106 protein-coding genes, 1 other RNA gene, 4 pseudogenes and 1 riboswitch are annotated in these 107955 nt (G+C 74.8%); of the genes and pseudogenes, 57 read left to right on the forward strand and 54 right to left on the reverse strand.

Translation table 11 applies throughout. From position 1 onward, the window contains the following. Nucleotides 1-48: 48 nt before the first annotated feature. The 6 genes from lpdA to PGB27_RS22860 all read left to right on the forward strand — a co-directional run bounded on the left by lpdA (nucleotide 49) and on the right by PGB27_RS22860 (nucleotide 7671). Nucleotides 49-1425: a dihydrolipoyl dehydrogenase gene (gene lpdA / locus PGB27_RS22835; protein WP_274202723.1), complete on the forward strand. Its 1377-nt coding sequence runs from the start codon at nucleotides 49-51 to the stop codon at nucleotides 1423-1425. Between the two features lie 37 nt (nucleotides 1426-1462). Then, nucleotides 1463-3472, forward strand: coding sequence for a 2-oxoglutarate dehydrogenase, E2 component, dihydrolipoamide succinyltransferase (gene sucB / locus PGB27_RS22840; RefSeq protein WP_274202724.1), 2010 nt, complete (start codon nucleotides 1463-1465; stop codon nucleotides 3470-3472). Nucleotides 3473-3672: 200 nt separating this feature from the next. Further along, the gene (locus PGB27_RS22845) at nucleotides 3673-4566 is read left to right on the forward strand and encodes a TIGR01777 family oxidoreductase (protein WP_274202725.1); all 894 of its coding nucleotides are present in this window, start codon (nucleotides 3673-3675) and stop codon (nucleotides 4564-4566) included. Beyond that, complete coding sequence (locus tag PGB27_RS22850; protein WP_274202726.1) at nucleotides 4563-5855, forward strand: NAD(P)/FAD-dependent oxidoreductase; 1293 nt, start codon at nucleotides 4563-4565, stop codon at nucleotides 5853-5855. Before PGB27_RS22845 ends, PGB27_RS22850 begins: the two co-directional genes overlap by 4 nt. Nucleotides 5856-5865: 10 nt before the next feature. Beyond that, nucleotides 5866-6615, forward strand: a complete 750-nt coding sequence (gene lipB, locus PGB27_RS22855) for a lipoyl(octanoyl) transferase LipB (protein ID WP_274202727.1) — start codon at nucleotides 5866-5868, stop codon at nucleotides 6613-6615. 69 nt (nucleotides 6616-6684) lie between these two features. Next, a complete protein-coding gene (locus PGB27_RS22860; RefSeq protein WP_274202728.1) occupies nucleotides 6685-7671 on the forward strand; it encodes an LLM class flavin-dependent oxidoreductase in 987 nt (328 codons plus the stop codon). A 14-nt stretch (nucleotides 7672-7685) separates the two neighbouring features. On the opposite strand, the gene PGB27_RS22865 is transcribed toward PGB27_RS22860, so the two are convergent. Further along, entirely contained in the window at nucleotides 7686-8618 is a 933-nt protein-coding gene (locus tag PGB27_RS22865) for an LLM class F420-dependent oxidoreductase (RefSeq protein ID WP_274202729.1), read from the reverse strand. A gap of 135 nt (nucleotides 8619-8753) precedes the next feature. On the opposite strand from PGB27_RS22865, the gene lipA reads away from it, so the two are divergent. Beyond that, nucleotides 8754-9737: a lipoyl synthase gene (gene lipA / locus PGB27_RS22870; RefSeq protein ID WP_274202730.1), complete on the forward strand. Its 984-nt coding sequence runs from the start codon at nucleotides 8754-8756 to the stop codon at nucleotides 9735-9737. A 72-nt stretch (nucleotides 9738-9809) separates the two neighbouring features. Continuing rightward, on the forward strand, nucleotides 9810-10556 hold the full coding sequence (locus PGB27_RS22875; RefSeq protein WP_274202731.1) for a DUF4191 domain-containing protein: 747 nt from the start codon (nucleotides 9810-9812) through the stop codon (nucleotides 10554-10556). Here the strand turns inward: PGB27_RS22875 and PGB27_RS22880 are convergent, their stop codons facing one another. Continuing rightward, nucleotides 10557-11111, reverse strand: a complete 555-nt coding sequence (locus PGB27_RS22880) for an RDD family protein (protein WP_274202732.1) — start codon at nucleotides 11109-11111, stop codon at nucleotides 10557-10559. 252 nt (nucleotides 11112-11363) lie between these two features. Here PGB27_RS22880 and glnA (PGB27_RS22885) point away from each other — a divergent pair, with 252 nt between their 5' ends. After that, complete coding sequence (gene glnA, locus PGB27_RS22885) at nucleotides 11364-12785, forward strand: type I glutamate--ammonia ligase (RefSeq protein ID WP_274202733.1); 1422 nt, start codon at nucleotides 11364-11366, stop codon at nucleotides 12783-12785. Nucleotides 12786-12842: 57 nt separating this feature from the next. Here glnA (PGB27_RS22885) and PGB27_RS22890 read toward each other — a convergent pair whose 3' ends face one another. From PGB27_RS22890 to PGB27_RS22910, 5 genes are all read right to left on the reverse strand, one after another. Beyond that, nucleotides 12843-13037, reverse strand: coding sequence for a hypothetical protein (locus PGB27_RS22890; protein ID WP_274202734.1), 195 nt, complete (start codon nucleotides 13035-13037; stop codon nucleotides 12843-12845). A 21-nt stretch (nucleotides 13038-13058) separates the two neighbouring features. Further along, nucleotides 13059-13391: a hypothetical protein gene (locus PGB27_RS22895; RefSeq protein ID WP_274202735.1), complete on the reverse strand. Its 333-nt coding sequence runs from the start codon at nucleotides 13389-13391 to the stop codon at nucleotides 13059-13061. Between the two features lie 72 nt (nucleotides 13392-13463). Beyond that, complete coding sequence (locus PGB27_RS22900) at nucleotides 13464-16532, reverse strand: bifunctional [glutamine synthetase] adenylyltransferase/[glutamine synthetase]-adenylyl-L-tyrosine phosphorylase (RefSeq protein WP_274202736.1); 3069 nt, start codon at nucleotides 16530-16532, stop codon at nucleotides 13464-13466. A gap of 28 nt (nucleotides 16533-16560) precedes the next feature. Then, complete coding sequence (gene glnA, locus PGB27_RS22905; RefSeq protein WP_274202737.1) at nucleotides 16561-17904, reverse strand: type I glutamate--ammonia ligase; 1344 nt, start codon at nucleotides 17902-17904, stop codon at nucleotides 16561-16563. A 53-nt stretch (nucleotides 17905-17957) separates the two neighbouring features. Further along, nucleotides 17958-19553 carry an alpha/beta hydrolase gene (locus tag PGB27_RS22910; protein ID WP_274202738.1) on the reverse strand — a complete coding sequence of 532 codons (1596 nt, stop codon included), beginning with the start codon at nucleotides 19551-19553 and terminating at the stop codon, nucleotides 17958-17960. Nucleotides 19554-19754: 201 nt separating this feature from the next. On the opposite strand from PGB27_RS22910, the pseudogene PGB27_RS22915 reads away from it, so the two are divergent. The 3 genes and pseudogenes from PGB27_RS22915 to panB all read left to right on the forward strand — a co-directional run. Then, nucleotides 19755-19922: pseudogene (locus tag PGB27_RS22915) on the forward strand (hypothetical protein); the annotation flags it as partial. 385 nt (nucleotides 19923-20307) lie between these two features. Continuing rightward, nucleotides 20308-20688 (forward strand): hypothetical protein, encoded by a 381-nt coding sequence (locus PGB27_RS22920; protein WP_274202832.1) that lies wholly within the window; start codon nucleotides 20308-20310, stop codon nucleotides 20686-20688. Nucleotides 20689-20802: 114 nt separating this feature from the next. After that, on the forward strand, nucleotides 20803-21651 hold the full coding sequence (panB, locus tag PGB27_RS22925; RefSeq protein WP_274202739.1) for a 3-methyl-2-oxobutanoate hydroxymethyltransferase: 849 nt from the start codon (nucleotides 20803-20805) through the stop codon (nucleotides 21649-21651). Here panB and PGB27_RS22930 read toward each other — a convergent pair. Together PGB27_RS22930 and PGB27_RS29480 are read right to left on the reverse strand one after the other, a co-directional pair. Continuing rightward, nucleotides 21648-22166: pseudogene (locus PGB27_RS22930) on the reverse strand (alpha/beta hydrolase); the annotation flags it as partial. The gene panB and the pseudogene PGB27_RS22930 sit on opposite strands and share 4 nt — an antisense overlap. A gap of 161 nt (nucleotides 22167-22327) precedes the next feature. After that, nucleotides 22328-22714: pseudogene (locus tag PGB27_RS29480) on the reverse strand (ATP-binding protein); the annotation flags it as partial. Here PGB27_RS29480 and PGB27_RS22940 point away from each other — a divergent pair. Beyond that, the gene (locus tag PGB27_RS22940; RefSeq protein ID WP_274202741.1) at nucleotides 22659-22997 is read left to right on the forward strand and encodes a DUF3140 domain-containing protein; all 339 of its coding nucleotides are present in this window, start codon (nucleotides 22659-22661) and stop codon (nucleotides 22995-22997) included. The pseudogene PGB27_RS29480 and the gene PGB27_RS22940 overlap by 56 nt on opposite strands. A gap of 10 nt (nucleotides 22998-23007) precedes the next feature. Here PGB27_RS22940 and npdG read toward each other — a convergent pair whose 3' ends face one another. Together npdG and PGB27_RS22950 are read right to left on the reverse strand one after the other, a co-directional pair. Continuing rightward, nucleotides 23008-23718, reverse strand: a complete 711-nt coding sequence (npdG, locus tag PGB27_RS22945) for an NADPH-dependent F420 reductase (protein WP_274202742.1) — start codon at nucleotides 23716-23718, stop codon at nucleotides 23008-23010. 49 nt (nucleotides 23719-23767) lie between these two features. Next, nucleotides 23768-24730: an alpha/beta hydrolase fold domain-containing protein gene (locus tag PGB27_RS22950; protein WP_274202743.1), complete on the reverse strand. Its 963-nt coding sequence runs from the start codon at nucleotides 24728-24730 to the stop codon at nucleotides 23768-23770. A gap of 270 nt (nucleotides 24731-25000) precedes the next feature. Here PGB27_RS22950 and PGB27_RS22955 point away from each other — a divergent pair, with 270 nt between their 5' ends. Then, the gene (locus tag PGB27_RS22955; protein WP_274202744.1) at nucleotides 25001-25318 is read left to right on the forward strand and encodes a hypothetical protein; all 318 of its coding nucleotides are present in this window, start codon (nucleotides 25001-25003) and stop codon (nucleotides 25316-25318) included. A 97-nt stretch (nucleotides 25319-25415) separates the two neighbouring features. Here PGB27_RS22955 and PGB27_RS22960 read toward each other — a convergent pair whose 3' ends face one another. Further along, complete coding sequence (locus tag PGB27_RS22960) at nucleotides 25416-26126, reverse strand: hypothetical protein (RefSeq protein ID WP_274202745.1); 711 nt, start codon at nucleotides 26124-26126, stop codon at nucleotides 25416-25418. A 316-nt stretch (nucleotides 26127-26442) separates the two neighbouring features. Here PGB27_RS22960 and PGB27_RS22965 point away from each other — a divergent pair, with 316 nt between their 5' ends. Next, nucleotides 26443-27561 (forward strand): alpha/beta fold hydrolase, encoded by a 1119-nt coding sequence (locus tag PGB27_RS22965; protein WP_274202746.1) that lies wholly within the window; start codon nucleotides 26443-26445, stop codon nucleotides 27559-27561. 76 nt (nucleotides 27562-27637) lie between these two features. After that, the gene (locus PGB27_RS22970) at nucleotides 27638-29299 is read left to right on the forward strand and encodes a catalase (RefSeq protein WP_274202747.1); all 1662 of its coding nucleotides are present in this window, start codon (nucleotides 27638-27640) and stop codon (nucleotides 29297-29299) included. An 88-nt stretch (nucleotides 29300-29387) separates the two neighbouring features. Here the strand turns inward: PGB27_RS22970 and PGB27_RS22975 are convergent, their stop codons facing one another. Beyond that, on the reverse strand, nucleotides 29388-29618 hold the full coding sequence (locus PGB27_RS22975) for a DUF2795 domain-containing protein (protein ID WP_274202748.1): 231 nt from the start codon (nucleotides 29616-29618) through the stop codon (nucleotides 29388-29390). Between the two features lie 191 nt (nucleotides 29619-29809). Between PGB27_RS22975 and PGB27_RS22980 the strand changes: the two genes are divergently transcribed. The 3 genes from PGB27_RS22980 to PGB27_RS22990 all read left to right on the forward strand — a co-directional run bounded on the left by PGB27_RS22980 (nucleotide 29810) and on the right by PGB27_RS22990 (nucleotide 31371). Beyond that, nucleotides 29810-30259, forward strand: coding sequence for a DUF6918 family protein (locus tag PGB27_RS22980; protein ID WP_274202749.1), 450 nt, complete (start codon nucleotides 29810-29812; stop codon nucleotides 30257-30259). An 88-nt stretch (nucleotides 30260-30347) separates the two neighbouring features. Continuing rightward, nucleotides 30348-30644 carry an EthD family reductase gene (locus PGB27_RS22985; protein ID WP_274202750.1) on the forward strand — a complete coding sequence of 99 codons (297 nt, stop codon included), beginning with the start codon at nucleotides 30348-30350 and terminating at the stop codon, nucleotides 30642-30644. 97 nt (nucleotides 30645-30741) lie between these two features. Continuing rightward, a complete protein-coding gene (locus tag PGB27_RS22990; RefSeq protein ID WP_274202751.1) occupies nucleotides 30742-31371 on the forward strand; it encodes a class I SAM-dependent methyltransferase in 630 nt (209 codons plus the stop codon). A gap of 4 nt (nucleotides 31372-31375) precedes the next feature. On the opposite strand, the gene PGB27_RS22995 is transcribed toward PGB27_RS22990, so the two are convergent. Further along, the gene (locus PGB27_RS22995; RefSeq protein ID WP_274202752.1) at nucleotides 31376-32035 is read right to left on the reverse strand and encodes a biliverdin-producing heme oxygenase; all 660 of its coding nucleotides are present in this window, start codon (nucleotides 32033-32035) and stop codon (nucleotides 31376-31378) included. Between the two features lie 106 nt (nucleotides 32036-32141). On the opposite strand from PGB27_RS22995, the gene PGB27_RS23000 reads away from it, so the two are divergent. The 3 genes from PGB27_RS23000 to PGB27_RS23010 are packed head-to-tail and all read left to right on the forward strand — an operon-like array spanning nucleotide 32142 to nucleotide 33838. After that, nucleotides 32142-32996, forward strand: coding sequence for an NAD-dependent epimerase/dehydratase family protein (locus PGB27_RS23000; RefSeq protein WP_274202753.1), 855 nt, complete (start codon nucleotides 32142-32144; stop codon nucleotides 32994-32996). Nucleotides 32997-33031: 35 nt separating this feature from the next. Then, nucleotides 33032-33319 (forward strand): putative quinol monooxygenase, encoded by a 288-nt coding sequence (locus tag PGB27_RS23005; RefSeq protein ID WP_274202754.1) that lies wholly within the window; start codon nucleotides 33032-33034, stop codon nucleotides 33317-33319. Between the two features lie 30 nt (nucleotides 33320-33349). Next, nucleotides 33350-33838, forward strand: coding sequence for a pyridoxamine 5'-phosphate oxidase family protein (locus PGB27_RS23010; protein ID WP_274202755.1), 489 nt, complete (start codon nucleotides 33350-33352; stop codon nucleotides 33836-33838). A 15-nt stretch (nucleotides 33839-33853) separates the two neighbouring features. On the opposite strand, the gene PGB27_RS23015 is transcribed toward PGB27_RS23010, so the two are convergent. Then, nucleotides 33854-34720 (reverse strand): polysaccharide deacetylase family protein, encoded by an 867-nt coding sequence (locus PGB27_RS23015; RefSeq protein WP_274202756.1) that lies wholly within the window; start codon nucleotides 34718-34720, stop codon nucleotides 33854-33856. Between the two features lie 167 nt (nucleotides 34721-34887). On the opposite strand from PGB27_RS23015, the gene PGB27_RS23020 reads away from it, so the two are divergent. The 3 genes from PGB27_RS23020 to PGB27_RS23030 are packed head-to-tail and all read left to right on the forward strand — an operon-like array spanning nucleotide 34888 to nucleotide 37269. Beyond that, the gene (locus PGB27_RS23020) at nucleotides 34888-36528 is read left to right on the forward strand and encodes a dihydroxyacetone kinase family protein (protein WP_274202757.1); all 1641 of its coding nucleotides are present in this window, start codon (nucleotides 34888-34890) and stop codon (nucleotides 36526-36528) included. Nucleotides 36529-36568: 40 nt separating this feature from the next. Then, the gene (locus PGB27_RS23025) at nucleotides 36569-37036 is read left to right on the forward strand and encodes a DUF2975 domain-containing protein (protein WP_274202758.1); all 468 of its coding nucleotides are present in this window, start codon (nucleotides 36569-36571) and stop codon (nucleotides 37034-37036) included. After that, a complete protein-coding gene (locus PGB27_RS23030) occupies nucleotides 37033-37269 on the forward strand; it encodes a helix-turn-helix domain-containing protein (RefSeq protein WP_274202830.1) in 237 nt (78 codons plus the stop codon). Before PGB27_RS23025 ends, PGB27_RS23030 begins: the two co-directional genes overlap by 4 nt. On the opposite strand, the gene PGB27_RS23035 is transcribed toward PGB27_RS23030, so the two are convergent. From PGB27_RS23035 to PGB27_RS23045, 3 genes are all read right to left on the reverse strand, one after another. Further along, nucleotides 37253-37567, reverse strand: a complete 315-nt coding sequence (locus PGB27_RS23035; protein ID WP_274202759.1) for a DMT family transporter — start codon at nucleotides 37565-37567, stop codon at nucleotides 37253-37255. The two genes, PGB27_RS23030 and PGB27_RS23035, sit on opposite strands and share 17 nt — an antisense overlap. Nucleotides 37568-37580: 13 nt before the next feature. Continuing rightward, a riboswitch (guanidine-III (ykkC-III) riboswitch) is annotated at nucleotides 37581-37648 on the reverse strand. Nucleotides 37649-38031: 383 nt separating this feature from the next. Next, on the reverse strand, nucleotides 38032-38556 hold the full coding sequence (locus PGB27_RS23040; RefSeq protein WP_274202760.1) for a putative immunity protein: 525 nt from the start codon (nucleotides 38554-38556) through the stop codon (nucleotides 38032-38034). Further along, nucleotides 38549-39295, reverse strand: coding sequence for a DUF2332 domain-containing protein (locus PGB27_RS23045; RefSeq protein WP_274202761.1), 747 nt, complete (start codon nucleotides 39293-39295; stop codon nucleotides 38549-38551). The genes PGB27_RS23040 and PGB27_RS23045 overlap by 8 nt, the downstream gene beginning before the upstream one ends. A 91-nt stretch (nucleotides 39296-39386) precedes the next feature. Between PGB27_RS23045 and PGB27_RS23050 the strand changes: the two genes are divergently transcribed. From PGB27_RS23050 to PGB27_RS23060, 3 genes are all read left to right on the forward strand, one after another. Beyond that, entirely contained in the window at nucleotides 39387-39872 is a 486-nt protein-coding gene (locus PGB27_RS23050; protein WP_274202762.1) for a hypothetical protein, read from the forward strand. A gap of 107 nt (nucleotides 39873-39979) precedes the next feature. After that, the gene (locus PGB27_RS23055; protein ID WP_274202763.1) at nucleotides 39980-40270 is read left to right on the forward strand and encodes a hypothetical protein; all 291 of its coding nucleotides are present in this window, start codon (nucleotides 39980-39982) and stop codon (nucleotides 40268-40270) included. Between the two features lie 11 nt (nucleotides 40271-40281). Next, nucleotides 40282-40641: an MmcQ/YjbR family DNA-binding protein gene (locus PGB27_RS23060; RefSeq protein ID WP_274202764.1), complete on the forward strand. Its 360-nt coding sequence runs from the start codon at nucleotides 40282-40284 to the stop codon at nucleotides 40639-40641. Here PGB27_RS23060 and PGB27_RS23065 read toward each other — a convergent pair. From PGB27_RS23065 to PGB27_RS23080, 4 genes are all read right to left on the reverse strand, one after another. Continuing rightward, on the reverse strand, nucleotides 40608-41033 hold the full coding sequence (locus tag PGB27_RS23065) for a hypothetical protein (protein WP_274202765.1): 426 nt from the start codon (nucleotides 41031-41033) through the stop codon (nucleotides 40608-40610). The genes PGB27_RS23060 and PGB27_RS23065 overlap by 34 nt on opposite strands. A 157-nt stretch (nucleotides 41034-41190) precedes the next feature. After that, nucleotides 41191-41733, reverse strand: a complete 543-nt coding sequence (locus PGB27_RS23070) for a dihydrofolate reductase family protein (RefSeq protein ID WP_274202766.1) — start codon at nucleotides 41731-41733, stop codon at nucleotides 41191-41193. A gap of 61 nt (nucleotides 41734-41794) precedes the next feature. Further along, nucleotides 41795-42484: a helix-turn-helix domain-containing protein gene (locus tag PGB27_RS23075; RefSeq protein ID WP_274202767.1), complete on the reverse strand. Its 690-nt coding sequence runs from the start codon at nucleotides 42482-42484 to the stop codon at nucleotides 41795-41797. Nucleotides 42485-42535: 51 nt separating this feature from the next. After that, nucleotides 42536-42697 carry a hypothetical protein gene (locus PGB27_RS23080; RefSeq protein ID WP_274202768.1) on the reverse strand — a complete coding sequence of 54 codons (162 nt, stop codon included), beginning with the start codon at nucleotides 42695-42697 and terminating at the stop codon, nucleotides 42536-42538. A 195-nt stretch (nucleotides 42698-42892) separates the two neighbouring features. Between PGB27_RS23080 and PGB27_RS23085 the strand changes: the two genes are divergently transcribed. The 4 genes from PGB27_RS23085 to PGB27_RS23100 all read left to right on the forward strand — a co-directional run bounded on the left by PGB27_RS23085 (nucleotide 42893) and on the right by PGB27_RS23100 (nucleotide 46710). Then, the gene (locus PGB27_RS23085; RefSeq protein ID WP_274202769.1) at nucleotides 42893-43339 is read left to right on the forward strand and encodes an ArsR/SmtB family transcription factor; all 447 of its coding nucleotides are present in this window, start codon (nucleotides 42893-42895) and stop codon (nucleotides 43337-43339) included. Then, a complete protein-coding gene (arsB, locus tag PGB27_RS23090; RefSeq protein WP_274202770.1) occupies nucleotides 43336-44493 on the forward strand; it encodes an ACR3 family arsenite efflux transporter in 1158 nt (385 codons plus the stop codon). Before PGB27_RS23085 ends, arsB begins: the two co-directional genes overlap by 4 nt. Beyond that, the gene (locus tag PGB27_RS23095) at nucleotides 44493-45161 is read left to right on the forward strand and encodes an arsenate reductase ArsC (protein WP_274202771.1); all 669 of its coding nucleotides are present in this window, start codon (nucleotides 44493-44495) and stop codon (nucleotides 45159-45161) included. The genes arsB and PGB27_RS23095 overlap by 1 nt, the downstream gene beginning before the upstream one ends. Nucleotides 45162-45267: 106 nt before the next feature. Next, a complete protein-coding gene (locus PGB27_RS23100; protein WP_274202772.1) occupies nucleotides 45268-46710 on the forward strand; it encodes an FAD-dependent oxidoreductase in 1443 nt (480 codons plus the stop codon). A 23-nt stretch (nucleotides 46711-46733) separates the two neighbouring features. Here PGB27_RS23100 and PGB27_RS23105 read toward each other — a convergent pair whose 3' ends face one another. Continuing rightward, entirely contained in the window at nucleotides 46734-48008 is a 1275-nt protein-coding gene (locus PGB27_RS23105; protein ID WP_274202773.1) for an FAD-dependent oxidoreductase, read from the reverse strand. A 56-nt stretch (nucleotides 48009-48064) separates the two neighbouring features. Between PGB27_RS23105 and PGB27_RS23110 the strand changes: the two genes are divergently transcribed. Continuing rightward, nucleotides 48065-48973, forward strand: a complete 909-nt coding sequence (locus PGB27_RS23110) for a helix-turn-helix domain-containing GNAT family N-acetyltransferase (RefSeq protein WP_274202774.1) — start codon at nucleotides 48065-48067, stop codon at nucleotides 48971-48973. A 167-nt stretch (nucleotides 48974-49140) separates the two neighbouring features. On the opposite strand, the gene rnpB is transcribed toward PGB27_RS23110, so the two are convergent. Next, an RNA gene (gene rnpB / locus PGB27_RS23115) (RNase P RNA component class A) lies at nucleotides 49141-49541 on the reverse strand. Between the two features lie 111 nt (nucleotides 49542-49652). Here rnpB and PGB27_RS23120 point away from each other — a divergent pair. Together PGB27_RS23120 and PGB27_RS23125 are read left to right on the forward strand one after the other, a co-directional pair. Further along, nucleotides 49653-50411 carry a sulfite exporter TauE/SafE family protein gene (locus PGB27_RS23120; RefSeq protein WP_274202775.1) on the forward strand — a complete coding sequence of 253 codons (759 nt, stop codon included), beginning with the start codon at nucleotides 49653-49655 and terminating at the stop codon, nucleotides 50409-50411. Nucleotides 50412-50415: 4 nt separating this feature from the next. Next, nucleotides 50416-51657 (forward strand): ArsB/NhaD family transporter, encoded by a 1242-nt coding sequence (locus tag PGB27_RS23125; RefSeq protein WP_274202776.1) that lies wholly within the window; start codon nucleotides 50416-50418, stop codon nucleotides 51655-51657. On the opposite strand, the gene PGB27_RS23130 is transcribed toward PGB27_RS23125, so the two are convergent. Continuing rightward, nucleotides 51635-52495, reverse strand: a complete 861-nt coding sequence (locus PGB27_RS23130; RefSeq protein WP_274202777.1) for a helix-turn-helix domain-containing protein — start codon at nucleotides 52493-52495, stop codon at nucleotides 51635-51637. The two genes, PGB27_RS23125 and PGB27_RS23130, sit on opposite strands and share 23 nt — an antisense overlap. A 102-nt stretch (nucleotides 52496-52597) precedes the next feature. On the opposite strand from PGB27_RS23130, the gene PGB27_RS23135 reads away from it, so the two are divergent. Continuing rightward, the gene (locus PGB27_RS23135; RefSeq protein ID WP_274202778.1) at nucleotides 52598-53452 is read left to right on the forward strand and encodes an oxidoreductase; all 855 of its coding nucleotides are present in this window, start codon (nucleotides 52598-52600) and stop codon (nucleotides 53450-53452) included. Nucleotides 53453-53514: 62 nt separating this feature from the next. Next, the gene (locus tag PGB27_RS23140) at nucleotides 53515-54648 is read left to right on the forward strand and encodes a DUF2332 domain-containing protein (protein WP_274202779.1); all 1134 of its coding nucleotides are present in this window, start codon (nucleotides 53515-53517) and stop codon (nucleotides 54646-54648) included. On the opposite strand, the gene PGB27_RS23145 is transcribed toward PGB27_RS23140, so the two are convergent. Continuing rightward, nucleotides 54554-55876 (reverse strand): MFS transporter, encoded by a 1323-nt coding sequence (locus PGB27_RS23145; RefSeq protein WP_274202780.1) that lies wholly within the window; start codon nucleotides 55874-55876, stop codon nucleotides 54554-54556. The two genes, PGB27_RS23140 and PGB27_RS23145, sit on opposite strands and share 95 nt — an antisense overlap. A 172-nt stretch (nucleotides 55877-56048) precedes the next feature. Between PGB27_RS23145 and PGB27_RS23150 the strand changes: the two genes are divergently transcribed. Beyond that, complete coding sequence (locus tag PGB27_RS23150) at nucleotides 56049-56810, forward strand: MerR family transcriptional regulator (protein WP_274202781.1); 762 nt, start codon at nucleotides 56049-56051, stop codon at nucleotides 56808-56810. Here PGB27_RS23150 and PGB27_RS23155 read toward each other — a convergent pair. The 9 genes from PGB27_RS23155 to PGB27_RS23195 all read right to left on the reverse strand — a co-directional run bounded on the left by PGB27_RS23155 (nucleotide 56798) and on the right by PGB27_RS23195 (nucleotide 69619). Further along, a complete protein-coding gene (locus PGB27_RS23155) occupies nucleotides 56798-57463 on the reverse strand; it encodes a histidine phosphatase family protein (RefSeq protein ID WP_408630109.1) in 666 nt (221 codons plus the stop codon). The genes PGB27_RS23150 and PGB27_RS23155 overlap by 13 nt on opposite strands. Next, nucleotides 57460-58200, reverse strand: coding sequence for a zinc ribbon domain-containing protein (locus tag PGB27_RS23160; protein ID WP_274202782.1), 741 nt, complete (start codon nucleotides 58198-58200; stop codon nucleotides 57460-57462). The genes PGB27_RS23155 and PGB27_RS23160 overlap by 4 nt, the downstream gene beginning before the upstream one ends. Then, the gene (locus tag PGB27_RS23165) at nucleotides 58197-59105 is read right to left on the reverse strand and encodes a Nif3-like dinuclear metal center hexameric protein (protein WP_274202783.1); all 909 of its coding nucleotides are present in this window, start codon (nucleotides 59103-59105) and stop codon (nucleotides 58197-58199) included. The genes PGB27_RS23160 and PGB27_RS23165 overlap by 4 nt, the downstream gene beginning before the upstream one ends. Before the next feature lie 492 nt (nucleotides 59106-59597). Beyond that, nucleotides 59598-61166 carry a TRAFAC clade GTPase domain-containing protein gene (locus tag PGB27_RS23170; RefSeq protein ID WP_274202784.1) on the reverse strand — a complete coding sequence of 523 codons (1569 nt, stop codon included), beginning with the start codon at nucleotides 61164-61166 and terminating at the stop codon, nucleotides 59598-59600. A gap of 3 nt (nucleotides 61167-61169) precedes the next feature. After that, entirely contained in the window at nucleotides 61170-63596 is a 2427-nt protein-coding gene (locus PGB27_RS23175; RefSeq protein ID WP_274202785.1) for a GAP1-N2 domain-containing protein, read from the reverse strand. Beyond that, a complete protein-coding gene (locus PGB27_RS23180) occupies nucleotides 63593-64786 on the reverse strand; it encodes a zinc ribbon domain-containing protein (protein WP_274202786.1) in 1194 nt (397 codons plus the stop codon). Before PGB27_RS23180 ends, PGB27_RS23175 begins: the two co-directional genes overlap by 4 nt. After that, nucleotides 64786-66195, reverse strand: a complete 1410-nt coding sequence (locus PGB27_RS23185; RefSeq protein WP_274202787.1) for a fibronectin type III domain-containing protein — start codon at nucleotides 66193-66195, stop codon at nucleotides 64786-64788. Before PGB27_RS23185 ends, PGB27_RS23180 begins: the two co-directional genes overlap by 1 nt. A gap of 1191 nt (nucleotides 66196-67386) precedes the next feature. Beyond that, nucleotides 67387-69033 (reverse strand): Hsp70 family protein, encoded by a 1647-nt coding sequence (locus tag PGB27_RS23190; RefSeq protein ID WP_274202788.1) that lies wholly within the window; start codon nucleotides 69031-69033, stop codon nucleotides 67387-67389. Then, complete coding sequence (locus PGB27_RS23195) at nucleotides 69026-69619, reverse strand: nucleotide exchange factor GrpE (protein ID WP_274202789.1); 594 nt, start codon at nucleotides 69617-69619, stop codon at nucleotides 69026-69028. Before PGB27_RS23195 ends, PGB27_RS23190 begins: the two co-directional genes overlap by 8 nt. Before the next feature lie 191 nt (nucleotides 69620-69810). Between PGB27_RS23195 and PGB27_RS23200 the strand changes: the two genes are divergently transcribed. The 4 genes from PGB27_RS23200 to PGB27_RS23215 all read left to right on the forward strand — a co-directional run bounded on the left by PGB27_RS23200 (nucleotide 69811) and on the right by PGB27_RS23215 (nucleotide 73055). Beyond that, nucleotides 69811-70272, forward strand: a complete 462-nt coding sequence (locus PGB27_RS23200; RefSeq protein ID WP_274202790.1) for a low molecular weight protein-tyrosine-phosphatase — start codon at nucleotides 69811-69813, stop codon at nucleotides 70270-70272. After that, the gene (locus PGB27_RS23205; RefSeq protein ID WP_332843871.1) at nucleotides 70269-71075 is read left to right on the forward strand and encodes a fructosamine kinase family protein; all 807 of its coding nucleotides are present in this window, start codon (nucleotides 70269-70271) and stop codon (nucleotides 71073-71075) included. The genes PGB27_RS23200 and PGB27_RS23205 overlap by 4 nt, the downstream gene beginning before the upstream one ends. A 70-nt stretch (nucleotides 71076-71145) precedes the next feature. Then, nucleotides 71146-72006, forward strand: coding sequence for an SURF1 family cytochrome oxidase biogenesis protein (locus PGB27_RS23210; protein ID WP_274202791.1), 861 nt, complete (start codon nucleotides 71146-71148; stop codon nucleotides 72004-72006). Between the two features lie 113 nt (nucleotides 72007-72119). Further along, nucleotides 72120-73055 (forward strand): LLM class flavin-dependent oxidoreductase, encoded by a 936-nt coding sequence (locus PGB27_RS23215; protein ID WP_274202792.1) that lies wholly within the window; start codon nucleotides 72120-72122, stop codon nucleotides 73053-73055. A gap of 29 nt (nucleotides 73056-73084) precedes the next feature. Here the strand turns inward: PGB27_RS23215 and PGB27_RS23220 are convergent, their stop codons facing one another. Then, nucleotides 73085-74026, reverse strand: coding sequence for a cobalamin biosynthesis protein (locus PGB27_RS23220; protein ID WP_274202793.1), 942 nt, complete (start codon nucleotides 74024-74026; stop codon nucleotides 73085-73087). 80 nt (nucleotides 74027-74106) lie between these two features. Between PGB27_RS23220 and tenA the strand changes: the two genes are divergently transcribed. Continuing rightward, nucleotides 74107-74769 (forward strand): thiaminase II, encoded by a 663-nt coding sequence (gene tenA, locus PGB27_RS23225; protein ID WP_274202794.1) that lies wholly within the window; start codon nucleotides 74107-74109, stop codon nucleotides 74767-74769. An 11-nt stretch (nucleotides 74770-74780) separates the two neighbouring features. On the opposite strand, the gene PGB27_RS23230 is transcribed toward tenA, so the two are convergent. Together PGB27_RS23230 and PGB27_RS23235 are read right to left on the reverse strand one after the other, a co-directional pair. Further along, nucleotides 74781-75107: a hypothetical protein gene (locus tag PGB27_RS23230; protein ID WP_274202795.1), complete on the reverse strand. Its 327-nt coding sequence runs from the start codon at nucleotides 75105-75107 to the stop codon at nucleotides 74781-74783. A gap of 26 nt (nucleotides 75108-75133) precedes the next feature. Then, entirely contained in the window at nucleotides 75134-75502 is a 369-nt protein-coding gene (locus PGB27_RS23235; protein ID WP_274202796.1) for a hypothetical protein, read from the reverse strand. A gap of 125 nt (nucleotides 75503-75627) precedes the next feature. Between PGB27_RS23235 and PGB27_RS23240 the strand changes: the two genes are divergently transcribed. From PGB27_RS23240 to PGB27_RS23255, 4 genes are all read left to right on the forward strand, one after another. Further along, on the forward strand, nucleotides 75628-75867 hold the full coding sequence (locus PGB27_RS23240; RefSeq protein WP_274202797.1) for a hypothetical protein: 240 nt from the start codon (nucleotides 75628-75630) through the stop codon (nucleotides 75865-75867). 45 nt (nucleotides 75868-75912) lie between these two features. After that, complete coding sequence (locus PGB27_RS23245) at nucleotides 75913-76473, forward strand: GNAT family N-acetyltransferase (protein ID WP_274202798.1); 561 nt, start codon at nucleotides 75913-75915, stop codon at nucleotides 76471-76473. 463 nt (nucleotides 76474-76936) lie between these two features. Continuing rightward, entirely contained in the window at nucleotides 76937-78346 is a 1410-nt protein-coding gene (locus PGB27_RS23250; RefSeq protein WP_274202799.1) for an MFS transporter, read from the forward strand. Between the two features lie 60 nt (nucleotides 78347-78406). Next, on the forward strand, nucleotides 78407-79828 hold the full coding sequence (locus PGB27_RS23255; protein WP_274202800.1) for a glucose-6-phosphate dehydrogenase: 1422 nt from the start codon (nucleotides 78407-78409) through the stop codon (nucleotides 79826-79828). Nucleotides 79829-79935: 107 nt separating this feature from the next. Here PGB27_RS23255 and PGB27_RS23260 read toward each other — a convergent pair whose 3' ends face one another. The 3 genes from PGB27_RS23260 to PGB27_RS23270 all read right to left on the reverse strand — a co-directional run bounded on the left by PGB27_RS23260 (nucleotide 79936) and on the right by PGB27_RS23270 (nucleotide 84998). Then, nucleotides 79936-82311 (reverse strand): xanthine dehydrogenase family protein molybdopterin-binding subunit, encoded by a 2376-nt coding sequence (locus PGB27_RS23260; RefSeq protein WP_274202801.1) that lies wholly within the window; start codon nucleotides 82309-82311, stop codon nucleotides 79936-79938. Between the two features lie 214 nt (nucleotides 82312-82525). Beyond that, entirely contained in the window at nucleotides 82526-84568 is a 2043-nt protein-coding gene (locus PGB27_RS23265) for an NAD(+) synthase (protein ID WP_274202802.1), read from the reverse strand. A gap of 67 nt (nucleotides 84569-84635) precedes the next feature. Continuing rightward, nucleotides 84636-84998 carry a PspC domain-containing protein gene (locus PGB27_RS23270; RefSeq protein ID WP_274202803.1) on the reverse strand — a complete coding sequence of 121 codons (363 nt, stop codon included), beginning with the start codon at nucleotides 84996-84998 and terminating at the stop codon, nucleotides 84636-84638. A 281-nt stretch (nucleotides 84999-85279) separates the two neighbouring features. Between PGB27_RS23270 and PGB27_RS23275 the strand changes: the two genes are divergently transcribed. Both PGB27_RS23275 and PGB27_RS23280 read left to right on the forward strand, forming a co-directional pair. Beyond that, on the forward strand, nucleotides 85280-85648 hold the full coding sequence (locus PGB27_RS23275; protein WP_274202804.1) for a hypothetical protein: 369 nt from the start codon (nucleotides 85280-85282) through the stop codon (nucleotides 85646-85648). A 242-nt stretch (nucleotides 85649-85890) separates the two neighbouring features. Continuing rightward, nucleotides 85891-86067 (forward strand): hypothetical protein, encoded by a 177-nt coding sequence (locus PGB27_RS23280; protein ID WP_274202805.1) that lies wholly within the window; start codon nucleotides 85891-85893, stop codon nucleotides 86065-86067. An 8-nt stretch (nucleotides 86068-86075) separates the two neighbouring features. Here the strand turns inward: PGB27_RS23280 and PGB27_RS23285 are convergent, their stop codons facing one another. Further along, nucleotides 86076-87641: a serine/threonine-protein kinase gene (locus tag PGB27_RS23285; protein WP_274202806.1), complete on the reverse strand. Its 1566-nt coding sequence runs from the start codon at nucleotides 87639-87641 to the stop codon at nucleotides 86076-86078. A gap of 288 nt (nucleotides 87642-87929) precedes the next feature. Between PGB27_RS23285 and PGB27_RS23290 the strand changes: the two genes are divergently transcribed. After that, nucleotides 87930-89117 (forward strand): fatty acid desaturase family protein, encoded by a 1188-nt coding sequence (locus tag PGB27_RS23290; RefSeq protein ID WP_274202807.1) that lies wholly within the window; start codon nucleotides 87930-87932, stop codon nucleotides 89115-89117. A gap of 62 nt (nucleotides 89118-89179) precedes the next feature. On the opposite strand, the gene PGB27_RS23295 is transcribed toward PGB27_RS23290, so the two are convergent. The 3 genes from PGB27_RS23295 to PGB27_RS23305 form a co-directional block, all read right to left on the reverse strand. Beyond that, complete coding sequence (locus PGB27_RS23295; RefSeq protein WP_274202808.1) at nucleotides 89180-90199, reverse strand: NAD-dependent formate dehydrogenase; 1020 nt, start codon at nucleotides 90197-90199, stop codon at nucleotides 89180-89182. 46 nt (nucleotides 90200-90245) lie between these two features. Beyond that, nucleotides 90246-91094, reverse strand: a complete 849-nt coding sequence (locus PGB27_RS23300) for an SDR family oxidoreductase (RefSeq protein ID WP_274202809.1) — start codon at nucleotides 91092-91094, stop codon at nucleotides 90246-90248. 94 nt (nucleotides 91095-91188) lie between these two features. Further along, entirely contained in the window at nucleotides 91189-91701 is a 513-nt protein-coding gene (locus PGB27_RS23305) for a hypothetical protein (protein WP_274202810.1), read from the reverse strand. 173 nt (nucleotides 91702-91874) lie between these two features. Here PGB27_RS23305 and PGB27_RS23310 point away from each other — a divergent pair, with 173 nt between their 5' ends. The 5 genes from PGB27_RS23310 to PGB27_RS23330 all read left to right on the forward strand — a co-directional run bounded on the left by PGB27_RS23310 (nucleotide 91875) and on the right by PGB27_RS23330 (nucleotide 97799). Continuing rightward, the gene (locus PGB27_RS23310; protein WP_408630110.1) at nucleotides 91875-93845 is read left to right on the forward strand and encodes a molybdopterin oxidoreductase family protein; all 1971 of its coding nucleotides are present in this window, start codon (nucleotides 91875-91877) and stop codon (nucleotides 93843-93845) included. A gap of 3 nt (nucleotides 93846-93848) precedes the next feature. Next, nucleotides 93849-95762 (forward strand): NAD(P)H-dependent oxidoreductase subunit E, encoded by a 1914-nt coding sequence (locus tag PGB27_RS23315; protein WP_274202812.1) that lies wholly within the window; start codon nucleotides 93849-93851, stop codon nucleotides 95760-95762. After that, a complete protein-coding gene (locus PGB27_RS23320) occupies nucleotides 95759-96937 on the forward strand; it encodes a 2Fe-2S iron-sulfur cluster-binding protein (RefSeq protein ID WP_274202813.1) in 1179 nt (392 codons plus the stop codon). The genes PGB27_RS23315 and PGB27_RS23320 overlap by 4 nt, the downstream gene beginning before the upstream one ends. Before the next feature lie 128 nt (nucleotides 96938-97065). After that, the gene (locus PGB27_RS23325) at nucleotides 97066-97305 is read left to right on the forward strand and encodes a hypothetical protein (RefSeq protein WP_274202814.1); all 240 of its coding nucleotides are present in this window, start codon (nucleotides 97066-97068) and stop codon (nucleotides 97303-97305) included. Beyond that, a complete protein-coding gene (locus PGB27_RS23330; RefSeq protein WP_274202815.1) occupies nucleotides 97302-97799 on the forward strand; it encodes a hypothetical protein in 498 nt (165 codons plus the stop codon). The genes PGB27_RS23325 and PGB27_RS23330 overlap by 4 nt, the downstream gene beginning before the upstream one ends. Nucleotides 97800-97803: 4 nt before the next feature. On the opposite strand, the gene PGB27_RS23335 is transcribed toward PGB27_RS23330, so the two are convergent. Beyond that, a complete protein-coding gene (locus tag PGB27_RS23335) occupies nucleotides 97804-98445 on the reverse strand; it encodes a hypothetical protein (RefSeq protein ID WP_274202816.1) in 642 nt (213 codons plus the stop codon). A 101-nt stretch (nucleotides 98446-98546) separates the two neighbouring features. Continuing rightward, nucleotides 98547-99515: a ferritin-like domain-containing protein gene (locus PGB27_RS23340; protein ID WP_274202817.1), complete on the reverse strand. Its 969-nt coding sequence runs from the start codon at nucleotides 99513-99515 to the stop codon at nucleotides 98547-98549. 246 nt (nucleotides 99516-99761) lie between these two features. On the opposite strand from PGB27_RS23340, the gene PGB27_RS23345 reads away from it, so the two are divergent. Then, nucleotides 99762-100481, forward strand: coding sequence for a DUF4383 domain-containing protein (locus PGB27_RS23345; RefSeq protein WP_274202818.1), 720 nt, complete (start codon nucleotides 99762-99764; stop codon nucleotides 100479-100481). Between the two features lie 16 nt (nucleotides 100482-100497). Here PGB27_RS23345 and PGB27_RS23350 read toward each other — a convergent pair whose 3' ends face one another. Continuing rightward, nucleotides 100498-101427 (reverse strand): DUF389 domain-containing protein, encoded by a 930-nt coding sequence (locus PGB27_RS23350; protein ID WP_274202819.1) that lies wholly within the window; start codon nucleotides 101425-101427, stop codon nucleotides 100498-100500. A gap of 21 nt (nucleotides 101428-101448) precedes the next feature. Next, nucleotides 101449-102246 (reverse strand): HemK2/MTQ2 family protein methyltransferase, encoded by a 798-nt coding sequence (locus tag PGB27_RS23355; protein ID WP_274202820.1) that lies wholly within the window; start codon nucleotides 102244-102246, stop codon nucleotides 101449-101451. 252 nt (nucleotides 102247-102498) lie between these two features. Between PGB27_RS23355 and PGB27_RS23360 the strand changes: the two genes are divergently transcribed. Continuing rightward, nucleotides 102499-103503 (forward strand): iron-containing redox enzyme family protein, encoded by a 1005-nt coding sequence (locus PGB27_RS23360; RefSeq protein WP_274202821.1) that lies wholly within the window; start codon nucleotides 102499-102501, stop codon nucleotides 103501-103503. A 59-nt stretch (nucleotides 103504-103562) separates the two neighbouring features. On the opposite strand, the pseudogene PGB27_RS23365 reads toward PGB27_RS23360, so the two are convergent. From PGB27_RS23365 to galT, 5 genes and pseudogenes are all read right to left on the reverse strand, one after another. Beyond that, nucleotides 103563-103751, reverse strand: a pseudogene (locus PGB27_RS23365) (CDGSH iron-sulfur domain-containing protein); the annotation flags it as partial. Between the two features lie 8 nt (nucleotides 103752-103759). Continuing rightward, on the reverse strand, nucleotides 103760-104455 hold the full coding sequence (locus tag PGB27_RS23370; RefSeq protein ID WP_274202822.1) for an alpha/beta fold hydrolase: 696 nt from the start codon (nucleotides 104453-104455) through the stop codon (nucleotides 103760-103762). After that, nucleotides 104452-105462: a LacI family DNA-binding transcriptional regulator gene (locus PGB27_RS23375; protein ID WP_274202823.1), complete on the reverse strand. Its 1011-nt coding sequence runs from the start codon at nucleotides 105460-105462 to the stop codon at nucleotides 104452-104454. Before PGB27_RS23375 ends, PGB27_RS23370 begins: the two co-directional genes overlap by 4 nt. Before the next feature lie 10 nt (nucleotides 105463-105472). Continuing rightward, nucleotides 105473-106678: a galactokinase gene (gene galK / locus PGB27_RS23380; RefSeq protein ID WP_274202824.1), complete on the reverse strand. Its 1206-nt coding sequence runs from the start codon at nucleotides 106676-106678 to the stop codon at nucleotides 105473-105475. Next, entirely contained in the window at nucleotides 106675-107661 is a 987-nt protein-coding gene (galT, locus tag PGB27_RS23385) for a galactose-1-phosphate uridylyltransferase (RefSeq protein WP_274202825.1), read from the reverse strand. Before galT ends, galK begins: the two co-directional genes overlap by 4 nt. Nucleotides 107662-107955: the final 294 nt, after the last annotated feature.

Genomic DNA, 107955 nt, shown 5'->3' on the forward strand with positions numbered 1-107955 from the left:
CCGGGCCGGGGACACCGCACGCCACACGCCGACGCGGGAGAAGCAGCAGTGAGCGACACGTACGACGTCATCATCCTGGGAGCCGGATCGGGCGGTTACGCCTGCGCGTTCCGCGCCGCCGAGCTCGGGCTCTCGGTCGCGCTGGTGGAGAAGGACAAGGTCGGCGGCACCTGCCTGCACCGCGGCTGCATCCCCACCAAGGCGCTCCTGCACGCCGCCGAGGTGGCCGACTCGGCGCGTGAGGGCGAGCAGTTCGGCGTCAAGAGCTCGCTGTCGGGCATCGACATGAGCGGCGTCAACTCCTACAAGGACAACGTCGTCGCCCGCCTCTACAAGGGCCTGCAGGGCCTGGTGAAGGCCAACAAGGTCACGCTGATCGAGGGCGCCGGCAAGCTCGTCGCGCAGGACACCGTCGAGGTCGACGGCCAGCGCTACCAGGGCCGCAACATCGTCCTGGCCTCCGGCTCGTACTCGAAGACGCTGCCCGGGCTCGAGCTCGGCGGCCGGGTGCTGACCTCCACCGAGGCCATCAACCTCGACTACGTCCCCGACCGCGTGGTCGTGCTCGGCGGCGGCGTCATCGGCGTCGAGTTCGCGAGCGTCTGGAAGAGCTTCGGCGCCGAGGTGACGATCGTCGAGGCGCTGCCCCACCTCGTGCCCAACGAGGACGAGTTCCTCTCCAAGCAGCTCGAGCGCCAGTTCCGCAAGCGCAAGATCGCGTTCAAGACCGGCACCAAGTTCACCGGCGTCTCCCAGACCGCCGACTCGGTGACGATCTCGCTGGAGAACGGCGAGCAGATCGAGGCCGACCTGCTGCTCGTCGCCGTGGGCCGCGGCCCGAACACCGCCGACCTCGGCTACGAGGAGAACGGCATCACGCTCGACCGCGGCTTCGTGCCGACGAACGACCGCCTGCACACCGGCGTCGGCAACATCTACGCCGTCGGCGACATCGTCCCCGGCCTCCAGCTGGCCCACCGCGGCTTCCAGCAGGGCATCTTCGTCGCCGAGGAGATCGCCGGCCTGCACCCGCCGGTGATCGACGAGACGGGCATCCCGCGGGTCACCTACTGCGAGCCCGAGGTCGCGTCGGTCGGGCTCACCGAGGCGCAGGCCAAGGAGCTCTACGGCGAGGTCCAGACCACGACGTACGACCTCGCGGGCAACGGGAAGTCCCAGATCCTCAAGACCGCCGGGGCGATCAAGCTCGTCAAGGGCGGCACCGGCGACGACGCCCCCGTGGTCGGCGTGCACATGATCGGCACCCGGATGGGCGAGCAGGTCGGCGAGGCCCAGCTGATCTACAACTGGGAGGCGCTGCCCGCCGACGTCGCGAACCTCGTCCACGCCCACCCGACGCAGAACGAGGCCCTCGGGGAGGCGCACCTCGCGCTCGCCGGCAAGCCCCTGCACAGCCACGGCTGACCTGACCCCGAGAGAACGAGCGAGGAGACCGAGCCTGATGGCCTACACCGTCCAGATGCCTGCTCTCGGGGAGAGCGTCACCGAGGGCACGGTGACGCGGTGGCTCAAGCAGGAGGGCGACCACGTCGACGTCGACGAGCCCCTCCTCGAGGTCTCGACCGACAAGGTCGACACCGAGATCCCCTCGCCCCAGGCGGGCGTGCTCCAGCGGATCGTGGCGCAGGAGGACGACACCGTCGAGGTCGGCGGCGACCTCGCCGTCATCGGCGAGGAGGGCGAGTCCGCGGGCGCGTCCGGGGGTGACGGCGGCGGCGCGGCGCAGCCGGCCGAGGCCCAGCCCGAGCCGCAGGCGTCCCAGCCGGAGCCCGAGCCGACCCCGGAGCCCGAGCCGGCCTCCGAGCCGCAGCAGCCGGCGCAGCCGGCCGCCTCGTCGGGTGGGTCGTCGGGTGGGTCGTCGGGCGGGTCGTCGGGCGGTGCCTCCGGGGGCACGACGGTCGAGATGCCGGCGCTGGGCGAGTCGGTCACCGAGGGCACGGTCACGCGCTGGCTCAAGCAGGTCGGCGACACGGTCGACGTCGACGAGCCGCTGCTCGAGGTGTCCACCGACAAGGTCGACACCGAGATCCCGTCGCCGGTGGCCGGCACGGTGCTCGAGCTCAAGGCCGGCGAGGACGACACCGTCGAGGTCGGCGGGGCCCTCGCCGTCATCGGTGACGCGTCGCAGGCCGGGGGTGCCGCCCCGGCGCAGGAGCCCCAGCAGTCGCAAGAGCCCCAGCAGCAGGCCCAGCAGCCAGCCCAGCCCCAGCAGACCCAGCAGGACCCGCGTCCGGAGCCCGAGCGCCCCGCCGAGCCCGAGCCCACCGAGGCGCCGAGCGGCGCGCAGGCGGCGTCCGGGGCCGGCGACTACGTCTCCACCGAGACCGAGCGGCCCACGACGTCCGCCGGCCCGGCCAACGCCGGCGCCCTGCACCCGCGCGAGGACACCTCGCAGGGCAACGGCGCCTCGGCGCCGAGCACCGGCGGGACGACCGAGACCGGCTCGCCGTACGTGACGCCGCTCGTGCGCAAGCTCGCGGCCGAGCGCGGCGTCGACCTCTCGACGCTGACCGGCACCGGCGTCGGCGGGCGCATCCGCAAGCAGGACGTCGTCAAGGCGGCCGACGAGCAGGACAAGGCCTCGGCGTCCGCCGCCTCCGACGCCCCGGCCCAGGCCGCCCCCGCGGGCGGCTCGGGCGGCGGCGCGGTCCACGGCGGCGAGGTGCAGAAGCCGGCGGCGTCCGGGGCCCGCGGCTCGTCGGGCGCGCCCGCGCCGGACACCTCGGGGCTGCGCGGCACCACGCAGAAGATGTCGCGGCGCCGGCAGACGATCGCCAAGCGCATGGTGGAGTCGCTGCAGGTCTCCGCCCAGCTGACGACGGTCGTCGAGGCCGACGTCACGCGGATCGCCCGGCTGCGCGACCGCGCCAAGGCCGACTTCGCCAAGCGCGAGGGCGTCAAGCTCTCGTTCCTGCCGTTCATGGCGCTGGCGACGGTCGAGGCGCTCAAGGCGCACCCCGCGGTGAACGCGTCGATCGACACCGAGAAGAGCGAGGTCACCTACCACGGTGCCGAGCACCTGGGCATCGCCGTCGACTCGCCGGCAGGGCTGATCGTGCCGGTCGTGCACGACGCCGGGGACCTCAACCTCGCCGGGCTGGCGCGCAAGATCGCCGACGTGGCCGACCGCACGCGGGCGAACAAGATCACGCCGGACGAGCTCTCGGGCGGCACGTTCACGATCACCAACACCGGCTCGCGGGGCGCGCTGATCGACACGCCGATCATCAACCAGCCCCAGGTCGGCATCCTCGGCACCGGCGCCGTGGTGAAGAAGCCGATGGTGCTCCAGGACGACTCGGGCGGCGACGTCATCGCGATCCGGTCGACGGCCTACCTGTGCCTGTCGTACGACCACCGCATCGTCGACGGCGCCGACGCGGCCCGCTTCCTCACCACCGTCAAGGACCGCCTCGAGGGCGGCGCCTTCGAGGGTGAGCTGGGCCTGTAGCCCGCCCGCGCCCGCACTGACCGAAGGGCCCCTTCGCTCGACTAGATCGAGCGAAGGGGCCCTTCGCTCGTCCGGGCCCGCGAGTGCACGTTCCGGCGGAGGGCGCCCCTTGCCCGTCTATCCGAACCACGGTGCCCTTCGGTCAGGACGGCGAGCCACCCCGGGTCGCGGCGGGCCGGACACTCCGCGACGATCACCCCATGCGCGTCGTCATCGCCGGGTCCTCCGGGCTCATCGGCACCGCCCTGGTCCCCCGGCTGCGGGAGGCCGGCCACGACGTCGTCCGGCTGGTCCGGCGCACCCCGCAGGCGCCCGACGAGCGCGGCTGGGATCCTGCCGCCGGGCACCTCGCGCCCGGCGCGCTCGAGGGCGCCGACGCCGTCGTCAACCTGTCCGGGGCGGGCATCGGCGACAAGCGCTGGACCGGCGCGCGCAAGCAGGAGCTGCGCGACAGCCGCATGATCCCCACCGACGTGCTGGCCCGGGCCGTGGCCGAGCACGACATCCCGACGATGGTCAGCGGCTCGGCGGTCGGCTGGTACGGCGACACCGGGGCGATGGCCGTGGACGAGACCGCCCGCCGCGGCTCGGGCTTCCTCTCGGACCTCTGCCGCGACTGGGAGGCCGCGACCCGCCCCGCCGACGACGCCGGCGCGCGGGTCGTGCTGCTGCGCACGGGCCTCGTGCTCGCCCCCAACGGCGGGCTGATGGGCCAGCTCAAGCCGCTGTTCAAGTACGGGCTGGGCGGGAAGCTCGGCTCGGGCACGCAGTACATGCCGTGGATCTCGATCGACGACGAGGTCGACGCGATCCTCCACGCCCTCGAGCACGACACCGTCGTCGGCCCGATGAACGCCACCGGCCCCGACCCCGTGACCAACGACGAGTTCACCCGCGTCCTCGCCGCCCAGCTGCACCGGCCCGCGCCGTGGATGGTGCCCGGGTTCGCGATGCGCGCGGTGCTCGGGGAGTTCGCCGACGAGGGCGTGCTGGTCAGCCAGCGGGTGCTGCCGGGCGTGCTGGAGCGCGAGGGCTTCCGCTTCCGCCACCGCACGCTCACCGAGGCGCTGTCCGCCGTCCTCGACGGGTCATGACCGCCGGGCTCCCCGACGCCGTCGACGTCGTCGTGGTCGGCGCCGGGCTCGCGGGCCTGCGGGCGGCGCAGGTCGTCGCCCGCGCCGGGCGGTCGGTCGTGGTGTGCGAGGCGAGCGACGGGGTCGGCGGGCGGGTGCGCACCGACGTCGTCGACGGCTTCCTCGTCGACCGCGGGTTCCAGATCCTCAACACCTTCTACCCGGCGCTGCGCGCGGCGATCGACCTCGACGCCCTCGACCTGCGCCGCTTCGTGCCCGGCGCCGCCGTCCGGGACGCCGACGGGCGGCTGCACCGCCTCGCCGACCCGCGCCGCGTGCCCACCTGGGCGCCCCGCACCGCCGTCGACCCGCTGCTCGGCCCCGGCGAGAAGGTCCGCGTCGGCGCGGTGACGCTGCGCTCGCTGCTCGTGCCGCCGTCGCGCCAGGCCCGGGCGCCGGAGCGCTCGACGGCCGACGAGCTGGCCCGGTGGGGTCTCGGCGGGCGGCCGACCGAGACGTTCCTGCGCCCGTTCCTGGCCGGCGTGCTGGGCGACCGGGACCTCGAGACCTCCTCGCGGGTGTTCTCCCTGTTCTGGCGCAGCTTTGCCCTCGGCGACCTGACGCTGCCCTCGCGCGGGATCGGGGCGGTGCCCGCCCAGCTCGCGGCCCGCCTGCCCGCGGGCACCGTGCACCTCGAGACGCCGGTCGAACAGGTCGCACCGGGGGTCGTGGAGACCGCCCGCGGACGGGTCCGGGCCGGCGCGGTGGTCGTGGCGACCGAGGGCACGGCCGCCGCCGGGCTCCTCGCCGGGCGGGTGCCGCCGCCGCGGACCTTCGCGCTGACCACGCACTACCACGTCACCACCGAGCCCCCGACCCGCCAGGCGCTGCTCCACCTCGACGGCGCGGGCGGGCCGGTGGTCAACACGACGGTGCTCACCGCCGGGGCGCCCTCCTACTCCCCCGACCACCGCCACCTCGTCGCGAGCACCGTGCTCGGCCCCGACCCCCTGCCCGGGAGCGAGCTGCGCGGCGAGCTCACGCGCATCTGGGGCACGCCGGTCGGCGCGTGGGACGAGCTCGCGACCGTCCGGGTGCCGCGCGCCCTGCCCGCGGCGATCCCGCCCACCCCGGAGGGCCTGCGCCGACCCGTGGACCTCGGCGACGGTCTCTTCGTCGCCGGCGACCACCGCGACACCCCGTCGACCCAGGGCGCGCTGGTCAGCGGCCGGCGCACCGCGCAGGAGGCGCTCGCGCACCTCCGCAGGACGCGGAGCGGAGCGGAGCCGGACCCATCGGTGCCGGGGTAGCGTCGGCCCCGTGAGCCGCTCCAGCCGTGCCGCCGTCGAGCCCGTCGAGGTCCATGATCTCGGCACCGTCGACTACCTCGAGGCCTGGGAGCGCCAGCGCGCGCACGCCGACGCGCGGGTCGCCGACACCGGCCCGGACACGCTGCTGCTGCTCGAGCACCCGTCGGTCTACACGGCGGGCCGGCGCACGCTGCCCGAGGAGCGGCCGGTCGACGGCACGCCGGTGATCGACGTCGACCGCGGTGGCAAGATCACCTGGCACGGCCCGGGGCAGCTCGTCGGCTACCCGATCATCGGGCTCGCGCAGCCCGTCGACGTCGTCGACCACGTGCGGCGCCTCGAGCAGGCGCTGATCGCGGTGTGCGACGCCTACGGCCTGGCCGTCGGGCGCATCGCCGGCCGCAGCGGCGTCTGGCTGCCCGCCGACGACCGCGGCCCGGCCCGCAAGATCGCCGCCATCGGCGTGCGCGTGGCCCGCGGCGTGACGCTGCACGGCTTCGCCCTCAACGCCGACCCGGACCTCGCGGCTTTCGGCGCGATCGTCCCGTGCGGCATCCGCGACGCCGGCGTCACCAGCCTCACCGCCGAGCTGGGGCGCCACGTCGGCGTCGACGAGGTCCGCGACGCGACCCGCGACGCCGTCCTCGCCGCCCTCGACGGCACCCTCGCGCTGACCGACCGCACACTGCCCGCCGCCCCCGACGCCGCGCAGGACGTCACCGTCGGCGGCCTGACCGTGCGGGTGGGCGCCGCGCGCTGATCGCTTGACACCGGGTCCGCGGCGACGCCACGGTGCTCTGGATCACAGGTGCGCCGGGAGGAGATCGCCGTGGACGTGTCCGTCGCCTTCCCCACCGCGCTGAGCACGCCCGAGGACATCGCCGTCGCCGAGCACCTGGGCTACGCCCGGGCCTGGATCTACGACACCCCGCAGCAGAGCCCCGACGTCTGGATGACGCTCGCCCTCGCCGCCGAGCGGACCGAGCACATCGGGCTGGGTCCCGGCGTCCTCGTCCCCACCCTGCGCCACCCCATGGTGAACGCCGCCGCCACCGCGACCCTCGCCGCGCTCGCCCCGGGACGCGTCGCGGTCGCGTTCGGCACGGGCTTCACCGGACGGCGCGCCATGGGCTACCGCGCGATCCCGTGGTCGTACATGGACGCCTACATCCGGACCTACCGGGCGCTCCTGCGCGGCGAGGTCGTCGAGTGGGAGGGCGCGTCGATGCAGATGCTCCACCCCGACGGCCACGCCCCGGCGCGGCCGGTCGACGTGCCCGTGCTGGTCGGGGCCCTCGGGCCGAAGGGTGACGCGGTCGCCCGGGAGCTGGGCGACGGCCTGTTCGTCACCCTGGCGCAGCCGGAGTTCATGTCGGCGTACTCCTGGGTGCCCTACCTCGCGTGGGGCACGGTCCTCGACGAGGACGAGGAGCAGGACTCCGAGCACGCCCGCGAGGCCGCCGGCCCCGGCTGGGCGCTCGCCTACCACGGCGCGTACGAGTTCGGCGGTCCCGACGCCGCGCGCGGGCTCGTCGGCGGCGACGCGTGGATGGACACCGTCGAGAAGGCGCCCCCGGGGCGACGGCACCTCGCGGTCCACGTCGGGCACTGCGTCGAGCTCAACGACGCCGACGCCGCGGCCTGGGAGGCCGGCGGGCACACCATGGTGCGCGAGGCGACCCTGACCGGGACCCGCAGCGAGATCCGCGACCGGCTCCACGAGCTCGCCACCCGCGGCGTCACCGAGATCGTCTTCCAGCCCTGCGGCCCGGACACCCGCGGCGAGCTGGAGCGCTTCCTCGACGCCGCCCGCTGACTCCCGGGACGGCCCTACACCTGCGGCGCGATCTCCGCGGCCACGAGCTCGAGCTGGTCGAGGTCCGAGAGGTCGAGCACCTGCAGGTAGACGCGCTCCAGCCCGGCCCGCTCGCGGAACGCCCCGAGCTTGTCGACGACCTCGGCGGGCGTGCCCGCGAGCCCGTTGGCGCGCAGCTCGTCGGGCGCGCGCCCGATCGCGGCGGCGCGGCGGGCGACCTCGGCGTCGTCCCGGCCCGTGCACACCACCTGAGCGGTCGAGCGGCCCAGCGACGCGGGGTCCCGCCCGCGGTCGCGGCAGGCCTCGTCCACGCGCTGCTGGCCGGCGACGAGGTCGTCGAGCCCGGCGAAGGGCATGTTGAACTCGGTCGCGTAGGTCGCCGCGAGCTCCGGGGTCCGGCGCGTGCCGTTGCCGCCGACGATGATCGGCGGGTACGGCGTCTGCAGCGGCTTGGGCAGGCCGGGGCTGTCGGCGAAGGTGTAGTGCTCGCCGTGGTGGGTGTACGGGCTCCCGACGGGGGTGAGCCAGGAGCCGGTGAGGATCTCCAGCTGCTCGGCGAGCATCCCGAACCGCTCCGCGGTCGACGGGAACGGGATGCCGTAGGCGCGGTGCTCGGCCTCGTACCAGCCGGTGCCGAGGCCGAGCTCGACGCGCCCGCCCGACATCTGGTCGACCTGCGCGACGGCCACGCCGAGCGGACCGGGCAGGCGGAAGGTGGCGGCGGTCATGAGGGTGCCGAGACGGATGGTGCTGGTCTCGCGGGCGAGCGCCCCGAGCGTCACCCACGCGTCGGTCGGCCCGGGCAGGCCGTTGGCCTCCCCCATCGCCAGGTAGTGGTCCGACCGGAAGAAGGCGTCGAACCCCGCGTCCTCCGCCGCTCGAGCCACGCGGAGCAGGTCATCGTACGCGGCGCCCTGCTGCGGCTCGGTGAAGATCCGGAGGTCCACACGATCAGGGTAGTCCGGCGGCGCACGTCCGAACCGTCCCCCGGGGGTCACATCCCCCCGACGCCGTCGCCCGTGCGGCGTAGGGTCGGGAGCGTGACGGTCGCCCCACGCCATGATCTCGGTGAAGGTCGGAAGATGTTGCGGCTCGAGGTCCGCAACTCCCAGACGCCCATCGAGCGCAAGCCGGAGTGGATCCGCACGCGCGTGGCCACCGGGCCGAACTTCACCGAGCTGAAGGGCCTGGTGAAGGGCTCGGGCCTCGCCACCGTGTGCGAGGAGGCCGGCTGCCCCAACATCTTCGAGTGCTGGGAGGACCGCGAGGCCACCTTCCTCATCGGCGGCGAGCAGTGCACGCGCCGGTGCGACTTCTGCCAGATCGACACCGGCAAGCCCTCGCCGCTCGACACGATGGAGCCGCGCAAGGTCGCGGAGTCGGTGCGGCAGATGGGCCTGCGGTACTCGACGATCACCGGCGTCGCCCGCGACGACCTCGACGACGGCGGCTCGTGGCTCTACGCCGAGACCGTCCGCCAGGTGCACGAGCTCAACCCCGGCACCGGCGTCGAGCTGCTCATCCCCGACTTCGACGGGCGCGCCGACCAGCTCGGGCCGGTCTTCGACGCCGCCCCCGAGGTGCTCGCGCACAACCTCGAGACCGTGCCGCGCATCTTCCGGCGCATCCGTCCGGGGTTCCGCTACGAGCGCTCGCTCGACGTCATCCGGCAGGCCCGCGACGCCGGGCTCGTCACCAAGTCGAACCTCATCCTCGGCATGGGCGAGACCCCCGAGGAGGTCACCGCCGCGATGCAGGACCTCGTCGACGCCGGCTGCGAGCTGCTGACCCTCACCCAGTACCTGCGTCCGAGCCTGCGCCACCACCCCGTGGAGCGCTGGGTCAAGCCCGAGGAGTTCGTCGAGCACCGCGACGCCGCGCTGGCCATGGGCTTCCCCGGCGTCATGGCCGGCCCGCTCGTGCGCTCGTCCTACCGCGCGGGGCGTCTGTACGCCCAGGCGAAGCTCGCCCGCGGCGAGGCGCTGCCCGAGGGCATGGCCGAGCTCGCCGAGGAGGGCCCGGCCCGCCAGGAGGTCGGCGAGGTGCTGGCGCGCACGCGCCGCTGAACGTCCGCGACGACGACCGGTCGAGCTCCGTCTCCCGCGAGCCGTGATGTCCCCGTAGGGCAGAATGGGGGCATGGCGAAGCAGGGCTCCGGCGCGGCGAGCAAGGAAGAGAAGAAGGCCGCCAAGCAGGCCGCGAAGGCGGCTCGTCGCGAGCGCTTCCGCCAGATCTGGCAGGCGTTCCAGATGCAGCGCCGCGAGGACAAGGCGCTGCTGCCGCTGATGATCGGCGCAGTGCTCGGCACGGGCCTCGTGCTGTTCCTCGTCGGTCTGCTCATCGGCCAGCAGTGGTTCCTGCTGCCCACCGGCATCCTGCTCGGCGTCCTGCTCGCGGTGATCATCTTCGGTCGCCGGGTGCAGCGGAACGTCTACGCGAAGGCCGCCGGCCAGCCCGGCGCCGCGGGCTGGGCGCTCGACACGATGCGCGGCCAGTGGCGGGTCAGCCAGGCCGTCGCGGGCACGACGCAGCTCGACGCGGTGCACCGGGTGATCGGCCGGCCGGGCGTCGTGCTCGTGGCCGAGGGCGCCCCGCACCGCACGAAGAGCCTCGTCGCGCAGGAGAAGAAGCGCGTCGCGCGCATCATCGGCCAGGTGCCGATCTACGAGGTCATGGTCGGCGAGGACGAGGGTCAGGTCCCGCTGTCGAAGCTCCAGCGGCACATGGCGAAGCTCCCGCGCAACATCGACAAGAACCAGATGGAGACGGTCGAGAAGCGCCTCGCCGCGCTCGCGAACCGCAGCGGCCCGGCCATGCCCAAGGGTCCGGTGCCGAAGAACGCGCAGCAGCTCAAGGGCATGCAGCGCACCGCCCGCCGGCGCTGACTACCGGGTCCGCACCACCACGGTCCGGCTCGCGCGGTCGTGGACGCCGCGGGAGTCACGGTCCACGATCAGCGCGGGGATGACGAAGAACACCGACGCGGTGCGCACGAGCGTCCACAGCAGCCCGACGCCGGCCTTCTCGGGCCGGTCGAGGCGCACGACGCGCAGCCCGAGCAGCACCATCGCCGGCGTCGCGCCGACGATCGCGACGGGCACGACCATGATCAGCGCCCAGGTCAGCAGGCTCCAGTTCTGCGGCAGTGCGGGGTAGGTGAACAGCCCCGCGAGCAGGCCGGCGACGACCGCGTCGAGCAGGAACTGCGCGCCCCGGCGGCCCAGCGTCGCCACGGAGCCGGGACCGCGCTCGGGCAGGCCGAAGCGCTCGCCGGGGTGGCCCTCGGACTCCGGCGCCTCGCGCGCGGGAGTCGGCCGGGGTGCCTCCGGCGGCCGTGTCGCGCGGCGATCGGCGGTGCCGGCCGCGGCGTCCGACGCAGCGCGGGAGGGCGTGTCGGAAGGAGGGGCCGAGCCGTCCAGCCATTCACGGAACCACGACACCGTGACAGGCTACGGCGCACCGGGAGCACGGGCGGGCCGAGACCGTCGCGGTGCCGCTGCGTCGCCGACCGAGCACCCGGTGCGCGTTAACTGCTGTGAAACATGCTGGTGACTGCTGAGCAACAGCACCCACCTAGCGTCGGGATCACCTGGACCGGTCACGGTCGATGCCCCCGATCAGTGGGTACGGTGCGATCCGCTGACCACTCGACCCCCGTCGTCCCCGGCAAGCGTGTGAAGGAGCCACCGAGGGTGTTCAACAATCAGGACGAGGTCTTCAAGTACATCTCCGACGAGGGGGTGAAGTACGTCGACGTCCGCTTCTGCGACCTGCCGGGGCAGATGCAGCACTTCACCGTGCCGGCGTCGGAGTTCGACGAGGACGTGTTCACCACCGGCTTCGCCTTCGACGGTTCGTCGATCACCGGGTTCCAGAGCATCAACGAGTCGGACATGTCGCTGCTGCCCGACATCGCGACGGCGCGCCTCGACCCGTTCCGGGCCCAGAAGACCCTCAACGTCAACTTCTTCGTGCACGACCCGCTGACCCTCGAGGCCTACAGCCGCGACCCGCGCAACGTCGCCCGCAAGGCCGAGAAGTTCCTCTCGACGGTCGACGTCGCCGACACCTGCTTCTTCGGCCCCGAGGCGGAGTTCTACATCTTCGACTCGGTGCGCTACGAGTCGAAGGCCAACGGCACGTTCTACGAGGTCGACTCGATCGAGGGCCACTGGAACACCGGCCGCGACGAGGTCGGCGGCAACAAGGGCAACAAGGTCAACATGAAGGGCGGGTACTTCCCCGTCGAGCCGACCGACCAGAGCTCCGACCTGCGCGCCGCCATCGGCACCAACCTCATCAACGCCGGCTTCGAGCTCGAGAAGCTGCACCACGAGGTCGGCACCGGCGGCCAGGCCGAGATCAACTACAAGTTCAACACCCTGCTGCACGCCGCGGACGACCTGCAGCTGTTCAAGTACATCGTCAAGAACACGGCGTGGCAGGCCGGCAAGACCGTCACCTTCATGCCGAAGCCGCTGGCCGGCGACAACGGCTCGGGCATGCACTGCCACCAGTCGCTGTTCAAGGGCGGCGAGCCGCTGTTCTACGACGCCAACGGCTACGCCGGGCTGTCGGACCTGGGCCGCCACTACATCGGCGGCATCCTGCACCACGCCCCCAGCCTGGTCGCGTTCACCAACGCCACGGCGAACTCGTACCACCGCCTGGTGCCCGGCTTCGAGGCCCCGATCAACCTGGTCTACTCGAACCGCAACCGCTCGGCGTGCGTCCGCATCCCGATCACGGGCGACAACCCGAAGGCCAAGCGCCTCGAGTTCCGCTGCCCCGACTCGTCGGGCAACCCGTACCTGTCCTTCGCCGCCATGATGATGGCCGGCCTCGACGGCATCCGGAACAAGATCGAGCCGCCGACGCCGATCGACAAGGACCTCTACGAGCTGCCCCCGGAGGAGGCCGCGAACATCGCGCAGGTCCCGGCCAGCCTCGACGCCGCGGTGAACAACCTCGAGGCCGACCACGACTACCTGCTCGAGGGCGGCGTGTTCACCTCGGACCTCATCGAGAAGTGGATCGAGCTCAAGCGCGACGACGTGACGGGCCTGCGCCTGCGTCCGCACCCGTACGAGTTCGAGCTGTACTTCGACTGCTGAGCAGCGGCTGACGCACGACGGCCCGGTCACCCCGCGGGGTGGCCGGGCCGTCGTGCGTCAGGGGTTCCTGCGGATCCGCAGGACCGCCAGGGTGACGAGCACGATCCCGGCCACCCCGAGCGCGAAGAGCACGATCCCGAAGGCCGGCCGCGGCGTGAACGTGAGCACGAGCCCGGCGACCAGGAGCACGGCGCTGATCACCCACCCGACCACGCAGCGGCGGATCGTGGTGAGACCGAGGGCCGAGAGCATGGACGCCATGCTGGCACGGCGTCAGGAGCGGTCCGTCCGACGGTCCGGCACGTCCTCCCGTGGCGACAGGGCTGCCGCGACGACGTACTGGTAGACGTAACGGATCTCCTCGCCCCGGCGCACGGGCAGGCACACCCAGCCGACCCACTCCCCCGTCGTCGTGCGCCGCCAGGCGAGCAGCTCGCCGGGGACGCGGCTCTGGAGGTCGACGCCCTCGGGCATCGGACGGACGGGGGCCTCCCGCGGACGCGGGTAGGCGATCGCGAGATCCACCCAGACCCGCTTGACCTCGTCGCGCTGCAGCGCGCCGGACCGCTCGTTGCGGCGCTGTGCCGGACCCCGTTCGTCGAACACGTGTTCGATCGTCGGGGATGGACGGCCCGAGCGCCACCCACACGCCCGGGTGTGTCCGGAGATCGCCGCGGCTCAGTCCACCAGGTAGAAGATCCGGTCCACGACCGCCCGCGCGCGGCGGGTGACGCGGCGGTACTCGTCGAGGAACTCGCCCGGGTCGTCGTCGGGGTCGTGGCCCAGCGCCGAGGCCACGGCGACGAGGTCACGGCCGGAGCGCGGGACCTCGTCGGTCGGCCGGCCGCGCACGAGCGTGGCGGCGGCGCGGGCGTGGGTGGCCATGGTCCAGCCGGCGACGAGCTCCTCGGCGTCGCCCGGGTCGACGAGCCCGGCCTTCGCCGCCGCGTCGAGGGCCTCGAGCGTCGAGGGCGTCCGCAGCGACGGCACCGCGCCGGCGTGCTGGAGCTGCAGGAGCTGCACGGTCCACTCGACGTCGGACAGCCCGCCGGTGCCGAGCTTGGTGTGCAGGGCCTTGTCGGCGCGCCGGGGCAGGCGCTCGTTGTCGACGCGCGCCTTGATCCGCCGGATCTCGACGGCCTTCTCGTCCGGCAGCCCGTCGGCCGGGTAGCGGTACGGGTCGATGGCCTCGACGAACGCGGCGCCCAGCTCCTCGTCGCCGGCGACCGGCCGCGCGCGCAGGAGCGCCTGGTACTCCCAGGTGTCGGCGAGCCTGGCGTAGTACTGCCGGTAGGAGTCGAGGGTGCGCACGAGCGGCCCGCTCTTGCCCTCCGGGCGCAGCTTGGTGTCGACCTCGAGCGGCGGGTCGGGGCTCGGTGCGCCCAGGGCCGACACGGTCGCCTCGGCCACGGCCTTGGCGTACCGCACGGCCTCGGCGTCGTCGACCCCCTCGGCGGGCTCGCACACGAACAGCACGTCGGCGTCCGACGAGTAGCCGAGCTCCGCGCCCCCGAGCCGCCCCATGCCGATGACGGCGATCCGCGCCGGCGCCGGGTCGCCACCCGTCTGCCCGCGTTCGGCGGCGGCGAGCGCGGCCTGGAGCACCGCGACCCAGATGCTCGACAGCGCCCCGCAGACCGCCGGCACGTCGAGCAGGCCCAGCAGGTCGGCGCACGCCACCCGGACGAGCTCGATGCGGCGCATGGAGCGCCCGACCTGGCCCGCGGACTCCGGGTCGGTGTGACGCGCGACGGCCCGGCGCAGCGATGCAGCGACCTCGTCGGGGCGGCGGGCGACGAGCTCGGCGTTCGGCCCGTCGCCGGCGAGCAGCCGCAGCACCTCGGGCGTCCGCGGCATCATCTCCGCGACCCAGCGCGAGGTGCCCAGCACCCGCATGAGGCGCTCGGCCGCGATCCCCTCGTCGCGCAGGTAGCCCAGGAACCAGGGCGTGTCGGCGAGCGCCTCGGACACCTTGCGGTAGGCGAGCAGCCCGTGGTCGGGGTCGGCGGAGTGGCCGAGCTCGTCGAGCAGCACGGGCAGCAGCGCGCGCTGGATGCGGCTCGCGCGGCTGACGCCGCTGGTCAGCGCCTGCAGGTGCCCGAGCGCGCCCTGCGGCGAGGTCCACCCCAGGGCCTTGAGCCGGCGCATCGCCGACTCCGAGGTGAGCACGAGGTCCTCGCCCGGCACCCGGGCCACCGACTCGAGCAGCGGCCGGTAGAAGAGCTTCTCGTGCAGGCGCCGCACGCGCACCGTGTGCCGCGAGCGCTCGTGCTGGAGCACCCCGACCGCGTCGCGGGACCCGTCGGCGCGCAGCTTGGCCGCGCGCGCGAGCCAGCGCAGGCCCGCGGTGTCGTCGTCGGGCGGGAAGAGGTGGGTGCGGCGCATCTTCTGCAGCTGCACGCGGTGCTCGAGCAGGCGCAGGAAGCGGTACGAGGCGGCGAGGTTCGCGGCGTCGTCGCGCCCGACGTAGCCGCCGTCGGCCAGCGCGGCCAGCGCCTCGAGGGTGTTCTGGCTGCGGATCGTCTCGTCGCCCCGGCCGTGGACCATCTGCAGCAGCTGCACGGCGAACTCGACGTCGCGCAGCCCGCCGCGCCCGAGCTTGAGCTCGCGGTCGGCGTGCTCGGCGCGGATGTGGTCGAGGACGCGGCGGCGCATGGCCCGGACGTCGGCGACGAAGTCGTCACGGTCGGCAGCGCTCCACACCATCGGCGCCAGCGCCTCGCAGTACTCGCGGGCGAGGTCCTCGTCCCCGGCGACCGGGCGGGCCTTGAGCAGGGCCTGGAACTCCCAGGTCTTCGCCCAGCGCTCGTAGTAGGAGACGTGCCCGTCGAGCGTGCGCACGAGCGCGCCCTGCCGGCCCTCGGGGCGCAGGTTGGCGTCGACCTCGAGGAACGCCTCGGTGGCGACGCGCATCATCGTCGAGGCCAGCCGGGTCGCGATGTCCGTCGGGCCCTCGGCCACGAAGATCACGTCGATGTCGCTGACGTAGTTGAGCTCGCGGCCGCCGCACTTGCCCATCCCGATCACGGCGAGACGGCACGGCAGCGGGTCGCCGGGCTCGCGGCCGTCCTTGGTGCCCAGCGCGTCGGCGATCGTCGCATCGGCGACCGCGAGGGAGGCCCGCAGGCCCGCGGCGGCGAGGTCGGCGAGCTGCGCCGCGACGACCTCGACCGGCACGACCGGCAGGTCCGGCTCGCACACCGACTGCAGGTCGGCGGCGGCCAGCGCCAGCACCTGGTCGCGGTAGGCCAGTCGCAGCACCCCGATGCCCGCCGGCTCGAGCACCGTCGCGCGGGGCGCGCCCGCGGCGTCCCGGGCGTGCTCGGCCCCGACCGCCGCGAACAGCGTCTGCGTGCGCTGCTCGAGGTCGGGCAGCCGCGAGGCGTCGTAGGTGCGCCCGGGCGTGTGCTCGGTGCGCAGCGTGCGCCACCGGTCGGGGTGGCCGACGAGGTGGTCACCGAGCGCGGTGGACCCGCCGAGCACCGAGAGCAGCCGCCCGCGCAGGCCCTGGTCGGTGCGCAGGGCCTCGTCGAGCGTCGACCACTCCTGCTCCCCCATCGCCTCGCGCAGCCGCTCGACGGCGAGCAGCGCGAGGTCCGGGTCGGGGCTGCGCGCCAGCGCCCAGACGACGAGCTCGGCGCCCGGGACCGGGGCGTCCTCGTCCCACCAGCCCAGCGCCCCGAGGCGGGGGCCGGCGTCGGGGTCGGTCAGCCCGAGGCGCGCCGGTGCGCGGTGGGCGCGGGTCATGCGGTCACCGAACGGATCACGGCGCCGGTCACAGCGTCGGCAGGTACGTCGCCAGCTCGTACGGGGTGACGTTGCGCCGGTAGGCGTCCCACTCCGCGCGCTTGTTGCGCAGGAAGAAGTCGAAGACGTGCTCGCCGAGGACCTCCGCCATGAGCTCGGAGCGCTCCATCGCCGCGAGCGCGCCGTCGAGGTTCTGCGGCAGCGTCTCGTAGCCCATCGCGCGGCGCTCGCCCTCGGAGAGCATCCAGACGTTGTCCTCCGCGGCCGGCGGCAGCTCGTAGCCCTCGGCGACGCCCTGCAGGCCGGCGCCGAGGATCGCGGCGTAGGCCAGGTAGGGGTTGGCGGCGGTGTCGATCGTGCGCACCTCGACCCGGCGCGACGACGCCTTGCCCGGCGAGTACATCGGGACGCGGACCAGCGCCGAGCGGTTCGCGTGGCCCCAGCACACGGTCGTCGGGGCCTCGCCGCCGACGATGAGGCGCTTGTAGGAGTTGACGAACTGGTTGGTCACCGCGGAGATCTCGCGGGCGTGGCGCAGGACGCCGGCGACGAACGCCTTGCCGGTCTTGGACAGCTCGTAGGGCTCGGACGCGTCGTGGAAGGCGTTCTGGTCGCCCTCGAAGAGGCTGACGTGCGTGTGCATCGCCGAGCCGGGGTGCTCGGTGAACGGCTTGGGCATGAAGGACGCGTTGACGCCCTGGGTGATCGCGACCTCCTTGACGATGTAGCGGAAGGTCATGATGTTGTCCGCCATCGTCAGGGCGTCGGCGTAGCGCAGGTCGATCTCCTGCTGGCCCGGCCCGCCCTCGTGGTGGCTGAACTCCACCGAGATCCCCATGGCTTCGAGCGCCTCGATGCAGCGGCGCCGGAAGTGCGGCGCGACGTCGTGGCTGGCCTGGTCGAAGTAGCCGCCGGTGTCGGCGGGCACCGGCGGCGTGCCGTCACCGGGCAGGTCGCGCAGCAGGTAGAACTCGATCTCGGGGTGCACGTAGCAGGTGAAGCCGGCCTCGGCGGCGCGCGAGAGGCCGCGGCGCAGCACGTGGCGCGGGTCGGCCCAGGACGGCGAGCCGTCGGGCATCGTGATGTCGCAGAACATGCGCGCCGAGTAGTGCCCGCCGCCCGCGGTCTCCCACGGGAGCACCTGGAACGTCGACGGGTCGGGCTTCGCGACCATGTCCGACTCGTAGACGCGGGCGAAGCCCTCGATCGCCGACCCGTCGAACCCGATGCCCTCGGCGAAGGCACCCTCGAGCTCGGCCGGGGCGACGGCCACCGATTTGAGGTAACCGAGCACGTCGGTGAACCACAGCCGCACGAAGCGGATGTCGCGTTCCTCCAGCGTGCGCAGGACGAACTCCTGCTGGCGATCCATGCCGCCGACCCTAGGTCCGGGTACAGATCCCCGAAAGCCGGGGCTCGGTCACGTCAGGACGCCGGGCACGTCGCCCCGGGCGGGGCGGGGGTGCCGTCGATGAGGTAGCGGGTCGCGATGTCGTCGACGCACGGCGAGCTCTGGAACACCGCGGTGTGCTCGTCGCCGACCTTGGTGAGCAGCGATCCGCCCAGCGCACGGGCCAGCTCCACGCCGGCCTGGTAGGGCGTGGCCGGGTCGCCGGTGGTCGAGACGACCAGCGGCGGCGCGAGGCCCGGGACCTGCGGCACGTGCGGCTGGCTCGTCGGCGGGGTCGGCCAGAACGCGCAGCTGTCGCGCGCCGACGACGCCCCGCGCCCGCTGTCGAGGAACGGCGCGGCCTCGTTGTAGGCCTGCGCGCGGGCCAGCGACTGGGCCGGGTCGGTGACGCGCGGGTCGTCGGCGCAGCGCACGACCTCGAACGCGTCCTGCGACGAGGCGTAGGTGCCGTCGCGGTTCCGCTCGTAGTACTCGTCGGCGAGCGTCATCAGCGCGGCGCCCTGACCGGCCCGGAGGTCGTTGAGTGCCCGGACCAGGCGCGGCCAGTAGGTCTCGACGTAGAGCGCGTTGATCGTGCCCTGCTGGGCGTCGGCGTAGGACAGCACGCGCCCGTCGGGCAGCGGGAGCGGCGCGTCGATCAGGGGGCGCGTGAGCTGCTGGTAGGCCTGGGTGGTGCGGGCCGGGTCCTGGCCGAGCGGGCAGTCGGGCCGCGACGCGCAGTCGCGGGCGAACGCGTCGAACGCACCCTGGAAGCCGCGGCCCTGCTCGATGAGCTCGGCCGTCGGGTCCTGGTCGGGGTCGAGCGCGCCGTCGAGCACCATCGCCCGCACGTTTGCCGGGAACTGCTCGGCGTACGTGGAGCCGATCCGGGTGCCGTAGGAGTAGCCGAGGTAGGTGAGGCGGGGGTCGCCGAGCGTCGCCCGCAGGACGTCCATGTCCCGGGCGACGTCGCGGGTGCCGGCGTTGGCGAGCAGGTCCAGGCCGCTGCGCTGGGCGCACAGCTCGGCCGTGCGCCGTTCCTCGGCCTCGGTCTGGGCGACACCGGCGGGGGACGCGTCGGTGTCGTCGTCGCGGCGGTCGGCGTCCCGCTCGGCGGGCTCGAGGCAGCGGATGGTGGGCTCGCTGGCACCGACGCCCCGGGGGTCGAAGCCGACGATGTCGAAGCGCCGCCCGACCTCGGTCTGCGCCAGCGAGGTCGACAGGTAGGCGGCGGTCTGGACGCCCGAGGCCCCCGGCCCACCCGGGTTGATCACCAACGACCCGATCCGCTCCGGCGACGCCGGCGCCGCGTGGCGCAGCACGGCGATGGTCCCGGTGCGCTCGCCGGGCCGCGCGTAGTCGAGCGGCACCTCCATGCGGGCGCACTGGAACGCCGGGTCGGCGAAGATCTGGCGGTCCTCGGGCGTGCCGGCGAACGGCACGCACGGGCCCCACGCGAGCTGCTGGCCGTAGAAGCGCTCCAGCCCGGGCGGCGCGGCGGCGGCCGGGTCGGGCACCGCGACCCCCGGCACGACCTGCGCGCACGCCCCGAGCACGACCGCGGCGACCCCGAGGACGGCGGCGACCAGGGCACTCGGACGACGGCGGTGTCGGGCGGGGGCGGCGCGCACGGCGGCCACCCTCCCACGGAGCCCGTGATCGTCCGGTGACGGGCTCGGGTGCCGCTTCCCCGCCGACGCGTCGGGTCGCACGAGCTCTTCTCGGTGTCCGACCCCGAGGCGACCCCGTGACCTCCGGCCCAGGCTCGGGCGATGGACGACGGGCACGTGGTGGTGTGCGGCGCGGGGATCGTCGGACTCGCGCTGGCGATGATGCTGGCGGGTGACGGACGCCGCGTGACCGTGCTGGAGTCCGATCCGTCGCCGGCACCCGACGGTGCCTCGGCGGCGTGGTCGGGGTGGTCCCGACGCGGCGTGGCGCAGTTCCACCAGCCGCACGCGCTACTTCTCGGGCGCGCTGCCCGAGTGGCGCTCGGGGCCCCTCACGCAGCACGGGACGATCTCGGTCCTGACGCTCCCGTCCGACAACGACACCTGGTCGGTGACGGTGTGCGGGAGCTCCCGGGACGTGCCGCTCAAGGAGCTGCGTCGTCCCGACTGCTTCGACCGGGTGCTGCGCGGCTTCCCACTCCAGGCGCACTGGGTGGACGCGCCGGCCGACTCCGGTGTCGTCGGCGACGCCTGGGCCTGCACCAACCCGTCGGCCGGCCGGGCTTCCACGAGCTCGGGGACGACCGGGTCGCCCCGTGGGTCCGTGACCAGCTGCGCGCCGACCGGGCCCGCGTCGCGGAGATGAACGCCCTCCGCCGCGGCGAGACCCCACCGGCGCCCGATCCCGACCGTCGCCGCCTTCGCCGCGGCCGCGGTGGAGGACCCCGAGGTCTTCCGGGCCTTCCTCGAGGTCCTCCTGTGCCTCGCCCTGCCCACCGAGGTCCTCGCCCGGCCGCACATCGTCGCCGTCGCCCGACGGCGTGGCAAGGCACCCGTGCCCCGCCCGGGCCGGACCGGTCGGAGCTGCTGGACCTCATCGCGGGGTGAGCCGCACCCGCGGCCCCAGCACATGGTCACGACCACGGTCTGGGCGCTGAGCCGGCACCCGGAGCAGCGCGACCGCGTCCTCGCCGGCCCCTCGCTGTGGTCGGTCGCGTTCGACGAGGCGCTGCGGTGCGTGGTTCGGCTGGGTGTTCCGGGGCCTCACCGACCTGCCCGTGACGTGGGAGCCGTCCTGACCCGCTCGCCGCTGTGAGGCTGGTCCCAGCGGGCGGCCGCCGCGCTCGCGCGGTGACACGGTGTGCTCATCCACCCCGACGACCCGGGGACCCGCCGCACCCGGTGGGCCTCGAGGCAAGGACGGACGACGATGACGTCACCCGGCACCTCCGCGTCCACTTCTTCTGGGCGCCCCCGACGCACCCGCGTGCACCACCTCCAGGAGATGAAGGCCCGCGGCGAGCGCTGGCCGATGCTCACGGCCTACGACGTGAACACCGCGCGGATCTTCGACGAGGCCGGCGTGCCCGTCCTCCTCGTCGGCGACTCGGCCGGCAACACCGTGCTCGGCTACGACACCACCGTGCCGGTGACCACCGAGGAGCTGCTGATCCTCACCCGCGCCGTGGTGCGCGGGGCCCCGCACGCGCTGGTCGTCGCCGACCTCCCCTTCGGCAGCTACCAGGTCTCGGTCGAGCAGGCCGTCACCACCGCCGTCGAGTTCATGAAGTCCGGCGGCGCCCACGCCGTGAAGCTCGAGGGCGGGGCGCACTACGCCGACCGCATCCGGGCGATCGTCGACGCCGGCATCCCGGTGATGGCGCACCTCGGCTTCACCCCGCAGAGCGAGCACGCCCTCGGCGGCTACCGCGTGCAGGGCCGGGGCGACGACGCGGCCGAGAAGCTCCTCGCCGACGCCCGCGCGGTCACCGAGGCGGGCGCGTTCGCCGTCGTCCTCGAGATGGTGCCCGCGCACGTCGCCAAGCGGGTGACGGCCGAGGTGCCGATCCCGACCGTCGGCATCGGCGCCGGCCCCGAGTGCGACGCGCAGGTGCTGGTGTGGACCGACATGGCCGGGCTCTCCGACCCGTCCCGGCGCACGCCGAAGTTCGTCAAGCGCTACGCCGACCTCGGCTCCGTCCTCGCCGACGCCGCGGGCACCTACGCCCGTGAGGTGCGCGAGGGCGTCTTCCCGGGCCCCGAGCACAGCTTCGACTAGACGCGCTCCGCGATCAGCCCGGCGACCAGGGCCGGGTCCTCGAGCGGCATGGCGTGCCCGACGCCGGGCAGGGCGACGAGCTCGGCGCCGGGCACCCAGCCGGCCAGCGCGCGCGTGGTCTCCTCGTGGGACTCCGTGGCGCCGTCGGTGCCGTAGACGAACGTCGTCGGGGCGGCGACGCGACTCGCCGTGGCCTCGTCGACCGGCCACTCCATCGCGGCGACGACCTCGTCGGCCAGGAAGAACCGGGAGTCGCGGACCACGCGCTCGACCGCGCCGTCGCCCAGGCGCTCGCGGACGAGGTCGGCCCAGCCCGGTCCGCAGACGCCGGTCATGAACGTGTCGATCGCGCCGCGGACGTCGCCCGCCTGCGCCGCGCCGAGGGCGGGACCGACCGCGGTGCGGACCAGCTCCTCCGCGGACGGACCGGCCGGACTCGGTGCCGGCTCGAGGAGCACGAGCCGCCCGACGGCCTCGGGCGCGTCGATCGCGGCCTGCAGGGCCATGCTGGCGCTCGAGGAGTGGCCCGATCGTGAGGGCGGCGAGCACCGCGTCCTGGGTCAGCGCGTGGCGCCAGCGCAGCCCGCCGTCCGTGACGGGCACGAGCAGGCGGACCTCGACCGCGCGGCGCAGCGCCCCCGCTGACCGCCGGCCCCGGCGTCCACGCGGGCAGCACGCGGGCGAGGACCGCGCGGAACGGCACGAGGCGCGGGTCGTCGGCGAGCGCCGGGTCCGCGACGCCGGCCAGCGCCTCGGCGAGCGGGCGGTACGGCCCGCCGCCGGGCACGGCGTGCCCGCGCAGCACCCACGCGCCCGCCGCCGCGACCCGGACGGCGACCTCGTCGAGCAGCCGGGTCTTGCCGCTGCCCGCCTCGCCGGCGACCAGCGTCACCCCTCCCGGACCGGACAGCGCCGCCCCGACCAGGGCCGCGACCTCGTCGTCCCGCCCGGTCAGCGGCGCCGCGCCCGGCCCGGCCTGCATCGACCCAGTGTGGGTAACCGCGCCCATGGCCGAGAAGACCAGTGAGCAGATCCGCTCGGAGTTCGACGACGTCGTCAACATGAGTCCCAAGGAGCTCGAGGACTGGTTGGGCACCGACGAGTCGCAGTCGGTGGGTCAGTCGTCGGGCGACGACGACGAGTCGACGGGCCACTACATGGGCCGGCGGATCGTCGAGATCCAGAAGAAGGACGAGGGCGACCTCGACGACGACGACCTCGCGGCGATGAAGAAGGTCCACGGCTACGTCGCGCGGCACACGAAGCAGAAGCCGTCCAAGGAGGACATCGAGACGTCGAAGTGGCGCTACTCGCTCATGAACTGGGGCCACGATCCCCTGAAGTGAGCGGAGGCACCTACTCGAGGTCCGTGATCTTGATGCCGGCGTGCACCTTGTAGCGGCGGTTGATCGCGATGAGGTTCGCCGTCAGGCACTCCACCTGGTAGGCGTTGCGCAGCCGGCCGCCGTAGATCCCGCGCACGCCCGGGATGGCATCGGCGAGGGCGCGCACGACGTCGGTGGCCTCGCGGTCGTCGCCGAGGACGAGGACGTCGCAGTCGACCCGGTCCTGCTCGAGGTCGGCGAGCAGCACCGCGGAGACGTTGTGGAACGCCGCGGTGACGCGCGACTCGGGCAGCAGCTGCTCGGCCTGCTGCGCCGCGCTGCCCTCCTCGACCGGCAGCGGGTACGGGCCCTTCTTGTCGAAGCCGATCGGCACGACGCAGTCGACGACGATCTTGCCCTTGAGCTGGTCGGCGAGCCCGCGCAGCGTCTCGGCGTGCGACTCCCAGGGCACCGCGGCCACGACGACGTCGGCCTCGGACGCGCAGGTCGCGTTGTCCGCGCCCCGGACGTGGTCGACGCCGGCGGCCTGGCAGTACTCCTTCGCCGAGTTCTCGGCGCGCTCGGCGGCGCGCGAGCCGACGATGACCTCGATGCCCGCGCGCGCCCAGCGCAGCGCCAGCCCCTGGCCCTGGTTGCCGGTGCCACCGAGCACCCCGACGGTCAGGGTGGTCGGGTCGACGGCCCCGTCGGAGGACGAGTCGGACGAGGTCGGTGCGTTCACGGCGCGGGCTCCCAGCACGAACGGTCAGGACGGACGGTCTCTACCACGATCAGCCCGTGAGCAACCCGGCGAGCATCCCGGCCAGCTCGGCGTGCAGCGCCGTGACCGCGGCGTCGGCGGCCGGCACGGCCGCGGTGAACCCGTAGAAGCCGTGCACGAGCGCGGGGTGCTCGCGGCGACGGGCGTCCACACCCGCGGCGGCGAGCGCGTCGGCGAAGGCGTGACCGGCGTCGCGCAGCGGGTCGTAGCCCGCCGTCGCCACGATCGTCGGCGGGAACCCGGCCAGCGTCTCCGCGCGCAGCGGGGAGAGCCGGACGTCGCCGCGCGGGTCGTGGCCGGCGAGGTAGAGCTTCGAGCAGGCGCGCACGTCCGACGCCGTGAGCCAGTAGCCCTCGGCGTTCTCGGCGACCGACGGGTAGCGGCCCTCGAAGTCCGGTGGCGGGTAGACGAGCAGGCACGCCGCCGGGGCCCGGCCCTCGTCGCGCAGCGCCAGCGCGGCGACCGCGGCGAGGTTCGCCCCGGCGCTGTCCCCGACGAGCGCGAGCGGCCGCGTCCCGTCGTGCAGGGCCCGGACCGCGGCGAGGGTGTCGTCCAGCGGTACCGGGAACGGGTGCTCGGGCGCGAGCCGGTGGTCGAGGGCGGCGACCTCGGCACCGAGGTCGTCGGCGAGCCGCTCGGCCACGGCGTCGTAGGCCTCGCCGCCGCCGAGCACCCAGCCGCCGCCGTGCACGAAGACGACGAGGGCGTCGCGGGAGCGGGTCGCCGGACGGTGCCACCGCACCGCGACCCCGCCCGCCTCGCCGATCTCCGGCGCCCGCGTCGGGTGTCCCGCCGCCTCGGCCATCTGGGCCGCGAACCGGGCCCGCGCCTCGTCCACACCGTCGGTCGACCCGGGCACGGTGCCGGCGAACATCGCGGGCTGGTCGGCCCAACGGTCGAGCAGCGCGCGCACGCCCGCGTCGAGGGGTGCGCGGGCGGTGTCGGCCTCGGGACCGTCGGGTACGGCGCTCACCGGCGTCACCCTAGGACTCGGCACGATTCACCTGCTCGGGTCATCCCCGCCATCCGGGTGACGCAGGGATGATGTGCCGCGACGACGGGGATCCGCCGTTGCCGAATCGATACCGAAGGCGCGGAACCTCCCGCCCCCCGCAGGCGTCATCCCGGTGTCGATCCCCGCGACGCCCCGGAGCTCTCCGGCCTGCCCGGCCGCGAGCGCCGGCGCGGCTCCCCGACGCGCCCCCGCTGGACCCTCACGACCTCGAAGGACCGACGCACCGCGATGGCTCTCCCCTGGCCGCACAGCACCCCGACCCTGCCCCGTCCCGTCCCCGCGCCCCGTCCGGCCGGCCCGGCCGCGCGTGCCGCGGCGCTGACCGATCGCGTCGGCACCGCCGCGCGCCGCCACCCCGCGCTGGTCCGCCTCGGGGAGATCGCGGCCAGTCCGCTCACCGCGCTGGTCGTCATGCTCCTCGGCCTCGCGCTGCTCTTCGTCCTGCCGGCGGTCGGGCTGCCCTTCGTGGCGCTCGTGGTCCTGCCGGCGGTCGTGTTCCACCTGCGCCCCGAGCGCCGGACCGCGCTGCGTCGCCCCCTGCGCTGACCGGCGCCCCCGGGTCCCGCACCGACGGCCCCGCTCCCGAGAGGGGGCGGGGCCGTCGGCGTTCCGGGACGGGGAGCCCCGCGTGGTGCGGGTCGGCTCAGCCGTCGCCCGCCGACCCGCTGGTGGGGGTGCCGGACGACGGCTCCGACGACGGGCTGCTCGGCTCCGAGGTCGGCTCCGAGGTCGGCTCCGAGGTCGGCTCCGAGGTCGGCTCCGAGCTCGGCTCGGAGCTCGGCTCGGACGAGGACCCGGTCGTCGGGGTGGGGCTCGGGGTGGGGCTCGGCGTCGTGCTCGGCGTGCCGGGAGTCGTGCTCGGCGCGCCCGTGCCCGTGCCCGGGCGGGTGGTGGGGCGCCCGCTCGACGAGGTGGGTCGCGAGGGCCGCTCGTCGCCCCGGACCGCGGGGGCCGGGCGGGGCGCGACGTCGACGGCCGCCGGGCCCGGTGCCGCCGCCCCCGGTCCGGGCGCCCCGGGAGCCGGGGTCGGCAGCGCCGGGAGGGGCTGCCGGTCGGCGCGCAGGTCGAGGTCCGCGACGGTCGGTGTGATCGTCGTCGACGGCGGGGCCACCGCACCGATCGGCGCGAGGGCCGGGGCGGCCCACGGCAAGGGGCTGTCCAGCTCGGCCTCGGCGACCGGCAGGCCGACGGTGGTCGAGGACTGGGTGATCGTCTGGTAGACCGCCGTCGACAGCGACGCCGCGCCGACGATCCCGACGCCGAGGCCCGCGAGGACGCGGGTCCGCCGCTCCCGGCGCCGGTCCCCGGATCCGACCTCGCCGGGTGTCTCCGGGACGGGCTCCGACGGCGTCACGGTGATCGGTCTCCTCGTCCCTCGGCGGCCCGGGCGTGCGGGTGCCGCGTCCTCCACGGCGCCCCGCCGCCCCGGGACGATCGACCCGGGGCGGCGCCAACCGATCCAACGCGGCATCGGTGTGATCGTCGTTCTGACGATCGGGCGGAATGGCCGCGGCCCGGACGGCCCAGCGCACTGGTCCACCCCTGCGGCGCGGACCTGCGGAAACGACGCCTCGCGCACCACCGAGCCATCACGGATGGTGAGTGCCCTCCACGACGCGTGAGTGACGTCCGGCGCCGACGCGGCCCGGACGGCCCTAGCATCGGCGCCCGTGACCGCCGAGGAGCAGCCGCCCGCGCCGACGTCCGGGCCCTCGCTGCCCGCCCTCACCTCCGGGCCGGCGCGCACCGCCTCGCGCATCGGGGAGAACCTGTGGGAGTGGGTGACCCACGGCCACCTCGCCGACACGCGCCGGATGCCGCGCCTGCCGGTGCTCCTCGGCGAGGGCTACACCGTGCACCGCTACGAGCCCACCGTGCCGGTCGACCCCGCGCTCGCGCCGCTGCTGCTCGTGCCGCCGCTCGGAGCGCCCGACTTCGCGTTCGACCTGCGCCGCGGCGCCAGCCTCGTCGAGGACCTGCTCGCCACCGGCCGCGAGATCTTCATCGTGACCTACGACGCCACGGGCCGGGGTGCCGGACGTCGCGGGCTCGAACTGTGGGTCGACGAGATCCTCCCGGCCGCCCTGTACGCCGTCGCCGACGAGCACGACGGCGCGCCCGTGCACCTCGCCGGCTGGAGCCTCGGCGGCCTGTTCACGCTGCTCACGGCGGCGAGCAGGGTCTCGGGGGCGCCGGTGCGTTCGGTGACGGCCTTCGCGTCGCCCGTCGACGTCGCCGCGGTCCCCCTGGTGGCGCCGTTCCGCTCGGTCGCCGAGTACACCGGCGGCAGGATCTTCTCCACGGCCTACCGCACGCTCGGCTCCTTCCCGGCGACGGCGGTGAAGTGGGCGTTCCAGCTGACCAGCGTCGAGCGCTACCTGACGAAGCCCGTGACGCTCGCGACCCACCTCGACGACCGCGAGCTGCTCGAGCAGATCGAGGCCGTCGACCTGCTCATGGACAACATGACCGCCTACCCCGGGCGGGCCTTCGGGCAGATCTACCACCACGTGATCCGGTCGAACGACCTCGCCGAGGACCGCCTGCGCCTGGCCGGGCGCCCGGTGCGCCTGGCCGACGTCGACGTCCCGGTGCTGCTCGTCGCGGGTGCCGACGACGTCATCGCCCCGGTCGCGGCCGTCGAACGCGCCACGGAGCTCCTGACCGGCAGCCCCGACCTGCGCTTCGTCGTCCGGCCGGGCGGGCACCTCGGCGTGCTGGCCGGCCGGCGGGCCCGCGAGAACTCCTGGCGCGACCTCGAGGCGTTCCTCGCCGACCACGATCACTGATCGACGCGTGTTGGGGGCGACGGAACGTCGGGTAGGCCCCGATGGTTCGCGCCATCCCACCACGAGGAGCTCCTCCATGACCGACGTGTCCAGCAAGGGTCCGGCGCCGGGTGACGACCGCGCGGTGCTGACCAACCGGCAGGGCCACCCGGTCTACGACAACCAGAACCAGCGCACGGTCGGCGCGCGGGGGCCGGCGACGCTCGAGAACTACCAGTTCCTCGAGAAGATCAGCCACTTCGACCGCGAGCGGATCCCCGAGCGCGTCGTGCACGCCCGCGGCGCGCTCTCGTACGGCTACTTCGAGTCCTACGGCACCTGGGGCGACGAGCCGATCGGGCAGTACACGCGCGCGAAGCTCTTCGCCGAGCAGGGCAAGCGCACCGACGTCGCCGTCCGGTTCTCCAGCGTCATCGGCGGCCGCGACTCCTCCGAGTGCGCCCGCGACCCCCGCGGTTTCGCGGTGAAGTTCTACACCGAGGACGGCAACTGGGACCTCGTCGGCAACAATCTCGCGGTCTTCTTCATCCGCGACGCCATCAAGTTCCCCGACGTGATCCACGCGCTCAAGCCGGACCCCGTGACGTTCCGGCAGGAGCCGAACCGGATCTTCGACTTCATGTCGCAGACGCCGGAGAGCATGCACATGCTCATGAACCTGTTCAGCCCGCGCGGTATCCCGTCGGACTACCGCCACATGCAGGGCTTCGGCGTCAACACCTACAAGTGGCTCAACGACCAGGGCGAGTCGGTGCTGGTCAAGTACCACTGGATCCCGACCCAGGGCGTGCGCTCGATGACCGAGGAGGACGCCGCCAACGTCCAGGCGCACGAGCTCGGGCACGCGACCAAGGACCTCTACGAGGCCATCGAGAACGGCGACTACCCCGAGTGGGAGCTGCGCGTCCAGATGATGGCCGACGGTGAGCACCCGGAGCTCGACTTCGACCCGCTCGACGACACCAAGACCTGGCCGGAGAACGACTTCCCGGCCAAGCCGGTCGGCCGGATGGTGCTCGACCGCAACGTCGTCAACCAGTTCGCGGAGAACGAGCAGATCGCGTTCGGCACCGGCGTGCTGGTCGACGGCCTGGACTTCTCCGACGACAAGATGCTGGTGGGCCGGACGTTCTCGTACTCCGACACCCAGCGCTACCGCGTGGGGCCCAACTACCTGCAGCTGCCGGTCAACCAGGCGAAGAACGCCCGGGTGGCCACCAACCAGCGTGACGGGCAGATGGAGTACTACGTCGACCACGTCCCGGGCACGAACCCGCACGTCAACTACGAGCCGTCGATCCACGGTGGCCTGCGGGAGGCGCAGTACCCGCAGCACGACGAGCAGGGCCCGGTCATCGAGGGCCGGCTCACCCGCAAGCGGATCCCGCTCACCCAGGACTACAAGCAGGCCGGCCAGCGCTACCTGCTCTCCGAGGACTGGGAGCGCGACGACCTGGTGGCCAACTTCGTCACCCTGCTCGGCCAGTGCGAGCGCGACGTGCAGGAGCGCATGGTCTGGCACTTCTTCATGGTCGAGGACGAGCTGGGCTCGCGGGTCGGCGAGGGCCTGGGCATCAAGGCCTCCGACGTCGCCCACCTCGAGCCGCTGGAGAGCCAGACGCTCTCCGACGAGGACCAGCAGCGCCTGGCCAACCTCGGCGCCAACGGGCGCCGCGACGTCGAGGGTCTGGTCATGACCCACTGCGTCCCCGACGAGCGGCACGTGGTCACCCGCTAGGCCACCCCGCCCCCGGAACGACCGAAGGGCCCCCTCGCTCGACCTGGTCGAGCGATGGGGCCCTTCGGTCGTCTCGGCGGGCGCTGCGTCAGCGCGCCTCGGGCGGGATCTCGTCGGGGTGGTCGTCCTCGGCGAGCGACACCGAGGCGACGACGTCCTTCGGGCTGCCGTACTCCACCGGCGGGATCGCGCGCAGGGCACGGGCCGTCTGCTCGTCGTCGCGGCGACGGGCGGCCTCGACGAGCGTGTCGCGGTCGGCGGGGAACGAGACGCCGTCCAGGGCGGCGTCGAGGCGATCACGGGTGGTGGACGCGGACACGGGCGGCTCCTCGGTCGTGTCGGTCGGGTCCCGGTCGGTCCGGGGCGCGAGCCGTGGTGCCCGCCGCGCCCGGCGGGGCACACCTGGCCGGTGAACCACACCGATGTGGTTCACCCGGCCCTGCCGGAGATCCCTCCCCGCGCCTCCCGTACGGTCGGCGCCGCTCCCCTGCTCCACGAGGAAGGACACCGATGGCCGAGACGCTCAAGGCACGCCTTCTCGACTCCGACCGCCGCGGTGCGGTCGTCGAGGACCTCAACGGCCTCGTCGACGCCGAGGTCGCGAACAAGAGCGGCCTGTCCGGCGGCATCGTCAAGACGGGCTACGGCGCCCTCAAGAAGGTCAAGCCGGGCATCGTGCCCGAGGCGATCGACAAGATGCTCGACGAGTTCGTCGACCAGCTCGAGCCCTTCTGGGCCACCTACTCGACCGAGGCCGCCGGCGACTTCGGCACCTTCCTCGGCACCCGCCCGCAGGAGGCCTCCGAGGCCCTGCTGGCGGTCACCGACCGGCGCGCGGAGCGCAGCAGCCGCGCGGCGATCACGTCGATCTACGGCAAGCTGCGCCCGAAGGCGCAGGAGAACGTCATCGAGGCCCTCCCGGGTCTCGGCGCGGTGATCGAGAAGCACGCGCGCGGCTGATCTCCCCGCTCCCCCACGACGGCCCCGGCGCCACGACCTCCGCATCCGGTCCTGGCTCCGGGGCCGCCGTTCGTGGTGGGGTGATCCGGTGCACATCGTCACCGTCCTCTACGGCCACCCGACCGACCCCGCCGCGTTCGACGAGTACTACGAGAAGACCCACGTGCCGCTGGTGGAGCCCATCCCCGGCATCCGGTCGTTCACCTACCGGCACTGCTCGTCGCTCGACGAGAACCCGCCGCCGTACTACCTCATCGCCGAGCTGGCCTTCGACTCGCTGGAGGACCTGCAGGCCGGCATGAGCGGCGAGGCGGGCCAGGCCGCGGCGGGCGACGTCCCGAACTTCGCGACCGGTGGCGTGACGATGTTCGTCGCCCACGACTGAGGTCCCGGCGGGCCGGGTCCTTGACCTCCACCGAGGTCGAGGACCGAGGCTCGGTCGCATCGGTGATCACGCCGACGACACGAGCCCGGAGGCCGCCATGAGCACACCAGCACCGTCCCGCTTCCAGGACGCCTACCTCACCGGCGAGCCGCCGTGGGTCATCGGCGAGCCCCAGCCGGCGATCGTCGCCGCCGAGGCCGAGGGCCTGCTGCGCGGCCGGGTGCTCGACCTCGGGTGCGGCACCGGCGAGCACACCGTCCTGCTCGCCGCCCGCGGCTACGCCGTCGTCGGGGCCGACTCCGCGCCGGCCGCGCTCGACCGGGCACGGGCGGTCGCGGCGGCCCGCGGTGTCGAGGCCACCTTCGTCGAGGCCGACGCCCTGCACCCCGACGGCCTGCACGGCTTCGACACCGTCCTCGACAGCGCGCTGTTCCACATCTTCGACGCCGACGACCAGGGCCGGTACGCCGACGCCCTGCGCGACGTGGTGGTCGACGGCGGCCGGGTGGTGCTGCTGGGGCTCGCGCCCGGGCCGGCGTTCGGCCCCGAGGTGACCGACGACCAGATCCGCGCCGCGTTCAGCCGCCCGGGCTGGACGCTCGAGGAGCTGCGCGCGAGCACCTATCGCGGGCGGGTGCCCGACGCCGAGCAGGCCGAGATGCTGCGCGTGCCCGTCGGCGGGCACGTCGACCTGCCGGCGTGGCTGGCGGTGGCCCGGCGGGTGTAGCGGCTCAGGCGGCGAGGTCCTCCGGGGGCACCGTGCCGGCCAGGTCGGCGAGCATCGCGATGTTGAGCTCGAAGGCGTGGCACGCCTCCTCGGCGATCCGGGCGCGCTCGACGTCGTCCCACGCGGCGGCGTCGAGCAGCGCCCGGTAGCGGGTGCGGAAGGGCGGCACGGGGCCGAGGGCGGCGAAGTCGTAGAAGCGCGCGCCGTCCTCGGTCACGCCGTAGGTGCGCCGCAGCAGCCCGCGCACCGCCTGCCCGCCGGCGAGGTCGCCGAGGTAGCGCGTGTAGTGGTGGGCGACCCAGCCGCCCGGCCAGTCGTCGACGGTCGCGCGGATGCGGTCGGCGTAGGCGGCGGTGGCGGGCAGCGGGGCGAGGTCGTCGGCCCAGCCGGGGCCGCGGAGGAACGCGAGGTCGGTGGCGATGGCGTCGCGCCGACGCAGGGCGTCGACGGCGAAGCCGCCGACGACGGGGTGGTCGCGCAGCCGGTCGGCGCCGTCCTCGAGCGCCGAGTACACGTGCCAGTACTGGACGACGAGCGTCGCGTAGTCGTCGAGGGCGAGGCGCCCGCCGAGCAGGGCGTCCATGTAGGTCGAGTGGTGCGCGCGCTCGTGGGCGGCGGCGGTGGCACGGCGCAGGGTCTGGGAGAAGGGCTGGTGCTCGCTCACGGTCCGCCTCCGGTGTCGCAGGGCTACCGGGGACGACACTAGGGTGCGCGATCGAGTAAGGCGAGCCTCACTTCGAGGGTCGGGCGCGTCTGCCAGGCTGCCGGGTGTGCGGGTGGCGGTGACGGGCGCGAGCGGCTTCCTCGGACGCGCGGCGGTGTCCGCGCTGGTCAGCGCCGGTCACGACGTCGTGGGCGTCACCCGCGGTCGGCCCGTGGGCGCGGGGGTCGAGGTGCGCACGGCGACGCTGGAGAGCCCCGACCAGGTGGCCGCCGCGCTCGCCGACGTCGACGCGGTGTGCCACCTCGCGGCCGTCGTCCGGGTCCGCGACTCCCTCGCCGACCCGCTCGGCACCTGGCGGACGAACCTCGGCGGCACGCTCGCCGTGCTCGACGCCCTGCCCCGCGGCGCGCGGCTCGTGCTGGCCTCGACCGCCGCCATCGTCGACGACCGGCCGCCCCCGCACCCCTACGGCGCCGCGAAGCTCGCCGCGGACCTCGCCGCGCGGGACGTCGCCCGGACCGGCGCGGTGGGGGCGGTGTCGCTGCGGTTCGCCAACGTCGCGGGCCCGGGCGACGGCGATCCCACGCGCCTGGTCCCGGCCGTGCTCGCGGCGGCGGCGGGGCGCAGCGGCCCGTTCGTCGTCAACGGCGACGGGTCGGCGGTGCGCGACCTCGTGCACGTCGCGGACGCGGCGCGGGCCGTGGTCGCCGCCCTCGCCGTCGCGACGCCCGGGACCCACCGCGCGGTGCCGGTCGGCAGCGGTCGGCCCGTGGCGGTGCGCGAGGTCCTGGACGCGGCGGGGCGCGTCACCGGCCGCCCGGTGCCCGTGCGCCACCGCGCGCCGGCGCCCGAGGCGCGGGCGGTCACCGTCGACCCGGCCCGTGCCCGCGACGAGCTGGGCTGGGTCGCGACGTGCTCCGGCCTGGACCGCATCGTGCGCGACGCCTGGACGGAGTCCTGATACCGTACCGATGACTCCGTCGGAAGGATCGACTCGTGGTCATCGTCGCCGGACACCTCCTGGTCGAGCCCGCGCAGCGGGACGCCTACCTGCGGGGGTGCGTCGCCGTGGTCGAGGCGGCGCGCGCCGCGAAGGGCTGCCTCGACTTCTCCATCAGCGCCGACCTCCTCGACCCCGGACGCATCACCGTCCTCGAGCGGTGGAGCTCGCAGGAGGCCGTGGAGGCCTTCCGCGGCAGCGGCCCGAGCGACGGGCAGGGCGCGGCGATGCTCGCGGCCGACGTCGCCGAGTACGACGTCGCCGACGTCCGCAGCCTGACCTGACTGTCGGGGGTCGGCCCTACCGTCCGCGGCATGGCTCTCTGGACCGACTTCGCCGCGGCCGCGCCCCGCATCGCCGAGGTCTTCACGCGCCGCCACGCCGCCACCGGGTACCTCTGCATGCTCGGCACGCTGCGACCCGACGGCTTCCCCCGCATCAGCCCGATGGAGCCGCGGTTCCTCGAGGGCGATCTCTGGCTGGTCGGCATGCCGAACACGGCGAAGTTCGCGGACCTGCGGGCCGATCCGCGGTTCGCCCTGCACACGGCCACGACGGACACGCGGGTCAGCGAGGGCGACGCGAAGCTCTGGGGACGGGTCGAGGACGTCCGCGACGAGGCGCTCCACCAGCGCTTCGCCGAGGCGGTCTACGAGGAGATCGGGCTCGACCTGCGCGGCCAGGCGTTCGACCAGTTCCTCCGCGCGGACATCGTGGGTGCGGCGTCCGTGGCCGTCGGCGAGCACATGGACGTCACCACCTGGCGGGAGGGCGGTGTGGAGACGGTCGTCCGCAAGCACTGACCGCCGCCGGCGGGGTCAGCTCGGCATGACGAACTGGTAGCCCTGCTCCTGCAGCCAGGGCAGGAGCTCGCGCACGGCCTCGATCGTCTGCTCGCGCGGGCCGCCGCCGTCGTGGAACAGGACGACGGCGCCGGGGTGCACGCCCTGCTGCACGCTGCCGACGATGGCGCCGCTGCCGGGCTGGGTCCAGTCCAGCGTGTCCACCGACCAGCCGAGCGGGCGCATGCCGGTCTGCGCGGCGACCTCGTCGAGCAGCGGCGTCCAGCGGCCCTCCGGCGCGCGGAAGTAGTCGATGGTCGCGGGCGGGGCCACGACCTCCGACAACGAGGTCCGGCTGCGCTGCAGCTGCTGGCTCATGAGGTCCTGGGCGTTGCTGCCGACGGTCGCGTCGTGGGTCATGGTGTGGTCGCAGAGGCGGTGGCCCTCGTTGATCACGCGCTGCACGATCTCGGGGTGGGCGAGCGCCTGGTCGCCGATCATGCAGAAGGTGGCCTTGGCGCCGTACTGCGCCAGGAGGTCGAGCACCTGCGGCGTGTACTCCGGCGTCGGCCCGTCGTCGAAGGTCAGGGCCACCGCCGGGTGGTCGGTGCCGGTGTCGGTGACGGTCAGCAACGACGACGTGATCGCGGGGCGGGCGAAGCCCGGCATGCCGCGGGCGGGCGCGTCGTCGGCGAGTCGCGCGGGCCGCCCACCCGTGGCCGAGGACGCGGTGACGGCGGGGGCCGGCCCGGTCGCCAGGACCTGGCGGGCGCCGACGTCACTGAGCACGACGACGGTCACGCCGGTCATCAGCGCGATCGTCGTCAACAGGCCGGCCCATCGATAGATGTAGGGCGGGCTGACGATCTGGCGCAGGATGACGCGCTGCCGAGGAGTGAGCATGTACCTCATCCGTCCCATCAGTCACAGGCGTCACAGCGAGAGACACCATAGAGCGCTCCTCTCGTGACGAGGGAGGGACCCTCTACCTCTGATCGAGTGAATGTCGTCCGGGGACGACCGGATCACCCCGCCGTTCGGGGTGACGGGCGGCCGGGAAGCCCGGCCGCGTGAAGAAGCTGATCAACGCGCCGGAGAACGCCGTCCCCGAGGCCCTCACCGGCGTGGCCCGGGTGACCGAGGGCGCCGCGCTGGTGGAGGGCCACCGCGTCCTCGTGCGCGGGGACCGGACACGGGGGCGGGTCGCGGTCGTGTCCGGCGGCGGCTCGGGGCACGAGCCGGCCTTCGCCGGCTACGTCGGGCCGGGGCACCTCGACGGCGCGGTGTGCGGCGAGGTGTTCGCGTCGCCCGGGGTGGACGCCGTGCTCGCCGCGATCCGCGCGGTCGACGACCCGACGCTGCTCGTCGTCATGAACTACACCGGCGACCGGCTCAACTTCGGCCTGGCCGCGCAGCTCGCGCGGGCCGAGGGCCGGGAGTGCGCCATGATCACCGTCGCCGACGACGTCGCCCTCGACGCCGACGACGACGTCACCGCCGGGCGCCGAGGGCTGGCCGGGACGGTCCTCGTGACGAAGGTGGCGGGCGCCGCGGCGGCCGCGGGTCGCTCGCTCGACGAGGTCACCGAGGCCGCGCGGGCCGCCGCCGCGGCGGTGGGCACCATGGGCCTCGCCCTGACCCCGGCGACCGTGCCCGGCGGCGAGGCGGGCTTCTCGCTCGGCGACGAGGAGATCGAGATCGGGCTGGGCATCCACGGCGAGCCCGGCGTGCGGCGCGAGTCGCTGCGACCCGCCGACGATCTCGTCGACGAGCTGGTCGAGACCGTCTGCGCCGACCGCGGGATCGGCGCCGGCGACCGCGTCGTCGTCCTCGTCAACGGCACCGGGGCCACGCCACCGATGGAGCTCTCGATCGTGCTGCGCCGCGCCGTCGAGGGCCTCGGCGAGCGGGGGGTGACCGTCGAGCGGGGCTGGTCGGGCACGTTCCTCTCGTCGATCGACATGGGCGGGGTGTCGGTGGCGCTGCTGCCCGTGGACGACGACCGCCTCGCGCTCATCGACGCCCCGGCGCGCTCGGCGGGCTGGCCGTCGGGCTCCGGTGTGCTCTCGGGGCCGGCGTCCGAGCCCGTGCCGTCGGTCGAGGTGCCGGGCGAGGCCACCCCGACCTCGGGCGACGGGACCGGGCGGCTGCGCGCCACGGCGGAGGCGGTCGGCCGGGCGGTCCGCGACGCCGAAGGCCACCTCACCGAGCTCGACGCCGCGACCGGCGACGGCGACCTCGGCACCTCGCTGTCCCGGGGCGCCACCGCGGTGCTGGACGACCTCGACACCACCGACCTCGACGACCCCGTCGCCACGCTGCGGATGGTCGCGGCGGCCGTGCGGCGCGCGATCGGCGGCACCTCCGGGCCGCTGCTCGCCACGGCGCTGCTGCACGCGGCCGAGCACCTCGAGTCGGACGGGTCGCCGGACGAGGCGCTGCGCGCCGCCGCGGACGGCATCGCCGACCTCGGCGGGGCCCGGCGCGGCGACCGCACCCTGCTCGACGCCCTCTACCCCGCCGCCGACGCGCTCGCGTCCTCCGGCTCGATGGCCGACGCCGCCGACGCCGCGGCCGAGGGCGCCGAGGCCACCGCGACCATGACCCCGCGCCGGGGCCGGTCGAGCTACCTCGGCGAGCGCGCCCACGGCCACCGGGACGCCGGCGCCGAGGCGGTGGTGATCGTCCTGCGGGCGCTGGCCGACGCGTGATCTGTTGACTTTCGATAGGTATCGATCGAAGATCGATGCCATGAGTCCGGTCGTCATCGGTGCCCTGCGGGCACTCCTCGTCCTCATCGCGCTCGGCGCGCTCGCCGGTCAGGTCGCGATCGTCGTGGCCGTCGTCCTCGGGCTCCTCGAGGGCGAGGTGTCGGGCGTGGCGATGCTCTACGCGGTGCTCGGCGTCGCCGCGCTCGCCGCCCTGGAGGTCGGGCTCGTGGCCCTGTGGGTGCTGCTGGCGATGGTGCGCCGCGGCGCGATCTTCGACGACGCCGCCTTCCGCTGGGTCCGCGTCGTGACCGTCGCCGGGCTCGTCGCCGCCCTCCTCGTCGCCACGGTGTGCGTGCACTACGGGGAGATCGACGACGCGCCCGGCATGGTCCTCATCGGTGGCGGGGTCGCGGTCGGCGGCGCCGCCTACGCCCTGCTCATGCTGGTCATGCGGGGGCTCCTGGCGAACGCGACGGGGCTGCGTCGCGAGCTCGACGAGGTGGTCTGATGATCGTCGTCGACATCGACGTCATGCTCGCGCGCCGCAAGATGTCGGTCGCCGAGTTCGCCGAGGCCGTCGGCATCTCGCCGGCCAACGTCGCCGTGCTCAAGAACGGGCGCGCCAAGGCCGTCCGCTTCACGACCCTCGACGCCGTCTGCCGGGTCCTCGACTGCCAGCCCGGCGACGTCCTGCGCTGGGTGCCCGACGAGGCGCCGGCGCAGGTCAGTGCAGCGCCTTGAGCCCCACGACACCGCCGACGATCGCCAGCAGGAAGACCACCTTGAGCACGCTCACCGACTCCTGTCCCGTGATCATCGCGTAGGCGACGGTCAGGGCCGCGCCGATGCCGACCCAGACCGCGTAGGAGGTGCCGGTGGGCAGGGTGCGCATCGCCCACGCCAGCCCGGCCATGCTCAGCACCAGCGCGACGACGAAGACGACCGAGGGCACGAGACGGGAGAAGCCGGCGGCCCTGCCGAGGGCGGTCGCCCAGACCGCCTCCATGACCCCGGACAGCACGAGAACGATCCACGCCATGACGGACCTCGCAGAGTCGCCGTCTTGTCGTGGGCTGGGTACGGCGCCGCTCGTCCAGGAGCCCCGATCGCCGGGGCACGCGACCATGGTCGCAACGGCCTGCGCCGGTGGCCACGTCGCCGGGTGGTGAGTCCGGTCTCCACCCCTACGCGGTCCACGACCGGACGGTGAGGACGGCGTCGGCGAACGCGTCCGGCGCCTCGTAGGGCAGCGCGTGGCCCGCGTCGACGACCCGGTGCTCGTGGCGGGGTGAACAGGACGGCCTGGTCGGCGGTGCCGCCGGGCTTGAGGGTGTCGCTCGCCCCGTCCAGCGTCACCGCCGGGACGGTGATCGGCGGCCGCGCCTCAGCCGTGCACGAGCACCACCGGCCAGCCGTCGACGGGACCGTCCTCGAGGTAGGCGGTGGTCAGGACCCCGGCGTCGACGGTGTGCACGTCGGACGTGATCGCCACGCCGCCCGAGCCTAGGGCTCGCGGCGCACCGCGGCGTCGAGCTCCCGGAGCAGCTCGCCCACACGCCCGCCGCCGGCCGGCGCCGGCGGATAGCGACGGAGGACGTCGACGACCGGGGGTGTCACGGCGCGTCGGACCCGCTCGAGCCGGACGGCGCCTGCCTCGTCGCCGGCCGCCAGCTCGGTCGCCCGGGCGGCGTGCGCGGCCGCGCCCAGGATGTGCCGGACCTGCGTGGCCTTCGCCAACGGGTGCAGGTACGGAGCCGACGCGGCGCCCATCGCCGCCCGGGCGGCGTGCTCCGCGGCCGGCGTGTCCGCCTCGCCGGCGGCCTTCAGCGCCGCCCAGGCCGCGTCCCGCAACGCCTTCCCGCGGCGCCCGCCGGCCGCGAACGCCCGCGCGGCGTCGATCGCGTCGCGCGGCCGGGTGTCGTCGGGGTGCGCGAACTCGTAGAGGTCCAGCACGACCTCGGCGCACGCGGCCGCGTCGCCGGTGACGGCGCGGAGCTCGTCCGTCGTCAGCGCGATCTCGTCAGCCATCGACCAACCACGACAGCATCCGGCCCCGCGACCAGCACCGACCGACGGCCTCGGCGCGCAGCGTCCGGTGCTCGAGCACGGCCACGCCGAGGACGCTGTGCCCGGAGGCGTGGCGGTCGCCCATGGTCGGAATCCCCGGCGCCACCCCGACGCCCTCCGCCGACACCCACGCCACCGTCCGCCCCGCGCCCACGGCGTCGAGGTGCTGCAGGAACCGCAGCCGGGCCTCGACCGAGTACCGCGCCAGCGCCCACGTCGTCGTGACCATCGGCAGCGCGCCTGCGGGCACCCGGCCGACGGCCTCGGGCAGCAGGTCGATCGGGTCGCCGCGCAGGAGCAGCGGCGGCTCCGCGGCGGCCAGCGCGATCGCCGCGTCGAGCCGTTCCGGCTGCTCGGCCTCGCCGGCGCGCAACCACGCGACGTCGTCCGGGTCCGTGACGTCCACCGGCTCGCGGTCCACGCCGACCCGCGCCACGATCGCGGGCACCGCCCGCCCCGGCACCGGCCGCTCCCCCACGACCGTGGCTTCGAGCTGCACCGGCGACGACGGATCGCCCACGACGAGCCCGGTGCTGTAGGTGACGGCGACGCGGTCGACGAGCAGGTTGAATCCCGACGAGCAGCCGACGTCGACGAGCCCCACCGCGTCCGCGCCGACCCGGTGCGCGGCCTCGGCGACGAGCGGGTGGAGCACGGTGGCGCGCCCGGTCTCGGCGGGCGGCCGTCGCCGTCGGGCCACGACGCCTCCTGTCGAGCGTGGTGCGGTCCGCGCCATCCTGCCCCGCTGTCGGTGTCCCGTCCTACGGTCCACGACGACCGAGGAGGCGCCGATGGCCGACGAGACGCACGACCCGGTGATGGCCCGCATCACCGCCGCGATCGAGCAGGGTCACGCCGGCGACCGGGCGGGCGCCCGCGCCGGGCTCGAGACCATCTGGCAGGAGGTCGGCGCCGACGGCGACCCCTTCCACCGCGTCGTCCTCGCGCACTTCGCCGCCGACGTGCAGGACGACCCCACGGCCGAGCTGGCCTGGGACCGGCGGGCGCTCGCGGCGGCCGAGGAGGTCACCGACGAGCGCGCCCAGCAGTACCACGCCTCGCTGGCCGTGGCGGGGTTCTACCCGTCGCTGCACCTCAACCTGGCCGACGTCCACCGCCGCCTCGGCGACCTCGCCGCGGCGCGCCACCACCTCGCCGCCGCCCGCGAGCGGCTGCCGGACCTGCCCGACGACGGGTACGGCGCGATGATCCGCGCCGGCTTCGAGCGGGTCAGCGCGCTGGTCGAGGCCGGGGACACCGCGGTCGCGGGGTCCTGATGACGACCGGCCCGCTGTCGCCCGTTCAGGGGTGCCGGACGAGGGTCCGTGGGCTCATCCTTCCCCGACGCCCGCCTGCTCGGCGGCTTCGAGGAGGGAGAACTCCCGTGTACACGACGGTCCGCTACTACGAGGACGGAGCCCAGGACGTCGTCGAGCAGATCCGGGGGCATGAGGAGCGGCTGCGGGAGCTGATGCGCGGCATCGAGGGCTTCGTCGCGTACTACCTCGTCGACACCGGCCGCCGCAGCCTCGTCACGGTGAGCGTGTTCGCCGACCGCAGCGGGGCCGAGGAGTCGACCCGCGCGGCCGCGAAGCTGATCGGCGAGCTCGGGCTGGGCCACGTGCTCCCCAACCCGCCGAAGATCATGCAGGGCGAGGTCGCGGTCCACATCTGACCTCGTCCGCCGTGGCGACCATCGAGGACGTGCGATCGCTGGGCTCGTCGCTGGAGCGCTCGTACCCGGTCCACGTCCGGGGCTGCCTGAAGTTCCGCGTCGGGCAGATCGTCTACGTCGCGTTCTCCCGCGACGAGACGGTGATGGGCTTCGCGTTCCCGCAGGAGGAGCGGGCCGCACTCGTCGCGGCCCAGCCCGACCGCTTCCACCTGCCGCGGGCCTCGGAGCTGCGGTTCCGCTGGATCGAGGCCGACCTCGCCGCCCTCGACCCCGGCGAGGCGCGGGAGTTCGTCGTCGACGCCTGGCGCATGGTGGTGCCGAAGAAGCTCGTCCGCGCCTACGACCTCGCCCACCCCGACGGACCGGGCTGACGCGCCGGCGCCGGGTCGTCGCCGAAGGCGTGGCGGCGCACGAGCGACTTGGCGACCTCGCTGGTCGGCGGGGCGTCCGCCGCGAGCGCGATGGCCATGTCCTTGGCCTCGTCCTTCTTCTGCTCGGCCTGCTCCTTGCCCGCGGAACCGACCTGGATCCCGAAGTAGGCGGCGGCGAGCGTGCTGATCGCCGTGGCCACCGAGGACACGAGGGCGACCCCGTCGGAGGCCGTCGGGTAGCGCAGCGCGGCGATCAGGAAGATCAGCACGATGGCCGCGATGGCCACCACGACAACGATGAGCCCGTAGCGCCACCGGGCGTTCGCGTCCGGCACCGGGGGGCTCGGGGGGTTCGGCGGGCCCGGTCGCTCCGGCTGGTCCGGTGTGGCCATGGGTCCCCCTCGCCGACGTCCGCCCCGACTCGACCACGGAGCGTAAGCGTCGGCGGCGACGACGATCAAGGAGTCGCCCGGACGCCACTCGCGCCTCCCACGCCGCGCGCAGCCGGAGCCGGTGTCCGCGGCTCGAGGTTCGTGTCGGCGTGGGCGGTCACCGACGTGGGGCGTAGGCCAGCACCACGGCCCCGCTGCGCATCTCGGTCACCCCGGTCAGCTGCATGCCCGTCGTGCCGATGCCCGACAGCAGCGACTCGCCGGACCCCGCGACGAACGGGGAGATGCTCAGGTGCAGCTCGTCCAGCAGACCTGCCTCGACGAGCGCTCGGCTGAACGGGCCGTTGCCGTACTTCAGCAGCGTGCCGTCGCCGGCCTCCTTGAGCCGGGCGACGGCCTCGACGCCGTCGCCGTCGAGGACCTGGGCGTTCCAGGTGGTCTCGGTCAGCGTGGTGGAGGCGACGTACTTCGGCAGGGCGTTGAGCGTGTCGGCGAGGCCGCCGCTCCTGGCCGGCCACGTCGCGGCGAAACCCTCGTAGGTCTCCCGGCCGAGCACGAGCCCGGCGGCGTCCTCCAGCAGCCGGAACTGGTAGTCGAGGTGGTCGTCGCCAGGGGCGAGCGTCAACTGTGCGGCCCAGAAGGCGTTGCCGGAGGCCATCCCGTCGATCGAGAGATGATCGAACTCGATCAGTCTGCGCATGGGCGGAGCCAAGCAGCGGCGTGATCCGGCCGTCTTGTACCGAACCGAACGCGGCCGGGCGTCAGAACGCGAGGAAGGGCACGCCGGACCGCAGCTCGGCCGGCGTGTGACCGGTCGCCCACCGCATCGCCCGCCCGAGCTGCGGCTGGTCGTAGTAGCCGCCGGCGGCGACGACGTCGGCGATCGCTCCGCCCGCGGCGAGGAGCTGCGCCGCGCGCTGGGCCTGCTCGATGCTGGCGAGCTTGCGGCGCGAGATGCCGACGGCCCGGCGGAACCGGAGCTGCGCGGTGCGTGCCGACATCGCCCGCGGTCGTTCGCCGTGACGGATGTCGTCGACGAGCGGATCGAACGCCACCAGGCCGGCGCGCACGAGCCGCTCGAGGAAGACGTCGACGTTCTGCTCGGTCGGCATCTCCCAGTCCCGGCCGTCCAGCAGGACCCGGCCGCTGGACGACGTCGGCAGCACGGCGTCGTTGAGGTCGGTCAGTCCGGACGGCGGGAACATCGGCAGATAGGCGCCGAGCTGCAGGTCGACACCGAAGAACGCGCAGCCCTCGGGGCAGGTCATCCGCGTGGCCCGGGTCTCCGGTCCACGCAGGTGCACGCTCAGCCCGTCACCCGACCGCGCGATGACGATCATCGAGGAGCCCTTGACCCCCGAGGTGAACGCGCTCGGGGCGTCGCAGCTCGCCGACCAGACGCGCCGTGCCAGCGGGAGGTCGCCGGTGACGGTGTCGAACACCAACCCCATCGGCGCGAGCGTAGTGAGTGCACGGCCCCGGGAGGAGACCTCGCCGGGCGCCTACCCGTCGAGGTCGGCGTTGTCCTCGACGTCGTCCACGACGTCGCGACCCTCGCGCTCGGCCTGCTCGGCATCCTCGTCGGTGAACGGCGAGGAGGCTTCGGGCGCTGCCTCGTCGCGCTGGGCGGAGCTGTCCTCGGGGGACCGTCGGCGATCGTCCATGGGCACGGCTGCCCGATCGCGGCACCGCGACAACCGTGGGGTCTCTCCGGCCGTCTCCCGTGGTCTCCGGCCTCGTGAGGCCGAGCCGACCGTCCGCACACCGCTCGTGGCCTGCCTCCTCGGTGTGCTCCTTGCTCCGCCGCTCGCCGAGACAGCCGCCTTGCGCGTGAATTCGACGGCTGTCAAGGTAGAAGAATGTCGAAACACGGTGGTGCCGACGAGCGGGCCCTGCCCCAGCTCGCCGACCTGGTGGGCTGCTGCTCCCCCCTCGCACGGGAGCCCCTGTCGGCCGAACAGTCGACCGAGCTGGCACGGGTGTTCAAGGCGATGGGCGACCCGGTCCGGCTGCGGCTGCTCTCGCTGATCGCGTCGCACGCCGGCGGCGAGGCCTGCGTGTGCGACCTGACCGACGTGTTCGACCTGTCCGGCCCGACGATCTCCCACCACCTCAAGGTGCTGCGTGAGGCCGGACTGATCACGGGCGAGCGTCGCGGCACCTGGGTCTACTACCGCATCCAGCCCGGCGTGCTCGAGGCACTGGCCGCCGTCCTGGTGCCCGCGGTACCCCAGGCGGTGCCCACCGACCTGGAGAGTGCAACCATCCCGGAAGGGCGACGCGAGCTGCCCGTGGTGGAGGCGTGAGCACCGAGAACACCACCGGAGCCGCCCAGCGGGCCGCCACGGACCCGGCCGAGGCGAGCGTCGTCGCCAAGCTCTCCACCCTCGACCGGTTCCTCCCGGTCTGGATCCTCGCCGCCATGATCGTCGGCCTCCTGGCCGGTCGCCTGATCCCCGGGTTCGGCGAGGCCCTCGGCGCGGTCGCCATCGACGGCGTCTCGCTGCCGATCGCGCTCGGGCTGCTCGTGATGATGTACCCGGTGCTGGCGAAGGTCCGCTACGACCGCCTCGACACCGTCACCGGCGACCGCCGGCTCCTGGTGTCCTCGCTGGTGCTGAACTGGCTGATCGGCCCGGCGCTGATGTTCGCGCTGGCCTGGCTGCTGCTGCCCGACCTGCCCGAGTACCGCACCGGGCTGATCGTCGTCGGGCTCGCCCGCTGCATCGCCATGGTCATCATCTGGAACGACCTCGCCTGCGGCGACCGCGAGGCCGCCGCCGTGCTCGTCGCGCTCAACAGCGTGTTCCAGGTGATCGCCTTCGGCGTCCTCGGGTGGTTCTACCTCGCGGTCCTGCCCGGCTGGCTCGGCCTGCCCACCGCCGGGCTCGACGTCTCCGCGTGGGCGATCGTCCGCTCGGTACTGATCTTCCTGGGCATCCCGCTCCTGGCCGGCTACCTCACCCGACGACTCGGCGAGCGCGCGAAGGACCGCACCTGGTACGAGGAGCGCTTCCTGCCCCGGATCGGGCCCTTCGCGCTCTACGGCCTGCTGTTCACCATCGTGGTCCTCTTCGCCCTGCAGGGCGACGCCATCACCAGCCGGCCCCTCGACGTCGTCCGGATCGCGCTGCCCCTGCTCATCTACTTCGCGGTGATGTGGGCCGGCTCCTACGCCCTCGGGCGCGCGGTCGGGCTGGGCTACGAGCGCACCACCACGCTGGCGTTCACCGCCGCGGGCAACAACTTCGAGCTCGCCATCGCCGTCGCCATCGCCACGTGGGGCGCCACCAGCGGCCAGGCCCTCGCCGGGGTCGTCGGCCCCCTCATCGAGGTCCCCGTCCTGGTCGCCCTGGTCTACGTCTCCCTCTGGCTGCGCCGGCGTCTGTTCCCCACGCAGCCCGAGGCGCTGCGCTCTCTCGACGGTCCAGCAACCACCCACTCGCAGCGGAGCCCCTGATGACCAAGACCTACCAGCGCCACGACCTCTCGATCGACCAACGCCTCGCGCTCAAGACCGCGGCGAAGAACCTCCAGCGCGAGTTCGCCGACACCTTCGGGGTGGAGACGATCGAGCGGTTCCTGCACTCGTCCTACGACGACTTCGCCGGCCGGGCGACCGTCGTCAAGTTCCTGCCGTTGTTGGCCGAGCGCTTCGCCCGCCAGCGGCTGCACGCCCTGGCCAAGGTCGAGGGCCTGTCCCACGACGAGCGCCCGGCGGTGCTGTTCCTGTGCACCCACAACGCCGGCCGCTCGCAGATGGCGCTCGGGTTCTTCACCCACCTCGCCGGCGACCAGGCGGTGGCCTACTCCGGGGGGTCGGAGCCGGCCAGCGAGGTCAACCCGGCGGCCGTGGCCGCGATGGCCGAGTGCGGGATCGACATCTCCGGCGAGTTCCCGAAGCCGTGGACCGACGAGGTCGTCCGCGCCGCCGACGTCGTGGTCACCATGGGCTGCGGCGACGCCTGCCCGGTGTTCCCCGGCAAGCGCTACGAGGAGTGGGTACTGGAGGACCCCGCCGGGCTCGACCTCGAGGCCACCCGGCCCATCCGCGACGAGATCGAGCGCCGCGTGCGCGGCCTGCTCAACGACATCGGCGCGACGCCCCTGCACTCCACCGCCCGCTGACCGCCCGGGGTCGGGGACCTGTCGGCACCGGACAGGTCCCCGTCCCGGCGCGTGCCCTCACCTCCGCGACACCACGCAGCTCCCCGACCAGGAAGGTCCGTGTCCCGTGCACCTCGTCGCGATCGGAGGCAGCGACGCCGGCATCTCCGCCGCGCTGCGCGCCCGCGAGCTCGACCCGACGACCGACGTCACGGTCGTCGTCGCCGACGCCTACCCGAACTTCTCGATCTGCGGCATCCCGTACTACGTCTCGGGCGAGGTCACCCACTGGCGGGACCTCGCGCACCGCTCCCACGCCGACCTGGACGCCGCCGGTGTGGCGTTGCGGCTGGACACGACCGCCACCGCGATCGACGTCGACGGCCGTCGTCTGCACCTGCGCGACCGCGACGGGCGCGAGGACACGCTGGCCTACGACGAGCTGGTGGTCGGCACCGGCGCGACCTCGGTCCGCCCCCCGATCGCCGGGCTCGGCGGACCGGACGCTCTCGGTCCCGAGGACGGGGTGCACCTGCTGCACTCCATGGGCGACACGTTCGCCGTCATGCGGACACTCGGCGAGCAGCGGCCCGCCTCCGCCGTCATCGTGGGCGCGGGCTACATCGGCCTGGAGATGGCCGAGGCCCTGCGTTCCCGCGGGTTGGACGTGACCCAGGTCGAGGCCCTCCCCGAGGTGCTCCCGACCGTCGACCCCGAGCTCGGCGCTCTCGTGCACACCGAGCTCGCCGACCACGACGTGCAGGTCGTCACGTCGACCACGGTCGACGAGATCGTGCGCGCCGGCACCCGGGCGGGGGGCCGGCTGCGGGTGGAGGGACACCACAGCGACGGGAGCTCGTTCACCCGCGCGGTCGATCTCGTGCTCGTCGTGGTCGGCGTGCGCCCGGACACCGGCCTGGCCGTCGACGCCGGCGCGGTGACCGGGGTCAAGGGCGCGCTCGTCGTCGACGAGCAGATGCGCACCAACCTCCCGCACGTCCACGCCGCCGGCGACTGCGTCGTCACGCATCACCGCCAGCTCGGGATCACCTACCTGCCGTTGGGCACCACGGCCCACAAGCAGGGTCGCGTCGCCGGTGAGAACGCCCTCGGGGGCTCGCGCCGTTTCGCGGGCAGCCTCGGCACCCAGGTCGTCAAGGTCTTCGATCTCGTCGCGGCCCGCACCGGACTCCGTGAGCACGAAGCGAGCGCCGTCGGGCTCCACCCGGCCACCACCGTGAGCCGCCCCGACGACCACAAGGCCTACTACCCCGGCGCCACCCCGATCCACATCGCGATCACCGGCGACACCGACACCGGAGCCCTGCTCGGCGCCCAGCTCGTCGGACGACGCGGCGCCGAGATCGCCAAGCGCGTCGACACCTACGCCGGGGCCCTGTTCCACGAGATGAGCGTGGACCAGGTCAGTGACCTCGACCTGTCCTACACCCCTCCCCTGGGCTCACCGTGGGACGCCGTGCAGATGGCCACCCAGGCCTGGGTGCGCAGCCGGGACGCCGCTCCCGTGCTGCTCCGCGAGCCCGTCCCGGCAGGACCCGCCCAGGACTGATCACCGGGTGGACCGACAGGCCGTCAGCTGTGAGAGAGGTCTGCGTCGAACAGGCCCGCGCCCCCGCACACCCCCGTCTCGTCGAGGATCAGCTCGACCCGGGACGCGGCCTCGTGGTCGCCGGCGAGCTCGGCCGCGATCGAGCGGACCTGCTCGTAGCCGGTGCGGGCGAGGAAGGTCGGGGCACGGCCGTACGACTTCATCCCCGCCAGATAGACGCCCGGCTCGGGGTGGGCGAGCTCCTCGGCACCGTGCGGGTACACCGTGCCGCACGAATGCGCGTTGGGGTCGATGAGCGGCGCCAACAGGACCGGCGCCTGCAGGGTCGCGTCGAGCTGGAGGCGGACCTCGGACAGCCACGACAGGTCCGGCCGGAACCCGGTCACCACGACGACCTCGTCCACGCTCTCCACCTGCCGGCCGTCGTCGGAGGTCAGCGACAACCGACCGGCGTCGTCCTGCTCCACGCGCTCGGTGCGGAACCCGAACACCGGCGTCACCGAGCCCGCCTCCACCGCCTCGGCGGCCCGCTTGCCGAGAGCGCCGCGAGCAGGGAGCTGGTCCGCGTCGCCGCCCCCGAGGACCTGGCCGAACCCGGCCCGGCGGAGCAGCCACGACACCCGGGTGCCGGGCTCATCGGCCACGAGCTCCGCGAAGGCCGCCACTGCGGTCAACGCCGAGTGCCCGGACCCGGCCACCACGACGTACCGACCGGCGTAGCGACGACGCTCCTCGGGGTCCGTCAGGTCCGGGACCGCGGCCCGGATGCGCTCCCCTGCGGCGCGCTCGCCGATGGCCGGCAGCCCGTCCCCACCGAGCGGGTTGGCCGACGTCCAGGTGCCCGACGCGTCGATGACGGCGCGGGCGGGGATGCGCTGCTCGCCGCCACCGGTGCTCACGTGCACGAGCAGCGGCTCGGTGTCGCGGCCGGCGTCGACCACGCGGTCGCGTCCCCGACGGGTCACGCCGACCACGCGGGCGCCGGTCACCACGCGCGACCCGAGCGCGTCGGCGAGCGGCGCCAGGTAGCGCTCCGCCCACTCCGCGCCGCTCGGGTAGGACTCGGGGTCCGGCTGGGTCCAGCCGTGCTTCTCCAGCAGCCGCCGTGCGGCCGGGTCGACCACCCACTCCCACGGCGAGAACAGCCGCACGTGACCCCACTCGCGCACCGAGGACCCGGCGTGCTCACCGGCCTCGAGCACCAGCGGCTCCACCCCCTGCTCGAGGAGCTCCGCCGCCGCAGCGAGCCCCACCGGACCCGCGCCGACCACCACCACCGGCAGTACCGTCCCGTTCATGCCGCCTCCATCGACGAGCTTCGATCGAACGAGGCGGACTGTATCGACGCCGATCGATGGGTGCAACCATCGACTCGGATCGATACTCTGTCGACGTGAGCGCGAGCCCCCTGCCGTCGGTCAGCCCGCCCGACCCCGCGGCCGTCCGACCGGTGCAGCTCCCGAACGACCACGCGGCGACCTATGCCAGCTGGTACGCCTGCCTCGCCGAGCCCGTGCGCGTCCGCCTGCTGCACGCGGTCGCGACCGCGGCCGCGCCGGTCTCGGTCGGCCGGCTGGCCGAGCTGACCGGGATCAGCCAGGCCACCTGCTCACACCACCTGCGCAAGCTCGCCGAGACCGGGTTCGTCGTCCTCCGCCGAGAAGGAACGACCACCCGCGTGGCGGTCGATCCCGCCTGCTGCGTCGGCCTGCCCCACGCGGCCGATGCGGTCATGGGCCTGCTCGCCGACCGGCCCTGCTGCCCCGAGGACCTGCCCGACGACGTGTCGGTGCGCGCGATGGAGCATCGCGACTGGGACCCCGTGCGGCGCATCTACGCCGAAGGCATCGCGACCGGCGACGCCACCTTCGAGACCGAGGTCCCCGACACCGAGACCCTCGACGCCACCTGGCTGCCCGACCACCGGTGGGTCGCCGAGATCGACGGCGAGGTCGTCGGCTGGGCCACCGCCAGCCCCACATCCACCCGCGAGGTGTACGCCGGGGTCGTCGAGACCTCGGTCTACGTCGGCGAGGGCCACCGCGGTCGTGGCGTCGGCACGAGCCTCGTCCAGCGCCAGGTCACCGCCGCCGACGCGGCGGGGCTCTGGACCCTGCAGACCTCGATCTTCCCGGAGAACCGGGCGAGCATCGCGCTCCACCACTCCGCCGGCTACCGGACCCTCGGCGTCCGCGAACGCATCGGCCAGCACCACGGCGTCTGGCGCGACGTCGTGTTCCTCGAGCGTCGGCGTCCGGCCTGAGCGGCGTCCGGTCGGCGACCCGTGGAGCGGGCTGAGCCCTGGGTCTTGTCTGCGGAACAGCTGTCCTGGGCGGCGGCGCGGCCCTCGCCCGGCTCGCTCCTCCGACCTGATCGTTCGCTCGGAGTCGCCCCTCAGGTCGGAGAACATGCTGGTCGCCGGGTGTGGGGCGGACGAGTCGGCCTGTAAGCCGGATCCTGTGCCCACGTCCCTCGCGGGAGCGTGGGTGGCGACCATCCATCTCGGCCCGCCGTCGCCGGCGGGCTCCAGCGGTCTACCCGCAGGTCTCGGGCGGGCAGCCCTCGGACGACCTGCGCGGCCGGTCCTCGCGGACCGACCTTCTTGACCTTGCTCCGGGTGGGGTTTACCGAGCCGTCCTGGTCACCCAGGACGCTGGTGGTCTCTTACACCACCGTTTCACCCTCACCACCGCTCGCGCGATGGCGGTCTGTTCTCTGTGGCACTGTCCCGCGGGTCACCCCGGGTTGCTGTTGGCAACCACCCTGCCCTGTGGAGTCCGGACTTTCCTCGACGGCCCTCGTGGGGCCGCCGCGGTCGCCCGGCCGACTCGTCCGCGCCGACGATGGTACAGCCGCCGCGAGGGGCACGTCCCGCAGTCGGCCACGCCTCTCGACCATGTGCGACGTGCCCCTCGCGGGGCAGACCGTTAGCGTCGCGCATCGTGTCGGACCCGTCGGTGCTCCAGGTCGTGCTGCTGGCCGCCCTCGGGCTGCTGGCCGGCGCGGTCAACGCGGTCGCCGGGGGCGGGTCGCTCATCGTCTTCCCCGCGCTGCTGGCCACGGGGATGCCGCCGCTGCCCGCCAACGTCACGAACTCGGTGGCGCAGTGGCCGGGCTACGCGGGCTCGACGGTCAACGCGCGCCACGACCTGAAGCGACAGCGTCGCCGCCTCGTCTCCACCGGCATCGTCGCCGCGCTGGGCTCGGCGGTGGGGTGCGCGCTGCTGCTGGTCCTGCCCCAGTCGGTGTTCGACGCCGTCGTCCCCGTGCTGGTCCTGCTCGCGAGCCTGACCCTCGGCGCGCAGCCGTGGATCAAGAAGTGGACCGGGCGCACCGAGCGCACCGCCGACAACCCGAAGGTGCTGCTCCCGACGATCTTCGTCGCCGCGGTCTACGGCGGCTACTTCGGCGGGGCGCTCGGGGTCGTGCTCATCGCGGTGCTCTCGCTGCTCGCCCACGACACGCTGCAGCGGCTCAACGCGGTCAAGGTCCTGCTCTCCCTGGTGACGAGCACGGTGACCGTGGTGCTGTTCGCGTTCTTCGCCCCGGTGGACTGGCTCGCCGTGCTCCTGCTCGCGCCGACCACGCTGCTCGGCGGCTTCCTCGGCATGGCCGTCGCCAAGAAGATGCCCGACGGGGTACTGCGCTGGAGCGTCGTGGTGCTCGGCGTCGCGGTGGCGATCTACCTGTTCCTGCGGTGACCCGGTGACCGTCGTCGCGGTCGGCCTGCTGGCGGTCGTCCTCGTCGGCGCCGCCACCCGGCCCCGCAACCTACCCGAGGCGACGGCCGCGATCCCGGCCGCGCTGGTCGTCCTCGCGACGGGGCTGCTCGCGCCGCAGCAGGCGTGGGACGAGGTCCGCGAGCTCGGCCCGACGGTCGGGTTCCTCGCCGCGGTGCTCGTGCTGGCCCACCTCGCCGACGCCGAGGGTGTGTTCCGCTGGGCCGGAGGGCTGCTCGCCCGCCACGCGGCCGGGAGCACACCACGACTCTTCGCCCTCGTCGTCCTCGCGGCCGCGGCGACGACCGCCGTCCTGAGCCTCGACGCCACCGTCGTCCTGCTGACCCCGGTCGTCCTCGACACCGCCCGGCGCCTCGGCGCGCGCCCCGCCCCGCACGCCTTCGCCTGCGCCCACCTCGCCAACAGCGGCTCGCTGCTGCTGCCCGTCGCGAACCTCACCAACCTCCTGGCCCTCCAGGCGAGCGGCCTGACGTTCCTCGGCTTCGCCGGGCTCATGGTGCTGCCGCAGCTCGCGGTGCTGGTCGTCGAGTACCTCGGGCTGCGGCTGACGTTCCGCGGCGACCTCGCCACGCCCGCGCAGGCCGCCGACGGGGACGACGAGGTGCCGGTCCCCCGCGTCGCCCTCGCGGTGCTGGCGGCGACGCTGCTCGGGTTCGCCGCCGCCTCGCCCCTCGGGATCGAGCCGGTGTGGGTCGCCGTGGTGGGCGCGGCGGTGCTGGCCACCCGCACCCTGGCCACCCGCCGCACCCGCCTCCGGGACGTCGTGGGCTCGGCGTCGCCCCTGTTCTGCCTGTTCGTCCTGGCGCTGGGCGTGGTCGTCGCCGCGGTGACCGAGCGCGGCCTCGGCGACCTGGTCGCGGGCCTGCTCCCCACCGGCACCTCGTTCGCCGCCCTGCTCGGCCTCGCGGCGATCGCCGCGGTGCTCGCGAACCTCGTCAACAACCTGCCGGCGACCCTCGTCCTGCTCGCCGCGCTCGGGCCCACGCCGGCGGTCGGCGCCGTGCTCGCGGTGCTCATCGGGGTCAACGTCGGCCCGAACCTCACCCCCGTCGGCTCGCTCGCGACCCTCCTGTGGCGGCGGGTGCTCGCGGCGCGCGGCGTCCCCGCCCCGCTGGGGACGTTCACGGTGGCGGGGCTCGCGACCGTTCCCCTCGGCGTCGTCGCCGGCACGGCCGCGCTCTGGCTCACCCTCGCGGTGACGGGCTGACCTGCATCGACTGGGTGCCCAGCGTCGCGAGGAGGTCGAGGCGGCCGCGGGCGTCGCTGCCCGGAGTGGGCGTGAAGACGAGCAGGCGCAGGTCGTCCTCGACGGTGGTGAGCGTGTCGCAGTCGAGCTCGACCTCGCCGACCTCGGGGTGCACCACCGTCTTGTGGCTCTGCTGGTGCCCGGCGACGACCCCGGAGTCCCAGAGGTCGGCGAACCACCTGCTGCCGGCGTACAGGTCCGCGACCAGCGCCGACAGCTCCGGGTCGTGGGGATAGCGGCTGGTGCTGCCGCGCAGGTCCGCGACCAGCGAGCGGGCCAGCGCGTCGCGCTCCTCGGGCGTGTGGCGCACCCGGTCGTCGGCCTCGCCGGTCGCGAAGAGCCGCCGGAGGGTGCTGCGGCCGCGCGGGTCGGTCGCGGACGGGTCACCCATGAGCGCCGCGTAGAGCGGGTTCCAGGCGATCAGCGTCCAGGTCGCGTCGAGGACGCCGACGGGGCTGTCGTGCAGCGCGTCGAGGATCCGGCGCACGCCGGACGGGATGCGCCGCGAGATGCGGCCGAGGTCGGGGGCGTGACCCGCGAGCCGGAACAGGTGCGCCTGCTCGGCGTCGGAGAGCCGCAGGGCCCGGGCCAGCGCGGCGCACACCTGCGCCGACGGGGTGCGGGTGCGGCCCTGCTCGAGGCGCACGACGTAATCGATGGAGATGCCGGCGAGCAGCGCCAGCTCCTCACGGCGCAGCCCCGGCGCGCGCCGGGGCGCGTTGACCGCCATCCCGACCTCGGCCGGGTCGGTGCGATCACGCCAGGTGCGGAGGCTGGCGGCCAGCTCGCCGGTGCTCACCCCCCGATCATCCGCTTCGGCGCCCCGTCGTGGGGGGTACGCGGGTTACCAGGACGATCCGTCGCTCCCCGATCACCGGACTCGGGACCAAAGGTAGGAGCCATGACCACCCCCGCACTGACCGACCGTCTCGCGCTCGCCGACGACCTCGTCCTGACGCGGATGGGCTACGGCACCATGCAGCTCGCCGGTCCGGGCGTCATGGGCCCGCCACGCGACCGTGACGAGGCCGTCGCCGTCCTGCGCGAGGCCGTCGACCGCGGCGTCACCCACATCGACACCAGTGACTACTACGGCCCGTTCATCGTCAACGAGATCCTCCGCGAGGCCCTCTACCCGTACCCGGCGGACGTGCGGATCGTCACCAAGGTCGGCTGCCGGCGCGGTGAGGACGGCTCGTGGAACCTCGACACCTCGCCCGAGGAGCTGCGGCGCGAGGTGCACGAGAACCTCGACCGGCTCGGCCTCGAGGCCCTCGACGTCGTCAACCTGCGCGTCTCCGACGACCACAGCGAGTCCCTCGCCGAGGCCTTCCGGACGCTGGCCGAGCTGCGCGAGCAGGGCCTGATCCGCCACCTCGGGGTCAGCAACGTCTCCCCCGAGCAGCTCGCCGAGGCCCGCGACATCGCCCCGGTGGTGTGCGTGCAGAACCACTACAACCTCGTGCACCGCACCGACGACGCGCTCGTCGACCACTGCGCCGCCGAGGGCATCGCCTACACGTCGTTCTTCCCGCTCGGCGGCTTCACGCCGCTGCAGTCGGACACGCTCGCCCAGGTCGCGGAGCGGGTCGGGGCGACCCCGCAGCAGACGGCGCTGGCCTGGCTGCTGCAGCGCTCGCCGACCATGCTGCTCATCCCCGGCACCTCGTCGCGGGCCCACCTGCGGGAGAACCTCGCGGCCGCCGACCTGGTGCTGCCCGCCGACGCGGTCGCCGAACTGGACGCGATCGGCTAGGTGACGCGCGCGGGGGCCGGTGGCGTTGCGCGACCGGCCCTCCGCTCGGCAACCTACGGCGCGTGACCGCTCCCGACGCGGAGGCGCGCGCCCGCGTGCGTGCCCAGGCCCAGGGCATCGCCGCCGGCTGGTCGGCCCCGGACGCGCCGCCGTCCTGGGCGCTCACCGCCGAGCTCTTCCGGTCGATCGCGACCGAGCCCGACCTGCTCCGGCTCGCGGCGGCCGTCCCGCTCGACCGCCTGCCGCCGCTGCTGCTCAGTGCCGCCGTGCGCTACCTCGTCGCGCGCCTGCGCCCCGACCCGCTGACGAGCTACTTCCCGTTCCCCGGCACCGGGCAGCCGCCGCTCGACGACGGCTTCCGCCCCGCGCTGCTCGCGTTCGCCCGCGAGCACGCCGGGGAGCTCGCCCAGCTCTGCGTCGAGCACCGCTACCAGATGAACGAGGTGGCGCGCAGCGCCGACGTGGTCGCCGTCCTCGGCCAGACGGACGGACACCGCCTCGACCCCGACCGGCCGATCGCGCTGGTCGACCTCGGCACCGGCGCCGGGCTGGGCCTGCACCTCGACCGCTACCGCTACCGCTTCGGCGACCGGATCCTCGGTGACGACGACGCCGCGCTGACCATCGCCCCCGAGCTGCGCGGACGCCCCGCCCCGCTGCCCGAGCGCCTGCCGCCGATCGCCGCGCGCCTCGGGGTCGACGTCGAGCCCCTGGACCTCGAGGACCGGCGCGTCCACGACTGGCTCGCCGCCTGCATCCCGCCCGAGACCTCGGCGGTCGACCGGTTCGCCGCGGCGTCCGCCGTCGCCCGCGCGCACCCCGTGACGACGGTGCGCGCCGACCTCGCCGACGACCTCCCCGGCCTCTGCGCGGGGCTGCCCGACGACGCGCTGCTCGTGCTCGTCGACACCTACGTCCACGTGTTCCTCACCGACGACGAGCGCGCCCGCTTCCGCCGCCAGCTCACGCAGCTCGGCCGCGACGTCGAGTGGATCTCGGTGGACCCGCTCGTGCCGCTGGGCGCCGACGGCCGCGAGAGCACCCAGTACCTCCGGGTCCCGCCGCGGGCGCTGGAGGCCACGCGCGCGGGCGTCACCGGCGTCATCGGCCGGCTGTCGGTGCGCCGGGACGGGGCGACGTCGGGCGAGATCCTGGGCCTGGCGCATCCGGGTGGGGCGTGGCTGGAGTGGCTGTGAGCGTCCGGAACGCCGGCGCGAGCAGCGCGACGACCACGACGACGCCGACGAGCCCGGCGAGCACGAGCCCCGCGACGGGCAGTCCGGCGCCGGCCGCGACGGCGGCCAGCGGGGCACTCGTCACCGCCGGGGCCGCGAGCACCACCGTGTTCTGCGCGCCGAGCACGCGCCCGCGCATCGCGTCCGGCGTGGCCTCGACGACGACCACGCCGAGCAGGGCGCCCGCCGGCGCGTAGGTCAGCCCGACGAGCGCGGCGCCGGCGAGCACGAGCCACGGCGAGGACATCGCGCCGACCGCCGCGAACCCGGCGAGCGTGCCGGTCATGCCGACGACGAACCAGGTCCGGCGGCGCAGCCGCGCGGCGACCGCGGCGTGGAGCGCGGACCCGGCGACGCTGCCGCCGGCGAACGCGCTGAGGGTCAGCCCGGTGAGCGCGGGCAGGCCGACGTCGCTGAAGTAGGCGGGCATCAGCGTCGTCTGCAGCGAGCTGATGACCGCCGCGAACATCGCCGTGAGCAGCGTGGCGCCCAGGACCGGGCGGTGGCGGGCGAGGAAGCGCCAGGCGACGACGAGGTCGCGGCCGGCCCGCCGCAGCGCGGCTCCGGCGCCGACCGGGTCCGGGTCGTCCCCCCGGTCGACGGCGCCGGTCTCCCCGGTTCGAGGGTCGAGGCGCAGGGCGGTCAGGGCCGCGAGCAGGCTCGTCCCGGCGGTGGCGAGCATGAGCGTCGGCGACGGCCCGAGCACCCCGACGAGCAGCCCGCCGACGCCCGGACCGGCGAGGACGAGCACGTTCGCCACGGTCTCGCGCGTCGCGACGAGCCGGTCGAGGGAGCCCGCCCCGAGGTGCGCCAGCGCCGGCAGCAGGGTCTCGCGCGCCGTCATCCCCGGCACCCGGATGACCGCCCCGAGCACGCCGAGCACGAGGAACCAGGCCATGTCCAGGCCCCACAGCGCGTCGACGACGGGTAGCGCGGCGATCGTGGCGGCGGCCAGCACGTCGCCGGCGATCGACACCCGTCGCCGGTCGACGCGGTCGACGATCAGCCCGGACACGAGCCCGGCCGCCGCCGAGGCCGCCGTGGTCGTGGTGGCGAGGACGCCCGCGGCGAGGACGTCGCCGGTGCGGGCGAGCACGAGCAGCGGCATCACCACCGAGGAGATGCCGGCCCCGAGCAGCGAGAGCCCGTACGACGCGAAGTAGAGCGGGGCGGTCCCGCGAGCGACCACGACGCCTCCCTGGTGTCGGACGGGCGGGACGCCGCCCAGGAGGCACCCGGCCGTCGGGGCACGCTCAAGCCCGCGCGGGTCGTGACCCGGGACACGCTTGACCGTGCCGCAGCGGCACGGTCTCCACTGTGGTGGACGCACCCGTACCGGACGTCCCGGGAGGAACCGACCCATGGGGTGGAGCACCCGCCAGCTCGCCGAGCTCTCGGGCACGACGCTGCGCGCCGTGCGGCACTACCACGAGGTGGGCCTGCTCGAGGAGCCCGCGCGGCGCGCCAACGGCTACAAGCAGTACGGGGTGGCGCACCTCGTGCGCGTGCTGCGGATCAAGCGGCTCACCGACCTCGGCTTCTCCCTGGCCCAGATCGCCGAGATGGGCGACACCGAGGAGCACCCCGAGCAGGCCCTGCGCGCCCTCGACGCCGAGCTCGCGGCGACGATCGAGCGGCTGCAGCGGGCGCGGCTCGAGCTCGCGACGATCCTGCAGCGCCACGCGCCCGCCGCCCTGCCGCCCGAGCTCGGCCCCCTCGCCGACGCCGACATGTCCGACGCCGACCGGTCCCTGGTCGTGGTGCTGAGCCGGGTGCTCGGGGCCGAGAGCCTGCAGGCCTACGCGGACATGATCCGGGAGACGCCGACCGACCCGACCTTCACGGAGTTCGACGACCTGCCCGCCGACGCCGACGAGGCCACGCGGCAGGACCTCGCCGAGCGCATGGCGCCGCCCGCCCACGCGGTGCGGACCGCCTACCCCGCCATGCGGGGCGTGGGGGACGCCACGCTCCCGCTGGGCCGGCGGCGCGCGCAGGAGACGGTCGGGGTGGCCCTGCGCGAGCTCTACAACGAGGCGCAGCTCGACGTCATGGTGCGGCTCGAGGCCGCGATCGCCGAGCAGTTCCCCGGGTCGGAGGGCACGCCCCCTCAGGCCAGGTAGGAGGTGTCGTTCACCAGGCGGACCGAGGCCCCGCCGTCGGGCCAGAACTCGACGACCGACAGGCACGCCAGGTCGAGGTGCAGGCGGTAGAGCATCTGCGGTCCCGCGTCGAGGGCCCGGCGCAGGATCAGCTTGATCGGCGTGACGTGGCTGACGACGACCACGGTCTCGCCGGGGTGGCGGCGCAGCAGGTCGTCGAGGGCGGCGTCCACGCGCCGGGACACCACGTCGAAGCTCTCGCCCCGCGGCGGGCTGACCGCGCTGTCGGAGAGCCAGGCCCGGTGGACCTCGGGGTCCTGGGCGGCGGCCTCCGAGAAGGTCAGGCCCTCCCAGGTGCCGAAGTCGGTCTCGGTGAGGCGCTCCTCGACGGTGATGCCGAGCCCGAGGACGCCCGCCACCGGCTCCGCGGTCTGCCGGGCCCGCAGGAGCGGCGAGCTGACCACCGTGCGGATGTGGCCGTCGGCGGCGACGTGCCGGGCGGCGAGCGCGGTCGCGGCGGCCGCGGCCTGCTCCAGGCCCTCGCGGGTGAGCTCGGGGTCGCCGCGGCCCGAGTAGCGCCGCTGGACCGACAGCGGGCTCTGCCCGTGGCGCAGCAGCAGCACCCGGGTCGGCGGGGTGCTCCCGCGGCCCGTCCACGACCCGGCGGTGCTCACGAGTTGGCCCCCTTGCCCGTCCGCACCACGATCGCCCCGCACTGCTCGCACCGCACGACGTCGTCCGGGGCGGCGGCGGTGATGTCGCGGAGCTCGCTGCGGTCCATCTCCAGGCGGCACGCCCCGCACCGGGCCCCGACGAGCTCGCCGGCCCCGGTCCCCGTCCGCGCGCGCAGCTGGTCGTAGAGCCCGACGAGGTCCGCGGGCAGCTCCGCGGCCAGCGCGGTGCGCTCGGCGCCGCGGCGCTCCTCGAGCACGTCGAGATCGCCGATGGCGCCGTCGCGCCGCTCGACGGCGTCGGCGAGCGCGGTCTCGGCGGCCTCGAGCCCCGCCTGCTCGTGGGCGAGGTCGGTCTCGGCGGCGTCGAGGCGTTCCATGACCTCGAGCTGCTCGTCCTCCAGCACCCCGCGACGACGGGCAAGGGTGTCGAGCTCGTGCGCCAGGTCGGTCATCTGCTTGGCCGACACGGTGCCCGAGTCCATGAGGCCGCGGTCGCGCTCCTCGCGGGTGCGGACCTGGGTGACCTCCTGCTCGAGCTTCGCGACCTCGCGGCCGAGGTCGCTCACCGAGGTCCGCGCGCGCACCACCGCGTCCCGGTGGCCCCGCACCGTCTTCTCGGCGTCCTCCACCGCGGTCTGCTCGGGCAGGGTGCTGCGCCGGTGCCGCGCCCGGGCGAGCTCGGCGTCGAGCGCCGCGAGGTCGAGGAGGCGGCGCTGGTCGGACGGGTCGGCCTTCACGAGATCATCGCTCCTGCTCCGGCGGGCTCGGGCCCGGTGTCGTCGGCGGCGGCGCCGCCGCGCTGGGGGTCGCTGGGGTGGCCGAGGCTCCAGGCGTCGGTGCGGGCGGTCGACACGGTGACCTCCAGCCCCGGCGCCGCCGCCCGCAGCACGTCCGCGGCCTGCGCGCACCACGGGTGCTCGGAGGCCCAGTGCGCGACGTCGACCAGGGCGGGTGCGTCCGGCTCGGCGAGGTGGTCGGTGGCGGGGTGGTGGCGCAGGTCCGCGGTGACGTAGACGTCGACCCCGGCCGCGCGGGCCAGGTGCAGCATCGAGTCGCCGGCGCCGCCCGAGACGGCGACGCGCTGCACCGTGCGCTGCGGGTCGCCGCCGGCACGCACGCCCCACGCGGTCGCCGGCAGCGCGTCGGCGACGCGGCGGGTGAACGCGGCGAGCGTCTCCGGCGCCGCGAGCGTCCCGATCCGCCCGATCCCGACCCCGCCCTCTCTCCCGGCCGCGTCGTCCTGCGGCGCGAGCGGGCGCTCGACGGTGACGCCGAGGGCGGCGGCGAGCGCGTCGGACACGCCCGGGGCCGCGGCGTCGGCGTTGGTGTGGGCGCTGAACAGGGCGACCCCGTGGCGGATGAGCCGGTGGATCGCCGAGCCCTTCGGCGCCGTCGTCGCCACGGCGTGCACGCCGCGCAGCAGCAGCGGGTGGTGGGTGACGAGCAGGTCGACGCCGGCCGCGATCGCCTCGTCGATCACCGCGGGCAGCGGGTCGACGGCCACGAGCACCCGGCCCACCGGCGCCGCCGGGTCGCCGACCGTGAGCCCCACCGCGTCCCAGTCCTGCGCCAGCGCCGGCGGGTAGGCGGCCTCGAGCGCGGCGACGGCGTCGGCGACGGTGATCGCGGCGGCGGGGTGCATAGGCGCCCATTCTGCCCACCGCCGTGGTGACGTACCGGTGCGGGCGGACGCCGGCGTGGGGGCGGTCCCCCGGACACGGCGCGCCACCGGACTTACACGCGCGGCGGCACCCACCAGGTGGAGCCGCGCATCGTGGAGGTCGCCGTGCGCTCGTCGGAGCCCCGGATCGAGCGCATCACGATCGTCCTGGGGCACGGCCAGACGGTCGCCGACGTCGTCGCGGTCAGGGAGCAGATCGCCGCGGCCTTCGACGTGCCCCGCTTCGGCCTGACGGAGCTGCCCGGCCGGCGGCTCGAGATCGCGCTGCGGCCGGTGCTCCCGCAGGAGAGCCCGGTCGTCGAGGGGGTGCCGTCGTCCGACGACGGAACCGCCTCAGCGGTCGGGGCCTCCGCACGGCGACTCAGAGCAGCAGGACGACGGCGATCGCGAGGACGACCAGGACCACGACGACGATCACCCAGCGGAACGCGCGCACGTGCGGCGGCGGTTCGATCACGAGGCGGGCTCCTCGGCGGGCGCGGCGACGGCGGTCGGCGGCGGGAGCGGCAGGCGCCCCCGCTCGGCGAGCCAGCGCAGGGGCGCCAGGGCGGTGTGGCGGTCGCCCGGGTCCCAGCCCGTGCGTGACGAGACGAGGAAGTACCCGACCTCGCCGAAGTCCCGCTCGGCCTCGCTGACCAGGTGGTCCTGGCGCTGGCGGCGCAGCCAGTCGCGGACCGCGTGCCGCTCGGGACACAGGTCCCGGGCGATCGGCTCGTCGACGAGGAGGTCGGCCTTGACCACGACGACGGCGAGGTCCGTGCGGTCGAGGCGGACGCCGGAGTCCTGCAGCCGCAGGACGGTGGCGCGGTAGGCCGTCTCGGGCGGGTCGACCGCCGGCGCGGCCGCCGCCGTGTCCTCCGGTCCGCGCAGGACCTCGGCGGCGACCTCCGGGATCGAGAACGGGTCGACGACGAGCATCATGCGCCCGGCCTCGTCGAGGAACCGCAGCTCCTCGGTGCCCGCGCGCGTCGCGAAGAGCTCGCCCGCCGCGTCGAACGTGTGCAGCAGCGCCCGCCGCCGGCGCACCGCGACCGTGCAGACCAGACCCACCGGCGCCGCGCCCGCCTCGGTCTTGGCGACCCGCCCGGCGCGCACCTGCTCGACGCCGGCCCGGAACCGGGCGGCGTCCGCATCGCGCCGGGCCTCGAGCGTCCCGCCGCCGGCCTCGACCTGGCGGCGCAGCGCCTCGAGCCCGGCGTAGATCAAGCTCGTCTTGCCCGCCGAGGCCGGACCGAAGACCGGCACGCTGACGTCGGTCCACGCCCCGGAGCCGCGTTCGAGGACCTGGTCGCACTGCGGGCACTGCGGGTCGTGGTCGCGTCCGGCGCGCGTGACCGTCGTCGGCATCGTCCGCCCGCAGCGGCAGCGGTGGCGGGTGACGCCGAGCAGGCCCGGGCGGACGTCGCGGTGCACGAGCCCGCAGGTGCAGGCGTAGCTGGGCAGCGAGGTCCTCCAGAAGCAGGACGGGCAGCGCGCCGACGCCCGGGCGCGGCGGTGCAGCAGGGACTCGACGAGCCGGACCGCGCCGCCGACCCCGGCCCAGGCCAGGCCCGCGAGCAGGAGCACGACGCCGGCCACGGCGGTCGCGGCGAGCCCGGTGAGGACGGCGGCGGCGGACTCGACGACCAGCAGCAGCCCGCCGACGTACCACCACGACCGGCCGGGCCCGTCGAACGGCTTGTGGTCGGCGGCCCACTCCCACACCTCGCCGAGCCCCGTCCACACGGCCTGCAGCATCGCCGCGAGGTCCACCCGCGCCTGCGCGGCGAGGTAGTGCGGCCAGACCTGGTCGCGCCCGTGGCCGGGACCGGCGGCGGGGAACCGCGCGGCGACCTGCTCCGGCGTGACCAGCTCGGTCTCGGGGTCGAACGGCGCCCGGAGGGCCACGACCAGGGCCGCGAGCCCGCCGGGCACGGTGGCGACGAGCGCGGCCCCGACGAGGAACCCCGGGCCGAGGAAGAAGGCACCGACGCCCAGCACGACGGCGACGAGGAGGAACGGGCCCAGGTCCGCGGGTCGCACGGGTCAGCCCTTCCGGAGCTTGCCGAGGAGGTTCTTCGCGGTCCGTGCCCGCGACGGACGCCACTTGCGCCACAGGTCCAGCTCGCCCTCGTCGTCGGCGAGCAGGGCGGCCACGTCGTCCCGGCCCCGCTCCCCCAGCGCGTCACGCGCCGTCGCGAGCCGATCCTGGTGCTGCGCGCCGATCCGCGGGCGGTCGGTCCGCTCCTTGAGCGCGAAGGCGAACAGCACCGCGGTGCTCCGGACGTCGGGCGCGTGCTGCCCGGTGCCGGCCGCCCAGTGGTGCAGCTGGTCGAGCACCGCGGTCCGCAGCGCCGACGGCCTCGTGGCGGCGAGGACGCGCCCGGACACGGACGGGTCGGCCCCGCGCAGCGCGCGCACGAGCCGCGCCTGGTCCTCCCGGCTCGGGCGGGTGGCCGTCGTCAGCAGCCGCCCGAGCTCGCGCGCCTCCTCCAGCCGCGGGGCCCGCCCGAGGCGCTCGACCACCGCGACCACGGCCGGGTCGACCGGCGGCCAGTCGTCGAACCCCAGCTCCCGGGGCGGCAGCCCGGCGGCCTCGAGCACGGCGAGCGCCGCGGCCGTGTCCTGGTCGACGGCCGGGGCGCGTGTCAGCGAGTGGTAGGCGACGACGGCGAGGGGCCGGTCGCGGGCGGCCGGCGGGGTGGCCTCGAGGAACCGGGCCACCGCGGCGTTGTCGACCGGGCGGGTACCCAGCACCTTCTCCCACGTGCTCACCCACGGGCCGCGCGGACCGGGCAGCACCGCGGCGGCGACGCCCCGCAGCGCGGCCGCCCGGGCCTCGGGGCCGTCGCGGAACGCGGCCCGGGCGACCTCGGTGTCGAGCCGCCCGACCCGCTGCGGACCCGTCGGGCCGAGGACGGGGATCCGGTCGGCCAGCGGCGCGGGGTGGCGCCACCAGCGTCGCGCGACGTCGGCGACGGTCCGCTCCCGGCGGTCGCGGTCGCCGAGGCGGCGCTCGAGCTCCTGGTACAGCCCTGTCACGACGGCCGGGCCGACGTCCCAGCCCGGGGGGTCGACGTCGGCGTCGGGGTGATCGGCCCACCACGCCACGAAGCGCCGGACCAGCACGTCGGGCACCCGCAGGCCGTGGCGGTGGGCGAGCGTCAGCGCCGCAGCCGGGTCGACGGTGCGCGCGACGTGGTCGAGGGCCTCGTCGCGGTCGGGTGCGGGGAGCGGGCGCAGCCTGCTGTCGGGGACGCCCTGGTGGGCACGCTCCACCTCGCGGTCGAACAGGCGGGCGCGGGTGGTCGTCGCCAGGCGGTCCCACCCCAGCTCAGCGGCCCCCGGGTGCCCGGCGCGCTCCGCGACCACGTCGTCGAGGTCGACCAGCGCGGCGTGGTCGTCGGTCCCCGCGACGAGGGCCTCGACCGCCGTCGCCCCGAGCAGCTCGGCCGCGCGGGACCCGGCGCCGCGCAGCCACCGCGCCGTCCGCGGCGCCGCCGCGGCCCCGTCGGCGAGCGGCAGCCCGACGGCCAGGGCGGCCGCCTCCCGCTCCGCCTCGCCGGGCACGCCGTCGTCACGGCCCGCGCGCGCGAGCTGGCCCGCGAGCTCGACGGCGTCGACGACGTCGAGCGGGTCGTCGGCGCCCAGGAAGAGCGGCACCCAGAACCGCGCCTCCGGCGAGGGCGCGAGGTCGGGGACCTCGCCGGCGGGCAGGTCGAACACCGCGTAGCGGCCCTGGCGGCGGACCTCCTCGGCCCAGTCGGGGTGCGCGGCGACGACGTCGTGGGGGCTCCGGGACGGGTCGGTCGCGAAGATCTTGAAGCTGACGGCGAGGGCCCGCGCCCGGTCGAGGAGCAGGGTGGCGGCAGCGAGCCAGCACGCCGCCTCCTCGCCGCGGTCGGTGACGAGCAGGACCCGCCGGCGCTCGGGGTCGCGCGGCGCGCCGAGGGCCGTGACGAGGGCGAGCAGCCGCGCGCGGCCGTCGGGGCTCGCGGCGACGCGCTCGCGGACCGTCTCGGTGTCCCACGGCCCGGTCTCGGGCGCGGCGGGCACGGGCGGCGACGCCGTCGTGGGCGCCGGCGCGCCGACCCACCAGGGCGCGCCCCAGAGCTGCGCCGGCCGGGCGAGCCCGTAGGAGCTCTCGTCCTCGGTGACCAGGGCGTGGGTGAACTGGTTGCCGTCGCGGTAGCCGTTGGCCTCCTGCCCCAGGTAGCGCCCCGCCGCGGTGACGAACACGCCGTCGCGGAGGTGCGCGAGCGAGCGCGGGTAGGCCTCGACCGGGCGCCGCTCGCGCATCCAGGACGTCGGCACCTCGTAGAGCGCCGTGCGCGCGACGAGCCGCTGCTCGGCCTCCCCCACCCCCGGCGAGCGGGCCTGGAACTGGAACCCCGCCCCGCCGCCCAGGCCCTGCCCGGGGCGGCAGTCGGTGTAGTAGAGGGTCCGGAACGGTGCCGGCCCACCCTCGGTCACGCCACGCTCCGGTCGATGACGCCGAGGCGGTGCAGCAGCCACAGCAGGGGCTCCTCGACGCGGAAGGGCCGCACGCCCCGCGCGTGGACCTTCTTGCCCTCGTAGTTCGGCGGCTCCCCCAGCGCCGAGACCGCGAAGTAGCGGAAGTCCCGGTAGCTGTGCCGCAGGAGGGCGTCGATGTCGTCGGCGCCGTAGCTCGCCAGCAGCGAGCCGACGTACTCGTGGATCGCGCGCCCGGTCTCCTCGTCGTACCCCGGCCCCTCCCGCCCGGGGTGGAACAGCGGGCCCGACGCGTCCAGCTCCGGGAAGAGCGCGTCGATCTTCGCGAAGGCCACGGCGATCGGCGTCGTGACCCGCCCACGCCGGTCGGTCGCCGAGTTGACGGCCAGGAGCTCGGTGACGCGCGTCAGCACGTCGAGCGGACCGTCGGCGCCGGTGACGGCCGCGTCGGGGACGTCGAGGTGGTCGCGGACGCCGGGCAGCTGCCAGGGGTCGAGGAGGACGATCATGCCGGCGGCCGAGCCGAGGTAGGCCTGGGTGTGCACCGTCGCCTGGCTGGTCAGGTCCTCGCCCGCGGTGTCGTAGAACGACAGCAGCGTGGACTGCAGCCGCTCCCGCCCGAACGAGCGCCGCGGCTGGCGCCACTCCAGCACCAGCGGTTCCTTGCGCCCGCCGTCCGCGGCGCGGGTGCTCTCGAACAGCTGGCGGTGGTCGAACAGCGCGTTCTCGTAGCGCTCGAGGTAGGCCTTCGTGCTCGTCTCGCCGGTCTGGCGGTCGCCGACGAGGCGGATGTCCGCGTCGAAGCGGCGCCGGACCTCCGTGCGCAGCTGCTGGTTGAGCACCGTGAGGTAGACGGTCTTGCCCGCGCCCTTGCCGCCGACCAGACCGACCATCGGGCTGCGGCTGCCGACGAACGCCCGGGGCAGCGGGGTGTGGCAGACCGGGCAGGCCCGCACCCTGGTCGTGCCGGAGCAGCGCGGGCACTCGGCCTCGTCGCGGCGCCGGGCCCACCGGGACTCCGGCAGGAACGTCGGCAGGACCTCGTCGACGAAGCCGGTGCGCCGCTCCCGCTCGGGGTCCTTCGCGCGGCGGCAGCCGTCGACGCCCGGCGCCCCGATGCCGCGGCACTGGAAGGCGAGCGCCGAGCTGTCGATCCCGTGGTAGCAGTACGGGCAGGGGACGGTCGCCATCACGGCACCTTCAGCGTGGCGACCGACGGATCAACGAGCACGACGCCGTCGCGGCCGGAGAAGCAGCGCAGCCAGAACGGGCGGCGCAGGCGCGGCAGGGGCGCGGTGAACACCGCCGGCTCGGGCGCGGAGAGCTCCACGGTGTGGCGCGCCAGCTCGATCCCGGCGCTCGGCGAGAGGGGCATGGTGCGCCCCTCGGTGGCGACGAGCACGACCTCGACGGACCCGCTGCCCTGCGCCGACGGCACCGAGACGACGCACTGGCGGGTGCCGCGCCACCGCGAGCCCGCCAGCGCCAGGGTGTAGCGGACGCGCCGGGCCGGCGCGGCGACCTCGGTGGTCACCGGCGTCGACAGGCTCCGGTCGGGCCCGCTGCCGACGACCCCGCGCACCTCGACCGTGCCCGCGACCCCGGCGGGCAGGGTGACGCCGCCGCGGTCGCGGTAGCGGGCCCGCGTGACGCGCTCCTCCCCGCCGGGCCAGCGGACCTCGGCGACCGCGACGTCCGCCGGCCACACCCACGACAGCACGACCGACTCCCCGCCCGGCTGGGCGCGCAGCTGCGAGGGCGCGGGCACGAGGTCGGACACGACGGCCGCGCCGCGCACCCGCCCCGCCGGCGCGCGGGTGAACGCCGCGACGTGCACGCGCCCGGCGGGCACCGTCGCCAGCAGGCCGTCCCACCCGTCCCGGTGCCGCGGCACGCCCTCGACCACCGGGCCCCAGGCCTCGACCTCCGCCGCGGTCAGCAGGTCCCCGACCTGGCCGGGCGGTGCGGTCCGGGCGACACGGATCTCCACGTCCGCGCCGCGCGGGGTCCGCCAGCCCACACGCAGGCGGACGTCGCCGCCGTCCTGCTCCGGGGCCGCGTGCAACGCCTCGACCGGTGCGGAGTCCGCCCGGATCCCACCGCGCACGACGACCGCGTCGGACACGAGCTCCCGGTCGCCGGCGACGTAGCGCACGACGACCTCGTAGTGGTACTCGACGCCCTCGACCGCGGTGTCGTCGGTGAACCCGCGGGTGGTCGCGGGGATCTCGGTGCCGCTGCCCGTGGCCGGGCCCTCGAAGCGCCGGACCCGCACGCCCACGACGTCGGGGTGCGCCCGCCAGCGCCCCACCACGGCGCCGTGGTCGCCGACGACCTCGAGGTCGGTCACGGGCGGCACCACGGTCAGGCTCGTGGTCACGGCGTCCGACCAGGCGGTCCCCTCGGCGCGTCCCGCCAGCACCGCGTAGTGCACGGTCCGCCCGACGGGTGGCGACGCGTCGGCGGCCGCGTGCGTGCCGGACCCCGAGGCGACGACGGTGCCGTCCTCGGCGTCGCCGGGGGCGCGGTCGGTGCGGCGCAGGACCCGGTGGACGACGTCCGCGCCGTGGCTCGGGGGCGCGGTCCAGGACACGCGCACCCCGGTGCCGTCGGGTGCCGCGTCGACCCGGGTGACCGGAGCCGGGGGCACCCGGGCGAGCTCGGCGGCGAGGTCCTCCCGGTCGGCCGCGATGCCCAGGGCGGCCGCCAGCCGCTGCTCGGCGAGCTCGGGACGGCCGGTGCGCAGGGCCTCGGCGGCCTCCGCGCGCAGGGCGTCGACCTCGGCCGCGCGGGCCTCGAGCAGGCGCCGGACCTCGCCCGCGTCGTCGCCCTCCAGGCCCGTGAGCAGGCGCCGGCGGGGTCGGTGGGCGGGGCGGTGGTCTCGGCGAGCACGTGGACGACGAGCCGGCGGGCCTCGTCGGGGTCGAGGCCCGCGGACTCGAGCCGGCGCACGAGCCCCGACGGCACGGCCCCGGCGGCCTTCTGCGCGCGGACCGGTGCGAGGAGCAGCACCAGGGACAGGACCCGCAGGTCGACGCCCTGGCGCGCCGCCGTGCGCAGGCGCCCGAGCACCTGCTTGGTCGGCCCGCTCGCCGCGGTGTCGGCGCCGCGCGACACGGCCTCGCTCCGCGCGTCGACCGCCGCGGCGTCGAGCCCGCCGCGCACCGGGGGCGTGGCGGAGAAACGGTCGAGCAGGGTGAAGCGGGTGTGCCCGGGGTGGAGCAGCGCGGGCACGGACGCGACGCCGGCGGCGGCGAGCCCGTCGGTGATCGCACGTGCGACGTCCGGCGGCACCCCGGGCTCGCGGGGCAGCTCGCGGGCGGGGACCACGGTGAGGCCGGCGGTGACGGCGGCCTGCGTCGCCTGGTCGCCGACGACGTCGGGGTGGGCGGCCGCGGCGGCCGCGAGCTGCTCCTCGGTGAGCCGGCCGAGATCCCCGTAGAAGCCCCGCAGCTCGCCGGCCAGGCCCTCGACCGCGCGCCGGCGGGTCTGCTGCCCGCCCCGGGCCCGGCGGCGCCAGAAGGCGGGGTCGGCGAGGTCGTGCTCGCGGCGCAGCTCGGCGTCGGCGCGCAGGAACGCCTGGCACACCTGGCCGACGTAGCTCGGGCGGCTCGCCTTCTGCGTCCAGTACGCGCGGACCTCCCGCAGCCGGCGCTCGAGGTCCGGGCGCGCCATCCCGGGGTCGACGGCGTACCGGGTCGGCAGGTCGTCGGGGAGCTGCGCGGTCCGCCCGCGCAGGGGCCGGACCACCTCCTCCTCGTAGCGCGCCTGGTCGAGGGCCATCCGTGCGTCAGCCCGTCACCGTGAGACCGTCGACGACCCGGGTCGCGCGCGCGACCTCGTCGGCCGACAGCGCCCCGATCGTCACCGCGATCTCGAGGCTGCGGCCCGACGAGCGGTGGGTGGCGCGGACCTCGAGCAGGCCCTGCTCGTCGATGCGCAGGACGATGTCCACGGGCGCTCCGGCCGGGCCCGGGGGGATGCCCTCGATGTGCCCCGTCCCGTCGGTGACCGGGATGTTGTCGTCGAGCTCCTCGCTGGGCACCGTCCCGGCCTGCTCGTAGAGCGCGATCTCGACGCCGGTCTGCCCGTCGCGGAGGGTGAACGCCTCGAGGGTCCGGTCGCCGGTGGGCAGGGCGTCGTTGGCGGCGACGAGGTGGTGGACGTAGCTGCGGTCGTTGCGGTCCGGGTCGACCAGCCGGACCCCGAACGCCTTCGACAGCACGTTGCGGGTGGACTTGGCCGAGAGCCGGGCGAGGTCGGCCTCCGCGAGCCCGGTGGCCGCGGCGATGTCGGCGAGGGCGGCGCGGGCGCGCTCGTCGCCGATCGCGGCCGACGGCGCGTCCTCCCGGGCGCGGGCGGTCTCCTGGACCACGCGCCGCGAGAGCGCCCAGACGGCGGCGCCCTTGGCCACCGCGAGGTCGGGCTCGAACAGCCGCGGCGACCAGCCGAACTCGGCCTCCAGGCGCGCCGCCACCGCGGGCATGCGCGTCGAGCCGCCGACGAGCAGGACCTCGTCGACCGTCGTCCCCGGGCTCTTCTCGGCGAGCGTGTCGAGGGTGCGGCGGACGATCGCGACGGTGGTGTCGAGCAGGTCCTCGGTCATCGCCTCGAACTCGGCGCGGGTGACCTCGAAGCGCGCCGCCGCCCCCGCGAGCTTGAGGTTGACCGCGCGCGCCTCCTGCTTCGAGAGCGCCTTCTTGACCGTCTCGGCGAGCAGGGCGACCTCCTGGAGCAGGTCGTCGCTCTCGCGCGGGTCCTCCGCCGGCGAGGCCTGCTCCACGAAGCGGGTCATGATGTGGTCGGCGAGCCGGGCGTCCCAGTCGGCGCCGCCGAGGTGCTTGTCGCCGTCGGTGCAGAGAACGTCGACCGCGTTGTCCCCGATCTGGATCACCGAGGTGTCGAACGTGCCGCCGCCGAGGTCGTAGACCAGCACCGTGCGCCCGATGCCGCCCTGCCCCGACTCGTAGTGCACCGCCGCCGCGACCGGCTCGGGCACGATCCCGAGCACCTCCAGCCCGGCGATCTCCCCCGCCTTGCGCGTGGCGTCGCGCTCCCGCATCCCGAAGTAGGCGGGCACGGTGATGACGACGTCGCGGACCTCGTCGTCGACGTCCGCCCCGGCCGCCAGGTGCTTGAGGATCAGTGCCGACAGCGACTCCGGCGTGTGCTCCTGCCCGTGGAACGCGTAGACCGCCGGGGTGCCCATCTGCCGTTTGACGAGGCTGACCACGTGGTCGGGCTCGATGACGGCGACGGCCTTGGCCTGGGTGCCGACGACGACGTTGGTCGGGCTCTCGAGGTGGACGACCGACGGCGTCGTCTCCTCCCCCTCGCCGTTGCGGGCGATCACCGCCCGGCCGGTCTCGTCGACGTACCCGACGGCCGAGTAGGTCGTGCCCAGGTCGATCCCGTAGACCCGGCGGCGGTCAGGCATGGTGCGCCTCCTCGGGATGTCCGGTCTCCTCGTCCTGATCCGCGGGCGTGTGCCGCCCGACGACCACCGCGGCGGGCGCGAGCACGCGCCCGCCGTCGCGCTCGAGCCAGCCCTCGGCGGTCACCTCGAGCACCCGGCCGTGCTGGTCGGGCCCGCACGCGACGGCCCGGCGGACGCGCTGGGCGGCGGGGTCGAAGACGTCGCCGACGGCGACCGCGACCGGCTCGCAGCCGCAGCCCTCGAGCAGCGTGGCGACGGTGTCGGCGTAGTGGACGGCGGTGTCGGTGTCCTCCGCCAGCAGCTCGCTGCGCAGCTTCGCCAGGCCGACGACCAGGGGCCGCAGGTGACGTCCGCGGCGCTCGTCGCGCAGGGCGTCCAGCTCGTCGCGCTGGTGGGCGATGACCTGCTCGCGCGCCTCGGCGCGGGCCTGCTCGGCCTGGAGCCGGCGGTCGAGGTCGGCGAGCTGGGTGCGCAGGGCGGCCGTCTCGTCGAGCACGCGCTGCAGCAGGGCGTCGGGGCCGGGTGCCGGTGCCGGCTCCGTCCCGACGGTCCCGTCCGCCCCGGCCGTCGCGTGCTCGTGCCCCACGGTGCCCCCGCTCCCCCGGATCGCGGCCGTCGCCGGCCGCCCGCCCGCCCCCGGACGGCAGGTGGCAATCTATGACTCGCTGTAGCAGAAGTGCGGGAAGATACCTCGAACGGTCCAACAATCGCCGGCTTCTGCTCACCGTTGCGTCACCATCGGGAGGGTTCACCGCGCACCATCGGGGAGCCGGGATCATGGCGGGCGTGCACGTCGTCTTCGTCTGTTCGGGCAACATCTGCCGCTCGCCGGTCGCCGAGAGCGTCTTCCGCGCGCGCCTGGCCGAGGCCGGTCTCGCCGACGCGGTGACCGTCTCCAGCGCGGGGATCGGGGCGTGGCACGCCGGCGAGCCCATGGACCGGCGCGCGGCCGCGACACTGCGCGACCGGGGCTACGAGACCCGGCACACCGCGCGGCAGGTCGACGACGAGCAGCTCGGCGCCGACCTGCTCGTCGCGGCCACGGCCGACCACGTCCGCGACCTCGTCGCCGCCGGCGCCGACCCCGAGCGCGTCGTGCTGCTGCGCGCCTTCGACCCGGAGGCCCCCGAGGGCGCCGAGGTGCCCGATCCGTACTACGGCGGTCCCGACGGGTTCGACGAGGTCATCGGCATGATCGAGGCGGCGGTGCCCGGGCTGGTGGAGCGGGTGCGGCGGTGACGTCGGTGGAGGCCCTGCTCGCCGGCGGTGCCGGCGGGGCCGTGCGGATGGCGACGCTGGACGACGGAACCGAGGTCGTCGTCAAGTCCGGCGAGCCGTCGGCGATCGCGGCGGAGGCGGCCGGGCTGCGCTGGCTCGCGGAACCCGGGGCCGTCGGGGTGCCGGAGGTCCTCGGGACCGCCGAGGGCCGCATGGTCTCGACGCGCGTGCCGTCGGGATCCCCGGACGCCGGGGCCGCGGAGCGCTTCGGTCGCGGCCTCGCCGCCCTGCACGCCGCGGGCGCGCCGGCGTTCGGGTCGCCGCCGCCGGGCGGGCCGGTGGACGCGTGGATCGGCGGGGCGCGCATGGAGAACGTGACCGACGAGGACTGGCCGTCCTGGTACGCCGAGCACCGCGTCCTGCCCCACGCGCGGCGGGCCCTCGGCGGCGACGACCTCGGGCTCGTCGAGCGCGCCTGCGAGCGCTTCGCCGACGTCGCCGGACCGCCCGAGCCGCCGGCGCGCCTCCACGGCGACCTGTGGACGGGCAACGTGCTGTGGTCGGGCGGGCAGGGCTGGGTGATCGACCCGGCCGCGCACGGCGGGCACCGCGAGACCGACCTGGCCATGCTCGCCCTCTTCGGCGCCCCGCAGCTCGAGACGATCCTCGCCGCCTACGACGAGGCCGCGCCCCTCGCCGAGGGCTGGCGCGACCGCGTGGGCCTGCACCAGCTCTGGCCGCTGCTCGTGCACGCCGAGCTGTTCGGGGGCGGGTACGGGCGGCAGGCCCTCGCGGTGTGCGAACGCCTGGCGAGGAGGGCGTAGGGCCGAGGCCCATCCGGGCGCGGGGCCCGAGCCGACCACGGGATCGACGGCACCCACGTAACCTGGCGGCGTGCGGTTCCTGCTGCGGCCCGGGTGGATCGCACTGACGCTCGTCGTGGTCGCCTTCGCGTTCGCCTGCTACTACCTCCTCGCGCCGTGGCAGTTCCACCGCAGCGACGAGCGCGACGGGGTCAACGCGGCCCTGAGCCGCGGGGTGGCGACCGCGCCGGTCCCGCGCGCCGATCTCGTCGCCCCCGGCACGGCGCCGGGCGAGGACGTCGCCTGGCGTCAGGTCTCGGTCACCGGCACGTATCGGCCCGGGGCCGACGTCCTGGTCCGGCTGCGCGTCGTCGAGGGGCACCCGGCCAGCGAGGTGATGACGCCGCTGGTCACCACCACCGGCGAGACCGTCCTCGTCGACCGCGGCTACGTCCGCACCGACAGCCAGGGCGGGCTGCCGCCGATCCCGGCGCCGCCGCCCGGGGTCGTCACCGTCGTCGGTCACCAGCGCCTCGACGAGGGCCCGCCGAACCGCCCCATGGTCGTCGAGGACGGGCAGCGCCAGGTCTACGCCGCGGACGCGGGCACCATCGCCGCGGCGAACGGCATCCCGACCAGCCCGGGCTACGTCCAGCTCGTGGCGGGCCAGCCCGGGGTGCTCGCGGCCGTCCCGCTGCCACCGCCCGACCCCAACCCGTCGTACTCGTACGCCTGGCAGTGGCTGATCTTCGGGCTGATGGCGGTCGGGGCGTGGATCTACTTCGCGCGGCTGGAGTACCGCCGCGCCCGCGGGCTCGAGCCGCGGCGCCGCGACGACCAGGATCCCCGCGACGCCGCCGACGGCACCTACTGGGACGCCCGCCCCGCGAGCACCGACACCGGCAGCGCTGCCGACACCGACCAGGAGCTGGCCGACCGCCACGGCCGCTGAGCACCGGCCCGGGGACCACCCATCCACGGCAACGCCACCGGGACGCCGCCGCGACCCGAGCGCGACCGGGCACACCGACACTCGCTGCCCCCGAGCGACGGGAGGCGGACCCGATGCCCTCCGAACGCCTGGCGGTCACCGTCGTCCCCGGAGCGGGCTGGCGGGCCGCCGACATCCGTCAGGTGGCGCGCGAGGCCGAACAGGCCGGCTTCGAGGCGATGTTCTCGACCGAGGTCAACAGCGACACCATGGCCACCGCCCTGGTGATGGGGGCGGCGACCGAACGGATCACGGTCGGCACCTGGGTCGCCAACATCTACCTCCGGCACCCCTACGTGTGTGCGAAGGGCGCCGAGCTCATCGCCGACGACACCGGCGGCCGGTTCGTGCTGGGCCTCGGCGTCAGCCACGGCCCGGTCAACGACGCGCTGGGCGTCGACATGGCGAACGCGCCCGACGACCTCATCGCCTACGTCCGTGCGGTGCGTGCCTGGTTGGCCGGTGACGGTCCGGCGACGCATCTTCCGCAGCACGCCGCGGCCCACCGGGTGCCGATCCACCTCGCGGCCCTCGGACTGCGTGCGGCGGAGCGGGCAGCGACGGTTGCCGACGGCCTCATGCCCACGATGTGGTCGCCCGAGCGGGTGGCGAAGAGCGCCGAGTACATCGCTCGCGGCCGCGCCCGTGCGTCGGAACCGGGACCGGTGGAGCTGACGCTGGGCCTGCCCACCTTCCTCGGCGACGACCTCGACGCGCTCCGGGAGACGGCGCGGGCGAACCTGGCGCTCTACACCGGGTTCCCCTTCTTCCGACGGATGTGGCGCGAGAGCGGCTTCCCCGACGAGGCCGACGCGATGGACCGAGGTGAGGGCGCTGCCGGCCTGAGCGACGCGCTCCTGGACTCGTTCTGCCTCATCGGTCCGCTCTCCCGCTGTCGCGAACGCCTGGATGAGTACCGCTCCGCCGGCGTCGACCTACCGATCCTCAACCCGCCGATCGGGCCCGCGGCCGCCCTCGACGTCATCCGTGCCTTCGGAAAGGGCCCGTGATCGTGGCGACGTGGGGGCTTTCCGGACGTTCAACGCCAGCGTGGACGCCAGGCTGAGACACCCACGGCGAGCACGGTCGTCGCGAGCCCCACGATCCGGGAGAGGCGGACGGCGCGGGGCAGGTCGGCGACGGCGGGCGGGCGGCCGTCGCCGAGCACGGGGCGGTCCTGCACGCCGTAGGGGTAGACGGTGCGCCCGCCGAGGCGCAGCCCGAGGGCGCCGGCGAACGACGCCTCGACCGGGCCGGCGTTCGGGCTCGGGTGGGCGGGGGCGTCGCGGCGCCACGCCCGCCACGCCGCCGCCGGGGACCCGCCGACCAAGGGTGCAGACGCCGTCGTGACCAGCGCCGACACGCGCGCGGGGACGACGCCCGCGACGTCGTCGGTGCGCGCCGAGGCCCACCCGAAGTGCCGGTGCCGCGCCGAGCGGTGCCCGACCATGGCGTCGAGGGTGTTCACCGCCCGGTGCCCGAGCAGCCCGGGCACCCCGGCGATCGCGCCCCACACCAGCGGGGCGACCACGGCGTCGGCGGTGTTCTCGGCGACCGACTCCAGTGCCGCCCGCGCGAGGCCGTCGGGGTCGAGGGCCGACGGGTCGCGGCCGCACAGGTGCGGCAGCCGCTCGCGCGCGGCGTCGACGTCGCCGGCGGACAACGACGCGGCCATCGCCGCGCCCTCGCCCGCGAGCGAGGTCCCGCCCAGCACCGCCCAGGTCGCGGCCGCCGTCAGCCCGGCGTGCACCACGGGGTGCCGCGCGCGCTCGGCCAGCACGCCGAGACCGACGGCCCCACCGACGAGCGCCGCCGCGTACGCCACACCCGGGCCGCGCCGGTCGGCCCACCACCGGCGCTCGAGCCACGACGCCACCGTCCCGAACGCCGCGACCGGGTGCCCGCGCCGCGGGTCACCGAACACGGCGTCGGCGAGCACCCCCAGCGCGAGCCCAGCGGCGCGCGAGGACCCGGCAGACACCGCGTGATGATCGCACCAGGCATCGGTGACACGTCCGGCACGGCACCACGCCCGCGGCCGCGGTGTGACACGGTGATCGCGTGGGGTTCAGCGACGACCTGTGGTCCGCCGGCGCCGACGTCTACGCGCGCGTCCGGGAGCACCCGTTCCTCACCGGCCTGTCCGACGGGACGCTCCCGCACGACGCGTTCCGGCACTTCGTCGTGCAGGACGCCCACTACCTGCGCGGCTACGCCCGGGCCCTCGCGCTGCTCGCGGCGCGCGCGCCGGCGGAGGCCGACACGGTGATGTTCAGCGAGCACGCCGCCGGGGCGATCGCCGCCGAGCAGGAGATGCACGCCGAGCTCGCCGACGCCCTCGGGCTCACGGTCGCCGAGGCGGCCGCCGTCCCGGTCGCGCCGACCACCACCGCGTACACGTCCTACCTGCTCGCCACCTGCCACGGCGGCTCGTTCGCCGAGGGCCTCGGCGCGGTGCTGCCGTGCTACTGGATCTACGCCGAGGTCGGCGAGGCCCTGCTCGCGGCCTCCTCCCCCGACCCGCTCTACGCCCGCTGGATCGCGATGTACGGCGGCGAGGAGTTCCGGGCCGTCGTCGACGCCGTGCTCGCCCTCACCGACCGCGTCGGACCGACCCTCGGCGACACCGAGCGCGAGCGCGTCCGGGCGCACTTCGTCACGACGTGCCGCTACGAGTGGATGTTCTGGGACGCGGCCTGGCGTCAGGAGACCTGGCCGGTCTAGGGAGCCCGGTCCTAGGGCGCCGGCCGCCGCAGCACGAACCGCGTCTCGACGACGTGCGGCGCGGCCCCGGGCGCCCGCCCCGGCGCACTCGGCACCAGCGCGCCCTGCGGCCCCGCGAGGGCGACGAGCTCCCAGCCCTGCCGTCCCAGGTGGTTGAGCTGCTCGGCGTACACGCGCGCCCAGGCGACGCGATAGGGCCGGTACTCCTCGAGCAGCAGCTCGCCGGCCGGCCCGATGGCGTAGATCTGCCACTCGGCGCTCTCGCCGCCGGCGGCCGCGTCGTCGGACAGCCCGACCGCCGAGATCTCCAGCGTCGCGTACTCCCAGGCGGCGGCCACGTCGTGACCCTAATCGCGCGGGGGCGTCAGGACGCCCGGCGACCGCGGCGGTGCTGCGGGGCGAGCGCCGCCGCGCGGGCCGCCTCGGTGGCTCGGGCGGTGGCCCGCGCGGCGCGGGCGGTGCGCGCCCGGCGCAGGGCGGAGCTCCGTCCCGTCGACGACGCCCCGCGGGCGCGGTCGGCGGTCGGGCCCAGCGTCGTCACCGTGCGGCCCGACCCGCCCGGGGTCGGCGTCGGGCCGTCGCCGGTGAGCAGGAAGCCGCCGACCTTCGCGATGAGCCCGAGGACGATGGCCGTCGGCCCGAGCACCCAGGCGCCGGGTATGCCGAGCACGATCACGCCGATGCCGGTCCCGAGGAGGACCAGACCGCCGAGCAGGAGGAGAGCCGACCGCACGTGACCACGTTACGTGGTCAGAGCCGGCTCTTCAGTCGACCGATCGGGCCAACGAGGTGGGCGTCGCGGCGGTGACGACCGCGCCCCGGGGTCGTAGGGTGTGCCGGTCGCGTCTGGGAGGGCACATGGAGTTCGTCGTCCGGTACGTCAACGGCCCTCTGCAGGGCATCGGGTCGGTCACTCAGCCCGACGACGCCGGGGAGGAGCCGCCGCTGCTCCAGCGCATCCCGCTGCCGAGCGGTGAGCACGGCCTGCGGCGCACGGTGTCGGACATGGCCGGTGGCGGGCAGGTCGCCATCTACGAGCGCACCGGCTTCAACGAGCCGGCCGGCGAGTGGGAGTTCTCGCTGGTCCGCGTGGAGTAGCCGCGGGACTGGCGACGACGGCGGGTCGGTGGGCAGGATCGAGACGTGTCCACCGAGTCCGCCGCCGGGTCGAGCACCGCGCCCGGCACCGGCGTCCTGCGCCCCGCCACCGCCGACGACGCCCCCCGGGTCGCCGCGATCTTCGCCGGCTACGTCCTGCGCTCCATCGCGACCTTCGTCGAGGAGCCGCCGACCGACGACACGTGGCGCGAGCGCATCACCACCGGCTTCGGTGTCGGGCTGCCGTTCCTCGTCGCCGAGGTCGACGGGGAGGTCGAGGGCTTCGCGTACGCGGCGTCGTTCCGGCCGCACGCGGCCTATCGCTACACCGTCGAGGACTCGATCTACATCGCACCGGAGGCGGCGGGCCGCGGCCTGGGGTCGCAGCTGCTCGCGGCACTGCTCGACGCACTGCGCGGCACCGAGGTGCGCCAGGTCGTCGCGGTGATCGCCGCGCTGGCCGGGTCGCGGCACGACACCCCGTCGATCGTGCTGCACCGCCGGCTCGGGTTCGTCGAGGTCGGGCGGATGCCGTCGGTGGGCTACAAGAACGGCCAGTGGGCCGACACGGTGCTCATGCAGGCCGACCTGCGCCCCGACGGCTGAGCCCCTGCCCCGCGGCACGACGACGGGCGGGGAACGACGACGGGCGGGGAACGACGACGGGCGGGGAACGACGACGAGCGGGTAACGGCGACGGGCGGGACGACGACGGGCCGCCCCGCGACGTGCGGGCCGGCCCGGCGAACATGATCGAAGTACCGATACGGACACTCAACGTCAGCGACGGCACTTCGCTGACACGGCGCCGCTGGCGAACGGTGGGTGCTGTCTGCACCCACACCCGGAGACGCGCGGACGTGGGCGCGTGTTCCGTCCCGGAATCCGCCCTTGGGCATGACCCCACTCACAGCGTCGAGATGCATTCACCCTGTGTCGCGCGCGGGTCCGCAGTAATGTCCGGCGAGCAGGAGAAGTAAACGGACGTTAACGACTTTCGGGTTGTTCCCGTCAAATCGGACAGCTCGATCCCGTCGGGGGCAGCGCTTCGGCGACGAGGGGAGACGACATGACGCAGACCGAGGAGGGCGGCGGGGCACCGGAGGGCGTCACCGTCACCGACACGGGAACCATGCGGCGTGCGGTCGGCGCCGCGGCGGTCGGCAACATCACCGAGTGGTTCGACTTCGGTGTCTACGCCTATCTCGCCACGACCATCGAGGAGAACTTCTTCCCGCCCGACAACCCGACGTTGGCGCAGGTCGGTGTGTTCGCGGGCTTCGCGGTGTCGTTCGTGGTGCGCCCGCTCGGCGGGCTGTTCTTCGGCCCGCTGGGCGACCGGATCGGCCGCACCAAGGTCCTGTCGATCACCGTCATCATGATGGCGATCGGGACGTTCCTGCTCGGCTTCATCCCGCCGTACGCGTCCATCGGCATCTGGGCGCCGATCCTGCTCGTGCTCTGTCGGGTCGTGCAGGGATTCTCCACCGGCGGTGAGTACGCGGGCGCGATGACGTTCATCGCCGAGTACTCCCCCGACCGACGGCGCGGATTCTTCGGCAGTTTCCTCGAGTGCGGGACGTTCATCGGGTACGCGCTCGGGGCGACCGTCGCCACCGTCATCCCACTCGTCTCGACGCCCGAGTTCGCGTCGACCTGGGCGTGGCGCATCCCGTTCTTCATCGCCCTGCCACTGGGCATCGTCGGCGTCTACCTGCGCGTGCGGCTCGAGGAGACGCCGGCGTTCCAGACGCTGCTCTCCGAGTCCGAGGAACGCGAGGGCACGCAGGCCGGCACGGGCATCAAGAAACTGTTCGTCGACTACTGGCCGGCGATGCTCGCGGCCGGCGGGCTCGTCGTGGCCTGGAACGTCCCGAACTACATGCTGACCAGCTACATGCCGACCTACCTCGAGGACAACGTCACCGTCGTCGGCGGCACCGCGATCGACAGCACGACCTCGCAGTGGCTCCAGATCGCCGTGCTCTGGGTGGCCGTGCTCGTCATCCCGTTCCTGGGCCGGCTCTCCGACCGCGTCGGGCGCAAGCCGATCCTCTGGGTCGGTGCCGTGGGGACGATCGTGCTCGCGTTCCCGATGATCCTGGTGCTCGGGAGCGGGTCGGTGCCGCTGGTCGGGCTCGGCCTCGCCGTCATGGGCGCGCTCCTGATCTGCTTCTCGGCGACCTGCCCGTCCACGTTGCCGGCGCTGTTCCCCACCGAGATCCGCTATGGCGGCCTGTCGATCTCGTTCAACATCTTCGTGTCGGCCTTCGCCGGCACGACGTCGCTGATCATGACGGCGGTCGTGCTGGGAACCGGCTGGGCGTACTGGCCCGCGGTCTACCTGATCATCTTCGGGATCGTCGGCGTCGCCGTGCTGGTGAAGCTGCGGGACCCGGCCGGGCGCCCGCTGCCCGGGTCGAACCCCGCGGTCTCCACCGAGCAGGAGGCGCGCGAGCTCGCCGCCGCGCGGGGCTGATCGTCACCGATGGGGGGCGACGGGGGTGTCGGGCCGGGTCATCACGGGCACGATGGGCCCGTGTCCCAGTCGACGGCCTCCCCCGGGCCCACCGTCTTCGTCCTGTTCGGCGCCACGGGTGACCTCGCCAAGCGTCTGGTGCTGCCGTCGTTCTTCCGCCTCGTCCAGGAGAAGCTCCTGCCCGAGGAGTGGCGGCTGATCGGCAACGGGCGCCGCAGCAAGACCGACGACGAGTTCCGCGACGAGGTCCGCGAGGCCCTGGAGCAGTTCGGTGGCCTGAAGCCCGAGGACGGGCCCTGGGACGAGTTCGCCGCGGGGCTGCGGTTCGCCGGTGGCGGGTTCACCGTCGAGGACCCCGGCGAGCTGCTCGACCGGATCGCCGAGGCCCGGGGCGAGATCGGGCAGGACGCGCAGCTCGTCCACTACCTGGGCCTCCCGCCCCAGACCTTCGGCGACTACACCCGGGCGTTGGGGGCCCACGGCCTCGCCGAGGGCTCGCGGGTCGTCTACGAGAAGCCGTTCGGCACCTCGCTGGAGAGCTTCCGCGAGCTCGACCGGGTCGTGCACGACGTGCTCGACGAGTCCCAGGTCTTCCGCATCGACCATTTCCTCGGCAAGGAGGCCACCCAGGAGCTGCGGGCCCTGCGCTTCGCCAACGGCCTGTTCGGCAGCTCCTGGGACCGCCACCACGTGGCCGCCGTGGAGATCGATGTCCCGGAGACCCTCGACGTCGCCGACCGCGCCGAGTTCTACGACGCCACCGGCGCCGTGCTCGACATGCTCGTGACGCACCTGTTCCAGGTCGCCGCCGAGGTCGCCATGGATCCGCCGGCGTCGTTCGCGGCCGACGACGTCTCCGCCGCCCGCAACGACGTCATCCGGTGCTTCCGCGCGCTCGCGCGCGACGAGGTGGTCCGCGGCCAGTTCGACGGCTACCGCGACCTGGACCACGTCGCGGACGACTCGACCACCGAGACGTTCGTCGCCGCCCGCCTCTGGGTCGACAGCCACCGCTGGCAGGGCGTGCCCTTCCTGCTGCGCACCGGCAAGCGGATGGCCGAGAGCCACCAGAAGGTCAACCTGATCTTCCGCGACCCCGAGGGCGGCCCGGTCGCCGACCGCGACCTGCCGACGAGGGGCAACGTGCTGTGCTTCGACCTCGCGGGCGACGGCGCGCTCGCGCTGTCGATGAACGTCAAGACGCCGGGGGCGTCGTCGGAGCTCGGCACCACGTGGACCCAGATCCCGCTCGACACGCTCTCCGGCGGCGACCCGCTGCCGCCGTACGTGCGGCTCATCCACGACGTGCTCACCGGGGACCGGGCGCTGTTCACCCGGCCCGACGGGCTCGAGGAGGTCTGGACCGCGGCGGCCGAGGTGCTCGACGACCACCGGCAGCCCGAGCCCTACGCGCCCGGCAGCTGGGGCCCCGAGTCGGCCCTGCGCCTCGCCGACCCCGTCGGCTGGGTCCTCCCCGGCTGAGGTCCTCGTGAGCGATCTTTCGAGCTATCGCTCGAAAGATCGCTCACGTGGGGCCCGCCGTGTGGGCGGGCTCCGGGGCGGTGACCCCGGAGCCCGCCACAGGGAGGTCAGTGCTGCGAGCCCGGCTCCCCGGCGTACTCGGGGCCGGCCTGCTGGCGCGTGGCCGGGTCCTCGCCCTGCGCGCCCTGGATGGCGCGCCACACGGCCTCCGGCGTCAGCGGCATGTCGATGTGCCGCACGCCCAGGTGCGAGAGCGCGTCGACGACGGCGTTGTGCACCGCGGGCGTCGAGCCGATCGTGCCCGACTCCCCGATGCCCTTGGCGCCGATCGGGTTGAGGTGGGTCGGGGTCTCGGTGTTCGAGACCTCGAACCCGCACAGGTCCGCCGCCGACGGGATGACGTAGGACGCGAGGTTGCCGCTGGTCGGGTTGCCGTCCTCGTCGAACGTGACCCGCTCGTAGAGCGCCTGCGCGATGCCCTGCGCGATGCCGCCGTGCTGCTGCCCGGCGACGAGCATCGGGTTGAGGATGCGACCCGCGTCGTCGACGGCGACGTGGCGGCGCTGGCGCACCATGCCGGTGTCGAGGTCGACGTCGACGACGGCGATGTGCGAGCCGAACGGGAAGCTCGACTGGCCCTGCTTGAAGTCGAGCTCCTCGAGCAGCGGGCCCGTGGACCCGTCCTCGGTGCCCGTGCCGTCCTCGGCGGCGGTGGCGACCTGCGACCAGGTGATCTCCCGGTCGGCGACGCCGCGGACGCCGAAGCCGCCGTCGGTCTGCTCGATGTCGTCGACGGACGCCTCGAGCAGGTGCGCCGCGATCTCCTTGGCGCGCGAGACGAGCTGCTCGGAGGCGTTGTGGATCGCGCTGCCGCCGGTCTGCAGCGAGCGCGAGCCCAGCGTCCCGGCGCCGCTGCGCACGAGCGACGTGTCGGACTGGACGACCTTGATCTTGTCCATCGGCACACCGAGGACCCCGGACGCGAGCTGCGCGTACGCGGTCTCGTGGCCCTGGCCGTGGGCACTGGTGCCGGCCATGACGGTGAACGTGCCGTCGGGGTGCGCCTGCGCCGAGCCGTACTCACCGTCGAGGCCGAGCGGGGCGGTGACCTCGACGTACGACGCGACGCCGATGCCCATCGCGGTCCGGCTGCCCTCGGAGCGGCGGCGCTCCTGCTCGGCGCGCAGCGCGTCGTAGTCGGCGGCCTGCTTGACCGCGTCGAGCGCCTTCTCGTGCTCGGCGTTGTCGTACTCGGCGCCCGTGAGGCTCGTCATCGGGAACGCGTCGGGCTGCAGGAAGTTCTTCCGGCGCATCTCGAGCGGGTCGACGCCGATCTCGTCGGCGGCGATGTCGATGATCCGCTCGAGCAGCTGCGTCGCCTCGGGACGGCCCGCGCCGCGGTAGGCGCCGGTGGTCGTCGTGTTGGTGACGACGGTCTTCCACGTGAAGTCGATGGCCGGGATGTCGTAGACGCCCTGGGCCATGAGCTGGGTCAGGCTCGGCAGGATCGTGCCGACCGCGGGGTACATGCCGCCGTCGCCGACGACCGTCGCGCGCAGCCCGACGATCGTGCCGTCGCGCTTGACGCCCAGCTCGGCGTACTGCACCTGGGCGCGCCCGTGGACCATCGAGAGCATGTTCTCGGAGCGGGTCTCGGTCCAGCGGACCGGCCGGCCGAGGTCCATCGCGGCCCGCGCGGCGATCGAGTACTCGGGGTAGGCCGTGGCCTTCGGGCCGAAGCCGCCGCCGACCCGCGGGGCGATGACGCGGACCTGGGTCGCGTCGAGACCGAGGTCGCTCGCGAGGGCGTCGCGCGCCCCGTGCGGGGTCTGGATCGACAGCCACAGGGTCACGCCGCCGTCGGGCTCGCCGGGCACCGCGACGCAGGCGTTCGGCTCCATCGGCACGCCCGCGAGGCGCTGGTTGTAGAACTTGCCGGACACCACGACGTCGGCGTCGTCGAACAGCCCCTCGACGTCGCCGGTGCCCGCGCCCGCGACGACGTTCGAGCCGTGCTCCTCGAAGATCACCGGCGCGTCGTCGGCGAGGGCCTCCTCGATGCCCACCACCGCGGGCAGCGGGTCGATGTCCGGGAGCACGCTCTCCGCGGCGTCCAGCGCCTGGCCCGCGGTCTCGGCGACGACGGCGGCGATGATGTCGCCGACGAAGCGCACGCGACCGCGCGCGAGCGGCGGGCGCGACATCGCGTCGGGGACGACGCCGGGCAGGCCCGGCCGGTCGTTGATCTGCAGGTCACCGTCGGTGTAGACGCCGACGACGCCGGGCTTGGCGCGGGCCTCCTCGACGTCCACCGAGTTCAGCGTCCCGTGCGCGATGGGCGAGCGGACGAAGACCACGTGGTACGAGCCCTCGACGGGCAGGTCACCGGTGTACTGCGAGGCCCCGGTGATCAGGGCCTGGTCCTCGGTGCGCTTGACCGAGTGGCCGAAGATCGATCCTGATCGGCTGGGGGTGATGGTCATCGCCGTGCTCCCTCGATGTCGTGGCGGCGCGGTCAGAAGATCAGACCGTTGGGGTGGCGTCGAGAGCAGATTTCCACGCCGTTTCCGGTTGCGCGCGTCCGGAGGCCGAACGTCGGCGCGTCGGCCGCCGTCCGGACGTCGCGGGGCCATCCTGCCGCTGGACGGGGTCCCCGTCACCGGCGAGGAGGCCACCGACCGCGCAGCGCGCGGCCGGCTAGCTCTCCGGCACGTGCTCGTCGATCTCGGCGAGCCAGATGCGCGCCGAGGAGTCCGAGGGCGCCCGCCAGTCCCCGCGCGGCGAGAGCGAGCCGCCGGCCACGACCTTGGGGCCGTTGGGCTGCGCCGAGCGCTTGAACTGGGCGAACCCGAAGAACCGCTGCGCGAAGACCTGCAGCCAGCGCCGGATCTCGGCGAGGTCGTAGGCCCGCCGGTCGCCCTCGGGGTAGCCCGGCGGCCAGTGGCCGGCGTCGAGGTCGCGCCACGCGTGCCACGACAGGAACGCGATCCGCGACGGCCGGAACCCGTGGCGCAGCACCCAGTAGAGGTTGAAGTCCTGCAGGTCGTACGGCCCGATCTTCTGCTCGCTGGACTGGATCTCCTGGTCGGAGTCCGCGGGCACGAGCTCCGGGCTGATCTCGGTGTCGAGGACGTCCTGCAGCACGTCGCCGACCTCGTCCTCGAACTGCCCGGAACTGATCACCCAGCGGATGAGGTGCTGCACGAGCGTCTTCGGCACGCCGCTGTTGACGGTGTAGTGCGACATCTGGTCGCCGACGCCGTAGGTGGACCAGCCGAGCGCCGCCTCGGACAGGTCGCCGGTCCCCAGCACGATGCCGCCGCGCTGGTTGGCGGCCCGGAAGAGGTAGTCGGTGCGCAGGCCGGCCTGGACGTTCTCGAACGTCACGTCGTAGTGCGGCTCGCCCTGCGAGAACGGGTGGTCGAGGTTCGCCAGCATCAGCCGGGCGGTCTCGGTGATGTCGATGGTCTCGAAGGTGCAGCCCAGGGCCTCGGCGAGGCGCTCGGCGTTGCCCTTCGTCCGCTCCCCCGTCGCGAAGCCCGGCAGCGTGAACGCGAGGATGTCCGAGCGCGGGCGCCCGGCGCGGTCCATCGCCCGCGCGGCGACGATGAGCGCGTGGGTGGAGTCGAGCCCGCCCGACACCCCGATGACGACCTTGGCGTCGCCGATGGCCCGCAGCCGCTGCAGCAGCCCGGCGACCTGGATGTTGTAGGCCTCGAAGCAGTCCTGCTCGAGGCGGGCGGGGTCGGCGGGGACGAACGGGAAGCGCTCGATCGTGCGGCGGAAGCCGATGTCGCCCGTCGGCGGGTCGAGCACGAAGTCGATCGTGCGGAACGGCTGCTCGTGGCGGCGCCGGTTGTCGTCGAACGTGCCCATGCGCAGGCGCTCGGAGCGCACGAGGCGCAGGTCGACGTCGGCGACGGCGTGCTGCTCGCCGGCCGGGAACCGCTCGGTCTCGGCCAGCAGCACCCCGTTCTCGTGGATGCTCGTCTGCCCGTCCCAGGAGACCTCGGTGGTCGACTCGCCGTCGCCCGCCGCGGCGTAGACGTAGGCCGCCGAGCACCGCGCGGACGCCGACTGCGCGAGCAGCTGGCGGTCGTCGGCGCGCCCGACCGTGATCGGGCTGCCCGAGATGTTGGCGAGCACCGTGGCGCCGGCGAGCGCGGCGTGGGCGCTCGGCGGGATCGGGACGAACATGTCCTCGCAGACCTCGACGTGCAACACGAGGCCGTCGACGTCGGTGGCGTCGAAGAGCAGGTCGGAGCCGAAGGGCACGTCCTCGCCGAGCAGGTGGATCGTCCCGCCCTCGCCGGCGCCGGAGGCCATCTGGCGGGGCTCGTAGAACTCCCGGTAGTTCGGCAGGTAGGTCTTGGGGACGACGCCCAGGATCCGCCCGCGGTGCACCACGACCGCGCAGTTGTAGACGCGGTGGCGGTGGCGCAGCGGCGCGCCCAGGACGAGCACCGGGGCCAGCTCCGCCGACGCCGCCACGACCTCCGCGAGCGCGTCGACGACCGTGTCGAGGAGCGTGTCCTGCAGGAGCAGGTCCTCGATGGAGTAGCCCGAGAGCGTCAGCTCCGGGAACACGGCGAGGCCCACCCCGTCGTCGTGGACCTCCCGGGCCACCGCGAGCAGTGACGCGGCGTTCGCGGCCGGGTCGGCGATCGTCGTGCGGATCGTCGCGGCCGCGACGCGCACGAAGCCCTGGTGGTACACCGAGGTGAAGGGCGGGCTGGGCATTCCTGGCTTCCTCCTGGGCCGGCGACGCGGGCGAGCGTAGATCGCCCGCCCGGTCGCCGCCGGAGGGTCAGACGGTGGTCGTCGGAGGGCTGGTCGGAGGGCTGGTCGGCGGGGTCGGGTCGGTCGGCGGGGTCACCGGCGCGGCCCCGTCCCCCGATCCGTCCGCAGCCTCCTCCTCCGGCACCAGCGCCCAGGCGGCCAGGTAGGCGATCAGACCCACGAGGTGCCCGAAGACGGCCAGGAGTACCGCGACGACACGGACGAGGGTCACGTCCAGGCCGGTGCGGGCGGCGATGCCCCCGCAGACGCCGGCGATCCAGCGGTCACCGACGCTGCGGCGGAAGCCGAAGGCCCCGCCGACGGGTCCGGCTCCGCTGCGCTCCGCGTTCGGACGGGACGGGGTGCTCTGCGTGCTCTGCGGGGTGGTCATGGCTCCGAGCGTGCCGCCGCGAGCGGGCCCCGCCCTCCGGGTCGATCCCTGGTCGCACCCGGATCCGCGGCGTCCGGGGTCTCGGGGTCGGGGCAGGCATCGACGGCACGCCCGGGAACCGTGTGACGGGAGGTCACCACGGCGCACCGCGTCGCCGAGGGGTGTCGAGGCCCCACCGCGCGGGTGGTCACGCCCACAGGGACCCGGAGTGACCCACCCCGACACCGGAGGGATACTCGTCGGTAACCACGCGGTCCCCGTGGACCGCCCGGAGGTGACCGATGTCCGCGCCGACGACCCTGCCGACGACCGTGCCCATGACCCGCCCGACCCGCCCGACCAGCACGATCGAGACCGCCCCCTGGGTGCTCGCCCACGCCACGGCGTGCGCCGAGGCCGTGGCGACGGCCCTCGACCTGCTCGACGAGGACGACGTCGAGACCGTCCCGGACGACGCGGGCGAGGGCTTCACCCTGCGGGTGCACGCCGACCCGCCGCGCGCGGTCCGCGCCGTGCGCTGGTCGGCGGTGTCGGGATGGGCCGCGACGGCGGATCCGGCGCTGCGCCGTGCACCGCGCTGGTGGACGCTGCCCCTGGCGGCCGACGCCGAGCCGCTGGCGCTGTGCGAGGTGCTGCGCAGCGGGCAGTGATCCCGCGACGGGCGGGTGAGGGGACGGGGCGCCGGCGCGGGCGTTCGCCGGTGCGGGCCCCTCGTCCGCACCGGCGGCCCCGGGTCGGAACGTACCGGGCGGTCCCCTCGTCGTGAAGCCGGGCGTGGGGACACCCCGCGCCGCCACCCGGACGTACGCACAATGACGTACAGCGCACGCCCCGTCGGGGGCCCTAGCCTCGGTGATCGACGACCCCGCCTCGGGGACGCACGGGAGGCGTCATGCGCGACCCACTGGCCGATCGACTGATCCAGGAGCCCCGCATCCGGCGGATCGTGCGCCGGACCCCGGCCGCGCCCGCAGCACCCGCGGGTCCGGCCGTGCCCGCTCCCCGCCGGGAGGAGCCGGACGTCCCGGCGCCCCGGTCGCCGGGTCACGAGGAGCGCTCGAGCGCCTGAGGGACCGCCTAGCGGTCGTGGCCGCGGGCGCGCCCGCGGGGGCGGTCGTCGCCCCGGTCGCCACCCCGGTCCGACCGGGCCTGGGCGCGCCACCGCTCGTACCACCGCTCCCACGCCGCAGACGCGCGGTCGGCGGAGTCCCGCGAGCGCCGGCTCGCGGTCGGCGAGGACGACGCGACCTCCTCGACGTCGTCGGCCGTGCTGGTCGTGCGGCGCGGCGTGGTGGTCGCCGGCGCGGCCGGGACCACCGGCGGCGCGGCCACCGGGACGGGTGCCGATGCCGGTGTCGGTGCCGGGGTCTGCGGCGCCGCGAGCGGCACCGGGTCGGACGAGCTCGTCGCGGCCGCGACGACCCCCGCGGCCCCCAGCACCCCGACGAGCCCCGCACCCACGGCCACGACCCGCCGGGCGGGCCGCCGGGACCGGCCCGGTGCGGGGGCGACGGGCGTGACCGCCCGGGTCGCGGGACGGGCGGTGGGATGTGCGGTGGGACGGGCGCCGGGAGGGGCAGCCGCGTGGTCGTGCCCGGGCAGCAGGAGCGGGCCGGTGGGCGACTCGTCGGCGTCCGGGTCGGCGGCCGGGTCGGCGGCCGGGTCGGCGGCCGGTCCGACGCTCGCCCCCGCGGCGAGCAGGTCGGCGTGGACCGCGGTGCCGGTACCGCGAGCCTCGTCGTCCGCGGCCTGCCCGGCTGTGAGGGCGCCGGCCTCGGGCCCGGTGTCGCGCCCGGCGAGCAGACGGGCGGCGCGGGCGGCGTCGGGCCGGCGGGTGGGGTCGTGGTCGAGCAGGGCACGCAGCACGGGCGTCAGGTCGCCGGCGCGGCGGGCCGGCGCCACGATGCCCGTCGCGACGCGCGAGAGCACCTCGAGCGCGTTGCCCCCGTCGCCGGCGGGCGGGGCGCCCTCGAGCGCGGCGTAGAGCGTGGCACCGAGCGAGAACACGTCGGCGGCGGCCGTCGCGGGGCCGCCGCGCGCGAGCTCGGGCGCCATGTAGTGCGGCGTCCCGGCGACGAGCTGGTCGGCGGTGCCGGGCTCGGCGTCGATGACGGCGATGCCGAAGTCGGCGACGGTGACGGTGTCGTCCGGACCGATCATGACGTTGGCGGGCTTGACGTCGCGGTGGACGATGCCGCGCGCGTGCATGGCGGCGAGGCCCTCGGCGATCTGCGCGCCGATCGCGGCCACGCGCACCGGCGGCAGCGGGCCCTCGCGGTCGAGGAGGTCCGCCAGCGACGGGGCCGCGACGTACTCCATGACGAGGCAGACCTCGCCGTCGAGCTCGGTCATGTCGAAGATCGCGGCGAGCCGCGGGTGGTGCAGGCGGGCGGCGACGCGGCCCTCCCGGTGCGCCCGCTCGCGCACGAGGCGCGCGCGCTGCGCGTCGAGGGCGCGGCCGCCGTGGAGCCGCTTGACGGCGACGTCCCGGTCCAGCAGCTCGTCGTGGGCGCGCCACACCGAGCCCGATCCCCCGCGCCCCACGGGCGCGAGCAGGAGGTAGCGACCGGCGACGAGGCGTCCGGGCTCGATCGTGGCCCGTGCGTCCCCGAGGGTGGACGGCACCGAGGTCGGCGTCGACATGCCCCTCCCTTCTGCTCCGTGACCGCGTATCGCGCGCCGTGACCATTCCGTTACCGAACTCGGCCCGCGATCGGCCGGACCCACCGATCGGGTGACGCCGCATCCTCGCCCGGCCTCCGCCGGCGCCCGCACCCGACCCGCCCGGGCCCTGCTGTGACCGGCGTCATCGTCGCCGCGGTGTGGGGGGACACAACGATCACCGCCCCGCGCGGCGTCTCGTGTCGGTACCGTGGGTACCTAGTACTTCAGGTACCGGACCGGCCCCACCCGATGCGGAGGAAACCCCTCATGGCCATCTCGGACATCAAGGAGTTCACGCACCTCAGCGAGGCCGACATCGCGGCCATCGGGCGTGAGTTCGACGCGATCCGCCGCGACGTCGAGGCGTCGCGCGGCGAGGACGACGCGGCCTACATCCGCGGCGTCATCAGGCTGCAGCGCCGCCTGGAGATCGGCGGGCGCGTCGCGCTCGTCGGCAGCATCCTGCCGCCGCTGTGGATCGCGGGCACCGCCGCGCTCGCCGCCTCCAAGATCCTCGAGAACATGGAGATCGGCCACAACGTCATGCACGGCCAGTGGGACTGGATGAACGATCCGGAGATCCACTCGGCGCAGTGGGAGTGGGACAACGTCTGCCCGGCCGAGCAGTGGAAGCACTCCCACAACTACCTGCACCACACGTACACGAACGTGATCGGCAAGGACAAGGACGTCGGCTACGAGATCCTCCGCGTCCGGTCCGACCAGCCGTGGCACCCCTACTACCTGGGCCAGCCGCTCTACAACGCGCTCCTGATGTTCCTGTTCCAGTGGGGCGTCGCGCTGCACGACCTCGACATCGAGGGCGCGGCGACGATGGACGCCGACCCCGAGGAGATGAAGGCCAAGCTGCGCCAGATCGGGCGCAAGGCCGGCAAGCAGGCGCTCAAGGACTACGTGTTCTTCCCGGCGCTGTCGGGCCCGTTCTTCCCGGCGACGATCGCGGCGAACGTGACGGCGAACCTCATCCGCAACGTGTGGTCGTACGCGATCATCTTCTGCGGGCACTTCCCGGACGGCGCCGAGGTGTTCACCGAGGAGGAGCTCGACGGCGAGACGTGGGGCGAGTGGTACCTGCGCCAGCTGCTGGGCTCGGCGAACTTCACCGGCGGCCGGCTCATGCACCTCATGAGCGGCAACCTGGGCTACCAGATCGAGCACCACCTGTTCCCCGACCTGCCGTCGAACCGCTACCCGGAGATCGCGGAGCGGGTCAAGGACATCTGCGCGCGCTGGGACCTGCCCTACACGATCGGCCCGTTCCCGAAGCAGTTCTGGCAGTCGACGCGGTCGATCTGGAAGCTCTCGCTGCCGGTGGCGGGCGAGCTCAAGCGCTTCGTGGACCGGCTGACCGGCCGCGAGAAGCCGGCCCCGCAGCCCGCCGACGTCCCCGCCCCGCGCACCGAGACCCGCGTCGAGGAGCCGGTCGCGGCCTGAGGTGCGCTGCGCGCAGGTGAGCAGAAAGGAGTGCTGGAGCACTTCTTTCTGCTCACCTGCCGTCAGGCACCCGGCGACACCATGACGAACTCCGAGGGCAGGGGCTGCCCGTCGATGTGGGCGTCGAGCATCTCCCGCACGCCCTCGGCGATGCGCTCCTGCGCCTCGCGGGTCATGCCCGAGCAGTGGATCGTCATGGCCTCGGAGCCCTCGGGCAGCGAGCGCCAGGGGTGGTCGGCCGGCGCCGGCTGGGGGTACCAGGTGTCCCCCGCGTACCCCGCGAGCTGCCCCGACTCGACGGCCTCGACCAGCGCGTCGCGGTCGACGATGGCGCCGCGCGCGGTGTTGACCAGCCACGATCCCGGCTTCATGGCGTTCAGACGCTCGCGCCCGAACAGCGCCTGGCTGCCCTCCATCAGCGGCAGGGCCAGGCAGATGACGTCCGACTCGCGCACCAGCGTGTCGAGCCGGGCGTAGCGCACGCCGAGGGTCTCCTCGTCGGCCGGCGACCGGCGGTGGTTGGCGTAGTAGAGCATCCGCACGTCGAAGCCCTTGAGCCGCAGCGCGGTGCGGGCCCCGATCGCACCGAGCCCGACGATCCCGACGGTCTTGCCCTCGAGGTCGTGTGACGGCGCGGAGACGCCGGCGACGTCCCAGCCACCGTTGCGCGCATCGGCGTGTGCCGGGACGAAGTTGCGGACCAGCGCGAGGATCTGCAGGACGTTGTGCTCGGCGACGCTGACGACGTTGCTGCCGGTGACCTCGGCGACGGTGATGCCGTGCTGCTCGGCGGACTCGGGCTCGGTGTGGTCGGAGCCCACGCCCGCGGTGATCACGAGCTTGAGGTTCGACGCCTTCGACATCCGGTCGTCGTCGAGGTAGACCGGCCAGAAGGGCGTCGTGATCAGCACCTCGGCGTCCGCGAGCTCGGCGTCGAGCCCTTCGCCGGTGTCGGTGGTGGTGACCAGCTCGTGGCCCCGCTCCGACAGGTACTCGTGCAGGCCCAGCGCGCTCTCGGCGCTGGCCGGCACGTCGCCGTCGACGGCGTCGGACGGCGGGTAGGACACGTAGACGACCTTCATGCGACCGGCTACCCGACGCCGGCCGCCTCGCACCCCGCATGTGACGTCAGCCGGGATGGGTCTCCCCACCGGCCGGGGCGAGGACCTCGCCGCTGTAGTACGACGAGAGCCGGTTCGCCGCGAAGAACACGTACGACGGGGCGATCTCGTCGGGGGCGGCCGCCCGGCCGATCGGGGCCTGCGCGCCGAAGGAGTCGACCTTGTCCTCGGGCATGGTCGCGGGGATCAGCGGCGTCCACACCGGCCCCGGGGCGACGCAGTTGACGCGGATGCCCCGCGGGAGCAGCTGCTGGGACAGCGACATGGTCAGCGCGTGCACCGCGCCCTTGGCCGCCGAGTAGTCGAGCAGCGACTTGTTGCCGCGCAGCCCGTTGACCGACCCGGTGTTGATGATCGCGGAACCCTCACCGAGGTGCGGCAGCGCGTCCTTGGTGATCCAGAAGAAGCTGGACACGTTGGTCGCGAAGGTGCGCTCCCACTGCTCGTCGGAGAGCTCCTCGGGGCCGCTGACCGGGGTCTGCACCGCGGCGTTGTTGACGACGATGTCCAGCCCGCCGAGCTCGTCGACGGCCCGCTCGACCATGCGCGCGCAATGGTCGCGGTCGGCGATGTCGCCGGGCAGGCGCACGCACCGGCGGCCCTTGGCCTCGACGACGGACTGGGTGTGCGTCGCGTCGTCACCCTCGGAGAGGTAGCTGATCGCGACATCGGCGCCCTCCTCGGCGAACGCGATGGCGACGGCCCGGCCGATGCCGGAGTCGCCGCCGGTGATCAGCGCCTTGCGCCCGGCCAGCAGGTCGCGCCCGACGTAGTCGCGCATCTCGTCGTTCGGCTCGGGGTCCATCGCGCCGGTGCTGCCGGGGTAGGTCTGTTCCTGCGGGGGAGGCTGCGTCATGGTCGCCGGGCTTGCCGATCCGCCGGTGCGCTACGCGCTCGTGAGCAGTTCGGCGTGCTCCGGCACCCCGAACTGCTCACGAGCCGGAGGCACCTCAGCGCAGGGCGGCGATCTTGTCGAGGACGGTCTTGCGGTTCTTGGTGCGCCGCTCGTAGGCGTCGACCTTGCCCAGGTCGCCGGCCGAGAGCCCGTCGAGCTTCGCGGCGACCTCACTGGCGTTCAGGTCGTCGTAGCCCTTGATCGGCAGGTCGTCCTCCACCGACACCGCGCCCTTGGCCTCGCCCTCGGCCTGGGCGACGCCCGGCACGCGCCGGGCCTGCTCGGCGGCCGCGCCCGCCGCGCCGCCGAGGCCGGACCCGAGGCGCTGGAGCAGCGCGGGGAAGGCCTCGGCGAGCTCCCGCGTGAACTGCGCCTGCGCCCGGGCGAACGCCTGGACCCACTCGGCCGTCCGGTTGCCGGCCGCCTCCTCGGCCTCGGCGACGTTCTCGAGCAGCTCCTTGTACGCGCGCAGCGACTCCTCGCCGCCCTGTCGCGCCCGACTCACGATCTGCTCGTTCAGGCTCCGGACCTGCTCGACGACCTGCTCGACCCTCGGGTTGCCCGCCATCGCTCCTCCTCGGTGTGTGCCTCGGTGCACATCGAGCGCTCGTTTCCCTGCCGGTACACACCCCCAAACAGGGGAACGGCCTGACCTTCCGGACAGCGACGGTCGCGGGCCGGACGGACGGTGTTCCGGTGATCGGGATCGGCTGTGTGACGGGCCTCGCAACGCGACCTACGATGGTGACGGCGGCGACACCCGTTGTGTTGGGAGTACCGAGCATGCGCAAGCCACGCCACGTCCGTCTGACCGAGCCGCTCGTCCGCGAGGACGGCGAACTGCGGCCTGCGAGCTGGGACGAGGCGCTCACCCGGGCCGCGTCCGGCCTGCGGGGCGTGCCCGCCGACGCGTTCGGGATGTTCAGCTGCTCGAAGGCGACGAACGAGATGAACTACGCCGCGCAGAAGTTCGCGCGGGTGGTGATGCACAGCAACAACGTCGACAGCTGCAACCGCACTTGACACGCCCCCAGCGTCGTCGGTCTGACGACGGTGTTCGGTGCCGGCGGCGGCACCTCCGCCTACGTGGAGGCGGAACACGCCGACCTGCTCGTGCTGTGGGGCTCCAACGCGCGCGAGACGCACCCGATCTTCTTCCACCACGTGCTGCAGGGCCTGCGCAACGGCGCCCGCCTGTTCTCGGTCGACCCGCGGCACACCTCGACCGCCCACTGGGCCGACTCCTGGCTCGGGCTCGACGTGGGCACGGACATCGCGCTCGCCAACGCGATCGGCCGCGAGATCATCCACGCGGGCCTGGTGAACCGCGCGTTCGTCGACCGGGCGACCACCGGCTTCGACGACTACGCGGCCACCGTCGAGCCCTACACCCTCGAGCGCGCCGAGGAGATCACCGGCGTGCCGGCGGCCTCGATCCGCGAGCTGGCGCACGCCTACGCCCGGGCCGACCGCGCCCAGATCTGCTGGACGCTCGGCATCACCGAGCACCACAACGCCGCCGACTACGTGTTCGCGCTGATCAACCTCGCGCTGCTCACGGGGCACGTCGGCCGCTACGGGTCGGGGCTGGTGCCGCTGCGCGGGCAGAACAACGTGCAGGGCGGCGGTGACATGGGGGCGATCCCGGCCAAGCTGCCCGGCGGCTACGACGTCGGCGACGAGGAGGCCCGCGCCCGCTACGCCGCGGTCTGGGGCACCGACGACTACCCCCGCGAGCCGGGGCGGCACCTGTCGCAGATGTTCGAGGCGATGGAGCGCGGCGAGATGCGCGCGCTCTACTGCATCGGCGAGAACCCGGCGGAGTCCGAGGCCAACGCGGCGCACGCGCGCCACCTGCTCTCGAGCCTCGACTGCCTGATCGTGCAGGACATCTTCCGCACGGCCACCGCCGAACTCGCCGACGTCGTCTTCCCGGCGACGGCCGACTGGTGCGAGTACGAGGGCACGGTCACCAACTCCGAGCGGCGCGTGCAGCGCGTCCGCAAGGCGATCGAGCCGCCGGGCCAGGCGCGCCCGGACACCCACATCATCAGCGCGCTGGCCACCGCCCTGGGTCACGACTGGGGCGAGCCGACCGCCGAGGAGGTGTGGGACGAGCTGCGCTCGGTGTCGCTGAACTGGCACGCCGGCATGAGCTACGCCCGCCTCGACGCCCTCGGCGGCCTGCAGTGGCCCTGCCCGTCGGAGGACCACCCGGGCACGCCGCTCATGCACGCCCGGCTGTGGGCCGACGACCCCGCGGACCGCGGCCGTCCGGCGCCGTTCACGCCGGTCGAGCACGTCGCGCCGGTCGACGTCCTCGACGAGGAGTTCCCCATCCGACTGACCACGGTGCGGGTGCTCGACGCCTACAACTCCGGGGTGCAGACCGGGGGCTACTCCTCGCCGCTGCGCCGTCGCGAGTCGCTGCGCATCGACGCGGAGGACGCGGCCCGCCTCGGGATCGCCGACGGCGAGCGCGTCCGCGTGGTCTCGCGGCGCGGGGCGGTCGAGGCGCCGATCGCGGTCGACCCGTCGCTGCGCCCGGGGCTCGCGTCCTTCACCCCGCACTTCACCGAGGAGGTGGACGTCAACGTGCTGACCAACGACGCCTGGGACCCGAAGTCGGGGACCTCGGAGTTCAAGGCGACGGCGATCCGCGTGGAGAAACTGCCCGTCCAGGCCCCGCCGATGCCGGTGGCGGGAAGCTGACGCATGGATCTCCACCTCTCGAAGGCCGAGCCCACCACCGTCGAGCGCGAGACGATCGACGCGGCCTTCGGCGCCCTCACGGGCCCCACGAGCCGTGAGGACCGCCCCACACGGTCGCACCACGCCGGCCACGACGCCCGCGCCCGTCGCCACCTGCTGCTGCCCGTGCTGCACGCGGTGCACGACGCCGTCGGCTGGATCTCCGAGGGCGCGCTCAACCACGTGGCGCGCACGCTCTCGGTGCCGCCGGCGGAGATCTACGGCGTCGCGACGTTCTACGCGATGTTCGCCGTCGAGCCCCGGGCGCCGCGGGTGGTGCACGTCTGCGACGACGTCGCCTGCGGCCCGTACGGCGGCGAGGAGATCGCGACGGCGCTGACCGACGCGCTCGGCCCCGAGGGCGGCTCGGAGGACGGCGGCGAGCAGGCCTGCTGGGTGCGCAGCCCCTGCCTGGGCCTGTGCGAGCGCGCGCCCGCCGTGTTGCACCAGCGCACCGGCGAGCCCGACCTCTCCCAGGCGCCTGCGCGCCCCGACGAGGTGCTCGCGGCGGCCCGCACGGACGATCCCCGGGCCGCCGACGACGCCGACGCCGCGTTCGCCGACACGCGCGTCAGCGCCCCGCAGTCCGGCCCGCGGGGCACGCTGCCCGGCGGCGGTCCGCTGCGCCTGCTGCGCCGCGTGGGCGTCGTCGACCCCGAGAGCCTCGACGACTACCGGGCGCACGGCGGCTACGCCGCGCTGCGCCGGGCCGTCGACCTCGGGCCGACGCGGGTCATCACCGAGCTCGAGGACTCCTCGCTGACCGGCCGCGGTGGCGCCGCGTTCCCCACCGGCGTGAAGTGGAAGGGCGTCGCCGGGGCCCCGGAGCGTCCGCACTACCTCGTCTGCAACGCCGACGAGTCCGAGCCCGGCACGTTCAAGGACCGCGTGCTCATGGAGGGCGACCCGTTCGCGCTGATCGAGGCGATGACCATCGCCGGCTACGTCACCGGCGCGCGCACGGGCTACCTCTACATCCGCGGCGAGTACCCCCTGGCGACGCGGCGGCTGGAGAACGCCATCGCCGCCGCCCGGGCCCGCGGGCTGCTCGGCGACGACGTCATGGGCGAGGGCTTCGGCTTCGACATCGAGCTGCGCCGCGGCGCGGGGGCCTACATCTGCGGCGAGGAGACCGCGCTGCTCGAGTCGATCGAGGGCTTCCGCGGCGAGCCGCGCAACAAGCCGCCGTTCCCGAGCGTCGTCGGCCTGTTCGGCAAGCCGACGGCGATCAACAACGTCGAGACGCTCTACAACGTCCTCGGCGTGCTCGACCAGGGCGGCCAGGCGTTCGCCGAGATCGGCGGCGGGCGCTCGACGGGCACCAAGCTCTTCTGCGTCTCCGGGGCGGTCGGGACGCCCGGGGTCTACGAGGTCGAGTTCGGCGCCACGCTGCGCGAGCTGCTCGACCTCGCCGGCGGCGTGCGCGGTGACCTGCGCACCGTGCTGCTCGGCGGCGCGGCCGGCGGGTTCGTCATGCCCGAGGACCTCGACGTCGCGCTCACCCTCGAGGGCGCACGCGACATCGGGGCGACGCTCGGCTCGGGCGTGGTGCTCGTGTTCGACCGCCACGCCGACCTCACCGGCACGCTGCGGCGGATCGCGGCCTTCTTCCGCGACGAGTCGTGCGGCCAGTGCGTGCCCTGCCGCGTCGGCACCGTGCGCCAGGAGGAGGCGCTCGCCCGGCTCGAGCGCGACACCCCGATCGGCTCGCGCGAGACCGAGATCGCCCTGCTCGACGACCTCGCGCGGGTCATGCGGGACGCCTCGATCTGCGGGCTCGGCCAGACCGCGCCCGCCGCGGTCGCCTCGGCCCTGCAGCTCGGGCTCCTCGACCGACCCCAGAACGGTTCCCGCAACGGGAAGGTGCCCACCTCATGACCACCACGGGCAAGGGACCCGCACCGACCGGCAGCGGCTCCGGTGCACCAGCGGACGAGCCGATCGACGGCGCCACCGAGGCCTCGGGCGGGGCGGCCGTCGCCACCACCGTCGAGACCGGCCCGCCGCCCGGCGAGCGCACCGACGGCGACACCCACGCCCCCTCCCCCGTCGGCCCGACGGTCGTCGACCCGGTCGCCCCGGCCCGGGGCGCCGAGGAACGCCTGGGCTCCGGCCCGGTGATGCTCGGGACCATCAAGCGGCGGGTCACGCTGAGCCTCGACGGCCGCGAGGTCCGCGTGCCGGAGGGGTCGACGATCCTCGACGCGCTCCACGACGAGGGCACCCCGGAGCAGGCCGACACCCCGACGCTCTGCTGGGCGCCGAACATGGACCCCATCAACGCGTGCCGGGTCTGCGTGGTCGAGGTGGAGGGCTCGCGCACGCTCGTGCCGTCGTGCGCACGGAAGTGCGAGGACGGCATGGAGGTGCGCACCGACACCGAGAAGGTGCGCCACAGCCGCCGGATGGTGCTCGAGCTGCTCTCGTCGTCGGTCGACATGGACCGGGCGAGCGCGGACGTCCAGCGCTGGATCGGCGAGTACGGCGTCGACCCCACCCGCTACGGGCCGCCGGCGCCGCCGAACGCCGCGGGCGAGCGCGACCGGCGCCACGCGGGCCACCACCACACCCCCGACGGGTCGTCGGCGGCCACCGTGCACCAGCCGGTCAAGGTCGACAACGAGCTGTACGTGCGCGACTACTCGCGGTGCATCATGTGCTACAAGTGCGTCAACGCCTGCGGCAGCGACGCCCAGTTCACGTTCGCGATCGCCGCGGCCGGGCGCGGCTTCGACGCCCGCATCGCCACCGAGTTCGACGCCCCGCTGCCCGAGTCGGCGTGCGTCTACTGCGGGAACTGCATCGGCGTCTGCCCCACCGGCGCGCTGGTGTCCCGCCGCGAGTACGAGCTGCGCGAGGCCGGCGAGTGGCGCCCCGAGGAGGAGACGGTCACGACGACCATCTGCTCGTTCTGCGGCGTCGGCTGCAACCTCGAGCTGCACGTCCAGCAGAACGAGATCGTCAACGTCACCAGCCCCGCGGACCACTCGGTGACGCACGGGCACCTGTGCATCAAGGGGCGGTTCGGGTTCCAGCACGTGCAGAACTTCTGACCCGACCAGGGTCACCACCCACCGCGAACGGCCGAACACGCAGGGCCATCGGGGGCCAACGCCGTGGCGGACCTTCTCGCGGGGGTACGGGACTGGTGGGCTGTGCGCAACCGAAGGAGGAGTCCACCGTGGCGGTGTCGGAGAACAGGTCGCAGAGCGGAAGAGGGGACCGGACCGACGAGGTGGTGGAGGGTCTGCACCAGCTCGTCGCGGCCGGTCGGATCGAGGACGTCGAGTCGGTGCTGACCACCCTCATCGAGAGCGAGCCGGCCGGCGAGCCGTCGGTCGAGGACCGGGAGACGCGGTCCTACGCCGAGGGCATGCGCGACGGTCTCGCGCTGGCGCGGCGGGCCCAGGAGCAGGGGTGACCGCGGCGGCGGCCTTCGATCCGGTGGCCGACGGCCGCCCCGCCCCGGCACGCCCTGCGTCGGTGCCGGACGCGAACCCCACGTCGTCGGGGGCGTCGTCGGGGGCGTCGGCGGCGTCGTCGGGCGGCCCGCCGTCGGCGGGTGATCGGCTCCGGGCCCTGGCGATCACCGCGATCGACCGGCTGGCCGGGGTGGCCGCCACGAAGGTCGAGGAGCTCGCCGACCGGCTCGGCGACATGGCCGCGGACGCCGCGAAGGGCCAGCTCCCCGGCGGGGTGGGCGGGAACGCCCTCGTCAAGGCCGGCCTGGCGGCGATGCAGGGCAAGAACCCCGTGGTCGCCGCGGTCAAGGGCGCCGTCGGGGCGATGAGCACGGGGACGAAGGTGCTCGTCGCGCTCCTGCTGATCCTGGTCGCGGTGCTCTCGCCGGTGGTCCTGCTCGTCGCCGCCCTGGTGCTGCTGGTCGCGGCGATCGTGGGGGCGGTCAAGAACTGAGGGGTCAGGTGCCCTCGCTCGCCCCGGTCGAGGCGGTGGCGCGGACCGACTCCGTCGGTCCGGGCGACTGCCCCGCGGGGCCGCTGCCGTCGGTGAGGTCCGCGGCCTGGTCCTGTGCGTGCTGGGCCGGTCGCGTCGGTGGCCGCAGGCCCTCGTAGATCGCCGGCTGGATGTCCCAGGTGTTCCAGTAGGACGACCCGGTCAGGTCGGTGTAGTTCACCGTGACCTGGAAGTCCTCGCCGTCGAGGCCGTTGCGGCGCAGGAAGGCCATCTGGTCGTCGAGGTCGTCCCACCAGCAGGTGATCCGGGCGCCCGGGGACAGCGACGTCAGCCCGATCGAGAACACGGGCAGGCCGGAGACGACGATGCCGTCGGAGCTCTCGATGGGTCGGGAGAACGCGAAGCTGATCGACTTGGCCGGACCCTGGCCGACGTTCTCGACGGCGAGGCTCAGCGCGCGGGTCCCGTGGTCGTACTCGTCGTGGACGGCGACCACGGGCCGGCCGCCGGCGAGGAACTCCTGGCGGACCTCCCGCACCGACTCCCGCGCGGCCCGGAGCTGGAAGTAGATGACGACGATGAAGGCGGCGTACAGCAGCGGCGAGAGCACCTGGGCGACGCTCGAGATCACCTGCAGGACCTGCACGACCACCTCCGGGGACGACGAGCGCCACGACGAGGGCCACGACGACGAACGGCCGGGTCCCCGATCGGGGACCCGGCCGAATCACGTCTGCTCACATCCGCTCAGCGGATGCCGACGACCTCCTGGGCCAGCGCGGCGTGGCGCGTCTGGGCCGCGGAGATGATGCCGCTGCGGTTCTTGTTCGCCTCTTCGTAGACGATGATCTTGTTCAGGCTCTCGACGTCGTCGAGCGCCTTGATCTTGGCGACGGCGTCGCTGACCCCGAGCTGGTCGTAGTTCTGGATCGGCAGCTCGTTGGAGTGCAGGGCCCCGAGACGGGCGCGGGCCTCGTGGAGGACCGCGGCCGCGTCGGTCGCGCCCTCACGGCGGCTGACGCGCTCGGCGCGGTCCAGCGCGGCGTTCCGGCCGGTCGTGACGACCTCGCGGGCGTCCTCGCCGAACCGGGCGGCGCGCCCGGCGGTGTCGGTGACGACGGCGCGGACCTGGTCGCCGCCCTGCTGCAGGCGGGCCGCCCAGCGGCTGACCTGCTCGCGGGCGAAGTTCACCGGCAGGCGCACCGCGCGGGTGGCGCCGCCGACGACCATCTGGACCGGCGTCGGCTTGAGCGCCGGCGGGCCGCCGAGGGCGTGCTCGGCGAGCACCGTGGTCAGCCACTCGATGGTGGCCGTGTGGGCCTGCTCGAGACGGTCGGCGAGCTGGCGCACCCCGTCGTCCTTGGCGGCCTCGGCGAGGGCGCGCAGGTAGACGGCGCGGTCACGCAGCTGGTGCTCGAGCGTCAGGTCGCCGAGCAGGGCCTCGTCGACCGGGCCCGCCTGCTCGACGGTGCCCTTGACCACGGCACCCACGCGTCCCACCAGCGGCGAGACGATGTCGGCGACGCCGCCGAGCCGCTGCAGCTCGCGGGTGATCTCCGCGCTGCGTCGCTCGGCGTTCTGGGCGTTCTGGGTCAGCTCGCGCCGGACGGCCTCGGTCCGCGCCTGGGCCACGCGAATGCGCGCGACCTGGACCTCGGTCTGGGTCAGCTGGAGCATCGAACGCAGCTGGGCGATGATGTCGGCCTGGTGGCTCACACTTCTCCTCGATCGCATCTGGTGTCGGTGCGTGTGCTCATCCGGCCTCCTGGCCGGTCGCCGGTCGGCTACCACGTCACCGCGCCGCGTATGCGTCGTTTCCCGGTGTGACATGGGTCGCCGCGCGTGCGCTGCGATGACGCCCGCCATCGGCGGGAGGGGCGCGATGGCGGGCTCGGCGGAGTCCGGCCGGTTCGGCCGAGCCGCGGGTTCCCCGGGCGGGGTCGGGTGGGCATCCCGGCGGACATGACGCACCCGACCAACCGCCACGGGGAACCACCCAACCCCGACGCCGAGGGGACCCCTGGCCAGCACGACCAGGAGGGTCGCGGTCCGGGGCCGTACGCGCCGCCGGGCCGCGACGACCAGGGCAACCCGCTGCCGTCGGTGCCGCACGAGGGGCTCCTCGGCCGGATCGGCGCGTCCGTCGTCGCCGGCGAGGCCGTCGTGCTCGCCGTCGTCGGGATCGCGGGCCTGGTCACCAGCTGGGGTGCGGCGTTCACCGAGCAGGTCCCGGACACCGTGCTGGCTCTGCGCCTCAACCCGGCCCACAGCGTGCTGCTGCTCGTCACGGCCGTGCTGGGCGCGGTGAGCCTGCGCAAACGCACGTGGCTGCGACTGTTCGCCGGGCTCCAGGCCGCCGTCTACCTGCTGCTGTTCGTCTTCGGGTCGGCGTTCAGCGTCAACACCGCGAGCTCGACGTTCCTCGCGCTCAACACCCCCGACCACGTGCTGCACGGCGTGCTCGCGATCCTCGGGTTCATCGTGCTGATGATCTCCAGCGCGCGCATCGTCGAGCCGCCGCCCGGGTCGCTGCCCTATCCCGGTGTCCTGGACCAGGGCGAGGACCCGCCGCAGGGACCCACGCCGGGGCAGCCCGAGCCGAGCCGCGACTCGCCGGTGAACGAGGGCCGCACGGAGCCGCACCCCGAGGACCGGGCCGATCGGAGCCCGGACCGGTCCTGACCGGTCCTGACCGACCTCAGGCGAGCGGGCGCCGACCGCCGTGGTGGAGCCGGTCCTTGACCAGGACCACCGCCCCACCGAGCACGACGACCAGGGCCATGTCGGCGCCCGTGCGCTGGAGGCCCTCGAGCGCGAGGGTCCAGTCACCGGAGACGACGCCGATGCCGACGAGCGCCGCGGCGGGCACCAGGGCGAGCGCGATGAGGGCACCGGCGAGCACGGCCTCACGGAACGACGTGATGATGACGAGGCCCGCGAGCGCCCCGCCGGCCCCGACGAGCCAGTCGGCGACGGTCGGGTCCACGACCATGTGCACGCCCTCGCTCTTGGCGAGGATCTCCGGCCTGCCCATGCCCAGCGCCCGCATGACGAGGAACGCGACCCCGCCACCGGCCGCCAGCACGAGGTAGCCGACGACGACGGACACGAGCGAGCGGCGGATGCGGTAGAGGCTGCCGCGCAGGATCGCCACGGCGAGCTTGGCGACCGGCTCGAACGCCGGCGCGATGATCGCCGACGCGGCCAGCGCGAGGGCCTGCGGCACGGGCGGCGAGAGCAGCCCGGCCACGGCGATGGCGCCGCCGAGCGCCATGAGCGCGAGGTAGTTGGTGCTGATCCGCCCGTGGTGGCGCAGGGTGCGCTCGAACTCCTCCCACGGCGACTCGTCCGCGTCGTCCTCGACGGCGTCCTGCGCCCCGGTGGCGACCACGCTCTCGGTGCGCACGGTGGCCACGGTGATCGGCCCGTGCTCCCGCGCCCGCTCGATGATCGCGAGGACGTCGTCGATGGCGCGGTTGAGCACGTGCAGGCTCAGGACGTCGCCCGGCGGCTTCACCGAGCCGTCCTGCTGGCGGGTGAGGGCGAGGACGCCGTCGTGACGGGCGAGCTCGGCGGCCACGTCGTCGGCGACCGACGACGGGACGGTGACGTCGATCTGGTGGTGCACGGTGTCCTCTCGGGGTCTGCGTCAGGCAGCGGGGCGCACGGCGCGCACCACGACGAGCTCCTCGGTCCGCTGGTCGGCCGTCGCGAGCCCGCGCTCGCGCAGCAGGTCGCTGCGGGCGGTGAGCACCGGCCCGTAGGGGTGCTCGTGGCGGGCGACGACCTCGGCGGACAGGCCGCGCGTCTGCAGGCGGGCCACGGTCAGCGCGGGGTCGTTGAACGCCGAGTGCACGACCAGCAGGCGCCCGCCCTCGGTGAGCACGTCGGGGGCCTCGTCGCAGACCCGGTCGAGCACGGCGCGCCCGTCGCGTCCGCCGTCGAAGGCCCGCGCCCATCCGTGGCTCGGGAGGTCGTCGGTGGCGGCCGGCACGTAGGGCGGGTTGGAGACGACGACGTCGAACCGCTCCCCCGCCACCGGGGCCGTCAGGTCACCGCGGCGCGTCCGGACCCGGCGCCCGTGGCGGGCGGCGTTGATGCGGGTCGAGAACAGCGCGCGGCGGGAGAGGTCGACGGCGGTGACCTCGGTGCACGGGACACCGGCGGCGACCACCGAGAGCGCGCCGGCGCCGGCGCCGAGCTCGAGGACGCGGCACGGGCGGTCGACCCCGCAGCCGTGGTCGGTGAGCTCCGCGCGCAGCACGTCGGCGAGCAGCCACGTGTCGCGCTGCACCGGGTAGACGCCCGGCACGCGGAACACGCGGTGGTGGGGGCGGATCGCGGTCGCGGGAACGGTGACGGCTCCGGTGGCGGGTCGGTTCTCGGTGGCTGTGGCGGTCACGGTGGAGGCGCGGGTGCGGCGCGGCTCGGGTGCGACGGTCGTCATCGGCTCCTCGGCTCGGCTCGGTGGTGACGAGTCGGGTCGCGGTCGCCGGCTTCCTTCGGCACGGTCTCGACCCCGGCGTCGACCCGCGGCAGGCGTTACCCGGTCTCACCCGTTGCTCCATCCCCCGCAGGACCGTTGATGCGCGTCACGGACATCACGTGCGGAGCGACGCTCCGGCGGCGACCCGATCGGGTACCACCACGGTCGCCCCACGCTCGCGGGCGCCGTGCCGACCTCGCGAAGGAGCGATCCGTGCCCGTCCTGCCCCGCCCCCGCGGTCCGGTCTCGAGCGACGTGCTCGACGTGCTCGCCGGCCGTCGTGCCGCTGCCGACCTGCCGCGCCGGCCCGAGGTCCACCAGCTGGACCCGTTCGGCGAGGACCTCCAGCTCGCGCTCTACTGCCTCTACGAGCTGCACTACCGCTCGTTCGACGGGGTCGCCGACGACCTGGAGTGGGACCCGGACCTGCTGCGCCTGCGCGCCGACCTCGAGGCGCCGTTCCTCGACGCGGTGCGGGCGCGGGTCGCGGGCGGCGACGACGTCGAGGCCGCCATCGACGGGCTGCTCGTCGAGCCCACCGAGGGCACCGGGCCGTCGTGGCACCTCGCCCGGGACGGCGAGCGCTGGCAGCTCGACGAATACGTCGCGCACCGGTCGATCTACCACCTCAAGGAGGCCGACCCCCAGGCGTGGGTGATCCCGCGCCTCGACGGCGTGCACGGCCGGGCGAAGGCGTCGCTCATGACCGTCGAGCACGACGAGTTCGGCGCCGGGCGCGCCGACCGGGTGCACGCCCGGATCTACACCGAGATGATGACCGGCCTCGGGCTCGACACCTCGTACGGCGCCTACCTCGACGTGGCGCCCGCGCCGACGCTCGCGACCGTCAACATCATGAGCCTGTTCGGGCTGCACCGCCGCTGGCGCGGGGCGTCGGTCGGGCAGTTCGCGCTCATCGAGATCACCTCGCCGCCCGGGGCGGCGCGGCTCGTGTCGGCGATCGAGCGCCTCGGCCTGCCGACGGAGGTCACCGACTTCTACGCCGAGCACGTCGAGGCCGACGCGGTGCACGAGCAGCTGGTGCGCCGCGAGCTCGTCGCCGGGCTCCTCGAGCGCGAGCCCGAGCTCGCCGCGGACGTCGTCCTCGGCATCCAGGCCTCGACGCTGCTCGAGGACGACCTCGCCGACTACCTCGTGCGCTCCTGGTCGGCCGGCGAGTCGTCGCTGCGGGCGCCGGCGCTGCCCGCGGCCGCCTGACCGCCGGCCTGCTCACCGGCCTGCTCACCGGCCTGGTCGCCGGTCTGCGGCCGCTCGGGCCGCACCTTGCGCCGGTGGCTCGTGTCGCAGAACGGGTAGCGCTTGGTCCGCCGGCACGCGCAGAGCGCGACGAGCGGACGCTCGCTGGTCACCGTGGTGCCGTCGGGCAGCTCCAGCTCGACAGGCCCCTCGACCAGGAACGGCCCGCCCTCGGTCATCGTCACCCGCGTCCGGCGCTGTGCTGCCATGGCGGCGACTACCCCGGGAACTGCTCCCGGCACACGCCCGCGAGCTCGTCGGGGTGCGTGAGGGGCACCATGTGCGCGCCGTGGGCGGTGGTGACGACGGTGATGCCGGCGCGGACGGCCGCGAGCTCGGCCAGCCAGGCGGCGGGCGCGAGCCGGTCGTGCGGCCCGCGCACGAGCAGCACCGGGACCCGCGAGCCGGCGAGGGCCGCGCGCAGGTCGTGACGTCGCGCGGCGTCCATCGTCCGGCCGAAGCCGGACAGGCGGGTGGCCACGTACTGCCCGACGATCCCCGGCACGCGCCGCGGGTCCTCGTGCGCCGCGGTCCGCAGCCACCGGCCCGCCAGCGACGGCCAGGTCGGCGCGCGCGGGTCGGTGGTCGGGCCGACGAGGACGAGCCCGCGCACGGCGGCGGGGTGGCGGCGGGCGGCCTCGGCGACCACCTGGCAGCTCGCGGAGTGCCCGCACAGCACGACGGGACCGGTCGCGAGGTCCCGCAGACGCTCGACGAGGCGGTCGGCGAGCGACGGCGGGTCGAGACGCGTGCCCCGCGGGACGCGCAGGCCGAACGCCGGGAGCGCGACCACGGCCGTCGGCAGGGTGCCGTCGAGGCGGGCGGCGACGCCGCGCCAGCCGCGCACGGTCAGCCCGAGGCCGGGGACCGCGACCGCCGACGGCGGGCCCGGTGCGGGCAGGAGGTCGCTCACGCGGACCGGCGCACCACGAGCGTCGCGGGCAGGAGGCGCTGCGGCGTGTCCTGCTGCGTGCCCTGGTCCCTGTCGTCGCGCCGGGCGCGGACCACCCCGTCGAGCACCTCGACCAGCGTGCGCCCGAGCTCGTACTTGTCGGTGTGCACCGTGGTCAGGGGCGGGTCGAGGTCCGCGGCGAGGGTGAGGTCGTCGTAACCGACGACGGCGCCGTCGTCCGGCACCCGGCGACCCCGCTCGCGCAGGGCGCGGATCGCGCCGACGGCCATGAGGTCGTTGAACGCGAAGAGCGCGGTGACGTCGGGGTGCTCGCGCAGCAGCTCGGCGGCCGCCGCCGCGCCCCCGGTGATCGTCGGCGGGCCCGTGACGACCGGCGCGCCCGGGGCCGCGGCCGCGGTGAAGGCGTGGCGCCGGACGTGGTCGACGCCGACGGCGCCGTCGAGCATCCCGAGCCGCCGGTGCCCGCGCGCGTGCAGGTGCTCGACGGCGAGGCGGGTGCCGGTGGCGAAGTCCGAGGACACGGCGGCGACGGTCGGCGCGGGTGCCCGCCGGTCGGCGACGACCAGCGGCACGCGCCGGTGCAACCCCACCAGCTCCTCGTCGCCGAGCGCCTCGAAGAAGCCGATGACGCCCTCGGCGCCCCGCTCGACGATCTCCCGGGCCGCCGCCGACTCGCGCCCGGCGTGCGCGTCGGTGTTGTGCACGACGACCGAGAAGCCCCGGGCCGAGGCGGCGTCGAACACCCCGCGGGCGACGGCCGGGAAGAAGGGGTTGGCGATGTCGGAGAGGATCAGCCCGAGCGTCCCCGCCCGCCGGGTGCGCATGCCGCGGGCGAACATGCTGGGGCGGTAGTCGAGCTCCTCGATGGTCGCCAGCACCCGCCGGCGGGTGGCCGTGCTGATCTCGCCCTTGCCGTTCATCGCCCGCGACACGGTCTGGCGCGAGACGCCCGCGGCCCGGGCGACGTCGTCGATCGTCACCCGCACCGACGGCGCCGCGGTCTCCACCGTGTCGAGCCTAGTGCCGCGGCGCCGGCGTCCACGGCTCCCGACGCGCGCCACCGGCCGGGCGGACCGCGCGGACCACGGGCTCGGGGTGGCCGTCGTCCGCGGCGCGCCGCACGACCGCCTCGCCGATCCGCTCGGCCGCGCTCGCCGGGGCCAGCACGAGGACGCTGCCGCCGAACCCGCCCCCGACCAGCCGCGCCCCGAGCGCGCCGTGCTCCAGCGCGGCCTCGACGACCGCGTCGAGCGCCGGCACCGAGACCGCGAAGTCGTCGCGCAGCGAGGCGTGGGACGCGGTGAGCTCGGGGCCGACCTCGGCGGGCCGGCCCGCGCGCAGCAGCGCGACGACCCGGTGGACGCGGGCCTGCTCGGTGACCACGTGGCGGGCGCGCCGCAGGAGGTCGCCGTCCAGGCGCTCGAGCATCGCCGGCGTCGCGTCGCGCAGGGCCGGCACGCCGAGGGCCTCGGCGGCGGCGACGCAGGCGGCGCGGCGGTCGGCGTAGCCGCCGTCGGCGAGGTCGTGGCGCACGCGGGTGTCGACGACCAGCGTCACCAACCCGACCTCGTCGAGCCCCAGCGCCACGTCCTGCCCCTCCAGGGTGCGGCAGTCGAGCAGCAGCGCGGCGCCCTCGCGGCAGAGCAGCGACGCGGCCTGGTCCATGATCCCGACCGGGGCGCCGACGACGTCGTTCTCCGCGCGGCGCCCGGCGCGGGCGAGGGTCGGGCGGTCGAGGTCGGCCCCGCTGAGCTCGGCGACCGCGAGCGCCACCGCGCACTCCAGCGCCGCCGATGACGACAGCCCCGACCCGAGCGGGACGTCGCCGGCGACGACGAGGTCCCACCCGTCGTCGCCCGGCAGCCCCGCCTCGCGCAGCGCCCACAGCGTCCCCAGCGCGTACGCCGACCAGCCCCGCGCGCGGGGCAGCGCGTCCAGCGTCGTCGTGACGGCCTCGTCGGGCGCCTGGGCGGAGCGCACCGTCACGGTGTCGTCGGCGCGGCGCGCGGCCGCGACCCGGCAGTGGCGGTCGATGGCGAAGGGCAGCACGTGGCCGTCGTTGTGGTCGGTGTGCTCGCCGATGAGGTTCACCCGCCCCGGCGCAGCGAACACGCCCTCCGGGTCACGCCCCACGGCCTCCCGGAACGCCGCCGCGACGTCCGGGGTGGTCAGCCTGGCGTCCACGCTGTCACCGGACGCCAGGAAATCCCCCCGCTCGCTCATGCCGGCACCTCCACCCGCGCGCAGGCCTCGCGGAGCCGCTCGGCGGCGACCTCCGGCGCGACGTCGGTGAGGAACGCGCCGCCGAACGTCTCGGAGCCCGCGAGGTACTTGAGCTTGCCCCCGCCCCGGTGCGGCGGACAGATCTCCAGGTGCAGGTGGGCGACGTCGCGGTCGCTCCCGTCGGTGGGCGCGGCGTGGACGCCGATCAGGTAGGAGGTCTGGAAGCCGAAGAACGCGTCGTAGCCGGCCAAGACCCGGGCCAGCACGCGGGCGAGGTCGGCGCGGGCCTCGCCCGGGAGCTCGGGCAGCGACGGGACGTGCTCGCGGGTCCAGATGTCGACCTCGTACGGGAAGCGCGCCCACGGCGGCACGCCGGCGACGACGTGCTCGCCGGCCACGACCTCGCGGGGCCCGCCCGCCTCGGCCGCGACGACGTCGCAGAACACGCAGCGCCCGGTGCGGTCGTGGTGGCGCCGGCCGGCGGCGAGCTCGCGCGCCGGGCGCGGCGGGACGTCGGGATAGGCGTAGATCTGCCCGTGCGGGTGGTGCAGCGTCACGCCGACCGCCTCGCCCTTGTTCTCGAACGGGAGCACGTAGCGCACGCCGGGGTCGGCGCCGAGATCGGCGACGCGGCGCGCCCAGGTCGCGAGGAGCAGGTGCACGCGCGCCACGCCGACGTCGGCGAGCGTGGCGTCGTGGTCGTCGGTGAACACGACGACCTCGCAGTGGCCGTAGGCCGGCTCGACGGGCACGAGGTCGGTGCCGACGATCTCCGGCTCGGGCGGGTGGGTCGACAGCGACGGGAAGCGGTTGTCGAAGACCGCGACGTCGAAGTGCTCGCGCGGGATCTCGGTGGGCTCGTGACCGGGACGGGTCGGGCACAGCGGGCAGGCCGCGGCCGAGGGCTTGTACGTCCGGTCCTGGCGATGGGTCGCGAACGTGACCCACTCGTCGTGGGTGGGGTCGTACCGGCGCTCACTCACCGGTCCTCCCCCTCCGCCCACGAGAAGAACCGGATCGTCCGGCCGTCGGGCAGCAGCTCGACCTCCTCGCGGACGTCCGCACTCGCCGCGACGTCCCCGTCGTCGTGCTCCTCCAACACCCCTCCCCTCGACGACCGATCACCACCGATAGCCATCTCGTGAACGGTTCAGAGGGGGACGCGGGGTCGGCCGCCGGGTCGGGGTCGTTGGTCGGGGTCGATCCAGGGTGGTGGGGTGAACCAGGGCAGCCCGTCGACGATGGTGACCTGCCACTGGCCGTGGTGGATGAGCCGG

Origin of the sequence: Actinomycetospora lemnae, from assembly GCF_028737315.1 — a bacterium.
GTDB classification, from domain to species: domain Bacteria; phylum Actinomycetota; class Actinomycetes; order Mycobacteriales; family Pseudonocardiaceae; genus Actinomycetospora; species Actinomycetospora lemnae.

Bases quoted from the DNA above. Each gene is read 5' to 3' on its own strand.
- galK (WP_274202824.1), bottom strand. From the start codon at position 106,678: ATGAGCGAGCGGGGGGATTTCCTGGCGTCCGGTGACAGCGTGGACGCC.
- PGB27_RS22875 (WP_274202731.1), top strand. From the start codon at position 9,810: ATGGCGAAGCAGGGCTCCGGCGCGGCGAGCAAGGAAGAGAAGAAGGCC.
- PGB27_RS23315 (WP_274202812.1), top strand. From the start codon at position 93,849: ATGGATCTCCACCTCTCGAAGGCCGAGCCCACCACCGTCGAGCGCGAG.
- PGB27_RS23190 (WP_274202788.1), bottom strand. From the start codon at position 69,033: ATGCCTGACCGCCGCCGGGTCTACGGGATCGACCTGGGCACGACCTAC.
- PGB27_RS23295 (WP_274202808.1), bottom strand. From the start codon at position 90,199: ATGAAGGTCGTCTACGTGTCCTACCCGCCGTCCGACGCCGTCGACGGC.
- PGB27_RS23070 (WP_274202766.1), bottom strand. From the start codon at position 41,733: ATGCGCAGACTGATCGAGTTCGATCATCTCTCGATCGACGGGATGGCC.
- PGB27_RS22900 (WP_274202736.1), bottom strand. From the start codon at position 16,532: ATGACCCGCGCCCACCGCGCACCGGCGCGCCTCGGGCTGACCGACCCC.
- PGB27_RS22940 (WP_274202741.1), top strand. From the start codon at position 22,659: ATGGCCGAGAAGACCAGTGAGCAGATCCGCTCGGAGTTCGACGACGTC.
- PGB27_RS23290 (WP_274202807.1), top strand. From the start codon at position 87,930: ATGGCCATCTCGGACATCAAGGAGTTCACGCACCTCAGCGAGGCCGAC.
- PGB27_RS23300 (WP_274202809.1), bottom strand. From the start codon at position 91,094: ATGACGCAGCCTCCCCCGCAGGAACAGACCTACCCCGGCAGCACCGGC.
- PGB27_RS23080 (WP_274202768.1), bottom strand. From the start codon at position 42,697: ATGGACGATCGCCGACGGTCCCCCGAGGACAGCTCCGCCCAGCGCGAC.
- PGB27_RS23010 (WP_274202755.1), top strand. From the start codon at position 33,350: ATGGCTCTCTGGACCGACTTCGCCGCGGCCGCGCCCCGCATCGCCGAG.
- PGB27_RS23345 (WP_274202818.1), top strand. From the start codon at position 99,762: ATGACGCACCCGACCAACCGCCACGGGGAACCACCCAACCCCGACGCC.
- PGB27_RS23025 (WP_274202758.1), top strand. From the start codon at position 36,569: ATGAGTCCGGTCGTCATCGGTGCCCTGCGGGCACTCCTCGTCCTCATC.
- PGB27_RS23015 (WP_274202756.1), bottom strand. From the start codon at position 34,720: ATGCTCACTCCTCGGCAGCGCGTCATCCTGCGCCAGATCGTCAGCCCG.
- PGB27_RS23050 (WP_274202762.1), top strand. From the start codon at position 39,387: ATGGCCGACGAGACGCACGACCCGGTGATGGCCCGCATCACCGCCGCG.
- PGB27_RS23135 (WP_274202778.1), top strand. From the start codon at position 52,598: ATGACCACCCCCGCACTGACCGACCGTCTCGCGCTCGCCGACGACCTC.
- PGB27_RS22990 (WP_274202751.1), top strand. From the start codon at position 30,742: ATGAGCACACCAGCACCGTCCCGCTTCCAGGACGCCTACCTCACCGGC.
- PGB27_RS23165 (WP_274202783.1), bottom strand. From the start codon at position 59,105: ATGCACCCCGCCGCCGCGATCACCGTCGCCGACGCCGTCGCCGCGCTC.
- PGB27_RS23085 (WP_274202769.1), top strand. From the start codon at position 42,893: ATGTCGAAACACGGTGGTGCCGACGAGCGGGCCCTGCCCCAGCTCGCC.
- PGB27_RS23305 (WP_274202810.1), bottom strand. From the start codon at position 91,701: ATGGCGGGCAACCCGAGGGTCGAGCAGGTCGTCGAGCAGGTCCGGAGC.
- PGB27_RS23075 (WP_274202767.1), bottom strand. From the start codon at position 42,484: ATGGGGTTGGTGTTCGACACCGTCACCGGCGACCTCCCGCTGGCACGG.
- lipA (WP_274202730.1), top strand. From the start codon at position 8,754: ATGTTGCGGCTCGAGGTCCGCAACTCCCAGACGCCCATCGAGCGCAAG.
- PGB27_RS22970 (WP_274202747.1), top strand. From the start codon at position 27,638: ATGACCGACGTGTCCAGCAAGGGTCCGGCGCCGGGTGACGACCGCGCG.
- PGB27_RS23280 (WP_274202805.1), top strand. From the start codon at position 85,891: ATGCGCGACCCACTGGCCGATCGACTGATCCAGGAGCCCCGCATCCGG.
- PGB27_RS23275 (WP_274202804.1), top strand. From the start codon at position 85,280: ATGTCCGCGCCGACGACCCTGCCGACGACCGTGCCCATGACCCGCCCG.
- panB (WP_274202739.1), top strand. From the start codon at position 20,803: ATGACGTCACCCGGCACCTCCGCGTCCACTTCTTCTGGGCGCCCCCGA.
- PGB27_RS23110 (WP_274202774.1), top strand. From the start codon at position 48,065: ATGGGTGCAACCATCGACTCGGATCGATACTCTGTCGACGTGAGCGCG.
- PGB27_RS22980 (WP_274202749.1), top strand. From the start codon at position 29,810: ATGGCCGAGACGCTCAAGGCACGCCTTCTCGACTCCGACCGCCGCGGT.
- PGB27_RS23240 (WP_274202797.1), top strand. From the start codon at position 75,628: ATGGAGTTCGTCGTCCGGTACGTCAACGGCCCTCTGCAGGGCATCGGG.
- PGB27_RS22890 (WP_274202734.1), bottom strand. From the start codon at position 13,037: ATGCTCTCGGCCCTCGGTCTCACCACGATCCGCCGCTGCGTGGTCGGG.
- PGB27_RS23095 (WP_274202771.1), top strand. From the start codon at position 44,493: ATGACCAAGACCTACCAGCGCCACGACCTCTCGATCGACCAACGCCTC.
- PGB27_RS23270 (WP_274202803.1), bottom strand. From the start codon at position 84,998: ATGACCACCCCGCAGAGCACGCAGAGCACCCCGTCCCGTCCGAACGCG.
- sucB (WP_274202724.1), top strand. From the start codon at position 1,463: ATGGCCTACACCGTCCAGATGCCTGCTCTCGGGGAGAGCGTCACCGAG.
- PGB27_RS23320 (WP_274202813.1), top strand. From the start codon at position 95,759: ATGACCACCACGGGCAAGGGACCCGCACCGACCGGCAGCGGCTCCGGT.
- PGB27_RS23260 (WP_274202801.1), bottom strand. From the start codon at position 82,311: ATGACCATCACCCCCAGCCGATCAGGATCGATCTTCGGCCACTCGGTC.
- PGB27_RS23065 (WP_274202765.1), bottom strand. From the start codon at position 41,033: ATGGCCACACCGGACCAGCCGGAGCGACCGGGCCCGCCGAACCCCCCG.
- glnA (WP_274202737.1), bottom strand. From the start codon at position 17,904: ATGGATCGCCAGCAGGAGTTCGTCCTGCGCACGCTGGAGGAACGCGAC.
- PGB27_RS23250 (WP_274202799.1), top strand. From the start codon at position 76,937: ATGACGCAGACCGAGGAGGGCGGCGGGGCACCGGAGGGCGTCACCGTC.
- PGB27_RS23215 (WP_274202792.1), top strand. From the start codon at position 72,120: ATGCCCTCCGAACGCCTGGCGGTCACCGTCGTCCCCGGAGCGGGCTGG.
- PGB27_RS23265 (WP_274202802.1), bottom strand. From the start codon at position 84,568: ATGCCCAGCCCGCCCTTCACCTCGGTGTACCACCAGGGCTTCGTGCGC.
- PGB27_RS23285 (WP_274202806.1), bottom strand. From the start codon at position 87,641: ATGTCGACGCCGACCTCGGTGCCGTCCACCCTCGGGGACGCACGGGCC.
- PGB27_RS23200 (WP_274202790.1), top strand. From the start codon at position 69,811: ATGGCGGGCGTGCACGTCGTCTTCGTCTGTTCGGGCAACATCTGCCGC.
- PGB27_RS22845 (WP_274202725.1), top strand. From the start codon at position 3,673: ATGCGCGTCGTCATCGCCGGGTCCTCCGGGCTCATCGGCACCGCCCTG.
- PGB27_RS23180 (WP_274202786.1), bottom strand. From the start codon at position 64,786: ATGGCGACCGTCCCCTGCCCGTACTGCTACCACGGGATCGACAGCTCG.
- PGB27_RS22850 (WP_274202726.1), top strand. From the start codon at position 4,563: ATGACCGCCGGGCTCCCCGACGCCGTCGACGTCGTCGTGGTCGGCGCC.
- PGB27_RS23035 (WP_274202759.1), bottom strand. From the start codon at position 37,567: ATGGCGTGGATCGTTCTCGTGCTGTCCGGGGTCATGGAGGCGGTCTGG.
- PGB27_RS23150 (WP_274202781.1), top strand. From the start codon at position 56,049: ATGGGGTGGAGCACCCGCCAGCTCGCCGAGCTCTCGGGCACGACGCTG.
- PGB27_RS22955 (WP_274202744.1), top strand. From the start codon at position 25,001: ATGGCTCTCCCCTGGCCGCACAGCACCCCGACCCTGCCCCGTCCCGTC.
- PGB27_RS23105 (WP_274202773.1), bottom strand. From the start codon at position 48,008: ATGAACGGGACGGTACTGCCGGTGGTGGTGGTCGGCGCGGGTCCGGTG.
- PGB27_RS23040 (WP_274202760.1), bottom strand. From the start codon at position 38,556: ATGGCTGACGAGATCGCGCTGACGACGGACGAGCTCCGCGCCGTCACC.
- PGB27_RS23355 (WP_274202820.1), bottom strand. From the start codon at position 102,246: ATGACGACCGTCGCACCCGAGCCGCGCCGCACCCGCGCCTCCACCGTG.